The organism is Agrobacterium sp. ICMP 6402, from assembly GCF_009498615.1.
In the GTDB taxonomy this organism is placed as follows: Bacteria; Pseudomonadota; Alphaproteobacteria; order Rhizobiales; family Rhizobiaceae; genus Agrobacterium; species Agrobacterium burrii.
The window spans coordinates 921,759-1,036,675 of sequence record NZ_QSNV01000001.1; the positions used below are offsets into that span (position 1 = coordinate 921,759).

106 protein-coding genes, 1 tRNA gene, 4 pseudogenes and 2 riboswitches (2 of these 113 cut by a window edge) are annotated in these 114,917 nt (G+C 58.0%); of the genes and pseudogenes, 60 read left to right on the top strand and 51 right to left on the bottom strand.

The features are described 5' to 3' along the window. Nucleotides 1-1,045, top strand: the 3' portion of a protein-coding gene (locus DXT96_RS04630; RefSeq protein WP_153514191.1) for a ComEC/Rec2 family competence protein. It extends 1,388 nt beyond the left edge of the window; the window shows 1,045 of its 2,433 coding nt (coding positions 1,389-2,433); its start codon lies beyond the left edge, outside the window; its stop codon occupies nt 1,043-1,045. Nucleotides 1,046-1,064: 19 nt separating this feature from the next. Here DXT96_RS04630 and DXT96_RS04635 read toward each other — a convergent pair whose 3' ends face one another. Both DXT96_RS04635 and lexA read right to left on the bottom strand, forming a co-directional pair. After that, nucleotides 1,065-1,742: a glutathione S-transferase family protein gene (locus DXT96_RS04635; protein ID WP_153513644.1), complete on the bottom strand. Its 678-nt coding sequence runs from the start codon at nt 1,740-1,742 to the stop codon at nt 1,065-1,067. A gap of 413 nt (nt 1,743-2,155) precedes the next feature. Next, the gene (gene lexA, locus DXT96_RS04640) at nt 2,156-2,878 is read right to left on the bottom strand and encodes a transcriptional repressor LexA (protein ID WP_149897667.1); all 723 of its coding nucleotides are present in this window, start codon (nt 2,876-2,878) and stop codon (nt 2,156-2,158) included. Between the two features lie 212 nt (nt 2,879-3,090). Here lexA and DXT96_RS04645 point away from each other — a divergent pair, with 212 nt between their 5' ends. The 12 genes from DXT96_RS04645 (at nt 3,091) to lipA (ending at nt 14,700) form a co-directional block, all read left to right on the top strand. Next, the gene (locus DXT96_RS04645) at nt 3,091-3,972 is read left to right on the top strand and encodes a VOC family protein (RefSeq protein WP_153513645.1); all 882 of its coding nucleotides are present in this window, start codon (nt 3,091-3,093) and stop codon (nt 3,970-3,972) included. After that, nucleotides 3,972-4,817, top strand: coding sequence for a 3-deoxy-8-phosphooctulonate synthase (gene kdsA, locus DXT96_RS04650; RefSeq protein ID WP_153513646.1), 846 nt, complete (start codon nt 3,972-3,974; stop codon nt 4,815-4,817). The genes DXT96_RS04645 and kdsA overlap by 1 nt, the downstream gene beginning before the upstream one ends. A gap of 136 nt (nt 4,818-4,953) precedes the next feature. Then, the gene (eno, locus tag DXT96_RS04655; protein WP_006312487.1) at nt 4,954-6,228 is read left to right on the top strand and encodes a phosphopyruvate hydratase; all 1,275 of its coding nucleotides are present in this window, start codon (nt 4,954-4,956) and stop codon (nt 6,226-6,228) included. Between the two features lie 305 nt (nt 6,229-6,533). Beyond that, nucleotides 6,534-6,851, top strand: coding sequence for a septum formation initiator family protein (locus DXT96_RS04660; protein WP_149897664.1), 318 nt, complete (start codon nt 6,534-6,536; stop codon nt 6,849-6,851). Between the two features lie 153 nt (nt 6,852-7,004). Next, nucleotides 7,005-8,048, top strand: a complete 1,044-nt coding sequence (gene pdhA, locus DXT96_RS04665) for a pyruvate dehydrogenase (acetyl-transferring) E1 component subunit alpha (RefSeq protein ID WP_153513647.1) — start codon at nt 7,005-7,007, stop codon at nt 8,046-8,048. Between the two features lie 17 nt (nt 8,049-8,065). Next, nucleotides 8,066-9,478, top strand: a complete 1,413-nt coding sequence (locus DXT96_RS04670; RefSeq protein ID WP_153513648.1) for a pyruvate dehydrogenase complex E1 component subunit beta — start codon at nt 8,066-8,068, stop codon at nt 9,476-9,478. A gap of 11 nt (nt 9,479-9,489) precedes the next feature. Next, on the top strand, nt 9,490-9,774 hold the full coding sequence (locus DXT96_RS04675; protein ID WP_174372647.1) for a hypothetical protein: 285 nt from the start codon (nt 9,490-9,492) through the stop codon (nt 9,772-9,774). Nucleotides 9,775-9,776: 2 nt separating this feature from the next. Then, a complete protein-coding gene (locus DXT96_RS04680) occupies nt 9,777-11,132 on the top strand; it encodes a pyruvate dehydrogenase complex dihydrolipoamide acetyltransferase (protein ID WP_153513650.1) in 1,356 nt (451 codons plus the stop codon). A gap of 12 nt (nt 11,133-11,144) precedes the next feature. Beyond that, nucleotides 11,145-11,789, top strand: a complete 645-nt coding sequence (locus tag DXT96_RS04685; protein ID WP_153513651.1) for an SGNH/GDSL hydrolase family protein — start codon at nt 11,145-11,147, stop codon at nt 11,787-11,789. 60 nt (nt 11,790-11,849) lie between these two features. After that, a complete protein-coding gene (lpdA, locus tag DXT96_RS04690) occupies nt 11,850-13,295 on the top strand; it encodes a dihydrolipoyl dehydrogenase (protein WP_046800216.1) in 1,446 nt (481 codons plus the stop codon). Between the two features lie 80 nt (nt 13,296-13,375). Continuing rightward, nucleotides 13,376-13,624 (top strand): GlsB/YeaQ/YmgE family stress response membrane protein, encoded by a 249-nt coding sequence (locus DXT96_RS04695; protein ID WP_149897658.1) that lies wholly within the window; start codon nt 13,376-13,378, stop codon nt 13,622-13,624. Nucleotides 13,625-13,728: 104 nt separating this feature from the next. Then, complete coding sequence (lipA, locus tag DXT96_RS04700; RefSeq protein WP_149897657.1) at nt 13,729-14,700, top strand: lipoyl synthase; 972 nt, start codon at nt 13,729-13,731, stop codon at nt 14,698-14,700. A 184-nt stretch (nt 14,701-14,884) separates the two neighbouring features. Here lipA and DXT96_RS04705 read toward each other — a convergent pair whose 3' ends face one another. The 3 genes from DXT96_RS04705 to DXT96_RS04715 form a co-directional block, all read right to left on the bottom strand. After that, on the bottom strand, nt 14,885-15,817 hold the full coding sequence (locus DXT96_RS04705; RefSeq protein ID WP_153513652.1) for a DMT family transporter: 933 nt from the start codon (nt 15,815-15,817) through the stop codon (nt 14,885-14,887). Between the two features lie 355 nt (nt 15,818-16,172). Then, entirely contained in the window at nt 16,173-16,907 is a 735-nt protein-coding gene (locus DXT96_RS04710) for an AraC family transcriptional regulator (protein WP_153513653.1), read from the bottom strand. A 129-nt stretch (nt 16,908-17,036) separates the two neighbouring features. After that, the gene (locus tag DXT96_RS04715; protein ID WP_003496171.1) at nt 17,037-17,213 is read right to left on the bottom strand and encodes a hypothetical protein; all 177 of its coding nucleotides are present in this window, start codon (nt 17,211-17,213) and stop codon (nt 17,037-17,039) included. A gap of 247 nt (nt 17,214-17,460) precedes the next feature. On the opposite strand from DXT96_RS04715, the gene DXT96_RS04720 reads away from it, so the two are divergent. Both DXT96_RS04720 and DXT96_RS04725 read left to right on the top strand, forming a co-directional pair. After that, on the top strand, nt 17,461-18,030 hold the full coding sequence (locus tag DXT96_RS04720; protein ID WP_153513654.1) for an AAA family ATPase: 570 nt from the start codon (nt 17,461-17,463) through the stop codon (nt 18,028-18,030). A 9-nt stretch (nt 18,031-18,039) separates the two neighbouring features. Next, nucleotides 18,040-18,495: a type II toxin-antitoxin system RatA family toxin gene (locus tag DXT96_RS04725; RefSeq protein WP_153513655.1), complete on the top strand. Its 456-nt coding sequence runs from the start codon at nt 18,040-18,042 to the stop codon at nt 18,493-18,495. Here the strand turns inward: DXT96_RS04725 and DXT96_RS04730 are convergent. After that, a complete protein-coding gene (locus tag DXT96_RS04730; protein WP_149897652.1) occupies nt 18,477-18,986 on the bottom strand; it encodes a CinA family protein in 510 nt (169 codons plus the stop codon). The genes DXT96_RS04725 and DXT96_RS04730 overlap by 19 nt on opposite strands. Further along, nucleotides 18,983-20,170, bottom strand: coding sequence for a bifunctional 2-C-methyl-D-erythritol 4-phosphate cytidylyltransferase/2-C-methyl-D-erythritol 2,4-cyclodiphosphate synthase (locus DXT96_RS04735; RefSeq protein WP_153513656.1), 1,188 nt, complete (start codon nt 20,168-20,170; stop codon nt 18,983-18,985). The genes DXT96_RS04730 and DXT96_RS04735 overlap by 4 nt, the downstream gene beginning before the upstream one ends. Nucleotides 20,171-20,445: 275 nt before the next feature. Here DXT96_RS04735 and dusB point away from each other — a divergent pair, with 275 nt between their 5' ends. The 8 genes from dusB (at nt 20,446) to hflX (ending at nt 31,206) form a co-directional block, all read left to right on the top strand. Next, nucleotides 20,446-21,462, top strand: coding sequence for a tRNA dihydrouridine synthase DusB (dusB, locus tag DXT96_RS04740; RefSeq protein ID WP_153513657.1), 1,017 nt, complete (start codon nt 20,446-20,448; stop codon nt 21,460-21,462). Beyond that, nucleotides 21,459-22,607, top strand: a complete 1,149-nt coding sequence (locus DXT96_RS04745) for a nitrogen regulation protein NR(II) (protein WP_149897649.1) — start codon at nt 21,459-21,461, stop codon at nt 22,605-22,607. The genes dusB and DXT96_RS04745 overlap by 4 nt, the downstream gene beginning before the upstream one ends. Further along, nucleotides 22,604-24,055 (top strand): nitrogen regulation protein NR(I), encoded by a 1,452-nt coding sequence (gene ntrC / locus DXT96_RS04750; protein ID WP_153513658.1) that lies wholly within the window; start codon nt 22,604-22,606, stop codon nt 24,053-24,055. Before DXT96_RS04745 ends, ntrC begins: the two co-directional genes overlap by 4 nt. Before the next feature lie 150 nt (nt 24,056-24,205). Then, entirely contained in the window at nt 24,206-26,467 is a 2,262-nt protein-coding gene (locus DXT96_RS04755) for a PAS domain-containing sensor histidine kinase (protein ID WP_149897647.1), read from the top strand. Beyond that, entirely contained in the window at nt 26,457-27,821 is a 1,365-nt protein-coding gene (locus DXT96_RS04760; protein ID WP_153513659.1) for a sigma-54 dependent transcriptional regulator, read from the top strand. Before DXT96_RS04755 ends, DXT96_RS04760 begins: the two co-directional genes overlap by 11 nt. Before the next feature lie 48 nt (nt 27,822-27,869). After that, the gene (gene trkA / locus DXT96_RS04765; protein WP_153513660.1) at nt 27,870-29,246 is read left to right on the top strand and encodes a Trk system potassium transporter TrkA; all 1,377 of its coding nucleotides are present in this window, start codon (nt 27,870-27,872) and stop codon (nt 29,244-29,246) included. A gap of 184 nt (nt 29,247-29,430) precedes the next feature. Further along, entirely contained in the window at nt 29,431-29,673 is a 243-nt protein-coding gene (gene hfq / locus DXT96_RS04770) for an RNA chaperone Hfq (protein WP_003496145.1), read from the top strand. Between the two features lie 108 nt (nt 29,674-29,781). Next, on the top strand, nt 29,782-31,206 hold the full coding sequence (gene hflX / locus DXT96_RS04775; protein ID WP_194287544.1) for a GTPase HflX: 1,425 nt from the start codon (nt 29,782-29,784) through the stop codon (nt 31,204-31,206). Nucleotides 31,207-31,314: 108 nt separating this feature from the next. Here hflX and mazG read toward each other — a convergent pair whose 3' ends face one another. Both mazG and DXT96_RS04785 read right to left on the bottom strand, forming a co-directional pair. Then, nucleotides 31,315-32,160, bottom strand: coding sequence for a nucleoside triphosphate pyrophosphohydrolase (mazG, locus tag DXT96_RS04780; protein ID WP_153514193.1), 846 nt, complete (start codon nt 32,158-32,160; stop codon nt 31,315-31,317). A gap of 69 nt (nt 32,161-32,229) precedes the next feature. Beyond that, entirely contained in the window at nt 32,230-32,817 is a 588-nt protein-coding gene (locus DXT96_RS04785) for a deaminase (RefSeq protein WP_153513661.1), read from the bottom strand. Between the two features lie 262 nt (nt 32,818-33,079). Between DXT96_RS04785 and cysG the strand changes: the two genes are divergently transcribed. The 6 genes from cysG to DXT96_RS04815 all read left to right on the top strand — a co-directional run bounded on the left by cysG (nt 33,080) and on the right by DXT96_RS04815 (nt 38,684). Then, entirely contained in the window at nt 33,080-34,540 is a 1,461-nt protein-coding gene (gene cysG / locus DXT96_RS04790; RefSeq protein ID WP_153513662.1) for a siroheme synthase CysG, read from the top strand. Further along, complete coding sequence (locus DXT96_RS04795; RefSeq protein WP_153513663.1) at nt 34,533-34,847, top strand: DUF2849 domain-containing protein; 315 nt, start codon at nt 34,533-34,535, stop codon at nt 34,845-34,847. The genes cysG and DXT96_RS04795 overlap by 8 nt, the downstream gene beginning before the upstream one ends. Before the next feature lie 8 nt (nt 34,848-34,855). Beyond that, the gene (locus DXT96_RS04800) at nt 34,856-36,526 is read left to right on the top strand and encodes a nitrite/sulfite reductase (protein WP_153513664.1); all 1,671 of its coding nucleotides are present in this window, start codon (nt 34,856-34,858) and stop codon (nt 36,524-36,526) included. A gap of 10 nt (nt 36,527-36,536) precedes the next feature. Then, on the top strand, nt 36,537-37,043 hold the full coding sequence (locus DXT96_RS04805; RefSeq protein WP_149897640.1) for a DUF934 domain-containing protein: 507 nt from the start codon (nt 36,537-36,539) through the stop codon (nt 37,041-37,043). A 148-nt stretch (nt 37,044-37,191) separates the two neighbouring features. Further along, nucleotides 37,192-38,004: a ferredoxin--NADP reductase gene (locus tag DXT96_RS04810; protein WP_035217416.1), complete on the top strand. Its 813-nt coding sequence runs from the start codon at nt 37,192-37,194 to the stop codon at nt 38,002-38,004. A gap of 164 nt (nt 38,005-38,168) precedes the next feature. Beyond that, complete coding sequence (locus tag DXT96_RS04815; protein ID WP_194287545.1) at nt 38,169-38,684, top strand: hypothetical protein; 516 nt, start codon at nt 38,169-38,171, stop codon at nt 38,682-38,684. 44 nt (nt 38,685-38,728) lie between these two features. Here the strand turns inward: DXT96_RS04815 and DXT96_RS04820 are convergent, their stop codons facing one another. The 6 genes from DXT96_RS04820 to DXT96_RS04845 all read right to left on the bottom strand — a co-directional run bounded on the left by DXT96_RS04820 (nt 38,729) and on the right by DXT96_RS04845 (nt 45,436). Then, nucleotides 38,729-39,532: an endonuclease/exonuclease/phosphatase family protein gene (locus tag DXT96_RS04820; RefSeq protein WP_153513665.1), complete on the bottom strand. Its 804-nt coding sequence runs from the start codon at nt 39,530-39,532 to the stop codon at nt 38,729-38,731. A gap of 186 nt (nt 39,533-39,718) precedes the next feature. Next, entirely contained in the window at nt 39,719-40,276 is a 558-nt protein-coding gene (locus tag DXT96_RS04825) for a fasciclin domain-containing protein (protein ID WP_046800194.1), read from the bottom strand. Nucleotides 40,277-40,494: 218 nt separating this feature from the next. Beyond that, nucleotides 40,495-43,359, bottom strand: a complete 2,865-nt coding sequence (gcvP, locus tag DXT96_RS04830; RefSeq protein ID WP_153513666.1) for an aminomethyl-transferring glycine dehydrogenase — start codon at nt 43,357-43,359, stop codon at nt 40,495-40,497. Continuing rightward, the gene (gene gcvH, locus DXT96_RS04835; protein ID WP_006315335.1) at nt 43,359-43,721 is read right to left on the bottom strand and encodes a glycine cleavage system protein GcvH; all 363 of its coding nucleotides are present in this window, start codon (nt 43,719-43,721) and stop codon (nt 43,359-43,361) included. Before gcvH ends, gcvP begins: the two co-directional genes overlap by 1 nt. Before the next feature lie 27 nt (nt 43,722-43,748). Beyond that, entirely contained in the window at nt 43,749-44,888 is a 1,140-nt protein-coding gene (gene gcvT / locus DXT96_RS04840) for a glycine cleavage system aminomethyltransferase GcvT (protein ID WP_153513667.1), read from the bottom strand. A 150-nt stretch (nt 44,889-45,038) separates the two neighbouring features. Then, nucleotides 45,039-45,126, bottom strand: a riboswitch (glycine riboswitch). Nucleotides 45,127-45,250: 124 nt separating this feature from the next. Then, nucleotides 45,251-45,436: a DUF3008 family protein gene (locus DXT96_RS04845; RefSeq protein ID WP_142839725.1), complete on the bottom strand. Its 186-nt coding sequence runs from the start codon at nt 45,434-45,436 to the stop codon at nt 45,251-45,253. 173 nt (nt 45,437-45,609) lie between these two features. On the opposite strand from DXT96_RS04845, the gene DXT96_RS04850 reads away from it, so the two are divergent. Beyond that, on the top strand, nt 45,610-45,990 hold the full coding sequence (locus DXT96_RS04850; RefSeq protein ID WP_153513668.1) for a hypothetical protein: 381 nt from the start codon (nt 45,610-45,612) through the stop codon (nt 45,988-45,990). Nucleotides 45,991-46,079: 89 nt separating this feature from the next. Next, nucleotides 46,080-47,069, top strand: a complete 990-nt coding sequence (locus DXT96_RS04855; protein WP_153513669.1) for a copper chaperone PCu(A)C — start codon at nt 46,080-46,082, stop codon at nt 47,067-47,069. A gap of 213 nt (nt 47,070-47,282) precedes the next feature. Here DXT96_RS04855 and DXT96_RS04860 read toward each other — a convergent pair whose 3' ends face one another. Further along, entirely contained in the window at nt 47,283-47,603 is a 321-nt protein-coding gene (locus tag DXT96_RS04860; RefSeq protein ID WP_153513670.1) for a hypothetical protein, read from the bottom strand. 200 nt (nt 47,604-47,803) lie between these two features. Here DXT96_RS04860 and crcB point away from each other — a divergent pair, with 200 nt between their 5' ends. The 6 genes from crcB to DXT96_RS04890 all read left to right on the top strand — a co-directional run bounded on the left by crcB (nt 47,804) and on the right by DXT96_RS04890 (nt 51,901). Beyond that, nucleotides 47,804-48,181 (top strand): fluoride efflux transporter CrcB, encoded by a 378-nt coding sequence (crcB, locus tag DXT96_RS04865; protein WP_149897633.1) that lies wholly within the window; start codon nt 47,804-47,806, stop codon nt 48,179-48,181. A 66-nt stretch (nt 48,182-48,247) separates the two neighbouring features. Further along, nucleotides 48,248-49,237, top strand: coding sequence for an RluA family pseudouridine synthase (locus tag DXT96_RS04870; RefSeq protein WP_149897632.1), 990 nt, complete (start codon nt 48,248-48,250; stop codon nt 49,235-49,237). 6 nt (nt 49,238-49,243) lie between these two features. Further along, complete coding sequence (locus DXT96_RS04875) at nt 49,244-49,906, top strand: HAD family hydrolase (RefSeq protein WP_153513671.1); 663 nt, start codon at nt 49,244-49,246, stop codon at nt 49,904-49,906. Between the two features lie 33 nt (nt 49,907-49,939). Further along, nucleotides 49,940-50,734 carry an ATP12 family chaperone protein gene (locus DXT96_RS04880; protein WP_153513672.1) on the top strand — a complete coding sequence of 265 codons (795 nt, stop codon included), beginning with the start codon at nt 49,940-49,942 and terminating at the stop codon, nt 50,732-50,734. Between the two features lie 60 nt (nt 50,735-50,794). Further along, the gene (locus DXT96_RS04885) at nt 50,795-51,283 is read left to right on the top strand and encodes a hypothetical protein (RefSeq protein WP_153513673.1); all 489 of its coding nucleotides are present in this window, start codon (nt 50,795-50,797) and stop codon (nt 51,281-51,283) included. Between the two features lie 228 nt (nt 51,284-51,511). Beyond that, nucleotides 51,512-51,901 (top strand): RidA family protein, encoded by a 390-nt coding sequence (locus tag DXT96_RS04890; protein ID WP_149897628.1) that lies wholly within the window; start codon nt 51,512-51,514, stop codon nt 51,899-51,901. 59 nt (nt 51,902-51,960) lie between these two features. On the opposite strand, the gene fghA is transcribed toward DXT96_RS04890, so the two are convergent. The 3 genes from fghA to DXT96_RS04905 are packed head-to-tail and all read right to left on the bottom strand — an operon-like array spanning nt 51,961 to nt 53,984. Next, a complete protein-coding gene (gene fghA, locus DXT96_RS04895) occupies nt 51,961-52,794 on the bottom strand; it encodes an S-formylglutathione hydrolase (RefSeq protein WP_153513674.1) in 834 nt (277 codons plus the stop codon). Between the two features lie 31 nt (nt 52,795-52,825). Continuing rightward, nucleotides 52,826-53,503 (bottom strand): DUF1345 domain-containing protein, encoded by a 678-nt coding sequence (locus tag DXT96_RS04900; protein ID WP_153513675.1) that lies wholly within the window; start codon nt 53,501-53,503, stop codon nt 52,826-52,828. A 25-nt stretch (nt 53,504-53,528) separates the two neighbouring features. Continuing rightward, entirely contained in the window at nt 53,529-53,984 is a 456-nt protein-coding gene (locus DXT96_RS04905; protein WP_149897625.1) for a YaiI/YqxD family protein, read from the bottom strand. Nucleotides 53,985-54,149: 165 nt separating this feature from the next. Here DXT96_RS04905 and DXT96_RS04910 point away from each other — a divergent pair, with 165 nt between their 5' ends. Beyond that, the gene (locus DXT96_RS04910; RefSeq protein ID WP_153513676.1) at nt 54,150-54,602 is read left to right on the top strand and encodes a DUF5680 domain-containing protein; all 453 of its coding nucleotides are present in this window, start codon (nt 54,150-54,152) and stop codon (nt 54,600-54,602) included. Between the two features lie 77 nt (nt 54,603-54,679). Here DXT96_RS04910 and DXT96_RS04915 read toward each other — a convergent pair whose 3' ends face one another. Further along, a complete protein-coding gene (locus DXT96_RS04915; RefSeq protein ID WP_065115576.1) occupies nt 54,680-55,336 on the bottom strand; it encodes a peroxiredoxin in 657 nt (218 codons plus the stop codon). Between the two features lie 501 nt (nt 55,337-55,837). Between DXT96_RS04915 and DXT96_RS04920 the strand changes: the two genes are divergently transcribed. The 3 genes and pseudogenes from DXT96_RS04920 to DXT96_RS04930 all read left to right on the top strand — a co-directional run bounded on the left by DXT96_RS04920 (nt 55,838) and on the right by DXT96_RS04930 (nt 57,689). Continuing rightward, nucleotides 55,838-56,488, top strand: a complete 651-nt coding sequence (locus tag DXT96_RS04920; RefSeq protein WP_153513677.1) for a glutathione S-transferase family protein — start codon at nt 55,838-55,840, stop codon at nt 56,486-56,488. 46 nt (nt 56,489-56,534) lie between these two features. Continuing rightward, nucleotides 56,535-56,606 (top strand): annotated as a pseudogene (locus DXT96_RS04925) (LysE family translocator); the annotation flags it as partial. Between the two features lie 411 nt (nt 56,607-57,017). Further along, entirely contained in the window at nt 57,018-57,689 is a 672-nt protein-coding gene (locus DXT96_RS04930; RefSeq protein WP_153513678.1) for a response regulator transcription factor, read from the top strand. Between the two features lie 8 nt (nt 57,690-57,697). Here the strand turns inward: DXT96_RS04930 and DXT96_RS04935 are convergent, their stop codons facing one another. Continuing rightward, nucleotides 57,698-59,131, bottom strand: coding sequence for a sensor histidine kinase (locus DXT96_RS04935; protein ID WP_246670522.1), 1,434 nt, complete (start codon nt 59,129-59,131; stop codon nt 57,698-57,700). A gap of 307 nt (nt 59,132-59,438) precedes the next feature. Between DXT96_RS04935 and DXT96_RS04940 the strand changes: the two genes are divergently transcribed. The 4 genes from DXT96_RS04940 to DXT96_RS04955 all read left to right on the top strand — a co-directional run bounded on the left by DXT96_RS04940 (nt 59,439) and on the right by DXT96_RS04955 (nt 71,243). Continuing rightward, nucleotides 59,439-66,029 (top strand): peroxidase family protein, encoded by a 6,591-nt coding sequence (locus tag DXT96_RS04940; RefSeq protein ID WP_153513679.1) that lies wholly within the window; start codon nt 59,439-59,441, stop codon nt 66,027-66,029. A 70-nt stretch (nt 66,030-66,099) separates the two neighbouring features. Further along, nucleotides 66,100-67,821, top strand: a complete 1,722-nt coding sequence (locus DXT96_RS04945; RefSeq protein WP_149901374.1) for a type I secretion system permease/ATPase — start codon at nt 66,100-66,102, stop codon at nt 67,819-67,821. Between the two features lie 12 nt (nt 67,822-67,833). Then, complete coding sequence (locus tag DXT96_RS04950) at nt 67,834-69,915, top strand: calcium-binding protein (protein ID WP_153513680.1); 2,082 nt, start codon at nt 67,834-67,836, stop codon at nt 69,913-69,915. Nucleotides 69,916-69,980: 65 nt separating this feature from the next. Continuing rightward, nucleotides 69,981-71,243, top strand: a complete 1,263-nt coding sequence (locus DXT96_RS04955; protein WP_194287547.1) for an HlyD family type I secretion periplasmic adaptor subunit — start codon at nt 69,981-69,983, stop codon at nt 71,241-71,243. Nucleotides 71,244-71,324: 81 nt separating this feature from the next. On the opposite strand, the gene DXT96_RS04960 is transcribed toward DXT96_RS04955, so the two are convergent. Continuing rightward, nucleotides 71,325-72,206, bottom strand: coding sequence for a LysR family transcriptional regulator (locus DXT96_RS04960; RefSeq protein WP_153513682.1), 882 nt, complete (start codon nt 72,204-72,206; stop codon nt 71,325-71,327). A gap of 2 nt (nt 72,207-72,208) precedes the next feature. Then, nucleotides 72,209-73,045, bottom strand: a complete 837-nt coding sequence (locus DXT96_RS04965) for an acyl-CoA thioesterase (protein WP_153513683.1) — start codon at nt 73,043-73,045, stop codon at nt 72,209-72,211. 97 nt (nt 73,046-73,142) lie between these two features. After that, a riboswitch (cobalamin riboswitch) is annotated at nt 73,143-73,350 on the bottom strand. A gap of 354 nt (nt 73,351-73,704) precedes the next feature. Here DXT96_RS04965 and DXT96_RS04970 point away from each other — a divergent pair. The 4 genes from DXT96_RS04970 to DXT96_RS04985 all read left to right on the top strand — a co-directional run bounded on the left by DXT96_RS04970 (nt 73,705) and on the right by DXT96_RS04985 (nt 77,178). Continuing rightward, nucleotides 73,705-74,688 carry a DUF1852 domain-containing protein gene (locus DXT96_RS04970; protein ID WP_153513684.1) on the top strand — a complete coding sequence of 328 codons (984 nt, stop codon included), beginning with the start codon at nt 73,705-73,707 and terminating at the stop codon, nt 74,686-74,688. A 27-nt stretch (nt 74,689-74,715) separates the two neighbouring features. Beyond that, on the top strand, nt 74,716-75,744 hold the full coding sequence (locus DXT96_RS04975) for a methionine synthase (RefSeq protein ID WP_153513685.1): 1,029 nt from the start codon (nt 74,716-74,718) through the stop codon (nt 75,742-75,744). A gap of 26 nt (nt 75,745-75,770) precedes the next feature. After that, nucleotides 75,771-76,271: a flavin reductase gene (locus DXT96_RS04980; protein ID WP_153513686.1), complete on the top strand. Its 501-nt coding sequence runs from the start codon at nt 75,771-75,773 to the stop codon at nt 76,269-76,271. 226 nt (nt 76,272-76,497) lie between these two features. Then, a complete protein-coding gene (locus DXT96_RS04985) occupies nt 76,498-77,178 on the top strand; it encodes a DUF2161 domain-containing phosphodiesterase (protein ID WP_153513687.1) in 681 nt (226 codons plus the stop codon). Nucleotides 77,179-77,204: 26 nt separating this feature from the next. Here DXT96_RS04985 and ggt read toward each other — a convergent pair whose 3' ends face one another. From ggt to DXT96_RS05005, 4 genes are all read right to left on the bottom strand, one after another. Continuing rightward, nucleotides 77,205-78,962, bottom strand: coding sequence for a gamma-glutamyltransferase (gene ggt / locus DXT96_RS04990; RefSeq protein ID WP_153513688.1), 1,758 nt, complete (start codon nt 78,960-78,962; stop codon nt 77,205-77,207). A 254-nt stretch (nt 78,963-79,216) separates the two neighbouring features. Continuing rightward, nucleotides 79,217-79,420 (bottom strand): cold-shock protein, encoded by a 204-nt coding sequence (locus DXT96_RS04995; protein WP_149901364.1) that lies wholly within the window; start codon nt 79,418-79,420, stop codon nt 79,217-79,219. Nucleotides 79,421-79,593: 173 nt separating this feature from the next. Continuing rightward, nucleotides 79,594-80,373, bottom strand: a complete 780-nt coding sequence (locus tag DXT96_RS05000) for an opacity family porin (protein WP_246670538.1) — start codon at nt 80,371-80,373, stop codon at nt 79,594-79,596. An 88-nt stretch (nt 80,374-80,461) separates the two neighbouring features. Further along, nucleotides 80,462-81,910: an amidohydrolase family protein gene (locus tag DXT96_RS05005; RefSeq protein WP_236776534.1), complete on the bottom strand. Its 1,449-nt coding sequence runs from the start codon at nt 81,908-81,910 to the stop codon at nt 80,462-80,464. Between the two features lie 374 nt (nt 81,911-82,284). On the opposite strand from DXT96_RS05005, the pseudogene DXT96_RS05010 reads away from it, so the two are divergent. From DXT96_RS05010 to arsK, 4 genes and pseudogenes are all read left to right on the top strand, one after another. Continuing rightward, a pseudogene (locus DXT96_RS05010) lies at nt 82,285-82,653 on the top strand (ATPase domain-containing protein); the annotation flags it as partial. 330 nt (nt 82,654-82,983) lie between these two features. After that, a pseudogene (locus DXT96_RS27130) lies at nt 82,984-83,538 on the top strand (PAS domain-containing protein); the annotation flags it as partial. A 769-nt stretch (nt 83,539-84,307) separates the two neighbouring features. Continuing rightward, the gene (locus DXT96_RS05020) at nt 84,308-84,679 is read left to right on the top strand and encodes a helix-turn-helix transcriptional regulator (RefSeq protein WP_174372613.1); all 372 of its coding nucleotides are present in this window, start codon (nt 84,308-84,310) and stop codon (nt 84,677-84,679) included. After that, on the top strand, nt 84,672-85,880 hold the full coding sequence (gene arsK / locus DXT96_RS05025; RefSeq protein ID WP_153513690.1) for an arsenite efflux MFS transporter ArsK: 1,209 nt from the start codon (nt 84,672-84,674) through the stop codon (nt 85,878-85,880). Before DXT96_RS05020 ends, arsK begins: the two co-directional genes overlap by 8 nt. Before the next feature lie 4 nt (nt 85,881-85,884). Here the strand turns inward: arsK and arsH are convergent, their stop codons facing one another. The 9 genes from arsH to DXT96_RS05070 form a co-directional block, all read right to left on the bottom strand. Next, entirely contained in the window at nt 85,885-86,661 is a 777-nt protein-coding gene (gene arsH, locus DXT96_RS05030) for an arsenical resistance protein ArsH (RefSeq protein WP_236776533.1), read from the bottom strand. Next, nucleotides 86,588-87,019: an arsenate reductase (glutaredoxin) gene (gene arsC, locus DXT96_RS05035; RefSeq protein ID WP_153514199.1), complete on the bottom strand. Its 432-nt coding sequence runs from the start codon at nt 87,017-87,019 to the stop codon at nt 86,588-86,590. The genes arsH and arsC overlap by 74 nt, the downstream gene beginning before the upstream one ends. Beyond that, nucleotides 87,016-88,074 carry an ACR3 family arsenite efflux transporter gene (gene arsB / locus DXT96_RS05040; protein ID WP_153513692.1) on the bottom strand — a complete coding sequence of 353 codons (1,059 nt, stop codon included), beginning with the start codon at nt 88,072-88,074 and terminating at the stop codon, nt 87,016-87,018. The genes arsC and arsB overlap by 4 nt, the downstream gene beginning before the upstream one ends. Continuing rightward, the gene (locus DXT96_RS05045; RefSeq protein ID WP_153513693.1) at nt 88,074-88,601 is read right to left on the bottom strand and encodes an arsenate reductase ArsC; all 528 of its coding nucleotides are present in this window, start codon (nt 88,599-88,601) and stop codon (nt 88,074-88,076) included. Before DXT96_RS05045 ends, arsB begins: the two co-directional genes overlap by 1 nt. 15 nt (nt 88,602-88,616) lie before the next feature. Then, a complete protein-coding gene (gene arsN2, locus DXT96_RS05050; protein WP_153513694.1) occupies nt 88,617-89,060 on the bottom strand; it encodes an arsenic resistance N-acetyltransferase ArsN2 in 444 nt (147 codons plus the stop codon). After that, on the bottom strand, nt 89,054-89,407 hold the full coding sequence (locus DXT96_RS05055) for a helix-turn-helix transcriptional regulator (RefSeq protein WP_153513695.1): 354 nt from the start codon (nt 89,405-89,407) through the stop codon (nt 89,054-89,056). Before DXT96_RS05055 ends, arsN2 begins: the two co-directional genes overlap by 7 nt. Before the next feature lie 58 nt (nt 89,408-89,465). Further along, nucleotides 89,466-89,648 carry a hypothetical protein gene (locus DXT96_RS05060; RefSeq protein ID WP_153513696.1) on the bottom strand — a complete coding sequence of 61 codons (183 nt, stop codon included), beginning with the start codon at nt 89,646-89,648 and terminating at the stop codon, nt 89,466-89,468. A gap of 707 nt (nt 89,649-90,355) precedes the next feature. Continuing rightward, nucleotides 90,356-90,829 (bottom strand): RNase H family protein, encoded by a 474-nt coding sequence (locus DXT96_RS05065; RefSeq protein WP_153513697.1) that lies wholly within the window; start codon nt 90,827-90,829, stop codon nt 90,356-90,358. 152 nt (nt 90,830-90,981) lie between these two features. After that, entirely contained in the window at nt 90,982-92,475 is a 1,494-nt protein-coding gene (locus DXT96_RS05070; protein ID WP_153513698.1) for an MFS transporter, read from the bottom strand. A gap of 103 nt (nt 92,476-92,578) precedes the next feature. Between DXT96_RS05070 and DXT96_RS05075 the strand changes: the two genes are divergently transcribed. Genes DXT96_RS05075 through DXT96_RS05085 form a run of 3 tightly spaced genes read left to right on the top strand, consistent with a single transcriptional unit; the run spans nt 92,579 to nt 97,536 of the window. Further along, a complete protein-coding gene (locus tag DXT96_RS05075; RefSeq protein WP_371418789.1) occupies nt 92,579-93,133 on the top strand; it encodes a TetR/AcrR family transcriptional regulator in 555 nt (184 codons plus the stop codon). Between the two features lie 43 nt (nt 93,134-93,176). Further along, nucleotides 93,177-94,376 carry an efflux RND transporter periplasmic adaptor subunit gene (locus DXT96_RS05080; protein ID WP_153513699.1) on the top strand — a complete coding sequence of 400 codons (1,200 nt, stop codon included), beginning with the start codon at nt 93,177-93,179 and terminating at the stop codon, nt 94,374-94,376. Between the two features lie 4 nt (nt 94,377-94,380). Continuing rightward, on the top strand, nt 94,381-97,536 hold the full coding sequence (locus tag DXT96_RS05085) for an efflux RND transporter permease subunit (protein WP_153513700.1): 3,156 nt from the start codon (nt 94,381-94,383) through the stop codon (nt 97,534-97,536). A 135-nt stretch (nt 97,537-97,671) separates the two neighbouring features. On the opposite strand, the gene DXT96_RS05090 is transcribed toward DXT96_RS05085, so the two are convergent. The 10 genes from DXT96_RS05090 to DXT96_RS05135 form a co-directional block, all read right to left on the bottom strand. Next, nucleotides 97,672-97,839: a hypothetical protein gene (locus DXT96_RS05090; RefSeq protein WP_153513701.1), complete on the bottom strand. Its 168-nt coding sequence runs from the start codon at nt 97,837-97,839 to the stop codon at nt 97,672-97,674. A gap of 398 nt (nt 97,840-98,237) precedes the next feature. After that, the gene (locus DXT96_RS05095; protein ID WP_153513702.1) at nt 98,238-100,019 is read right to left on the bottom strand and encodes a chloride channel protein; all 1,782 of its coding nucleotides are present in this window, start codon (nt 100,017-100,019) and stop codon (nt 98,238-98,240) included. Between the two features lie 100 nt (nt 100,020-100,119). After that, a complete protein-coding gene (locus DXT96_RS05100; protein WP_371418790.1) occupies nt 100,120-100,944 on the bottom strand; it encodes an MBL fold metallo-hydrolase in 825 nt (274 codons plus the stop codon). A 1-nt stretch (nt 100,945) separates the two neighbouring features. After that, complete coding sequence (locus DXT96_RS05105; protein WP_153513703.1) at nt 100,946-101,728, bottom strand: TatD family hydrolase; 783 nt, start codon at nt 101,726-101,728, stop codon at nt 100,946-100,948. 11 nt (nt 101,729-101,739) lie between these two features. Further along, the gene (metG, locus tag DXT96_RS05110) at nt 101,740-103,290 is read right to left on the bottom strand and encodes a methionine--tRNA ligase (protein ID WP_153513704.1); all 1,551 of its coding nucleotides are present in this window, start codon (nt 103,288-103,290) and stop codon (nt 101,740-101,742) included. Nucleotides 103,291-103,385: 95 nt separating this feature from the next. Then, on the bottom strand, nt 103,386-104,357 hold the full coding sequence (locus tag DXT96_RS27345; RefSeq protein ID WP_153513705.1) for a P63C domain-containing protein: 972 nt from the start codon (nt 104,355-104,357) through the stop codon (nt 103,386-103,388). Between the two features lie 84 nt (nt 104,358-104,441). Next, complete coding sequence (locus DXT96_RS05120) at nt 104,442-105,467, bottom strand: DNA polymerase III subunit delta' (protein WP_153513706.1); 1,026 nt, start codon at nt 105,465-105,467, stop codon at nt 104,442-104,444. Beyond that, nucleotides 105,460-106,134, bottom strand: a complete 675-nt coding sequence (gene tmk / locus DXT96_RS05125; protein ID WP_153513707.1) for a dTMP kinase — start codon at nt 106,132-106,134, stop codon at nt 105,460-105,462. Before tmk ends, DXT96_RS05120 begins: the two co-directional genes overlap by 8 nt. A 137-nt stretch (nt 106,135-106,271) precedes the next feature. Beyond that, entirely contained in the window at nt 106,272-107,438 is a 1,167-nt protein-coding gene (locus tag DXT96_RS05130) for a D-alanyl-D-alanine carboxypeptidase family protein (protein WP_153513708.1), read from the bottom strand. A 67-nt stretch (nt 107,439-107,505) separates the two neighbouring features. Further along, nucleotides 107,506-108,594, bottom strand: coding sequence for a septal ring lytic transglycosylase RlpA family protein (locus tag DXT96_RS05135; protein WP_153513709.1), 1,089 nt, complete (start codon nt 108,592-108,594; stop codon nt 107,506-107,508). Between the two features lie 318 nt (nt 108,595-108,912). On the opposite strand from DXT96_RS05135, the gene DXT96_RS05140 reads away from it, so the two are divergent. Further along, the gene (locus DXT96_RS05140; protein WP_153513710.1) at nt 108,913-109,257 is read left to right on the top strand and encodes a hypothetical protein; all 345 of its coding nucleotides are present in this window, start codon (nt 108,913-108,915) and stop codon (nt 109,255-109,257) included. 145 nt (nt 109,258-109,402) lie between these two features. Here the strand turns inward: DXT96_RS05140 and DXT96_RS05145 are convergent. From DXT96_RS05145 to DXT96_RS05160, 4 genes are all read right to left on the bottom strand, one after another. Then, nucleotides 109,403-109,492 (bottom strand) — tRNA-Ser (locus DXT96_RS05145). Between the two features lie 100 nt (nt 109,493-109,592). Further along, nucleotides 109,593-109,745 carry a hypothetical protein gene (locus DXT96_RS05150; protein WP_174372599.1) on the bottom strand — a complete coding sequence of 51 codons (153 nt, stop codon included), beginning with the start codon at nt 109,743-109,745 and terminating at the stop codon, nt 109,593-109,595. Between the two features lie 355 nt (nt 109,746-110,100). Beyond that, complete coding sequence (locus tag DXT96_RS05155) at nt 110,101-110,328, bottom strand: hypothetical protein (RefSeq protein ID WP_153513711.1); 228 nt, start codon at nt 110,326-110,328, stop codon at nt 110,101-110,103. Between the two features lie 14 nt (nt 110,329-110,342). Beyond that, nucleotides 110,343-110,606, bottom strand: coding sequence for a hypothetical protein (locus DXT96_RS05160; protein ID WP_149897607.1), 264 nt, complete (start codon nt 110,604-110,606; stop codon nt 110,343-110,345). Nucleotides 110,607-110,743: 137 nt separating this feature from the next. On the opposite strand from DXT96_RS05160, the pseudogene DXT96_RS05165 reads away from it, so the two are divergent. From DXT96_RS05165 to DXT96_RS05175, 3 genes and pseudogenes are all read left to right on the top strand, one after another. After that, nucleotides 110,744-111,463 (top strand): annotated as a pseudogene (locus tag DXT96_RS05165) (hypothetical protein). Between the two features lie 139 nt (nt 111,464-111,602). Further along, nucleotides 111,603-113,084, top strand: a complete 1,482-nt coding sequence (locus DXT96_RS05170) for a D-alanyl-D-alanine carboxypeptidase (protein ID WP_153513712.1) — start codon at nt 111,603-111,605, stop codon at nt 113,082-113,084. Between the two features lie 82 nt (nt 113,085-113,166). Beyond that, nucleotides 113,167-113,427 (top strand): hypothetical protein, encoded by a 261-nt coding sequence (locus DXT96_RS05175; RefSeq protein ID WP_153513713.1) that lies wholly within the window; start codon nt 113,167-113,169, stop codon nt 113,425-113,427. A gap of 93 nt (nt 113,428-113,520) precedes the next feature. Here the strand turns inward: DXT96_RS05175 and gyrA are convergent, their stop codons facing one another. Continuing rightward, on the bottom strand, nt 113,521-114,917 hold the 3' portion of the coding sequence (gene gyrA, locus DXT96_RS05180) for a DNA gyrase subunit A (protein WP_153513714.1). 1,396 nt of this gene lie beyond the right edge of the window; 1,397 of the gene's 2,793 nt are visible here — the last part of the coding sequence; its start codon lies off the right edge, out of view; it ends in the stop codon at nt 113,521-113,523.

The window sequence follows — 114,917 nt, forward strand, 5'->3', positions numbered from 1 at the left end:
CACCACATCGCTGATTGGCGGCCTTTCGACGGCGATCTATTCGGCCGAGCATTTCCATCGTGTCACCACCTATGGACTTTTCGCCAATCTCGCCGCCATGCCGCTAATGTCGCTGATCGTCATGCCCTTCGGCCTGCTCGCCATGCTGCTGATGCCGTTCGGGCTCGATGCGCCGTTCCTGAAGGTTATGGGTTATGGCATGGCGCTCGTCATCGAAGTCGCCAATGAAGTGGCGTCCTGGGGCGGCAGCGCTGCAACGGGGCGGCCGCATGAGTGGTTTATCGGTCTCGGCTCGGCCGGCTTCCTGCTGCTGACCTTACTGCGCAGCCGGCTTGCGCTGCTAGGTATTCCGCTTCTTATCTCCGCTTTCGGCCTGTCGGCGGCTGTGGCCTATCGCGATGTCCCGGATCTGCTCATTCACGAGGATGGTGAACTGGTGGCGTTGCTGGAAGACGGCAAGGCCTATACGACAAAAACGCGACCGCAGGGCTTTGTATACGGCCAGTGGCAAAGGGCGCTGCTGCTGCCGGAACAGCCCGCGCCGCCGGTCATTCTTAAAGCGGATGCCGCAGTAACCAGTGTAGGCCTGACCACAAAATCAAAGCTTGCGCCGGAGGAGATGAGGGTGGTGACGCGGCAGATGACGGCAGCGCTGAAAGATGCGGAAGCCGGCGTCTTCACCTGCAGCAAAGGCATATGGTGCGTGGCGCGCGCCGGCAGTGGTGAATGGATTGTCGTTCTGGAAGACGGCCGGTTTGCCGGAAAAGCCTGCGACATCGCCGATATTGTCGTCGTTTCCCGCAGGACTTCGTTTTCACAATGCCGCTCAGGAGCGCTTCTGCTCAACCGCGATATTTTACGTCGCATTGGTTCAGTGGAAATAAACTTTGCCGGAAGCGATCAGTCTGCGGTCGTGGGACGGCTGCGTGCGGCGATTGCCGGGGCGGACAGGCCATGGAGCGAGCACCGCTATTACGACTGGAAAAGCGACCGTTTCGAATACGAGGTGCCGGAACCGGTCAGGCAGTTGCTGGCGTCGCAATAAACGCCGCCAGCATGGATCCTCAGACCTTCACACGCAGATCGGCAGTCAATTCACCAATGCCGCTGATTTCCTGTTCATGCGCCGCGTCGCGCCAGATTTCCTTCAATCCGGCCTCATACCATTCACGCATGGCGGGCAGGGCGAGCAACCGATCGCAATAGGCTTTTGCTGCAGTCGAGAGCTCAGCGCCATAGGTCTGGAAACGGAATGCGACCGGGCAGAAGAATGCATCGACCGCCGTGAATTTCTGACCGGCAAGATATGAGCCGCCGAATTTTGTCAGACCTTCGCTCCAGAGCGCATCGATGCGCTTTATGTCTGCCGCAAGTCCGAGATCGCCATCCTTCGGCTTGACTCGAATACCGACCGACATCGGATAGAGATTGCGCAGCGAGGAAAAGCCGGCATGCATTTCACTCGCAGCCGAACGCGACCATGCACGTGCCTGCTTGTCGCTCGCCCAGACGCCCTGGTGTCGTTCTGCGAGATATTCGGCGATTGACAGCGTTTCCCATATCGTCACACCATCATCGACAAGGCAGGGCACCTTGCCGGTCGGTGAAAAGCTGGAAAAGGCGACACCTTCGCCGAACGGAACAAGTTTCTCATCAAAAGCGATACCGAGCGTGCGCATCAACACCCACGGCCGCAGCGACCATGAGGAGTAGTTCTTGTTGGCGATATAAAGATCGTACATGGCTTATCTCCCGGATATGACGCGCATTTCTATACCTGTCGGGGCATGATGGAATATCGAAAATAATCCATGGCACCCATAAATCACGTTGATGAATGGCAGGGGCTTTGCACCGCGTGTCACCATTTGCCGGCAGCGCCAGGCCAGCCATATCCCTCAAGCGTAAACGACCTCACGCGACCAAAAGTCCACGGCATGTGACGCAGTGGTGACAACACGCCGGGGAGAAGAGCGCGACAAGGATATCCATATGAGACTGGAACTGATCTCTACCAGACAGGTTGTGTCCGTCCGCGGGAAGGATAAGCTTTCCCGACACTCACATAGTCTGCCAAATTAGGGAATTGCCGTCATCTTCGACAGGGTTAGCCTCATGACGATGCCTGTTTCGAGAGGATGACGGCGAATTCAGATCAATGGTAACGGCGTATAAGCCCGACCAGCTTGCCCTGAATTTTTACCCGATCAGGCCCGAAGATGCGGGTTTCATAAGCGGGGTTGGCTGCTTCAAGCGCGATGGAAGCGCCCTTGCGGCGGAAGCGTTTCAACGTCGCTTCCTCATCATCCACCAGCGCTACGACGATATCGCCTGGATTGGCGGTATTGCTGTTGCGGATGATGACGGTATCGCCGTCGAAAATACCGGCCTCGATCATCGAATCGCCCTTAACCTCGAGCGCGTAATGTTCGCCCGAACCCAGCATGTCCACCGGCACGGCAACATCATGGGTGTTGTTCTGGATGGCGGAAATCGGCACGCCGGCGGCGATGCGGCCCATGACCGGCACGGTGACCGCCCCGCCGAGATCGTTGGCCGGAGCCTTTGGCGCTGGTGCGGGTTCCGGCGTCTTCGGTTTGCCAAGACTGCCTTCGATGACGCTTGGCGAAAAGCCGCGTTGCGGCCTCGCACCCGGAGTATAGGCCTCCGGAAGCTTGATGACTTCCAGCGCCCGCGCCCTGTTAGGTAGCCGGCGAATAAAACCACGCTCTTCGAGGGCGGTAATCAGCCGGTGGATACCGGATTTGGAAGCAAGATCGAGTGCGTCCTTCATTTCATCGAAGGAGGGCGGCACGCCGGACTCTTTCATTCGTTCATGAATGAAGAGAAGCAATTCCTGCTGTTTGCGCGTGAGCATGAGGAAAACACCCTTGAGAATCGTCGTGGAGATCGTGAAACAAATACAGAACGAACACTATATGTTCCATATGTGTTCCGCAATCCCCTAAAATTTCGTGAAGCTGCTATCTGTTCTTTTGATGATTTGCCTGAAAGCACGAAATTGTGCTTTTCTGCCTTTCGGACCGTTCCGGCATCGCTATGCCGGATGTGAGAGCAGGAAGCAGGAAAATGACGAAAGCATACCGTGTCGACCATCTCGTTCTGCCTGTGGATGTCCTTGGCATTGCCGTTAATCGCCTTGGAAACCTTGGGTTTACGGTAGCACCAGCGGCTCTCCACCCTTTCGGCACGCAGAATGCCTGCATTTTTTTCGCTGACGGCACCTATCTGGAACCTCTCGCAATTGCTAACCCGGCTAACTATAATGCCTCGATTGACCGGGGAGATGTGTTCACCGGGCGGGATCAGGCTTTCCGGAAACATGTCGCAGGGGAGGGATTTTCCGCTCTAGTTGCTGCAACACAGGACGCTCCTGGCGATCACGACCGATTCGTAGCCTCAGGCATTTCGGCCGGAAATGTCTTTGAATTTTCGCGGCCGGTCAAAATGCCTGATGGTTCGCAGAGCGAAGCGGCCTTCCGGCTGGCTTTTGCAGCCAGTGGTTCCGCTGCGGATTTCTTCCTGTTCAGTTGCCAGCGGTTGCAGGCCCTGCCGGGCGACCGTTCAGTGCTGGAGAGCCATGCCAATGGCGTTTCCGGCCTCAGCGAGATCGTCCTGTTTGCCGGTGGTAATGTGAATGCGGTGCAGCTGATCGAAACTGTTTTTGGCCGTGATGGCAAAGTGTCCCCGGATGGTGATGTGGTTTTCGCAACCGGCAATGCCCGCATAAGATTGACGCAAAATCCGGTCTTTGGCAGACATGCCTTTAATGCTCCCGAAGAGGGCGGCGATGGATTGCGCGGCGCAGGCATCGTCTTTTCCGTTCGCGATCTTGCCGTGACAGAAGCAGCACTTGCTGCTAATGGCGTGTCCTGCGTAGAAACGGGCGGCCGGCTGGTGGTGCCCGCAGCACCCGGTCAGGGCGTTGCCTTCGCCTTCGAGGAAAAATGATGAGCGTTACGAACAATCTCAAAGTCACCGCCGGCGATGGCGCCGGCAAGGTTTCCTTTTCCAATACCGAGCGTTTTTCGCTGATTGCCGGCCCCTGCCAGATGGAAAGCCGCGAACATGCCTTCATGATTGCGGGCGTGCTGAAGGAGCTTTGCGACAAGCTTGGAATAGGCCTCGTTTACAAATCCTCTTTCGACAAGGCGAACCGCACCTCGCTTTCCGGCAAGCGCGGCATAGGCCTTGACAGCGCGATGCAGGTTTTCGCCGATCTCAAGAAGGAATTCGGCTTTCCTGTTCTGACCGACATTCATACCGAGGAACAGTGCGCCATCGTGTCCGAAGTGGTGGATGTGTTGCAGATCCCGGCCTTCCTCAGCCGCCAGACCGATCTTCTCGTCGCCGCCGCCAAAACCGGCCGTGTCATCAACGTCAAGAAGGGCCAGTTCCTGGCACCCTGGGACATGAAGAACGTGCTGGCCAAGTTGAATGAAAGCGGCAACCCGAATGTGCTCTTATGCGAGCGCGGCGCGTCCTTCGGTTACAACACGCTGGTCTCCGACATGCGTTCCCTGCCGATCATGGCGTCGCTCGGCGCGCCTGTCGTCTTCGACGCCACCCATTCGGTGCAGCAGCCGGGCGGGCAGGGCGGTTCGACGGGCGGTCAGCGCGAGTTCGTCGAGACGCTTTCGCGTGCGGCGGTCGCTGTCGGTGTCGCCGGCCTCTTTATCGAGACCCATGAGGACCCGGACAATGCACCATCCGACGGCCCCAACATGGTGCACCTTAAGGACATGCCGAAACTGCTGGAAAAGCTTCTGGCCTTCGACGCGATCACCAAAGCCTAAGGGCCTGGCGCGGTTTGTGCCAATCGATTTTAAATGGCGGGCGCTCCGTTTCTGCCGCCCGCCGTCATTGTAATTTCTTCGTCATCGTCTAAGACAGGCGACGGAAAATATCTGTTCCATTCCCAAGGGAGAGACCATGACTGCCATTACCGATATCATCGCGCGCGAAATCCTCGACAGCCGCGGCAACCCGACTGTTGAAGTCGATGTTTACCTCGAAGACGGCTCCATGGGCCGTGCGGCCGTTCCTTCCGGCGCCTCCACCGGCGCGCATGAAGCGGTTGAGCTGCGCGATGGCGGCAAGCGTTATCTCGGCAAGGGCGTGGAAAAGGCGGTCGAAGCCGTCAACACGGAAATCTTCGACGCCATCGGCGGTTTCGATGCCGAAAATCAGATCCAGATCGACCAGATGATGATCGCGCTTGACGGTACGCCGAACAAGTCGCGCCTCGGCGCCAACGCCATCCTCGGCGTTTCGCTCGCCATCGCCAAGGCTGCGGCCGAAGCTTCCGGCCTGCCGCTTTACCGTTATGTCGGTGGCCCGAACGCGCATCTGCTGCCGGTTCCGATGATGAACATCATCAATGGCGGCGCACATGCCGACAACCCGATCGATTTCCAGGAATTCATGATCCTGCCGGTTGGCGCGGAAAACATCCGCGAAGCCGTGCGCATGGGTTCGGAAGTGTTCCATACGCTGAAAAAAGAACTGTCGGCACAGGGCCACAACACCAATGTCGGCGATGAGGGCGGTTTTGCACCGGGTCTCGAAAGCGCGCCGGCTGCGCTCGATTTCATCATGAAGTCGATTGAAAAGGCCGGCTACCGTCCGGGCGAAGACATGTATGTCGGCCTCGACTGTGCATCGACCGAATTCTTCAAGGACGGCAAATACGTTCTCGAAGGCGAAGGCCGCACGCTGGAGCCGGGCGCAATGGCTGAATATCTGGCCGAGCTTGTCAACAAATACCCGATCATCTCGGTTGAAGACGGCATGGCCGAAGATGACTGGGAAGGCTGGAAGACGCTGACCGATCTCGTCGGCAACAAGTGCCAGCTCGTTGGCGACGATCTCTTCGTCACCAACTCTGCGCGTCTGCGTGACGGCATCAAGATGGGCGTTGCCAACTCCATCCTCGTCAAGGTCAACCAGATCGGTTCGCTCTCCGAGACGCTGGATGCGGTGGAAACCGCACACAAGGCCGGCTACACCGCCGTCATGTCGCACCGCTCTGGCGAAACGGAAGATTCCACCATCGCCGATCTCGCTGTCGCGACGAACTGCGGTCAGATCAAGACCGGCTCGCTTGCCCGTTCCGACCGGCTCGCAAAGTACAACCAGCTGATCCGCATCGAAGAAATGCTCGGTCCGCAGGCTGCTTACGCCGGCCGTTCGATCCTGCGCGGATAATTCGCGTTTGGGTTTGGTGGTGTGGCCCGCCAACTTGGCGGGCTGAGGTTGGTGAACGACGTATCCACACATGAGACGTCATCCTCGAGCTTGACCCGAGGATCCAACTTCAAGACCGCTATGGATCCTCGCCTCAAGGGCGAGGATGACGCAGTGGAGAGGAGAGCTCTCCCGGTAAATCCAGCCCGCCTTCCGGCGGGCTTTTTCATGCCCCTTTGCCGATCGCGATTTAAGGTCAACGGATAGTTAAACAATCCGCTTTAGTCTCGAGACTCACACTGTGCGTTTTAAGGCTTCTCTCCGGCATGTGGACCAGACATCATAAAAAGAGACGATTCGGCCGCTTGATCGTTCCGGCCATCACGATCGCTTTTCTCTCTTATTTCGGCTATCATTCCATCCATGGCGACTTCGGCCTTCAGGCGACGGAGCGGCTGGAGCGGCAGCGTATTGCCAGAACGGCGGAGCTCGCAAAGCTCACACAATCACGTGTGGCGCTGGAGCGGCAGGTGGAATTATTGAGTGACGGCTCGCTGGAGCGAGACATGATCGATGAAATTTCGCGTTATCAGCTGAATATGTCCCGCACGGACGAAATCGTCATCATGAACACATATTTCTAATTAACCGAAATCAGGTTAATTAACGAATTTTGATTTATTCACAGCATCTTAGCGTGAATATGTGCCATGCGTTTATAGCATTGCTGCATGGCATTTTCTTGCATATGGTGCGCGCCAATCTATCCGTTCAAATAGCAACTCAGGGAGGGATGAATGGCGCCGCGAAAACCAGCGACCGTGTCCGGCCGAAAGACAACGGCAAAGGCTGCAACCGAATTCACCGGTAAGAACAGCCCGGACTTCGCAAAGGAAGAAGAGCTTCACGCTTACCGTGAGATGCTGCTCATCCGCCGCTTCGAGGAAAAGGCCGGCCAGCTTTATGGCATGGGCTTCATCGGTGGTTTCTGTCACCTCTACATCGGTCAGGAAGCCGTTGTCGTCGGTATGCAGATGTCGCAGAAGGAAGGTGATCAGGTCATCACCGCTTACCGCGACCACGGCCACATGCTGGCGCTCGGCATGAGTGCGCGTGGCGTCATGGCCGAGTTGACCGGCCGCAGCGGCGGCCTGTCGAAGGGCAAGGGCGGCTCGATGCACATGTTCTCCAAGGAGAAACATTTCTACGGCGGCCACGGCATCGTCGGCGCGCAGGTTTCGCTCGGAACCGGTCTTGCCTTCGCCAACAAATACCGCGGCAACGACAATGTTTCCGTCACCTATTTCGGCGATGGCGCGGCCAACCAGGGCCAGGTCTACGAGAGCTTCAACATGGCGGCTCTGTGGAAACTGCCGATCATCTATATCGTCGAGAACAACCACTACGCCATGGGCACCTCGACCGCCCGCGCCACCGCCCAGTCGAATTATTCGCTGCGCGGCCAGTCCTTCGGCATTCCCGGCGTTCAGGTGGATGGCATGGATGTGCGCGCCGTCAAGGCCGCCGCCGACCAGGCGCTGGAACATTGCCGTTCCGGCAAGGGTCCGATCATTCTCGAAATGCTGACCTACCGTTACCGTGGTCACTCCATGTCCGACCCGGCAAAATACCGTTCCAAGGACGAAGTGCAGAAGATGCGCTCCGAACATGACCCGATCGAGCAGGTCAAGGCACGGCTTCTGGAGCAGGGCTGGGCAAGCGAAGACGAACTCAAGGCCATCGACAAGGATGTCCGTGATATCGTCGCCGACAGCGCCGACTTTGCCCAGAACGACCCAGAGCCGGATGCGTCCGAGCTTTACACCGACATTCTGCTCTGATCGGGAAAGGGAAACCCATGCCAGTAGAAATTCTTATGCCCGCCCTTTCCCCGACCATGGAGGAAGGCACGCTTTCCAAATGGCTTAAAAAAGAAGGCGACAAGGTCACCTCCGGTGACGTGATTGCCGAGATCGAGACCGACAAGGCGACCATGGAAGTGGAAGCCGTCGATGAAGGCGTGATTGGCAAACTCTTGATCGAGGCCGGCACTGAAGGCGTCAAGGTCAATACGGCTATCGCCATTCTTCTTCAGGAAGGCGAAAGCGCCGACGACATTTCGTCCGCTTCCGCGCCGAAGGCGCAGGCTGCAAATTCCGATTCGAATGCCGCAGGCGGCAAGACCCGCGAAGCAACCGAAGAGCCGAGCGCTGCCAAGGAAGCCGCCAAGGTTCCGGCAGCCCCAAGGATCGACGTCGCAGCTGATCCGGATATTCCGGAAGGCACGGAAATGGTGATGACGACGGTGCGTGAAGCGCTGCGTGACGCCATGGCCGAAGAAATGCGCGCCGACGAAAAAGTCTTCGTCATGGGTGAAGAAGTCGCCGAATATCAGGGCGCCTACAAGATCACTCAAGGGCTGCTGCAGGAATTCGGCGAGCGCCGCGTGATCGACACCCCGATCACAGAGCACGGTTTTGCCGGTATCGGCGTCGGTGCGGCGATGACGGGCCTACGACCCATCGTCGAATTCATGACCTTCAACTTCGCCATGCAGGCGATCGACCAGATCGTCAACTCGGCGGCAAAGACGCTTTATATGTCGGGCGGCCAGATGGGCGCACCGATGGTGTTCCGCGGTCCGTCCGGTGCTGCTGCCCGCGTCGGTGCGCAGCATTCGCAATGTTACGCCGCATGGTACAGCCATATTCCGGGCCTCAAGGTCGTCATGCCTTACACGGCAGCCGACGCCAAGGGCCTGCTGAAAGCGGCTATCCGCGATCCGAACCCGGTCATTTTCCTTGAGAATGAAATTCTCTACGGCCAGAGCTTCGAAGTGCCGAAGCTCGATGATTTCGTGCTGCCGATCGGCAAAGCGCGCATTCACCGCAAGGGCACGGATGCGACCATCGTTTCCTTCGGCATCGGCATGACCTATGCGATCAAGGCGGTTGCGGAACTCGAAAAGCTTGGCATCGATGTCGAGCTGATCGACCTGCGCACCATTCGTCCGATGGACCTGCCCACCGTCATCGAATCGGTGAAGAAGACCGGTCGTCTGGTGACCGTCGAGGAAGGCTTCCCGCAGTCATCGGTTGGTGACTTCATCGCCAACCAGGTCATGCGCGCCGCTTTCGACTATCTCGATGCGCCGATCCTGACGATCGCCGGCAAGGACGTTCCGATGCCTTACGCGGCAAACCTCGAAAAGCTGGCTCTGCCAAACGTCGATGAAGTCGTTCAGGCCGTCAAAACCGTCTGCTACAAGTAAAGGGGGAGATTGTGAGCAAAATAAAACAAATCCTCCCGGCAACGGAAAATTGGTATCGTGTTTTAGGTTCCAAAGGGGCTCCTCAGTTCGAGCGCGTCGTCTTTTGGGCGGTTATCAATGACGGTGAAGGCGATGTGATTGCCGGTGTTCCGCGTGAGTATATCGGCGTCATCGGCGCCGTTAGCGAATGGCTGAGTGATGTCGCCGGATATATCGAAGTCTCGCCATCGCAGCTGGATCGGCTGGCGGAACATCCTGAAGAGTTGGATCAATATAATCTCGTTTGGGGGGACTAGTCATGCCTATCAACATCACCATGCCTGCCCTTTCCCCGACGATGGAAGAGGGCAATCTGGCCAAGTGGCTGGTCAAGGAAGGCGACAAGGTCGCCCCCGGTGACGTGATTGCCGAGATCGAGACCGACAAGGCGACCATGGAAGTGGAAGCCGTTGACGAAGGCACAGTTGCCAAGCTCGTCGTTGCCGCTGGCACCGACGGGGTCAAGGTCAACGCCCTGATCGCCATTCTCGCCGCTGAAGGCGAGGACGTGGCCGCTGCGGCAAAGGGCGGCGATGCCGCTCCTGCCAAGGCGGAAGCGCCGAAGCAGGAAGCCGTTAAGGCGGAAGCGCCGAAGGAAGAAGCAGCACCTGCCAAGGCTGAAAAGCCGGCCGCCGATCAGGCACTTGCGTCTTCCACGCCGGCCCCGGTCGCAAAGTCCGGCGAACGCATCTTTGCCTCGCCGCTTGCCCGCCGTCTCGCCAAGGAAGCCGGTCTCGACCTCACGGCCGTCTCCGGTTCCGGCCCGCATGGCCGCATCGTCAAGACAGATGTGGAAAAGGCTGCCGCTTCCGGCGGTGCAAAGGCTGCTCCGGCTGCTGCATCGGCAGGCGCACCGGCCCCGGCGCTGGCCAAGGGCCAGTCCGACGAAGCGGTTCTCAAGCTGTTCGAACAGGGCTCCTACGAGCTTGTGCCGCATGACGGCATGCGCAAGGTCATCGCCAAGCGTCTGGTCGAATCCAAGCAGACGGTTCCGCATTTCTACGTTTCCGTGGATTGCGAACTGGATACGCTTCTGGCGCTGCGCGCCCAGCTCAATGCCGCTGCTCCTGAAAAGGACGGCAAGCCGGCCTACAAGCTGTCGGTCAACGACATGGTCATCAAGGCGCTGGCTCTTTCGCTGCGTGACGTTCCTGACGCCAACGTCTCCTGGACGGAAAGCGCCATGGTCAAGCACAAACACGCGGATGTCGGAGTTGCCGTTTCCATTCCGGGTGGCCTGATCACGCCAATCATCCGCAAGGCGGAAGAGAAGTCGCTCTCCACCATCTCCAACGAGATGAAGGATTACGGCAAGCGCGCGAAAGAGCGCAAGCTGAAGCCCGAGGAGTATCAGGGCGGCACGACGGCCGTGTCCAACATGGGCATGATGGGCGTGAAAAGCTTCTCCGCCGTCATCAACCCGCCGCATGCCACCATTCTGGCGGTCGGCGCGGGCGAACAGCGGGCAGTTGTGAAGAACGGCGAGATCAAGATCGCCAACGTCATGACGGTCACGCTTTCCACCGACCATCGCTGCGTCGATGGTGCGCTCGGAGCCGAACTGATCGGCGCATTCAAGCGCTATATCGAAAACCCGATGGGCATGCTGGTTTGATCGGAGAGTAACATGGTGAAGTCGGTCCTCTGCTTTGGCGATTCCCTCACCTGGGGATCGGATGCGCAAACGGGTGGCCGTCACAGCCATGACGATCTTTGGCCGAGCGTCCTGCAAAAGGCGCTCGGTCCTGACGTCCATGTGATCCACGAAGGACTGGGCGGTCGCACCACCGCTTATGACGACCACACAGGCGATTGCGACCGCAATGGCGCAAGGCTTTTGCCGACGCTGCTGCACAGCCACGCGCCGCTGGATCTGGTCATCATCATGCTCGGCACCAACGACATGAAACCGGCGATCCATGGTTCGGCCATTGTCGCCATGAGGGGTGTCGAGCGGCTGGTGAAACTCACGCGCAACCACGTCTGGCAGGTGTCGGACTGGGAAGCGCCGGACGTTCTGATCGTCGCGCCACCGCAACTATGCGAAACGGCCAATCCATTCATGGGCGCGATCTTTCGTGATGCGATCGATGAATCGGCGATGCTGGCTTCCGTCTACAGGGACCTTGCCGACGACCTCGATTGCGGCTTTTTCGATGCCGGGTCGGTCGCCCGCACGACGCCGGTGGACGGCGTCCATCTCGATGCTGAAAACACGCGGGCCATCGGCCGCGGGCTGGAGCCCGTTGTCCGCATGATGCTCGGACTTTGACAATCATTCTCGTTTCGGAACGGCGTGCCGTCATCCGAATAAGACAAGGCAGGATTTCCAATGGCTCAATCTTATGACGTCATCATCATCGGTTCGGGACCGGGCGGTTATATTGCCGCGATCCGCGCCGCCCAACTCGGCATGAAGGTCGCCGTTGTCGAGCGCGAGCACCTTGCCGGCATCTGCTCCAACTGGGGCTGCATTCCCACCAAGGCCCTGCTGCGCACCGCCGATGTCATGCACACCGCCACCCACGCCAAGGACTATGGCCTGACGCTGGAAGGTTCGATCAAGCCGGACGTCAAGGCAATCGTCGCCCGCTCGCGCGGCATTGCCGCTCGCATGAACAACGGCGTTGGTTTCCTGTTCAAGAAGAACAAGGTCGATATCATCTGGGGTGAAGCAAAAATCACCAAGCCGGGCGAAATCGTCGTCGGCAAGTCCACCAAGCCGGTGGTTCAGCCGCAGGGGCCGGTTCCGAAGAACACGCTGGGTGAGGGCACTTACACTGCCAAGCACATCATCGTCGCGACAGGCGCCCGTCCGCGCGCGCTGCCCGGCATCGAGCCGGATGGCAAGCTGATCTGGACCTATTTCGAGGCGATGAAGCCGGAAGAACTGCCGAAGTCGCTGCTCGTCATGGGTTCGGGCGCCATCGGCATTGAATTCGCCAGCTTCTACCGCACCATGGGCGTCGATGTTACCGTCGTCGAGATCATGAGCCAGGTCATGCCGGTCGAAGATGCGGAAATCTCTGCTTTCGCGAAAAAGCAGCTGGAAAAGCAGGGCATCAAGATTCATCTGGAGACCAAGGTTTCCAAGGTCGAGAAGGCTGCAAATTCCGTCACTGCGACGCTGGAGAAGAAGGACGGTTCTTCCGAGAAGATCACCGCTGACCGGATGATTTCGGCTGTCGGCGTCGTGGCGAATGTCGAAGGCATCGGCCTTGAAGCCGTTGGCGTAAAGACCGATCGCGGCTTCATCGTCATCGACGGTTACGGCAAGACCAATGTGCCTGGCATCTACGCCATCGGCGATGTCGCCGGCCCGCCGCTGCTCGCTCACAAGGCAGAGCATGAGGCTGTCATCTGCGTCGAAAAGATCGCCGGTCTGCCGAATGTTCATCCGATGGACAAGCTGAAGATCCCCGGCTGCACCTATTGCAACCCGCAGGTCGCCTCGGTTGGTTTGACCGAAGCCAAGGCCAAGGAACAGGGCCGCGATATCCGCGTCGGCCGCTTCTCCTTTGCGGCAAACGGCAAGGCGGTCGCTCTGGGTGAAGATCAGGGCATGGTCAAGACCATCTTCGACAAGAAGACGGGTGAGCTGCTTGGCGCACATATGGTTGGCGCGGAAGTCACCGAACTCATTCAGGGCTTCGTCGTCGCCATGAATCTCGAGACAACAGAAGAAGATTTGATGCACACGATCTTCCCGCATCCGACCATTTCGGAATCGATGAAGGAAAGCGTGCTCGACGCCTATGGACGTGTGCTGAACGCATAAGTGCCGCGTGATGCCCGGCATTGTCTAACCTTGCCGGGTGTCCCATATGTCTCGATACTGGTTCTTTCAGGAGCGCGTGAATGGAAAGTGTAGGCTGGATTGCAGCAATCATCATCGGCGGTCTCGCCGGCTGGCTTGCGGGCAAGCTCATGGACATGCGCTTCGGCATTTTCATGAACATCGTGCTCGGCATTGTCGGCTCGGTCGTCGCGGTCGCGGTGCTGAGAGCCCTCGATGTCTTCGTACAGGATAGCAGGCTCGGTTATTTCATCACCTCGTTCCTCGGTGCCAGCCTGTTGCTGTTTCTGGCAAAGCTGGTGCGGCGCTGAAAAGGCTTGGTGCCCGGAAGGGGCTTACGCTTTTTCTGGAATTGTTCTAAAGCATCGGGCCAACAGATGTTTAGGTCGCGAAAAGCGATGGAAGCAGGTTTTTAATGGTCACTATTCTCGACAGGACGTTGTCTGACGACAAGCGCATCCGCCATCCGGAAAAGGCGCATCGGCCCGATACCGAGGTCATGCGCAAGCCGGAATGGATCCGCGTCAAGGCGCCAACGTCCAAGGGTTATCACGAGACGCGCGAACTGGTGCGCAGCCACAAGCTGGTAACGGTGTGTGAGGAAGCCGGCTGTCCGAATATCGGCGAATGCTGGGAAAAGAAACACGCGACCTTCATGATCATGGGTGAGATCTGCACCCGCGCCTGCGCCTTCTGCAACGTCGCGACCGGCAAGCCCAATGCGCTGGATATGGATGAACCGGAAAACGTCGCCAAGGCCGTCAAGCAGATGGGCCTTTCGCACGTCGTCATCACCTCGGTTGACCGCGACGATCTCGCCGATGGCGGTGCGGAACATTTCGAGAAGGTCATCTGGGCGATCCGCGCTGCGTCTCCCAACACGACCATCGAAATCCTCACGCCCGACTTCCTGAAGAAGCCCGGCGCTCTGGAACGGGTCGTTGCCGCCAAGCCTGACGTTTTCAACCATAATATGGAAACGGTTCCGGGCAATTATCTTACCGTTCGTCCTGGCGCGCGTTATTTCCATTCCGTGCGCCTGCTGCAGCGGGTGAAGGAACTGGACCCCACCATGTTCACCAAGTCTGGCATCATGGTCGGCCTCGGCGAGGAACGTAACGAAGTGCTGCAATTGATGGACGATCTGCGCACCGCCGACGTGGATTTCCTGACCATCGGCCAGTACCTGCAGCCGACCCGCAAGCACCACAAGGTTGAGGCCTTCGTGACGCCGGAAGAATTCAAGTCCTACGAGACGGTCGCCTACACCAAGGGCTTTCTGATGGTCTCCTCCAGCCCGCTGACCCGCTCGTCGCACCATGCCGGCGACGATTTCGAGCGCCTGCGTGCGGCCCGCGAGAAGAAGCTGCTGGCGGCTGCGGAATAAGGGACAGAAAGGTTCAGCAACATAGGTTGCTGGATCGGGTGATATACGCTCTCTCCACCGTCATGCTCGGGCTTGTCCCGAGCATCTGCGGCCTATCGATTGTACGATACCTGATTGGATGACGATGAGTGGGAGGCGAGGCTTGTGAAATGGCCCAGCCGCCTGTTGTCGGCCTTCAACCCAATCACACCACAACCTTCTCCGGCCTATGCGCCCGCATGCACAACACGACGCTCAGCACCACCGAGCAGATCGCCACGATCTCAACAGTGGTCGGCCCGCGACCTTCCCAGAGAAAACCATAAAGCAGCGCAAACAGCGTTTCGAACAGGATCATCTGTCCGACCAGGGTGAGCGGCAGCATGCGGCTCATGCGGTTCCAGAAGGCATTGCCGAGAATGGAGGCGGTGAAACCGAGCCCGGCGGCGATGGCGGCGAAATGCAGCCAGTCTCCCGTATTGTGGCTTTCTCCGCCAAAGCCGAAGGCTGGAATGGCGAGCAGAAGCGCAAGCCCGCCGGTCACGACGCCCGTCATCATGTTCCAGTCATCGGCGCTGACATCGTGAAGACGTGACAGCCAGCGGGCATTGCCGACGGCAAAAGCCGTCCAGGAGGCCAGCGCGCCGAGAGCACAGGCAAGACCGATGACACGTGAGACATCCAGCCCGGCGTCGTTTTCCGTCAGCGACTGCCAGGAAATGCCGATAATGCCGATGGCGCCGAAGGCAAGCGACGGCCACAGCCGCTTCAGCGAGACCGCGCCATGATCGCGGCTGCCGATGATGGTGACGGCGACGGGCAGGAAGCCGATGATGATCGAAGTGAAGGCGACGCCGCTCAGCTTCACCGCCGTTGATATGAAGACATAATAGGCAATATTGCCGATCATGCTCAGCCAGCCGAGCGCAAACCATTCCCGCGCGCCGAAATGCGCCGATACCCGCTTCAGGCGCGGCCCGATGATGATGAGGGAAATCAGCCCGTAGGTGAGATAACGCGCCGTCGATAATTGCAGCGCGGAAAAATCCGGCACGAGTTTTGGGGCGAGAAAGATGCCGCCCCAGAGCGCGCCCGCCAGCACGCCGTAAAAAACACCGAGACCCGTTTTGTTGTTCATGTCATGTCACATCCGCATTCACTTTGTCCGCGATGTGCCACAGGCCTTTGCGGTTGTCTTGACGAAAACTCCTGACTTGTCCGCCGCTCTGATTGTTGGTTTTTAGGAGGTTGTTCATTGACAGCGGATCGAGGTGGGTGTGGCTTACCCCCCTCTGCCCTGCCGGGCATCTCCCCCTCAAGGGGGAGATCGATCTGCGGCAAGGTCTCGTTCATCTCGAAGCTTGAGAATGAAGTGGAGGTAGCGCCTCCTGTCGATCTCCCCCCTTGAGGGGGAGATGCCCGGCAGGGTAGAGGGGGGTAAACACACGCGCCTCTCGCCCACTATGAACGGACGACCTCCTGAAAGCTCAAATCTAATGAATGCCGCGGTTCCGGCGATAGGCGGCCGGCGTTTCACCCACCGCATTGCGCATGGCGCGCGTCAGCGCCGTCTGGTCGGAAAAACCGGCCCTGAGCGCGATCTCGGCGATTGGCAGGCTGGATTCGCTGAGGAGCGTGCAGACATTGTCCATGCGCAACCCGGCAAGCCAACGGTGAGGCGGGAGACCGAATTCTGCAAGAAACAGCGCGTGCAGGCGGCTGTCGCTGATCGTCACGCAGGTCGCCAGCATGTCGATCGTCCAGGGAAAGAAAGGCTCTGCTCTGACGACTGCACTGAGTTTGCGCAGGCGCTGGCGGATATCGGCTTTTTCGGTCGCGAGGCTGTCCACCAGCAGCGGCGCCCAAAGACCGGCGATATCGTCGCGCTGGCCGTCGGTTTTGATGAGGCCGCGCATATAGGCGATCAATTGCCGTGTGTCAGGTGCAATATCGAGAAACGGCACGCGGGCGAATCTCTCCAGCGTCTGTTCGGAAACAGCACTTTCATCGATATCGACCACCAGCGAATGGTTGATCGCCGTCGCTTCCTGCGTATGCGGTGCATCACGATGGATGAAGACGCCGCGTCCGGTCGACAATTCGTCCTGTCGTCCGCCCACATCGATCCGCAGGCAGCCGGAGACTGGAAGAACGATCTGCACGAAACCGTGCCGTTCCCTAGGTCTTTCCTGCTGGTAGGTTCTGATATCTGCCGAGGCGACTGTCATGACGCTGTCGTTTCCATTGTGCAAAGAAATGGCCGCCTCGAAAAAAGCGGCCAGTTTCATTGTCTGATTATGACATCGTCTTGAAGATTGGGCCAGCCGGCTTTATCGGTCGGCTATACGAAACGGCAATTAACAGTCTTCCTTGGCGGTCGATTCGCCGCGTTTGCGCTTGCGCAGAACCGGCTTGTTCTCTCTCGCCTCGCATTTTGCAACGTCGATAAGGTAGGCAAGCACGGGCATGCCGTTCATCGATGCGAGTTGCTTGGCGGATTCGAGAAGGTTGATGATGTTGGAAAAATCGTCCATCGGCTCACTCAGTGGCTCAAAGCGGTTATGTATCGGGTCTGAACCCAAAGATGAATACGCGTTGGGAAAACGGGAGCGCCCGGCGCGTTTGCATCCAGTGGGTGTAATATTAGTGGCAAATAAATAGCAATCCCTGTGAGGGGGTTGCAATAGTCAATTTTCCGTAACTGCCATGCGCGACGACAATATTGCTTCATTGCGATGTGCGTGCGGCAGGCAATCGCTGCAATCCTGACGAGGTCGTGTAATGCCGAACTATCTTGAGAAAGTGGAAGACGCGGCTGCAATCATCGCCGGGGCGCAGCGCATCATGGTTGTCGGCTGTTCTGGCGGTGGCAAGTCGACGCTCTCGCAGAAACTCGCACGCCATTTTGGGCTTCGTTATATCTCCATGGACCGCGAGGTTTTCTGGCTGCCCGACTGGCAGGTGCGTCCGCGTGAGGAGCAGCGGGAGATAATTGCCACCATCGTCACCGAGGAGCGCTGGCTGATGGATGGCAGCAACCCGTCGTCTTTCGATATGCGTATCCCGCGGTCCCACATCGTGCTCTGGGTGCGCATGCCGCGCTGGCTCTGCCTGTGGGGCGCCGTCAGCCGGGCGATCAAGGGTTATGGCAAGGCGCGGCCGGAGATGGCGGAGGGATGCCCGGAAAGAATAGACGCCGATTTCCTGCGCTATATCTGGAATTTCGAGCGCCGCCACACCCCGATTTTTGAACAGAATTTCGCCCTTTATGGTCAGGGCGTGCCGGTATTCCAGCTGAAAAGCCGAAAACAGTTTCGCCGCCTTCTTGATCTTCTTGTTATCGACGATTAACTGCCGCTTATGCCCCAGTTCGAAACGCATCGCCACGTCAAACACTCGCCAGACCGCATGTACGACCTTGTCGCCGATGTGGAGAAATATCCGCAGTTTCTGCCTCTTTGCGAAGGGCTTACAATTCGCTCGCGCAAGGAGCGGGATGGCAGGGTACTGCTGGTGGCCGATATGACGGTGGGCTACAAGGCAATACGCGAGACCTTCACCACGCAGGTGCTGCTGAACCTGGCCGAGCGCGCCATCGATGTGAAATATATCGATGGGCCGTTCAAATATCTCGACAATCGCTGGCGTTTCGAAGAATCGGAGGATGGCGGCTCGACCATTCATTTCTTCATCGATTATGAATTCAAGAGCCGTCTGCTCGGTGCGGTCATGGGGTCGATGTTTGATCGGGCCTTCCGTATGTTCGCCGAAGCCTTCGAGACCCGCGCAGACAAGATTTACGCCGACCCGGCCTGATTGAGGGCGACAAGCATCTCAAGCGCCGTCTTGACGGTAGCAAGCCGGATTTCGGCGCGGCCGATCTCGCCGTAACGCTTTTCATGATGCAGAATTTTACCGCCGCGCGATTTGGCGGCCAGATGCACCAGTCCTACTGGTTTATCAGCGGAACCGCCGCCTGGACCGGCAATTCCGGTCACGGCTACGGCAAAATCCGCCCTTGAGCGGAAAAGTGCACCATGCGCCATCTGTAGCGCCGTCTGCCGGGATACCGCGCCGAATGTCGTCAGCGTCTCGGCACCAACGCCCAGCATGTCCATCTTGGCCTGGTTCGTATAAGTGACGAAACCGCGATCAACGACGGCGGAAGAGCCGGCAATTTCGGTCAGCGAACCGGCGATCAGGCCGCCCGTGCAGCTTTCGGCGGTCGAGACCATGAAGCCACGGGCGGTGAAATCGGCAATGATCTGCCGCGCCAGTTCTTCTATGTCAGCGGGGAAGAGGCTCATAGCGGTCTGCCCCTGTAGACGACGGTAGCGGTGGCGATTGCTGCGATGCCTTCCCGGCGGCCGACGAAACCGATGGTTTCATTGGTTGTCGCCTTCACCGAGCAGCGCTCCAGCGCAATGCCGAGCATGTCCGAGAGCGCTTCGCGCATGGCCTGGCGGTGCGGGCCGACGCGCGGCGCTTCGGCGATCAGCGAGACATCGGCATTCATGATCGTGCCGCCATTGTCGCGCACCACCTTGGCCGCATGTTCTAGGAAGATGCGCGAGGCGGCACCCTTCCATTGCGGATCGGACGGCGGGAAGTGATCGCCGATATCGCCCGCACCGCAGGTGGCGAGCAGCGCGTCCGTCAACGCATGCAGCGCCACATCGGCATCCGAATGGCCTTTGAGTTTCTGGTCGTGTTCGATGAACACGCCGCAAAGCGTCACGCCATCCCCGGCCTCCAGCTGGTGTACGTCGTAGCCATTGCCGGTGCGCACGTCGGGCAATGCGTGAGAGAGCTTTTCATCGGCCATGGCGATATCCCGCTTGAGAGTGAGTTTGACATTGTCGACCGAACCTTCGGTCAGCGTCACCGGCAGCCCCGCCCATTCGGCAATCGACGCATCGTCGGTAAAATCGGTCTTTCCGGAAGCCGCAGCGGCGCGGTGTGCGGCGAGAATATCGCCAAAGCCAAAACTTTGTGGCGTCTGCGCCGCATAAAGCCCCTGCCGGGAAACCGTTTCCACGACGCGATCATTTGACCCGCGCTTCAGCGTATCGGTGACGGGCAGGGCAGGCAGAACGCCTACAGCGCCAGCACGGTGCAGCGCCACAATACGCTCCAGCATGTCCACAGTGACGAAAGGCCGCACGGCGTCCTGGATCATTACATGCGTCGGTTCATGCGCGGCCAATGCTTCCAGCCCGGCCAGCACCGATTGCTGGCGTGTCGCGCCGCCGGTCACCGTGATAATCCGTTCGCCGGCATCGAGCCGCTGGAGGATCGGCGACAGGAGTGCTGTATCGTCTGCATGGACGACGACAACGATCGGGCAGGTGCCGTCCCAGCCAAGAAAGGTCGACAATGTATGCTCGATCACGGCCTTGCCGCCGATCGGGCGATATTGTTTCGGCCCTTCCGCGGGGGAGCCAGCCCTTTCACCGCGTCCGGCGGCGACGATGACGATGCCGAGTTTCATAGTACTTTCCTGCATTGGTCTTATGCTTTGCACGCAACCCTTAGCGGTTGACAGTCCTGCTCTAGCGTTTCAAAACCGGGATGGCCAGCCCGATAAGACGCGCATTCATCCTGCACGCCGCAGGATCGCACGTCATTGCACGCTCGGACCTGCACAATTTGCCACCGACCGCAAAACAGGCAGGCAGCCGCCCCGCAAATAAAAGGTGCAACCTTCTAAAAGTGCTTGGCAACTGCGCAAACACTGTCTAAAAATAATGCAAATAACCCTTCTGCATGAAAGATCATCAGTTGTCCCTTCCGGAATTGTCAGAACCGTTCAGCATCGGCTCAGTAACGATCCGTAATCGTGCGGTGCTGGCCCCCATGTCGGGCGTGACGGATCTGCCGTTCCGGCAGCTCGCCTGGCGTTATGGCGCGGGGCTGGTGGTGACGGAAATGGTCGCCAGCCGCGAACTCGTCGCTAACAGGGGCGAATCCTGGGCGCGGCTGAAAAATGCCGGCATGGTGCCGCATATGGTGCAGCTTGCCGGGCGTGAGGCGCATTTCATGGCGGAAGCCGCCAGGATCGCCGCGGATAACGGCGCAGGCATCATCGATATCAATATGGGCTGTCCGGCCAAGAAGGTGACGGGCGGTTATTCCGGCTCGGCGCTGATGCGCGATCCCGATCATGCGCTCTCGCTTATCGAGGCGACTGTCGGTGCGGTCGATGTGCCTGTCACGCTGAAAATGCGGCTTGGCTGGGACGAAAACACCATCAACGCGCCCGAAATTGCCCGCCGCGCCGAAGCGGCAGGGGTCCAGCTCATCACCATTCACGGCCGCACCCGCATGCAGTTTTACGAAGGACGCGCGGACTGGGACGCCATTCGCGCCGTGCGCGAGGTGATTTCCGTGCCGCTGATCGCCAATGGCGATGTCGAGACCGTAGAGGATGCACGGGAAATCCTGCGCCGTTCCGGTGCTGATGCCGTCATGGTCGGTCGCGGCGCGCAGGGTCAGCCCTGGCTGCCGGCGGTGCTGGCCGGACACGCCGCGCCGCAACGTGCCGAAATCGCTGGTGTCGCCGTCGAGCACTACGAGATGATGCTGGAATTCTACGGAAGGGAAGCCGGTCTGCGGCATGCCCGCAAACATCTGGGCTGGTATCTCGAGCGTTTCGCGCCTGAGTTCACCACGCCCGACAAGGCTAAAATCATGACATCGCGTGACACGGGGGAGGTGGCGGATCTGCTGCGCGCCGCCCTTTGCGACAATGCCGGCGAAGACGCCGCAAGGAAGGCCGCATGAGCGCTGACAAACACAGCCCGGCAGATGCAAACCCGCTCGCCATGGCGGTTCTGAACGCGGTGCAGAACCCCGTCATTCTTGTGGATGCCGAAGGTTTCATCGCATTCGCCAATTGGGAAGCCGAAGCCTTTTTCGGGGCGAGCGCCTCCCATCTTGCCCGCTACCGCGTCTCCACCTTTATTCCTTTCGGCAGCCCGCTGCTGGCGCTGATCGATCAGGTGCGGGAACGCCGCGCTCCGGTCAACGAATATCGCGTTGATCTGAGTTCTCCGCGTCTGGGACAGGACAAGCTGGTCGACCTTTATGTCGCGCCTGTTGTCAGCGAGCCGGGATCGGTCGTCGTCGTCTTTCAGGAACGGTCGATGGCCGACAAGATCGACCGGCAATTGACCCATCGTGCAGCTGCCCGTTCCGTCACCGGGCTTGCCTCGATGCTGGCGCATGAGATCAAGAACCCGCTTTCCGGTATTCGAGGTGCTGCCCAGCTTCTGGAAATGTCGGTTCCGGACGAGGACCGCGCCCTGACCAGATTGATCTGCGACGAGACCGACCGCATCGTTTCGCTGGTCGATCGTATGGAGGTGTTTTCCGACGAGCGGCCGGTGGACCGCGTACCGGTCAACATCCATTCGGTGCTGGATCATGTGAAGGCCATTGCCAAGGCCGGCTTTGCCCGCAACATCAAGATTTCGGAAAATTACGATCCCTCGCTGCCGCCGGTCTATGCCAATCGCGACCAGCTGGTGCAGGTTTTTCTCAATCTGGTGAAGAATGCGGCGGAAGCCGTGGGCAACCAGCCGGATGGCGAGATATTGCTGACGACCGCTTACCGCCCCGGCATGCGCCTTTCTGTTGCCGGCAGCCGCGAGCGCATCTCGCTGCCGCTCGAATTCTGCGTGCATGACAACGGACCGGGTGTCCCGGCCGATCTCCTGCCGCATCTCTTCGATCCCTTCATCACCACCAAGACGAATGGTTCGGGCCTCGGCCTGGCGCTTGTCGCCAAGCTGATCGGCGCCCATGGCGGCATTGTCGAATGCGACAGCCAGAACCACCGCACGACTTTCCGCGTATTGTTGCCCGTCTCGCCGGAAATGGCGCTGGACGACAGCAGCTTGCCGAACTCGACAGGAAATGACCCATGACAGCTACTATCCTCGTCGCCGATGATGATGCCGCGATCCGCACGGTGCTGAACCAGGCGCTCAGCCGCGCCGGTTACGATGTGCGCATCACCTCCAATGCCGCAACGCTCTGGCGCTGGGTTTCGGCAGGCGAGGGCGATCTTGTCGTGACCGATGTCGTGATGCCGGATGAAAACGCCTTCGATCTGCTGCCGCGCATCAAGAAGGCCCGTCCGGACCTGCCGGTTCTCGTCATGAGCGCCCAGAACACTTTCATGACCGCCATCAAGGCCTCGGAGAAGGGTGCTTATGATTACCTGCCCAAGCCCTTCGACCTGACGGAACTGATCGCCATCATCGGCCGCGCTTTGTCGGAACCCAAGCGCAAGCCGGCAAAGCTCGACGACGACATGCAGGACGGCATGCCGCTCGTGGGCCGCTCGGCAGCGATGCAGGAAATCTACCGGGTGCTGGCCCGCCTGATGCAGACCGACCTGACGCTGATGATCACTGGCGAATCCGGCACCGGCAAGGAACTGGTGGCGCGCGCGCTGCATGATTACGGCAAGCGCCGCAACGGTCCCTTCGTCGCCATCAACATGGCGGCAATCCCGCGCGATCTGATCGAATCTGAACTGTTCGGCCATGAGAAGGGCGCCTTCACCGGCGCGCAGAACCGCTCGACCGGCCGTTTCGAACAGGCAGAGGGCGGCACGCTGTTCCTCGATGAAATCGGCGACATGCCAATGGATGCCCAGACGCGCCTGCTGCGCGTGTTGCAGCAGGGCGAATATACCACGGTGGGTGGCCGCACGCCGATCCGCACCGATGTCCGCATCGTCGCCGCCACCAACAAGGATTTGAAACAGTCGATCAATCAAGGCCTCTTCCGCGAAGACCTCTATTACCGCCTCAACGTCGTGCCGCTGCGCCTGCCGCCACTGCGCGACCGGGCCGAGGATATTCCCGATCTGGTGCGCCATTTCATCCAGCAGGGTGAAAAAGAGGGTCTGGAGGGCAAGCGTTTCGAGACCGAGGCGCTGGAAGTCATGAAGGCCTACGCCTGGCCGGGCAACGTGCGCGAGCTGGAAAACCTGATCCGCCGCCTGATGGCGCTTTATCCGCAGGAAGTCATCACCCGCGAGATCGTCGAGCAGGAATTGCAGTCGGATGTGCCGGACAGCCCGCTCGACAAGATGGCGGTTCGCACGGGCTCACTGACCATTTCCCAGGCGGTCGAGGAGAACATGCGGGATTATTTCGCCAGCTTCGGTGACGGCCTGCCGCCGCCCGGTCTTTATGACCGCGTGCTGCGTGAACTGGAATTCCCGCTGATTCTCGCCGCGCTGACGGCAACCCGCGGCAACCAGATCAAGGCAGCCGATCTTCTGGGACTGAACCGCAATACGCTGCGCAAGAAAATCCGCGAGCTTGGCGTTTCCGTCTATCGCAGCTCCCGCCCCAGCTGAGAATGTTGACAAGGCTGCCTTTGTCGTTGCATTTTCGCCACATTGTGTTGCTTGGAACACACTAGGACGGAAAGAGATTCGCCGATGTGACGCGAGTCTCGCCTGACTTCAGGAATGTGGCGCTGGCTGGCCAGCGATTGGGAGTAGTGCATGCGGAAACCCGCCGCCGAAAACACTGTTGCCGACGAAGCAGCGGGCATGGTGGTTGCCGATCGCAGGATGTCTTTTGCCCTGCCGGGGTTGGTGCTCGCCGGCGTCGCCCTCGTTTGCGCCATCCTCACCCTCTTCGTGCTTCTGGGTGTCACACCGATTGCGCCGACATCGAATGTCGTCATCGCCTCCGTTGTCATCAATTCGATCTTCGTCATCGGCCTGATCTTTTTGATCGGCCGCGAAATCAACCGTCTGCTGAAAGCGCGCAAAAAGGGCAGGGCGGCGGCCCGTCTGCACGTGCGCATCGTCGTGCTTTTCTCCATCGTGGCGATCACGCCCGCAGTGCTTGTCGCCATCTTCGCCAGCCTGACGCTGAATGTAGGTCTCGACCGCTGGTTTTCGCTCAGAACCCAGTCGATCGTCGATTCCTCCAGCAATATCGCCCAGGCTTATATGATGGAAAATGCCGGCTACCTTCAGGGGCAGACCCTGTCGATGGCCACCGACCTCGATCGCAACCGCGCGCTTTTTTATCTCGACCGTACCGGTTTCGTCGATCTGATGACCCGTCAGGCCAAGGGCCGCGGCCTGCTTGGCGCGTTTCTGGTGCAGGAAGATGGTGACGCCGTTGCGCAGGCCAATATCAAGACGGAAAAACCGCTTCCCGCCATTCCGCATGATGCGCTGGAAAAGGCCGCCGCCGGCCAGCCGACCCTGATCCCGCCCGGCATCACCAACCTTGTCGGCGCCATCATCAAGCTTGAGGGTATCGAGGGAACTTTCCTCTACACCGTTCGCGCCGTCGATCCCAAGGTGATGGGCGCGATGCGGCTGATGGAGGAGAACCGCGCCGAATACAAGGCGATGGAAGCGGGCCGCGCGCCGTTGCAGATTGCCTTTGCCATTCTCTATCTCGGTTTTGCGCTGATCGTGCTTCTGGCAGCCATCTGGACCGCAATTGCAGTGGCCGACCGTATCGTTCGGCCGATCCGCCTTCTCATTAGCGCCGCAGATAGTGTCGCGACCGGCAATATGCATGTGCTGGTTCCCGTTCGCGCCGTCGATGGCGACGTCGGGCGCCTGTCGCGCACCTTCAACAAGATGGTCTCGGAACTGCGCAGCCAGCAGGATCAGATCATCGAGGCGAAGGACGATATCGACGATCGCCGCCGTTTCATCGAGGCTGTGCTGTCTGGCGTTACCGCCGCCGTTATCGGCGTTGACGAAAATCGCAAGATCACCATCGTCAATCCGTCTGGCGAAGAATTCCTGGCGCAGACCTCCGAGCAGCTGATCGGTGCGCAGCTTTCGGAGATCGCGCCTGAGATCGAACAGGTCGTGACCGAGGCCAATACCTGGGCGCGTGGCAATTTCCGCAAGCAGATCAACATCATGCGGCGCGGCAAGGAGCGGACGCTCAATGTGCAGGTAACTCGCGAGGATGCCCGCGACAGCCGCGACAGCTATGTCATCACCCTCGATGACATCACCGATCTCGTTATTGCCCAGCGCTCCACCGCATGGTCGGATGTGGCGCGGCGCATTGCCCATGAAATCAAGAACCCGCTGACGCCGATCCAGCTTTCCGCCGAGCGCATCAAACGCCGTTTCGGCAAGCAGATCGACGAGAGCGACCGCGCCGTCTTTGACCAGTGTACGGACACCATTGTCCGGCAGGTCGGTGATATCGGCCGGATGGTGGACGAATTCTCAGCCTTCGCACGCATGCCGAAGCCGACGAAGGAAAAGTCGGACCTGCGTTCGATCCTGAAGGATGCGGCGTTCCTGCGCGAAATCAGCGCCGCCGACACGAAATTCTCAACGGAGCTGGGCGATATCCCGCTGGAGGGCATGTTTGATGCCCGCATGCTGGGACAGGCGTTCGGCAATCTCATCAAGAATGCGACGGAAGCGATCGAGGCGGTGGAGGGCGAAAAGCGGCCGGGGAAAATCCTGGTGCGCGCCTCTTTCGACGAGGCCAATTCCCGTTTCGTGGCTGACATCATCGACAATGGCCGCGGCCTTCCCGTCGAAAACCGTCACCGCATTCTCGAACCCTATATGACGATGCGGGACAAGGGCACCGGCCTCGGCCTCGCCATCGTGAAGAAGATCATCGAAGAGCATGGCGGATATCTGGAACTCCACGATTCCCCGCCGGAGTTCGACCATGGCCATGGCGCCATGATCAGAGTGCTGCTGCCCTATATCGAGGCGGTCGGCGGCGAAAATAATAAGGAAGCAGCATATGGCGTCTGATATTCTGGTCGTGGATGACGAGGCGGATATTCGCGAAATCGTAGCGGGCATTCTGTCCGACGAGGGCCACGAGACCCGCATGGCGTTTGACAGCGACAGCGCACTGGCCGCCATTTCGGAGCGTGTTCCGCGCCTGATCTTTCTCGACATCTGGATGCAGGGTTCGAAGCTCGACGGTCTGGCGCTGCTGGACGAGATCAAGAGCCGCCATCCCGAAATTCCTGTCGTCATGATTTCCGGTCACGGCAATATCGAAACCGCCGTCAACGCCATCAAGCGCGGCGCTTTCGATTTCATCGAGAAACCGTTCAAGGCCGACCGCTTGATCCTGATCGCCGAACGGGCGCTGGAAAACTCCAAGCTGAAGCGCGAGGTTCAAGAGCTCAAGAAGCGCACGGGTGATGCGGTTGAACTCGTCGGTGCTTCGCTTGCCGTTTCGCAGCTTCGCCAGACCATCGACAGGGTAGCGCCCACCAACAGCCGCATCATGATCCTCGGCCCCTCCGGTTCCGGCAAGGAACTGGTGGCGCGCATGGTGCACAAGAAATCTTCGCGCGCCACCGGACCTTTCGTGGCTCTGAACGCCGCGACGATTACGCCGGACCGCATGGAGATCGCACTCTTCGGCACCGAAGGCTTACCCGGCCAGCCACGCAAGGTCGGTGCACTCGAAGAGGCCCATCGCGGCGTTCTTTATCTCGACGAAGTCGGCGAAATGCCGCGCGAGACCCAGAACAAGATCCTGCGCGTGCTGGTCGACCAGCAATTCGAGCGAGTCGGCGGCGGCAAGCGGGTGAAGGTGGATGTGCGCATCATCTCCTCGACCGCCCATCACCTCGAAAGCCTGATTGCCGAAGGCCAATTCCGTGAAGATCTATACCATCGCCTTGCCGTCGTGCCGGTAAAGGTGCCGGCTTTGTCCGAACGGCGTGAGGATATTCCCTTCCTCGTCGACATGTTCATGCGGCAGATTTCCGAACAGGCCGGCATCCGCCCGCGCAAGATCGGTGATGACGCCATGGCCGTTCTCCAGACGCATGACTGGCCGGGCAATATTCGCCAGCTGCGCAACAATATCGAGCGGCTGATGATCCTCGCCCGCCCCGAAGGCGGCGAAACGCCGATTTCGGCCGACATGCTGCCGGCAGATATTGGCGACATGCTGCCGAAGATTTCGGCGCAGGGCGACCAGCACATCATGACCCTGCCGTTGCGTGAAGCCCGTGAAATGTTCGAACGGGATTATTTGGTGGCCCAGATCAACCGTTTCGGCGGCAATATTTCGCGCACGGCGGAATTTGTTGGCATGGAAAGATCGGCACTACATCGCAAACTGAAATCTCTCGGCGTATAAGGACAGAAGGCGCATCGCCGTAACCAATTATTCCGTCAGAGAGACAGCATGAGAGTCATCATTTGCGGCGCAGGGCAGGTGGGTTACGGCATAGCCGAACAATTGTCGCGCGAGGATAATGAGGTATCGGTGATCGATACCGCCGCGCCGCTCATCTCCGCCATCACCGAGACGCTCGATGTGCGCGGTTATGTCGGCCATGGCGCGCATCCGGATATGCTGGCGAAGGCGGGCGCGGACCAGGCGGACATGATCATCGCCGTCACACTGCATGACGAGATCAACATCGTCGCCTGCGAGGTGGCGCATGCTTTGTTTAGTGTGCCGACCAAGATCGCCCGCATCCGTGACCAGAGTTATCTGAAGCCGGAATATGCCGATCTCTTCAGCCGCGAGAACATGTCCATCGACGTGACGATTTCCCCGGAAGTGGAAGTCGGCAAGATGGTGTTGCGCCGCATTGCCTTTCCGGGCGCCACCGACGTCGTGCGGTTCGCGGATGACACGATATACATGCTGGCGATCGAATGTATGGAGGACTGCCCGGTCATCAATACGCCGCTGCACCAGCTTTCCAACCTCTTTCCGGACCTCATCGCCACGGTTGTCGGCGTTTTCCGTAACGGCATCCTCAAGGTGGCGCATTCCTCCGAACAGTTGCGGGTCGGCGACCTTGCCTATGTCATCTGTCAGCGCCAGCACGCCCGTCGTACCCTGAGCCTGTTTGGCCATGAAGAGCAGGAAGCACAGCGCATCGTGATTGCCGGCGCCGGCAATATCGGCCACTTCGTTGCCCGCAAGATCGAGGAGATGCAGCCGAAAACGCGGGTTAAGATCATCGAGGCGGATCGCGACAGGGCTGTTGCCGCATCGGAGCAGCTCAGCAACACCATCGTCATGCATGGTTCGGCGCTTGATCAGAAAATTCTGATGCAGGCCGATATTCAGGATGCGGACCTGATCGTGACGCTGACCAATAACGACCAGACGAATATTCTGGCCGCCGTGATGGCAAAGCAGCTGGGCTGCAAGTCCAATCTGGCGCTGCTGAACAGCTCGTCCTTTCACGATGTCGCGGGTTCACTCGGTCTTGATGCCTATATCAATCCTCGCGCCGTTACCATCTCCCGCGTTCTCCAGCATGTGCGCAAAGGCCGCATCCGCTCGGTTTATGCCGTGCAGCGCGGTTCGGCGGAGGTGATTGAGGCGGAAGCGCTGGAAACCTCACCGCTGGTGGGCCAGTCCTTCCGTGACATCGACATGCCCGACGGCGTGCGCATCGGCGCGATCTATCGCGACGGCGTGGTCATCCGCCCGGATGGCAGCACGAAGATCAAGGCCAAGGACCGCGTCGTGCTGTTTGCGTCAGCGGACGCAGTGCGCGACGTGGAGCAGCTTTTCCGGGTTTCGATACAATATTTCTGACTGTTTCGAATCGAAAAAGCAGGTCAATACTCGTACCCGTCAGGCCGTTTTCGCCGTTGCGGAACGGGACATGATTTGATACCAGAGTTGCAGGCTGGCCAAGCGGGGGACTAGACTCGGCCGGTTTATTATTGATTGATTATTTTCCGGTGTCCCTGCCGGCAATAAAGAAAGAAGCGGCGCCATGGCGGAACGTTCTCAAAACCTTCAGGATCTTTTCCTCAATACCGTTCGTAAGCAAAAGATTTCGCTCACGATTTTCCTGATCAACGGCGTCAAGCTGACGGGCGTTGTCACCTCCTTCGACAATTTCTGCGTACTTCTGCGCCGTGACGGTCATTCGCAGCTGGTCTACAAGCATGCGATCTCCACCATCATGCCCGGCCAGCCAATGCAGATGTTCGAAAGCGAAGAAGGCGCAGCCTGATCAGGCTCCCTCTGACGGTATCTTCGATATAGACTGACCCGGATCGGAACATTTCCGGTCTGGCAAGGTTAATCTTCATGGCCGTCCGCGCGGATGCTGTCGGCCGCAATGTTCTTTCTGGATAAGGCTGAGCCCATTTCGACGCGCGACACTTCGAACGAATCGATCATTCCGGAGCAGGAGAAGCGCCGCGACGACATGCGCGCCGTGGTCCTCGTGCCGGTCCTCAAGCAACAACGCGAAAATCGCGATGCGGCGGCAGCACCGGCTGCTCCCGGTCGCTCCGTTGAAGCCAAACTTGAGGAAGCAAAGGGTCTGGCGCTCGCCATCGAGCTCGAGGTAACGCAGGGTCTCATCGTTTCCGTCAATCAGCCGCGCCCCGCCACCCTGTTCGGAACCGGCAAGATCGAGGAAATCGGTCATCTTCTGGATGAAACCAATTCCGGCTTGGTGATTGTTGATCATCCGCTGACCCCGGTGCAGCAGCGCAATCTCGAAAAGCAATGGAATGCCAAGGTCATCGACCGCACAGGTCTGATCCTTGAAATCTTCGGCCGTCGCGCTTCCACCAAGGAAGGCACGCTGCAGGTCGATCTTGCGCATCTGAATTACCAGAAGGGCCGCCTCGTCCGAAGCTGGACCCACCTTGAACGCCAGCGCGGTGGTGCAGGCTTCATGGGTGGTCCGGGTGAAACCCAGATTGAGGCCGACAGACGCCTGCTGCAGGATCGCATCGTCAAGCTCGAAAAAGAGCTGGAGCAGGTGGTGCGCACCCGTCAGCTTCACCGTGCCCAGCGCCGCAAGGTGCCGCATCCGATCGTCGCGCTGGTCGGTTACACCAATGCAGGCAAATCCACGCTGTTCAACCGTATCACAGGGGCCGGTGTTCTGGCAGAGGACATGCTGTTCGCCACGCTCGACCCGACATTGCGGCGCATGAAACTGCCGCATGGCCGCACGGTTATCCTGTCCGATACCGTTGGATTCATTTCCGACCTGCCGACCCATCTCGTCGCGGCTTTCCGTGCGACTCTGGAAGAGGTGCTTGAAGCCGATCTCGTTCTGCATGTGCGTGATATGTCCGATCCTGACAATGCCGCCCAGTCTGCGGATGTGCTGCGTATTCTCAGCGATCTCGGTATAGACGAGAAGGAAGCCGAAAAGCGCATCATCGAGGTCTGGAACAAGGTTGACCGTCTGGAGCCGGAAGCGCATGACGCCATCATGCAGCGCGCCGAAGGCCGCTCTGACATCCGCGCCGTTTCGGCAATTACGGGCGAGGGCGTCGATGCCCTGATGGAAGAGATTTCAAAGCGCCTGTCCGGTGTGCTGACGGAAACGACTGTTGTCTTGTCCGTCGAGCAATTGCCGTTGATCTCCTGGGTCTACAGCAACTCCATCGTCGATAACCGTGAAGACCATGAGGACGGATCGGTTGCGCTGGATGTTCGCCTGTCGGAAGCGCAGGCCACTGAGCTTGAACGGAAGCTCGGCAAGTCAACTGTACGCGAGCAGGAAGACTGGGAACGCTAGCGCTTCGCAACGGCGACGAATTTTCTCATGTTAGACTTTGGGCAGGCCCAAGTATGACGACGGGGTTAAGTTAAGTCGTTGATACCGAGCCCTCCAGCAATCCAGTAGCTAGGGGCAAACCACATCAAGCGACCGCTCGATGCGTTTTGCCGCCTGCCAGAGGTCTTCCATTCTCTCAAGGCTCGCGGCTTGAAGCGTCTCGCCATTGTCGCTGAGCGATGTCTCGATGTGATTGAAACGCCTGCGGAATTTCGTGTTGGTGCCGCGCAGCGCATTTTCCGGATCGGCCTTTACGTGGCGGCCGATATTGACCAGCGCAAAGATAAGATCACCGAGTTCGTCCGAAACCTTCTCCGGCCTGCCTTCCGCCAGCGCCTCGCGCAGCTCGGCTATTTCCTCTTCGATCTTGTCGAGAATGGGCGCCGGATCCGACCAGTCGAAACCGACGCGCGCCGCCTGTTCCTGCAGCTTCAAAGCCTCGGTCAGCGCCGGTTGGCTGCGCTGCACGCCGCCCAGAAAGCCGGCTTTGAAATCCTCGGTAATACCCCGGCGCGCACGGCGTTCCGCACGCTCACGTTTCTCCTCGGCCTTGATCTGGTCCCATTGCAGCTTGACCGTTTCCGGTGTGTCGGCACTGGAGACGGCGAAAACATGCGGGTGACGACGGATCATCTTTGAGGTAACGGCGTGCACCACATCACCGAAAGCGAATTCGCCCATTTCCTCCGCGATGCGAGCATGGAAAACCACCTGTAGAAGAAGGTCACCCAGCTCGTCGCACAGATCGTCCGTATCCTTGCGCTCGATGGCATCGGCAACTTCGTAGGCCTCTTCGATGGTGTAAGGCTTGATCGTCTCGAAGGTCTGAACGATATCCCACGGGCAACCGGTTTCCGGCTGGCGGAGCGCCTCCATGATCTCGATCAGGCGGGAAATATCCTTCGAGGCTTCCATATGTCTCAAACCTTTGTTTTTACGCATTTTTCGCGCGGAAATCCGCACTGTACCCTCAACGAAAATGCCCTAGTTCAGCGGAATATCGTTGTCGCTCTTCGATGACTGATAGCTGGTGGAGAGATCATCGTAAGTTGCCTTGATGCGGGCCGTCTGCGCCTTCAGCGTGGTTTTCAACGGATCGTCCTCGCCCTCAACCAGATCGGCGATGAAGAAAGAGTTCCAGAAGGCGTTGTTGCGGCGATAGCCGCCCGGCTCCAGCCCGAATACCTCTTTCAGGATTTTCAGATCATGCGGGATTGCAAAAGCATCGCGTGAATCCTCATGGCTGAAGAAGGAATAGAAATTGTCGAACCCGGCCCAGGTGATGGCGGACATGCACATGGTGCAGGGTTCATGGGTGGAAAGGAAAATCAGGTCCTTGGTATTCGGCTTTTCACCCAGCTCGTAAAACCGCTTCAGCGTATGCACTTCGCCGTGCCAGAGGGGATTTTCGAGTTCGTTGTTCGTCTCGGCAATCACCAGCGACAGGTCGGATTTGCGCAGGATCGCCGCACCAAAAACCTTGTTGCCCAAGCTCACACCGCGGGCCGTCAAGGGCAGGATATCATGCTCGATGACGTCGAGAAGGCGGGAAGCGAGGCTGGGGCTGGTCAAGGGTCTGATCCTTCGTGCCGCATTAAAGAAAGCGGTATTCGCATGGAGAAAACGACAAAAAATGGTCCTCCCTTGTTCGGCGCGAGGATCCGGTTTGTCAAGGGATTCTCATGGGTTTGAGGGCACCGTGACCGGTGCAAAGCAGGGGTGCCGGTTTGTTTTCCTCAAAAACAGGGGTGTTCGAGAAATAAAAATCCAGGTGCTGGAAAGGCTTGAATTTCTGTTTCTTCAATCTTGCGCCGCAATGCGGGATATATGTCCAATGCACAACGAACATGATTTTTCTGCTGCTGGCGACCGCCTTTCAACCTTCCCCGCTTTCTTCCGGGTTGAGGGGCGGCAGGTTACTGTTTTCGGAAATGGTGACGAGGCTTTCGCCAAGGTGAGGCTTCTCGCCAACACCAATGCGCATATCGTCGCTTACGCCGATCAGCCGGAGGCGGATTTTGCTCGCTATATCAGCGAAAATGGTATCGATCATCGGGCTTTGGCTTTCGCCGCTGAGTTGATCGAGGGTGCAACGCTGGTTTTTGCAGCCACCGGAAACGAGGAACTGGACCGCGAAATCGTATCTGCCGCGAGCGCAAAGAAAATCCCCGCCAATGCGGTGGATCAGCCGGAATTTTGTGATTTTTTCACCCCGGCGCTGGTCGCCCGCGCACCCGTCGCCATCGCCATCGGCACAGAAGGGGCAGGGCCGGTTCTTGCCCAGATGATCCGCGCCCGCATTGACCAGATGCTGTCGCCGTCGCTCGGAAAGCTCGCGCGCCTTGCCGTGCAGTATCGCGATGCAGCCGAAGACAATGTGCCGAAGGGCGCGTTGCGGCGCAATTTCTGGCGGCGGTTCTTTTCGGGTGCGGTTGCGGATGCTGTCGCTCTCGGGGACACCTCGTCCGCCCGTCATGCCGCTGATCGCCTATTGCAATCGCCCCAACGCAGCGAAGGCCGCGTCTGGCTTGTGGGCGCCGGTCCCGGTGCGGAAGATTTGCTGACGCTGCGCGCACAGCGCGTGCTGATGGAAGCCGATGTGATTGTCTACGACGCTTTGGTGCCGCAGGCGATTGTGGATATGGGGCGCCGCGATGCCGAGCGCCTGTCCGTCGGCAAGCGCAAGGGCTGCCACAGCAAGTCGCAGGAAGAGATCAACCGTCTGCTGGTGCGCCTCGGCAAAGACGGCAAGCGCGTCGTGCGCCTCAAATCCGGCGATCCGCTGGTCTATGGCCGGGCAGGCGAGGAAATGGCGGCGTTGCGCAATGCCGGTATCGGTTACGAGATCGTGCCGGGCATCACCTCCGCCTTCGCCGCCGCTGCGGATTTCGAATTGCCGCTGACGTTGCGCGGTGTCGCCTCGTCGCTGATTTTCACTACCGGCCACGATCTGACCGGTGATGTGCTGCCCGATTGGGCGCGCCTTGCCGTCTCGGGCGCAACCATCGCCGTCTATATGGGCCGCAGCGTTGCCGCTTCGGTGGCGACCCGATTGATTGAAGCCGGGCTGGGTGTGGAAACCACCGTCGCCGTCATCGAAAACGCCAGCCGTGCGGATCGCCGCCTGCTGCATGGCACATTGAACGATCTGCCCGACCTCGAACATCGCGATGAACTGACCGGCCCGGTCATGGTCATCATCGGTGATGCGGTGGCGGGTGCGAATTTTGACAGGTCCGAGCCGCTTGCCGTGGCAAAGCTGACGGACCGCAAACGGGAGTATGCAAATGGTTGACAAGGTTTTGACCGCCAATCGTCTGGGCGATGGTATCGCCGTCTGGCTCGACGCCAATGGCGAATGGACGGAGAACCTGCAGGGCGCCATCGTTGCCCGCCACGCGGAGGCCGTCGCCTCGTTCGAGGAAATCGGCAAGCGTGATTTTTCCGCCAACAAGGTGGTCGATGTGGCCATCGTCGATGTGGTGGAGGAAAATGGCAAGCTCTGGCCGACCCGGCTTCGCGAACGCATTCGCGCCGCCGGCCCCACCATGCACTATGCCGCTGGTTTCAAGCCGGCCGATGCAGCCTTTATCGCAGTCTGAGGAAGAAGATGTACCGTTACGACGAGTTCGATCACGCATTTGTTGAAGGCCGCGTGGCACAGTTTCGCGATCAGGTTGAGCGCCGGCTATCCGGCGAACTGGCCGAGGACGCATTCAAGCCGCTGCGCCTGATGAACGGTGTCTATCTGCAGCTGCACGCCTATATGCTGCGCGTTGCCATTCCCTACGGCACGCTGAATTCGCAACAGATGCGGATGCTGGCCCATATCGCCCGTAAATATGACCGGGGTTACGGCCACTTCACCACCCGCCAGAACATCCAGTACAACTGGCCGAAGCTTTCCGATACGCCGGATATCCTGTCCGAACTGTCGAGCGTGGAAATGCATGCGCTCCAGACTTCCGGCAACTGCATTCGCAACGTCACCGCCGATCATTTCGCCGGCGCGGCCGCCGATGAGGTCGCCGATCCGCGCCCCTATGCGGAAATCCTGCGTCAGTGGTCCTCAGTGCATCCCGAGTTCTCGTTCCTGCCGCGCAAGTTCAAGATCGCTGTCACGGGTGCCGAGCGCGATCGCGCCGCCATTCAGGTTCATGATATCGGCCTGAATCTGAAAAAGAACGACAAGGGCGAGATCGGTTTTGCCGTCTATGTCGGTGGCGGGCAGGGCCGCACGCCGATGATCGCCAAGAAAATCCGCGATTTCCTGCCGGAAGAGGACCTGCTGTCCTACACCACGGCGATCATGCGCGTTTATAACCTGCACGGCCGCCGCGACAATAAATACAAGGCGCGCATCAAGATCCTCGTGCATGAAACCGGCGCGGAAGAGCTGTCCCGCCAGGTCGAGGTCGAGTTCGCCGAGCTGAAAAACACCGAATTGAAGCTGCCGGATGCCGATATCGCGGCTATTTCCGCTTATTTCGCGCCGCCGGAACTGAAGAACCGCCCCGAAGGCTGGGAAAGCCTGGCGCGCTGGAAGAAGGCGGATGAGGGTTTCGCCCGTTTCGTTGACCAGAATGTCCAACCGCACAAGCACCCCGATTACGGCATGGTGACGATCTCGCTGAAGCCGATTGGCGGTATTCCGGGCGATGCGACCGATGAGCAGATGGACCTCGTCGCTGATATCGCCGAAGAATACGCTTTCGACGAAATCCGCATCAGCCACGAGCAAAACATCATCCTGCCGCATGTCGCGCTGGCCGATCTGGAGCCGATCTATCGCGCGCTGGTGGGGGCTGGCCTTGCGACCGCCAATGCCGGGCTGATCACCGATATCATTGCCTGTCCCGGGCTGGACTATTGCGCGCTTGCCAATGCGCGCTCCATTCCGCTGGCGCAGGAAATTTCCACCCGCTTTGGTTCTCATGAACGCCAGTTGGAAATCGGCGAACTGAAGATCAAGATTTCCGGCTGCATCAACGCCTGCGGCCATCACCATGTCGGCCATATCGGCCTGCTGGGTGTAGAAAAGAAGGGTGCGGAACTCTACCAGATCACGCTTGGCGGATCGGGTGATGAAAACACCTCGATCGGTGAGATCATCGGCCGTGGTTTTGAGCCGGACAGGGTAACTGACGCCATTGAAACCATCGTCGATACCTATCTGCGGCTTCGCCTGTCGAAAGAGGAAATCTTCCTCGATGCCTATCGCCGTGTCGGACCGCAGCCTTTCAAGGATGCGCTCTACGGTTCCGCCGCCGAAGCCGCCTGAGGAGATGGACATGACGAAAATCTGGAACCGCGACGGCTTTGTGGAAAACGACCCCTGGGTCATCGAAACCGAAGAGGTGAAAGCGACCGGCGAGCAAAAGCCGCTCCTGCCGCTTGCCGACTTTCTGGTCCGTGCGGCCGAAAGCAACGATATCGGTCTCGGTGTTCTGATTGCACCGGCTGACGATGTCACGCGACTTGAGCCCTATCTCGATCGCATCGAAATTGTGGCCGTGAGCTTCCCGGCCTTCAACGATGGCCGTGGTTTCAGCCACGCTTCGTTGCTGCGCAACCGGCTCGGTTTTGCGGGCGAGGTGAGGGCAGTCGGCGATGTGCTGATCGACCAGGTGCCGCTGATGCTGCGCACCGGCTTTACCAGCTTTGCGGTGACGAACGGCACGGCGATCCGCCGCCTGTCCGAAAATCGCCTGCCGGAAATCCCGGTTTATTACCAGCCGACGGCCCGGCCGGCAGCGGGCGGCGAGGCCTACAGCTGGCGTCGGCGTGCGTCCGTGTGACACGTTGCGCGGAAATATGATTTTTTGATACATATTTCCTGAGCACATAGCAGTTGTGATATTCTCATGCCTTCAAACCGCGGCAAAAATGGTATAATTGCCCGGTTGGAGAATGCCGCTTATCGAATAAGAATGGACGGAACCTGAAATGAACGCGCCAGCCAAGACGGAAGATTTCGCGATCAAGATACCTGATGGTGTTTACGCCGAGACGGTTTTATCTGTGGAGCACTATACGGATCATCTGTTCCGTTTCCGCATGACACGTCCGGCCGGTTTCCGTTTCCGTTCCGGTGAATTCGCCATGATCGGCCTGATGGTCGGAGAAAAGCCGATCTACCGTGCCTATTCCATCGCCAGCCCGGCCTGGGATGAGGAACTGGAATTCTTCTCGATCAAGGTTCCCGACGGCCCGCTGACCTCGCATCTTCAGGCGATCAAGCCCGGCGATACCGTGCTGATGCGCAAGAAGCCGACAGGCACGCTGGTTCTGGATGCGCTGACGCCCGGCAGACGGCTCTACATGTTCTCGACCGGCACCGGCATTGCGCCTTTCGCAAGCCTGATCCGTGACCCGGAGACCTATGAGAAGTTCGAAGAAGTCATCCTCACCCATACCTGCCGCGATGTGGCCGAGCTGAAATACGGCTTCGATCTGGTCGAGGAAATCAGGAACCATGAATTCCTGAACGAGATCGTTGGCGACAAGCTCAAGCACTATGCAACGGTGACCCGTGAGGATTATCCCTTCAAGGGCCGCATCACCACGCTGATCGAAAACGGCAAGCTGTTTGCCGATCTCGGCGTTCCGGCGCTTGATCCGGAAATTGATCGCGGCATGATCTGCGGTTCCTCGGCCATGCTGAAGGACACCAAGGAATTGCTTGAAAAGGCCGGCCTGAATGAAGGTGCCAACAACAAGCCCGCCGAATTCGTGATCGAGCGCGCTTTCGTCGGCTGACGGCACGGTTCCCATGCGAATACATTGAAACAGGAGGCCCGCAAGGCCTCCTTTTTTTTGTTTTAAGGCGTTGACGAGGTCGGAACGGCAAATCGTCCGACTGGAACATCCGGAGGCGATGGCGCGTTAGCGCTCACAGGAAACCGAACCGGCGAAAACGTCCAATGGAAAAAATAGAAAGAATACGTACCACCATCATTGCTCTTGCGGCGAGCTTATTCACCGCGCTGCCCGCAGCCGCCGATGAAAGCGCCTTTCTGTCATCACTCGAGGGCACATGGACGGGAAAGGGCACGGTGATCACCCGCATCGGCGCGCCGGCCATCAACGTCAATTGTACGCTGAATTCCGACGCGCGGCAGACAGCGTTGCGCATGTCTGGCACCTGCCGCGGGCTTCTGGTGGTAAAGCGGGCGATTGCCGCCGATCTCGCCGCCAGCGGCGCGCGTTACAGCGGCACCTACACAGGCCCTTCCGGCCGTCCTTCGGCACTGGCGGGCAATCGCCGGGGAAATGCGATCAATCTGACCGTTCGCTGGAACCGCGATATCAACGGTGACCGTGTCGCCGCCATGACGATCGAGAAGGTCGGCAATAACGGCCTGCGGCTACGCACCACCGATAAAGACGGCAAGACCGGAAAGACGGTGGTGACGAGCGATATCCAGCTGGTACGCTGATGATCTTCGGCTGATCGAGACAGCGTGGATGAGTGCCCGGCTTCTCAACTGAAGTCGAGCAACAGCGGGCAGTGATCCGAAACCTCCGGCTGCCTCACCACGTCGAAGTGAACGATCTTCACAGCAGGATTGACCAGCATGTAATCCGCATAGCGGTTTTGCTTGGTGTAATGCGAAGTCCGCGTGTCGGTAAAGCCGCGCGTCGTAACCAACTCCGTGAGATCAAGTTCTCTCAGAACGGCAAAAGTCTCGCTGTCAGGCAAAACATTGAAATCGCCGCAGACGATGATCCGGTCACCAGCCTCCGCGATGTTTCTAACGAGCTGGACGAGGCGGTTCGCCTGTGCCAGACGCGCAGGACTATCGTGTTTACCCTCAAGATGCCGCAGCCCATGCATGTGGGCGATGACGGTGGGCTGGCCTGTTGTGAAATCAAAAATACGAACGGCATGGGCAGTCCGCGATCTCGGGTGATCCCCATATCCATCGGCTGAAAAAGCACCGTGCACGAAACCCTGAGCCTGCGCGACAATGGCAAAGGATTTGCGAACGAAGGTGGCGAGCCCAAATTGGGAAGGATAGCGCATTTCTCCGTGCCAGAGATCGCCCTGCGCCGCCGGGCAGAAGACCGCCAGATGATCGGGAAGGGCGTCGGCGACATCCCGCAGGAAATTCGCCCTTTGCGGCAGATCGACGCCGTGATCGCGATAGACCAGCGTGTCCTGCGTGGCACCCGGCGTATGTACCACTTCCTGCAGACACAAGATATCGGGATCAGATGAAGAGAGATAGGGAACAAGCTCGTCATGGAGCTTTCCACCCCAGCCGTTCAGACATATCAGACGCATTCACACTCCATCGCCGCAGGATTGCATGATCCGGTTTAGCATGGAACCACTGGCGATCAATCATATCCTGCCATTTCAGGGTGTAGAGGTGTCGTCGCCCGAATGACAAAGGCCCGGATATTTCCGGGCCTTTGATGCAGGTTCAAGCCGAATGCTTCATTCGGCCATTGTGTCATGCAGCACTAATTACATCTTCGGCAACAACACCTTGTCGATGACATGAATGACGCCATTGGATTGCTTGACGTCGGCGATGGTGACATGAGCAACCGTACCATTCTCATCCGTCAATGTGATTTTGCCCATGCTTTCCTTGGCCTTGAGCACACAGCCGCCGACGGTCTTCACGTCATGCTCACCCTTGTCGTCCTTGATCATCTTTTCGATGGCGGGTGACAATGCATTGGCGGCAACCACGTGGCAGGTCAGCACTTTGACCAGCTTCTCCTTGTTCTCCGGCTTCAGAAGATCGTCAACCGCACCCTTCGGAAGGGCCGCGAAAGCTTCGTTGGTTGGCGCGAACACCGTGAACGGGCCTTTGCCTTGCAGTGTTTCGACAAGCCCGGCGGCCTTCACCGCTGCGACAAGCGTCGTATGGTCTTTCGAGTTCATCGCATTTTCAACGATGTTCTTGTCCTCGAACATTGCGGCGCCGCCAACTTTAGGGTTCGCGGCATAAGCGGAAACCATGCCGATGGAAAGAGCTGCGGCCAGCGTCAGGGCGCGAACAGAAACATTGTACATCGTTATTCCTCCTTGGTGACATCCAAACCCCGAAAGGTGGTCCTTCCAGAGGCCGCTATCGGTCATCCGTAGCGATAAAAGAGACGGAGGCCGGCCTCTCGAAGTTTCGAGATGAGCCGCGAAAAATGATAAATAATTGATTTTAAAAATGATTATCTGTGCGCCGTCATAAAAAAAGCCCGGAGCAATCCGGGCTTTTGTCTTCAGCGAAACGAAATTTACTCCGCCGCTTCGGCATAATCCTCCATCGGCGGGCAGGTGCAGATGAGGTTGCGGTCACCATAGACATTGTCGATGCGGTTGACGGGCGACCAGTATTTGTCGATGCGGAATGCGCCTGGCGGGAAGCAGCCCTTTTCGCGGCTGTAGGGACGATCCCATTCGCCGACGAGGTCTTCCACCGTGTGCGGTGCGTTCTTCAGCGGATTGTTGACCTTGTCCGCACGGCCTTCTTCGATATCGCGGGCTTCCTCGCGGATCGCCAGCATGGCATCGCAGAAACGGTCGATTTCCGCCTTCGTCTCGGATTCCGTCGGCTCGATCATCAGCGTGCCGGCCACCGGCCAGCTCATGGTCGGCGCGTGGAAACCGCAATCGACGAGGCGCTTTGCCACATCGTCCACCGTCACGCCGCAGCTATCCGCCAAGGGTCTGGTGTCGATGATGCACTCATGCGCAACGCGTCCGGTTTCGGACTTGTAGAGCACGTCGTAAGCGCCCTTCAGCCGCTCGGCGATATAGTTGGCGTTGAGGATTGCCACCTTGGTCGCCTGCGTCAGCCCTTCACCGCCCATCATCAGGCAATAGCTCCAGGAGATCGGCAGGATCGACGGCGAGCCGAAAGGAGCAGCCGAAACCGCACCTTCACGACCATCGGTCGTCGGATGGCCGGGGAGGTAGGGAGCCAGATGCGCCTTGACGCCGATCGGTCCCATGCCCGGGCCACCACCGCCATGCGGAATGCAGAAGGTCTTGTGCAGATTGAGATGCGAAACGTCAGAGCCGATATCGCCGGGACGGGCAAGGCCGACCATGGCGTTCATGTTGGCGCCGTCGAGATAGACCTGTCCACCATGCTTGTGGGTGATCTCGCAGATCTCGCGAACCGTCTCCTCGAACACGCCGTGGGTGGACGGATAGGTGATCATGCAGCACGAGAGGTTTTCCGCATACTGCTCTGCTTTTGCACGGAAATCATCGATATCGATGTCCCCGTTGTCCCGCACCTTCACCGGCACCACTTTCATGCCGACCATCTGCGCGGAGGCAGGGTTGGTGCCATGCGCGGAGGTTGGAATGAGGCAGACGTCGCGATGTGTGCCGCCATTGGCGAGGTGATAGTTACGGATGGTGAGAAGCCCGGCATATTCCCCCTGCGCGCCGGAATTCGGCTGCATGGAGAAGGCGTCGTAACCGGTGACCGAGCAAAGCTTTTCGGAGAGATCGTCGATCATCTCCTTGTAACCCAGCGCCTGATTGGCCGGCACGAAGGGATGGATGTCGGAAAATTCCGGCCAGGTGATCGGCAGCATTTCCGCGGTTGCGTTCAGTTTCATGGTGCAGGAACCGAGCGGGATCATCGAGCGGTCGAGCGCCAGATCGCGGTCCGAAAGACGGCGGATGTAACGGGTCATCTCGCTTTCGGCACGGTTCATGTGGAAGATCGGATGCGTCATATACTGGCTGGTGCGCAGCAGCTCCTTCGGCAGACGATAGTCCGGCTCAAAATCCGAGATCGAGAAATTGCCGCCGAAAGCACGCCAGACGGCCTCAAGCGTTGCCGGGCGGGTACGCTCGTCAAGGCTCATGCCGATCCTGGTGGCGCCAACCTTGCGCAGGTTTACACCTTCCGCCACGGCCGAGCGCAGGATGACGCCCTGCATATGGCCGACTTCGACGGTGATCGTGTCGAAGAAGGTTTCCGGTTCGATGGTGTAGCCGAGCTTTTCCAGCCCCTTGGCCATCAGCACGGCCTTCTGGTGGGTCTGCTGGGCAATCGCCTTGATGCCTTGCGGGCCATGGAAGACGCCATACATCGACGCCATGACGGCAAGCAGCACCTGCGCGGTGCAGATGTTCGACGTCGCCTTTTCGCGGCGGATATGCTGCTCGCGGGTCTGCAGCGACAGGCGATAGGCGCGGTTGCCGCGCGCATCGACGGAAACGCCGACCAGGCGGCCGGGCATGGAGCGCTTATGGGCGTCCTTGACGGCCATGTAAGCCGCGTGCGGACCACCATAACCGACCGGAACGCCGAAACGCTGCGATGTGCCGATGGCGATGTCTGCGCCCATTTCGCCGGGAGATTTCAAGAGCGTCAGCGCCAGAAGATCGGCGGCGACGGCGGCAATCGCGCCGGTCTGGTGCAGGCGGGAAATCAGGCCGGAGAAATCGCTGACATGGCCGTGGGTGCCGGGATACTGGAAGATCGCGCCAAACACGTCGACAGGATCGAGATCGGTGAAGGGATTGCCGACGATCACCTTCCAGCCGAGCGGGGCCGCACGGGTTTCGATCAGCGCGATGGTCTGCGGATGGCAATTGGCGTCCACGAAGAAGGCGGTCGCCTTGGACTTGGCGACGCGCTGGCACATGGCCATGGCTTCGGCGGCGGCCGTCGCTTCATCGAGCAGCGATGCGTTGGCGACGTCGAGGCCGGTCAGATCGCACACCATGGTCTGGTAGTTCAGCAGCGCCTCAAGACGGCCCTGGCTGATTTCCGGCTGGTAGGGCGTATAGGCCGTATACCAGGCCGGGTTTTCCAGAATATTGCGCTGGATGACCGGCGGCGTGATGGTGCCGTAGTAGCCCTGGCCGATCAGCGAGGTCAGGACCTGGTTTTTGTTGGCCGTCTCGCGAAGACGATCCAGCGCCTCGCGTTCGGTCAGCGCCGCACCCCAGGTGAGCGGCACCTTCTGGCGGATGGAGGAGGGAACGGTGGCGTCGATGAGGGCGTCAAGGCTCTTATAGCCAACGACCTTCAGCATCTCAGCCATTTCCGACGGCGACGGCCCGATGTGACGCCGGTTGGCGAAATCATAAGGCTGATAGTCGGTGAAATGAAATTCCGTGGGCGTCGTCATTACGCGATCAGCTCCTTGTAGGCTGCTTCATCGAGCAGAGTATCGGCATCCGCCACGTTGGAAAGCTTCAGCTTGAAAAACCAGCCGGCACCCTGCGGGTCCGAATTGACCAGCGAGGGATCGTCAACGATCGCCTGGTTGATTTCGACCACTTCGCCATCCAGCGGACAATAGACGTCGGAGGCAGCCTTGACGGATTCGACGGTCGCTGCATCGCCATCCTTGGCGAAGGTTGCGCCCACTTCCGGCAATTCGACGAAAACGAGATCGCCGAGTTGTTCAGCGGCGTGACTGGTGATGCCAACGGTGGCGATATCGCCTTCGAACTTCAGCCATTCGTGTTCTGCGGTAAATTTCAGCATCGTGTTCTCTCCGGAGATAGGATGAAATTATCGTTTATAGGTGGGCTTGATGAAGGGCAGGGCAGCGACGGTGACGGGCAGGTATTTGCCGCGCACTTCCCCGAAAATCGCCGTGCCGGGTGTCGAGTAGGACACGGGCACATACCCCATAGCGACCGGACCTTCGACAGAAGGGCCGAAACCGCCCGACGTCACTTCTCCGATTTCCGTCTTGCCTTCAGCATCCGCGAAAAGCTTAGAATGGCCGCGCACCGGCGCCTTGCCTTCGGGCTTCAGGCCGACGCGGCGGCGTGAGGTGCCATCCTTGAGTTCGCCCAAAATACGCTCCGCCCCCGGAAAACCGCCTTCGCGATCACCACCGGCGCGGCGAGCCTTCTGGATTGCCCATTCAAGCGAAGCTTCGATGGGGGAGGTCGTGGTGTCGATGTCGTTGCCATAAAGACAAAGGCCGGCTTCGAGCCGCAGGCTGTCGCGCGCGCCAAGCCCGATGGCTTCGCAATCGGGATGTTCGAGCAAGGCCTTGGCGATCTCTTCCGCCTTGTCGGCGGGAACGGAGATTTCAAAACCGTCTTCGCCGGAATAACCGGAACGGGAGACGATGCAGGGCACGTCATGCAGCGGCACTTCCTGCACATCCATGAACTTCATTTCGGACACGCCGGCCCACAGTTCCGCCAGCACCTCTTCGGCGCGTGGTCCCTGCAACGCGATCAGCGCGCGGTCGTCGAGAAGGGTGATCTCGCAGGCGTCGGAAAGATGCGCCTTCATATGGGCGACATCGGCATCCTTGCAGGCAGCGTTGACGACGACGAAAAGATGGTCGCCGCGATTGGTGATCATCAGGTCATCGAGGATGTGGCCGTTGTCGTCGGTGAAGAAGCCATAACGCTGACGGCCTTCCTTGAGGCCTAGAATATCGACCGGCACCAGCGTCTCAAGCGCACGTGCGGCATCGGCATTGTCTCCGGACTTTGCGTTCAGGATCACCTGGCCCATATGGGACACGTCGAACAGACCGGCGGAGGTGCGGGTCTGAAGATGTTCCTTCAGCACACCGGCCGGATATTGCACCGGCATGTCGTAACCGGCAAACGGCACCATGCGGGCGCCAAGCGAAACATGCAGGGAATGAAGCGGCGTGGTTTTAAGCTCGGCGGTATCGTCCAAGGACGCCTCCAGGGTTGCGCGAGATATCGCGCGGGCTCAGGTCATGGCGCAAACACGCCGGTTCAAGAGCCCCCTCTGTCCTTGTCGCCTGAGATTGTTATCCCTTCGGCGAGCCGTCCTTTGAAAAGGTGGCTTCTCTCCAGAGTTCCGTCATCACCGCTGGTCCTTTTGCCTGAGAGTTTCCGGGGCGGTTGCTCCTTCGGCACCGCAGTGAAGCGGCTTCTCCCAACGATGATGCGACGCTCATTATCTTCGAAGCCCCGCTGTTGGCAAGGACCAAATGACGCATCTGAACAGATTCTTGCTCCATCTGCGCCATCGGCAGCGCAGGATGCGGTCAATGGTCGGAGCGTCAGACGATACTAATCGGATTTTTTCTCCGGCAGGCCCTTGCGTTTCGTTGATGCAAAATCCTCAAGTTCCTTTTCTGTCATAGACTTCTCCATGCTTTTTGAAGCACCTTGTAAACTGGATTTCTTGATGTCGCCGCGTTTGGCGGCAAGTGCCGCACCCGCCGCTTTCTGCTGGGCTTTCGATTTGGCTGGCATGTCTGCCTCCCTTGAAACGATGGTTCCAGCAGGGAAATGCCGCCTTGCGACGATTGTTCCCTTGCGAGACGTCAAGCATGCGGCAAAATTCCCCTTTGAAATCGGCAGGAAAGCGGGATATCGCATGAGGCATGGATGCAAATCGAAACCGACGACTGACAGGGATGGAGAGAATGCTTCGCATTTTCTGCGCGGCCTTGATGTTGTCACTCGGTTTTGCCCACAAGCCCGTGCTGGCCGCAGCGCCGACGGTCTCTCTGGACGAGAGCTACCGGCTGCCGGACGGCACCTTTGCTGAAATCTGCCTTGGCCACGGCGACGGCGTCAATGTCTCCCACGGCAAGGACGATCCGGCCCATTCCGGCGATGCCATGCTGTTTTGCGAGGCCTGCCTGCTGGCCTCGTCCATTCTTCTGCCGATACCCGATACGGAGGGCTGGCTGAGGAGCGAATTCTCCTGGCTCGACAATCGCCTGACCGCAAATTGGAGCTTCCGCTCTGTCCTGACGATTCAGAAACCCGCAGCGCGTGGGCCTCCATCCCTGTTCGCCTGATTTTTCGTTTTGCCGGATCATCGCCGCCTGCTGGCGGCACGGAGCGACTGCCAAAGCCCTTAAGGGATGCAGTCGAAGGGACAAGAGACATGAAAACCACCAAAATCATCACCTGCACGTTATTCGTTGCCTCGGTTTCGACCGCGCAGGCTTTCGCCCACGCCACTTTCGTTGACGGCTCGGCCGAACAGGAAAGCACCGTCGTCGCCGCGCTGCAGGTGCCGCACGGCTGCGACGGCGGGCTTGCCACGACAGAAGTGCAGATCAAGCTGCCGGAAGGCTTCATTTCTGCCAAGCCGCAGCCCAAGGCCGGCTGGGAACTGGAAGTGATCAAGGGTGACTACCAGAAGGCCTACAAGAACCACGGCAAGGAAATCAAAAGCGGCCCGGTCGAAATCCGCTGGAAGGGTGGCAATCTGCCGGATGAATTTTACGACACCTTCGCCGTACAGGGCAAAATCTCCGGCATTGAAGCCGGACAGGACCTACCCTTCAAGGTGACGCAGCTTTGTGGCGACAAGGGAAAGGTTTCCTGGGATGAGGTGGCGGCAGCCGGTGTCGATCCGCACTCGCTGAAAAGCCCCGCCCCAACCATTCGCGTTGCCGCAAAGGCGGTCCATGCTGCCGGCGGCCATGATCATGCGGCCATGAATATGGGCATGGACATGGATGTCGTGAAGGCAGGCAGCCTTGAGGTTTCCGGCGGTGCGACCAAGGCCATGCTGCCGGGCCAGCCGGTTGGCGGCGGTTACGTGACGATCAAGAATGCCGGTACCAGCGACGACAAGTTGATCGGCGTCGAATCCTCGGCTTCCGGCCGTGCCGAAATCCACGAGATGGCTATGGTCAACGACGTCATGAAGATGCGCAAGCTGGATGACGGCATTGTCATTCCCGCCGGCCAGACGGTGGAACTGAAGCCCGGCGGCCTGCACATGATGTTCTTCGACGTGAAGAAGCCCTTTGCCGAAGGCGACAAGGTGCCTGTGACGTTGATCTTCGAAAAGGCCGGGAAAGTCGAAATCATGCTTTCCGCCGGCTCGGCCAAAGGCAACGGTGGCGGCCACCAGCATAATTGACCAATAAAGAGCGGCTACCGGAACGCGTGACTGGTCCGGTAGCCGCAAGCTTTTTTATTATTATCTCTTGTTTTCAGCGCCGTGGCGGAAAAGGCGTGATGGCCATCGCCTCCGTGATTTTTCCGGCATTCGGTTGAAAATATTTAGAAAATCAACCTGACACCAGCCTGAACGCCGACGGTGCGCCTATATTCATAGATGAAATTAAAATATTCAGATATCAACCTGATTTAAAATACTATTTTCAGATTGAGTTTTCGCGTTGTTTTCTTCGTAGGCTTCCACAGCCTGTTCGAGCGTCGCCTGCGGTTCGTGACGCTGGCTGGCGGCGGTCAGGAAATAGAGCGTGAGCGCCGGCGGCTTGATGGCCGTCATCAGGGCTCGGAGCTGGAAGTCGTCGCCATGTTCGGCCTTGCGTGCCAAGGCGTGAATCTCTTCTTCGACCTCGGTTCTGCGCGGCACGCGCTGTGGGGGCTTCACTGCCTCCAGCGCGTAGGCTGCCGTATTCGCAGAAACGGAAAGAACCTGTGTCATCCAACCTCCGGCCATCTTCGCGACCCTTGAAAACTGGAGGTTATCACCCGCGCCTTGTTGGAAGGCTAAATCGCGGGGGTGCAATTTAATCGTATTTTAACGGACGAAAGCACTCGGCAATGGGGTTTCGCGCCCTGACGTGATGGTCTAGAAATGCGTCGGACAACCCGGTCCGGTACTTTCCCCGGAGACAATCCCCCATGGTGAATATCGCTCTTGTCGCCGCAGGCGGCGCAATTGGTTCCGTTTTCCGTTATCTGGTCGGCGTCTGGAGCGTGCGGCTGACGGGGTTGAATTTCCCTTGGGGAACGCTGGCGGTCAATGTGGTCGGATCGTTCCTGATTGGTCTTCTGGTCGAGTTGGTGGCAAGGCGGCTGAATGCCTCGATGGAAATGCGCCTGTTTCTCGTCACCGGCGTGCTGGGCGGCTTCACGACATTTTCGTCCTTCTCGCTTGATGCGGTCGCGCTTTTCGAACGCGGCGCGCTTGGTCTCTCGGCCGTATACGTGCTTGCCAGCCTTGTGGTTTCCATCGCTGCGGTTTTTGCCGGGCTGGCCTTGGGCCGCAGTTTGTTCTAAAGGCTTGATCCAAACGGCGCGCCGACGAACAGAGCGCGCGATCAAGACAGAAAGACTGGAAATTTCATGGCAGGTATCGAGCATATCAAGGTGGAGGCCGACGAGGCCGGTATGCGCCTCGATCGCTGGTTCAAGATTCACTATCCGGGCCTTGGTTTCGGCCAATTGCAGAAGCTGCTGCGCTCCGGCCAGGTGCGCGTGGATGGCGGCCGGGTGAAGACGGATGCGCGGGTGCAGCCGGGGCAGATGGTACGTGTGCCGCCGGTTGATTCAGACCTCAAGGTCAAAAGCGGCCCGATCGGATCGAGGGACCTTAAACATTCGGAAGACAGCGAGCTTCTGGCGCGCATGCTCTTGCATGAGGACGACAAGGTTTTCGTGTTCAACAAGCCGGCCGGCATTGCCGTGCAGGGCGGTTCCGGCGTCAACCGTCATATTGACGGGCTTCTGGAGGCTTGGACCAGCCCGAAGGGCGAAAAGCCGCGTCTGGTGCACCGTCTGGACCGCGACACTTCAGGCGTGCTGGTGGTTGCCCGCACAAGGGGCGCGGCGCAGAAGCTGACAGCGGCTTTCAGAGAACGCGACACGAAGAAGACCTATTGGGCGCTGGTGCGCGGCGTTCCGCGCAAACATCAGGACAAGATTTCCACCTGGCTCGTCAAAGAGCAGACCCCAGACGGCGATCGAATGCGCATTGCCAAACATGGCGAGGAGGGGGCCGATCACGCCGTTTCCTATTATCGCGTCATCGATACCGCCGCGCAGAACCTCGCCTGGCTGGAAATGGAGCCCTATACCGGCCGCACCCACCAGCTGCGCGTCCATGCCCTGCATATCGGCCACCCGATCATCGGCGATCCGAAATATTATATAGAAGATCCCAACTGGGATTTCCCCGGCGGCGTCCAGAAGCGTCTGCACCTGCACGCACGCCACATCGACATTCCGCACCCGAATGGCGGCCGGCTTCGGGTGAGCGCGCCTTTGTCGCCGCACATGGTGCAGACCTGGAACCTGCTCGGTCTCGACGTGGCCGATGGCGACAGGGAAGGCTGATATCAAATGAAGCTCGTTCTTTTCGATTGCGACGGCACGCTGGTGGATAGCGCCGGCCTGATCCATGCCGTCATGGCCGATACTTTCGCCGATTTCGGAAAGCCGAGGCCGGATATCTCGCAGACCAAGGCGATCATCGGCCTGACGCTCGATATCGCCATCGCCCGCATGCTCGGCAAGGCGCATGTGGATGACGAGGTAAGCGCGATGACGGCGCGTTATCGCGAAATCTATCATCCGATCCGGGAGCGCCCGGGCATGATCGAACCGCTTTTCGATGGCATCGCGCCGCTGATCGACACGCTTTCGAAGAGGGACGACGTACTGATCGGTGCGGTCACCGGCAAGGGTCGGCGCGGGCTGACCCACATTCTCGAGACCCACGGTTTTGCCGATCACTTCATCGTTTCGCGCACGGCGGATGATTGCCCCTCCAAGCCGCATCCGGCCATGGTGATGGAATGCTGCCATGAAACCGGCATGGTTCCGGCCGACACTGTCGTCGTCGGCGATGCGATTTATGACATGCAGATGGCCAAGGCGGCGGGCGCAAAAGCCATCGGTGTCGCCTGGGGTTACGCCTCGGTCGACGATCTCTGGAAGGCCGGCGCGGATGCCGTCGTCAGCCACCCGCGTGAAATCCCGGCCTATGTTCCGGCCGATATTTGAACAACCCTTCTACCTGACTGATGAGGACGTGCCATGCGTGATCTCCTGAACGACCTTACGGAGGGCCTGAGCCACCCCGACCCGATCCTGCGTGCGCAAATCCAGATGCAGAAGCCTTTGCCGAAGCGGTTCTACAAGGATGTGACCGTCGCTGATCTGGAGGAGGGCGGTTTCACCATTCATCTCGATGGCAAGCCGCTGCGCACGCCCGCCAAGAAACCGCTGATCGTTCCGACGAAGGCGCTCGCAGACCTGCTTCGCGACGAATGGGATGCACAGAAGGAAGTGGTGAACCCGGTAGTCATGCCGGTGTCGCGACATGTGAACACCGCCATTGATGGTATCGCCAACGACACCCAGGCGGTTTTCGAAGACATCCTGCGTTTCTCCTCCTCCGATCTCCTGTGCTACCGCGCCGGTGATCCGGAAGCGCTGGTTGCGCGGCAGACCGACCATTGGGACCCGGTGCTCGACTGGGCGACCAATGTGCTCGGCGCACGCTTCATCCTCGTTGAAGGCGTCATGCATCGCGACCAGCCGCGGGAAGCCATAGCTGCCTTCGCGGTAACGCTCCGGAAATACGATACGCCGATAGCACTTGCCGCTCTTCACACCATGACGTCGCTGACCGGCTCCGCCATTCTGGCGCTTGCACTGGCGGAAGGCGAGTTGACGCTTGAGGAGACCTGGGCGCTCGCCCATCTCGACGAGGACTGGACCGCCGAACAATGGGGTGAAGACGAGGAAGCGCTGGAACGACGCGCCATCAGGCTCATTGACATGCGCGCCGCACTCAATGTTCTGGAATCGCTGAAGAGCGCTTCTTAACGCTTTTCTAACCCTGATGATCGAATATGCGGTTACCTCACGTTAGGGGAGCCGCCGATCATGAACACCACGTTGAAACGCCTTGGCATTATTTTGCTGGCGTGTTTCACACTCATGTCTTTCAGGCTGGAACCGGAAGCGACCAATGCCGACCGGATGCTTTACGATGTGCGCGGCGCATTTGTTGCTGCACGACCGGATGTCGCCCCGGCGCTGATGCAGTCCATCCATGCTCAGGTGCAGAACGCGATCAGAACGACGGCGCGTGGCGAGACCAGACCACGCGTCGTGCTGACCATCCGTCTTGCATCCGTCACGCGCGCGCCGTTCCTGTTTGGAGAGCGGGCCTCAGCCAGGGTGATCGTCCGTGCCGCAGCCGTTGCGACGGGTGAGGTGATCGCCGAGGCCAAATTCACCGCCACCGTCGTCAGCTTCGACAATCAGTCGATTGAGCAGGAACTCGCTTATGGCGTCGCCGAACGGGTAATCCGCGAATTCAGGCTGAGTCGCCCCGGCCCGACGACATTGGCGACAGCTCTGTTTCCATGAACGGACGAAAGGTGAACACACGAGCCGCTCGTCTCTTTTGCTCTGGAAAGCTCTGATCCCACAAAGTGCGTCGCGTCGCCCATAGTTTCACATACGTCATGTATCTTAGTTGAAATGCGCTGCGGAGGTCACTATCTCGCATACGTAACGTATGTGAAAGGGCGTTCGAAGCTTTGAATGCAATGCTTCGCCCGTCCATTGCCACTCAGCCACAAAGAGAGATGCAGGATGACCCAACGCGAAGCGATTTTCCCCGCCAACAGACACGCGCTTTATGAGGAGCATGGCTATTCCGCAGCTATTCGCTCCGGTGACCTTCTGTTCGTTTCCGGCCAGGTTGGCAGTCGTGCTGACGGAACGCCTGAACCGAACTTTGAACAGCAGGTCCGGCTGGCCTTCGAGAACCTGAAAGCCACGCTTGAGGCGGCGGGCTGCACCTTTGACGACATAGTCGACGTGACGACGTTCCACACGGACCCGGAAAACCAGTTCGGAACCATCATGACGGTCAAACAGGAGATTTTCAGCAAATCGCCTTACCCGAACTGGACTGCCGTCGGTGTCAACTGGCTCGCCGGTTTTGATTTCGAGATCAAGGTCATTGCCCGCATCCCATGATGTCAGTCCGGGCCTGAAATGGCGGCGCTCACAGGGCGCCGCCTGCCTCGTCTTCATCCTTATTTCAGCCGCTCGGCGTGCCACTTCAGATGGTCATCCATGAAGGTGGAAATGAAATAATAGGAGTGGTCATAGCGATCGTGCAGGCGCAGTTTCAGGCCGATATCCGTGCCCTTGATCGCCTCTTCGAACAGCCATGGGCGCAGACCTTTTTCAAGGAAACTATCGGCCTTGCCCTGATCGATCAGGAACTCGGGAAACCGCGCGCCATCCTCAACGAGCGAGCAGGCGTCGTATTGACGCCATGCGGCCCGGTCGGCGCCGAGATATTTCTCCAGCGCCGGTTCGGACCAGTCGGCGGAGGAGGGCGCCACGATCGGTGCAAAGGCGGAGCAGCTCTTGAAACGCTCGGGGTTCTTGAGCGCAATGGTGATTGCACCATGGCCGCCCATCGAATGGCCGAAGATGCCCTGACGGCTCATATCCGCGCGGAAATGCTGACCGATGAGGGCCGGCAGCTCTTCCGTTACATAGCTGTACATATGGTAGTGCTCAGACCACGGTGCCTCGGTGGCGTCGAGGTAAAATCCGGCACCCTTGCCCATCTGCCAGTTGGTCAGCTCATCCGGCACATCATTGCCACGCGGGCTGGTGTCCGGGCAGACGATGATCAAGCCCAGTTCGGAAGCCATGCGGCGATATTCGCCCTTTTCCATGACATTGGCATGGGTGCAGGTGAGGCCGGAGAGATACCAGACAACCGGGCAGGGCTCATGGACTGCCTTCGGCGGCACATAGACTGCAAAGGTCATCTCGGATTTCAGGGTGTCGGATGTATGCGAAAATACGCCCTGCATGCCGTCAAAAGCCGTATTTTGCGAAATGATGTTCATGAATCCATTCCTTTGAGAAAAGTTTTCCGGTTCAACTTGCAAGCGCGACTGCGGCATTCACCGCCGCCGCAACCAGAACCGTGTTGAAAAAGAAAGAAACGATGGAGTGCAGCAGCGTGACCTTGCGCATGGCGGTCGTGGTCACCCCCACATCCGATGTCTGCGCCGTCATGCCGATCACCACAGCGAAATAGAGGAAGTCGTAACCGCAGGGTTCCTGCGTCGCTGGAAAATCCATGCCGCCGCGATGCTGGCGCTTGCCATCCACCGTGGCCGGCCGCCAGTATAAATGCGCATAGTGCAGGGCCGTCATGGTGTGGATCGTCAACCAGCCGAAAATCACCGAGGCGAAGGCGATGAGCAGGGTCCAGACCGTCTCGCCCGTATGGTTAAGCGCCTGAAAGAGCGATACAACGGCAACCGCCACCGCAAGCAGCGTGACGGCGATGATGGCGATTGCCGGCAGATCGTCGCTATCGGCATGGGCCTTCAGATGCTGCGCCGTCAGTCCCGGCAGACGAAAGGCAACCAGCGTCAGATAGGTCAGGAAAAACAGAACGGCGGCGATTTCTATGGCAAGCGACGGCGCAATGGCCAATGCCAGACCGAGACCAAGAGCACCGGCGAAAAAAGCGAAGACGAAAGGCTGATGCCGGCGAAAGGCATTGCTTCCGGTCGTCGCGGGGCTTTTCGGTCTGGCCGTGGTCATGGGCGGCACCTCTCTGTTTGCAGCATCATTTTTTGACACGGCGGCAGAAACGGTCAAGCGTCTCCAGAAAGGCGGAGCGGTCGCGCGGTGAAAAAGCAGCATTATATCCCTTGCTCTCACCAGTTTCGCGCAGATGCGCGCCAAGATCACGCATCGCTGTGGCCATGCCGATATTGGCCGGATCAAAAACACGGCCCGTGGGGCCCGTCACCAGCGAGCCCTTGGCGACGCAGCGCCCGGCCAGCGGCACATCGGCGGTGATGACGATATCGTTTTCGCCGGCATGTTCGGCAATCCAGTCATCAGCCGCATCGAAACCGGCCGACACGATGACGTTCTTCACCATCGGATCGCGCGAGGGGCGCAGGCCGGAATTGGCGACGAATGTCACCTCCAACCCATGCCGCTCGGCCACCTTAAGGATTTCCGGTTTCACCGGGCAGGCATCGGCATCGACATAGATTTGCGGATTTTTCGACATGGGCACTCTTCGCAGATAATTCTTGCGACGCTTTTACGGGCAAATGCAGCGATTACCAAGCCCGTCATCGCCGAAATGCCGGTTTGATAAGGGGCGCGAATGCGCTTGCGATCATGGCGAAACATCCATATGTTCCCTTTATGTTCTTTCTTTTGGGAATGTCAGATGCTGGAAAAATTCATCGTTCAGGCCAAGTCTGCCACCTATGTTGGCGGCAGCAATAAATCCGCGATTTCTACCCGAAAAGGATCGCATGATCTCACCTATCAGCAAGGCGACTGGCACTATATCGACAGCTATTTCGGCGGAACCGATTTCATCGGGCAGGAGGTGGTCTGGCATCAGGGCGTCGCGCTCTGGGCGATGAATTATTACGGCCGCATCCTGAGGCCGGATATGATCCACGCCGGGATGGCGGGCAGGGTGATCAAGCACTCCCTCTCAACGCTTTATAAGGAAGGGCGGTTTCTCGGTGGCTTCACCCATCAGCTTGAGGAGCTGATTTATGTGGATACCAATGAAGGAGAATTCCGGTCTTTTACCGGGGTTGAGAGGATTTATCGCGAGGATATCGAGGTTTACCGGCTCGACTATCATGGCGGACTGATAAAGCCCTAGGGTTGACAGAGGTCGCCGCTGCGAGTGGCTAAAAAACAGAGGCGATGAAGGTTCATCGCCCCCATTGTGATTTCAAATCAGCCGGGCTGCTTCGTCTTGCGAAGATAGGGAAGAACCGTGTCGTAGGAGCCGAAACGGGCAATCGCATCTTCGTTGGAAACGGCGGCGGTGATGATGACGTCTTCGCCCTGTTTCCAGTTGGCGGGCGTCGCCACCTGGTGCCTGGACGTCAGCTGAATGGAATCGATGGCGCGAAGAATTTCCTCGAAGTTGCGGCCGGTGGTCATCGGGTAGGTGAGGACCAGCTTGATCTTCTTGTCGGGGCCGATGACGAAGACGGAGCGCACGGTGGCGTTGTCGGCCGGCGTGCGGCCTTCGGAACTGTCGCCAGCTCCGGCCGGCAGCATGTCATAGAGCTTTGCCACCTTCAGGTCCTTGTCGCCGATCAGCGGATAATCGACATTGAAACCTGTCGCGGTGCGGATGTCGTTTTTCCACTTCTCATGGCTTTCGACCGGATCGACAGAAATGCCGATGATCTTGACACCGCGCTTTTCAAATTCCGGCTGCAGGCCGCCCATTGCGCCGAGTTCCGTGGTGCAGACCGGCGTGAAATTCTTCGGATGCGAAAACAGCACCGCCCAGCCGTCGCCGATCCAGTCGTGAAAGCTCACCGGCCCATGGGTGGTCTCGGCGGTGAAATCAGGTGCTATGTCGTTGATACGCAGGCTCATCTGATAGTTTCTCCCTAATGATTTGAACTGAAATCCTGGTTGTTTTCGGCAATCCGTGTCCGGCGCCGGAGCTTAGAGTGTCTGCGCGAAATGGCCAGCCTTTTCATCGCACCACGGTAGCGCGGCCGAGCAGGCGAAGTTTGCGAAATTCCAGCGAAAGCTTGATGACACTCCTTGGCAGATATTCGGTTGTGGCCAGTCCGACAATTTTCGACAAGGATTATACGGACAAGAGAATCTGCTGAATTTGCGGCAGGATCATGCGACCTTTGGCCACGCCGTCAAAAGCGTCAGGCGGGGCGGTGCATGCCAATGACGCCTGCCGGCGGATATCCCGTCGGAGATGGTGCAAACGTTATCGCCCTAAAGGCAGGTGTGTGAGGCAGGATTATTTTTGGTAGTCGATGTACCTGTTCTGGCGTAGCATAACCAGCCGGCTCTGAAACTGACGCGAAAACTGCGCGCACGCCATCTCCAAACCCAATGTTATGGGGAATACCGATGACGATCACGATTACCGCCTTTGAACGTTCACCCGATGGCGGCAAGGGCCTCGCCCGTGACATGCGCGTTCGTTGGGCGTTGGAAGAGGTGGGCCAGCCTTACGATGTTCGCCTTCTCTCCTTCAAGGCGATGAAGGAACCGGAGCATCTAGCGCTTCAGCCATTCGGGCAGATTCCGACCTATGAAGAGGATGATCTTGTCCTGTTCGAATCCGGGGGCATCATCTTCCATATCGCCGAGCGCCATGCCGGCCTGCTGCCGAAGGAGGCGGATGCGCGGGCGAGGGCGATAAGCTGGATGTTTGCCGCGCTCAGCACTATGGAGCCGCCAATCGTCGAGCACTTCGTCACGGGCTTTCTCGAAAGAGACAAAAGCTGGCATCGCGAACGCCTGCAGATCGTCGATGAACGCATTCGCAAACGGCTCGGCGAATTGTCCCGCCGCCTCGGTAATGCCGACTGGCTCGATGGTGCATTCAGCGCCGGCGATCTGTTGATGATCTCGGTCCTGCAAAGAATAACAAGCTCAGGCATTCTCGAGGAATATCCGAACCTTGCAGCCTATGTGGCGCGTGGCGAGGCACGTCCCGCCTATAAGCGCGCTTTCGCCGATCAGTTGGCTGTCTTCAAAGCTGCTCAGAACGGTTGAACGTCTCACTCCGGAGCATTGACGCGATATGCTATTCCAAGCGACCGTGGTGCAGCGATGGCTGATGAGCACGGTTCTCGCCGGGCTCGCCATTCGCATGGCCACGGAGGCGCGTCGTCAGGATCGTCCGGCTTCAGCCCGGCAATCCACAGCCGGTAAGAATATCGTCAACAAGGCCCAGTCGGCCCGAAGTTGAGATTTTGGCCAACTCAAAGAACAGGTAGATAACTCGTGATCACATAGAGTCTGACGGCGAACCTTGGCTTTCCAGGGCGCGGTAGACAGTCATCCTGGGTTAACCGGACAACCTCATCCTCCTCGATCGTGTCGACAAGGATGCCGAAGGTTGGAGAAAACGCGGATGGCCATCTCGCAGACGGTCGTGCGTCCCGGTCCGGACGGCATAGCCTGCGTGACTTCAGTCAAACAACGTGACGTCAGCAAATCCCGTATTAACTAGTTCTAAACCAATTCTTTGCGGATAAAACGATAAATGCTAATGTACCTACCAAAAATGGGGGTCTGTAGCATGTCTGTGCGTATTGCGTTCGTCGATGACCATCCAGTTCTTCTGGAGGGGCTCGTCAGTCTCTATAATGAAAAGACCGATTTTGATGTCGTTGCGATGGGGCATACGGCATTTGATGCGATCAGGATTGTTGAAGAGACGCGACCGGACGCTATCGTGCTCGACCTGAGCATGCCGGGAGATTCTTTCAAGGCGATAGGGCACTTGCTGGCGCAGTTTCCGGAAACAAAAATTGTGGTATTTACGGCCTCCAATGCGATCCAGCCTGCGGTTGAGCTTTTGGAGGCGGGCGTCTCCGGCTACGTCTTGAAGGGCAGTTCTTGCATTGAGCTTCAGGAGGCGATCAAGACTGCCTGTCGCGGTGAGTCCTATGTAACGCCGGGCTTTGCGACGAAGGTCATCATGTCGATAAAAACTGCAGAGCTTGTTCGGAAAAACGGCGTGACGCAGCAGAGACTTCATCACCGGGAAGAGCAAATCGTCGGTGGTCTTCTTAAGGGAATGACGAACCGGGAGATCGGTGAAAATCTCAAGATCAGTGAAAAGACAGTCAAACACTACATGACGTCTATGATGCAGAAACTCAATGTGAGAAACCGCGTTGAGCTGGTGATCGCTGTTAAAAACCGCGCTGTTCCACGCGATCCCATATTGGAAAACACTCTACAATAGATGTGCAGTCAATCGGCATTAATCGGTAAAACGGCAACGGCGATCGAACCGTTTTTACCTGGAAAAAAGCGCATTCGTCCGCCGAAAGAGCGGATGCGGCGTTTTTGGCTGACTTGTCCCAACCTCACCCTTTGAACCTCTTTTTGGGAGGTGATCAACCGGCTTGCGCCAAAATCGGCAACGCTGACATAGAGGCGGCCGTTACGCAGACGATAACGAACGATCTGTCGGTTTCCATGCGCGTGACGATAGCTGTTCATCAGCCCTTCCAGTACAAACCGATACAGGCAGATGGAGAGGTCGTGCAGGCGGATATCGATGCGTTCGCGATCGGCTATCTCCACCTCACACCCGGTGATCTCGTAATAACGTTTCAGGGATAATTCAATCGACTGCTGAAGCGTGATGCCCTCCAGTTCCGGAAGGATAAGTCCGGCGGAAATATTGCGCAGTTCCTCAAGGACGCCGGAGACCAAATCAAGGATCTTTTGAAGTGTGCGTCGCTGACTAGTGTCTTCCGGATCCGTGGCGACCATGTCGCTCATCCGAAGCTTTACAAGTGTCAGCACCTGCACGGAACCGTCATGCAGATCGGCGCCAATTTGATCCAATATGCGTTCATTGAGCTTGCCGGCTTCCGTGCGGGCGCTGTCTGCAATGACCCGCAGGCGGTCGTTTTCTATCGACAGATCAATGGCATTGCGCAGGCTTTGGCGCAGTGTTTTTCGCTGCTCGTCGATGACCCTGCTGGTACGTCGAACGATAAGGTAAAGCAGAGACAACATTGGAACAGAAAGCAGGAAGACCACCGCCATCGTCACTGTGCGCGCATTGGATATCTGTTTTCGTAACTTCACGGACTCCTGGTATATCTCACCGGCAAGCAAGACTTTTCCACTGGTGTCCGTGTAGAGTGGCGCATAAATCTCGAGCAGCAACTCATTTTTCTCGCCCGTGCTGTATTCGTGTTTGTCGCCATCGGTGCGCGAAACCACTATGTCGCCCGCCAATGCGCCGGTGAGTTCGGGAAACATCTCCCGCTGACTGCCAATCTCGCCGCTGGCCGAAAAGGCTGGCGTTCCATCGGAAAGCCAAATCTTCACATTGGTGATACGTTCGTCCTGAGGGCCGTGGCCGATGAGATATTCGATATCGCTTGTGAACTGCTCATCGAAAATGAAGTTGCCCTGGCTGTCCCGTCGCAGGAAGGGTGTAATCGATGTTTGCATACGGGCAGCGCCCGCAACGCCCGCCGCATCCAGCGCTGATCGCTCCACCCGGGATGCGGTAAAAAAGCTCAATGCAGCCATAAGTCCAAAGACGACAATGGAGGCGGTAAGCAAGAACTGATTGGCGATGGAGAGATCGGCAATCGCTCTGAACATCCAGCGTCTTGGCTGCGGCTTTATGTAACCTGCAATGCGGGATGCACTTTTGTTCATTACCAGCCCTCTTCGACAGACTGTAAAAATGATTGTCCTGCATTGCAGACGTTGAACAGTCTATATTCGATCCTTTTCTATAATAAACCGATAAAAACTAATCATTTTGGATTAATTATATCAATAATAATTAAGACGATGGTCGGAAGAAGGATTAGGACCTTGCGACAATACATCGTTAGACCAAGCGCTATTTGAAAAAACTCTGATTATGCCAGTCTCTTAGGCGGGATGTCGTCTTCTGCCTCAATGGGCGAGGCGGCGATTGTTTTCAGTAGCGTTGGAGGCGGGGACACCCGAACGTCAAATGGTCACACTCATCAAACACGATCTCGAATTCATTCTCAAACAGATCGCAATTGCTGAAGCTCATACTGCATTGATCGCAGGCTTGACGCCTGAGGATTTTGCAGAGGGCGACCCGATCGGGGAGGCGCTACGGAGCTTGGTCGATAGCCCGCTGTTACCATCAGGCCTGCGCACCGTGGATGGCAGCTACAATAATCTGGTGCCGGGACGCGAAAAGTGGGGCGCTTCTGGCGAACCTTTCAAGCCGCTCACGCAGCCGAACTGGGTCAATGAAAACGACGATACATTGATGTTTGGAACGCCTGCCAACCCAGTGTGGCTGAACAACGGCAACTACGCTCCGGGCGCACCCGGCACTCCGGGCTTTGCGCCTGGAACGGTTGTGGATGCCGATCCCCGTCTCATCTCAAACCTCATTGTGGATCAAACGCTTGCAAACCCGGCCGCTGTTGCTGCGGCCTTGCGCCTTGCCGGCCACTCCGAAGCGAACATAGCCCAAGGCGTGATTGCTATCCGTCAAGCCTTCGAGGGCGACGCCGCCGCGCAGGCAAATCTCGTTGCGGCCAACCTTGCCGTGACGGGTGCGCAAGCCAATGTGCAGCAGGCATTGGCAGATGTCGTTGCGGTCACAGACCCCGCTGATCTTCCCGCTGCGCTCGACGCTCTTGCCGCTGCGCAGCAAGCGTTGACCGCTGCCCAGGCTCAACAGGTGCAAACCGCCCAGGCGGCGGGTATTCTTGATGGCCTCCTTGAGCAATGGGGCGTGCAGATGGACGGCAACACCGTGCTTTTGCCGAATGTTTCTCCGGATGAAGGGCTTTCGGCACCTTACAACGCCTGGTTCACGCTGTTTGGCCAGTTCTTTGATCATGGCCTCGATCTCGTTGCCAAGGGGGGTAACGGCACCGTCTATATTCCTTTGCAACCGGACGATCCGCTCTATAACCCGGCAACGCCACACACCAATTTCATGGTGCTGACACGCGCCACGGTCGGCGAGGGCGCCGGCAACGTTACCACGCCATGGGTAGACCAGAACCAGACCTATACGTCTCATGCATCACATCAGGTGTTCCTGCGCGAATATGAGACCGTCAACGGCAAGACGGTTGCGACCGGTCTGCTGCTGGAAGGCGAAAATGGCGGCCTTGCGACATGGGGTGAGATCAAGGCGCAAGCGCGCGAAATGCTGGGCATTGAGCTGACAGATGCCGATGTCGGTAAAGTGCCGATGATCCGCACTGATCCCTATGGCCGTTTTATTCCTGACCCCGTGACCGGCTTTGCGCAGTTGATCGTTGGTATCGGCGCCGATGGCGTGCCCAATACGTCTGACGATATCGTGGTGTCCGGCACGCCGGATATGCCAGTCAATCCGACCACTGTACTGGCACTCAGACTTCCAAACGCGTTTCTGGATGACATCGCCCATGCCGCAGCGCCCGTTATCACCAACGGCGTGCTTATGGCCGACAATGACGATGCCGTGGGTTATTCGGGCGGTTTTGGTCCGCGCGGCAACCAGACGCATTATGACGACGAACTGCTCGATGCGCATTACATTACCGGCGACGGTCGCGGAAACGAAAATATCGGACTGACGGCGGTCCATTTCGTTTTCCATGCGGAACATAATCGCCAGATAAATGCGGTCAAACAGACCGCCATCGCAACGACGATTTCGGAAGGCGACTTCACCTTTATCAACCAGTGGCTTGCCGAACCGATCAGCGTCTTGCCTGCCGATCTGAGCACACTTGTCTGGAATGGCGAGCGTCTTTTCCAGGCGGCGCGCTTTGCCACGGAAATGCAGTATCAGCATCTGGTTTTTGAGGAATTCGCCCGCAAAATCCAGCCGGATGTTGATATCTTCCTCGTTCAGCCGGACGTGGAACTTAATCCGGCTATCTTTTCCGAATTTGCCAATGTCGTCTATCGCTTCGGCCATTCGATGCTGAACCAGACTGTCGACCGCATCTATGCGGATGGAACGCGGGACAATGTCGATCTTTTCGATGCTTTTCTGAATCCGCTGGAGTTTGGCGAAACAGGCATTTCCCAGGCGCAGATGGCCGGTGCGATTGCCATGGGCATGTCGTCCCAGCATGCCAATGAGATCGATGAATTCGTCACCGATGTCCTGCGTAATCAGCTTGTCGGCATTCCGCTCGATCTTGCTGCGCTTAACATCGCCCGTGGTCGCGACACTGGCATGCCGACACTCAATCAGGCCCGCGCGCAGTTCATGGAATTTGCCAATGGCGATACCAATCTGCGGCCTTATGTCAGCTGGGCAGATTTCGCCGTCAATATCAGAAACCCGGAATCCATCATCAACTTCATTGCGGCCTACGGCACACATTCAAGCGTGACTGGCGCGATGACGATCGAAGCCAAACGTGATGCCGCTATGGAACTTGTCTTCGGTGTTGACATCAACGGTGATGGCATTGTCCCGAGCGAACAGGACCGGCAGGATTTTCTCAACGCACGCGGCCTCTATGCGGGCGGTAGCCTGGGTGGTCTGAACGATATTGACCTGTGGGTCGGTGGTCTTGCGGAAAAGAAGATGGCGTTTGGCGGTATGCTGGGCTCGACCTTCTCCTTCATTTTCCAGCTTCAGATGGAAAATCTGCAGGATTCGGACCGCTTCTACTATCTGTCGCGCACACAGGGCCTCAACCTGCTGACGGAGCTGGAAAACAACTCCCTCTCCAAGATCGTCGCGCGCAACACCAGTGTCGGGCCTGATGGACTTGCCCTCCCGGCCGACATTTTCTCGACGCCCGACCATATTTTCTATGTCGATGCTGCCAAACAGGCGCAGATGACCGGAATAGCCGACCCGCAGCACGAAAACCCTGTTCTTGAAGCGGTCTCCAAATTGGTCGAACGCGGCCCGAATTTCATCCGCTACAACGGTCTCGACCACATTCTCATTCAAGGAACGGATGACGACGACCACATTATTTCAGGTGGTGGTGACGACAGTGTCTGGGGTGGGATGGGCAACGATCGCATCGAGGCCGGTTATGGCGTGGACGCTATCAATGGCGGCGCAGGTGACGACATCATCACCAGTGCCGGCACGGATATAGGTGCTGTCAGCGTGCTGAAGGGTGAAAGCGGCAATGACGTGATTGTCGATGGCACGGGCATGTCGCTGATTTTCGGCGGTGAGGGCAAGGACTACCTTGTTTCCGGCGCCGATGACGGCGAAATCCGCGGTGGCCAGGGCGACGACTTCATCTCCGGGGGTGACGGTATCAATGCGCTTTTCGGCAACGAGGGCGATGACTGGATCGAAGGCGGCGGCGGTTTCGATTACATCGCTGGCGACAATGGTGAGCTCTTCTTCAACTCGACCGTCATCGGGCACGACGTGCTGAACGGCGGTTCCGGCGATACCGACTACGATGCGGACTCCGGCGATGACATCATGTTTGCCGGAGAGGGCATTCAGAAGAACATCGGCATGTGGGGCCATGACTGGGTTATCCATCAGGGCCAGAAGAACGGTGCCGATGCGGATATGCGTGTCGATATCTTCACAACACTGCCTCTGGAAGTGTTGCGAGACCGCTTCAGCCAGGTAGAAGGCCTTTCAGGCTGGGATCATAATGACGTTTTGCGTGGCGATGATCGCCTCGGAACCGGACCGGAAGGCGGCACGGTCACCGACCCGACGCCCGAAACAGGCTTCCGTTACAACGAGCTTAATCAGGCTGGTATCGACCGTATCGCCGGCCTCAACCAGATCATCACGCAAGACATGATGAGCACGGGCGAATACTGGGCCGACGGATCGTGGGAAAATGGCAGAACCGGTACGACGGAACGGGTTTTTGTTGGTGGAAACATCATCCTTGGAGGTGGCGGTTCCGATATGATCGAGGGTCGCGGCGGCGATGATGTCATCGATGGTGACCGTTATCTGAGCGTGCGTATCATCGGCCAATCGAAGGATGGGATCGCCTTCACGGTCAAGAGCCTTGAAGATACCGTCACCCTGAATGGCGTCACGAAATCGCTGACCTCATGGATGGTCGATGGTCGCATCAATCCCGGTTCGATGCAGATCGTGCGTGAACTTCTCGATGGCGGCGGCGATGGAGATATCGATACCGCTATCTACTGGGATGATTTTGCAAACTACGATATCACCGCCAATCAGGATGGCAGCTTTACCATTTCGCATGTCAATCCAACGGCCGGCGCAATCGATCCGATAACCGGGCGTAATCGTGTGCCTGACGGTACTGATCGGCTATACAATATCGAGCGGCTGCAATTTGCCGACCGGACGGTCGACATCAGCGCCGGACTGCCGCAACCAGCAACCGGCGTGCCTGTCATCATCGACGCAACGCCGACCAATGGTCAGGTTTCTCCGGAAGAAGGCCAGACACTGACGGTCGATGTTTCGCAGATTGCCGACGCTAACGGCATCGAAAGCGCCTTCGCCTACCAGTGGCAATATCTGAACGGAACGACCTGGACCGATATTCCCGGTGCGACCGCTGCGACCTTTGTGCCAACCGAGCCCAATGCGCTGCTGCTTCAGCTTGGCGATATCAATGAAATCGGTCGTCAACTGCGTGTCTCTGTCAGCTTCACCGATGGGCTGGGCGGTACCGAGACGGTCATTTCCGTTCCGACCTTGCCGGTTGTGGCACGCGGCGGCGTTACCCTGAATGGCAATGCTCTCACCAACAACGTCTTGAATGGCGGCAATGGCGACGACACGCTCAATGGTGTCGATCCATTCATCATCCTTGGCGGCAACGATACGCTGAACGGCGGTGCCGGCAACGATATCCTGAACGGTCTTGGCGGCAACGACACCCTCAATGGCGGGACCGGTGACGATACGCTGAACGGCGGGAACGGTAACGACACGCTGAATGGCGGCGCTGGTTTTGACGTGATCAATGCCGGTGCCGGCACCGACACGATCAACCAGACCAGCACCGATGGGCGTGATCTGATCGACGGCGGTACCGGGGTCGACACGTATCGCCTGACAGGTGTCGCAGGTGCCGAACTGTTCCGTATCTATGCGGTTACCAACGGCCAGAACGCCAATCTCGCAACGTCTCTCGGAACGATCTTTGCGACGAATACTGAAATCGTCATTACCAGAACAGTGGGTGGTGTCGAATCTGTCATTGCGGAGCTCGACAATATCGAAGAGATCGTCGTCAACACCCTTAACGTGACAGCCAATGATGGCGGTGGGCTCAACACCGGTGTCAACAATGGCGATACCGTGCAGGTTATCGGCAACTTCACCTCCACGAGCCTGAACTTCAGCACCATCACCATCGATGGCAGTGCGGGCAATGATACTGTGGATATCAGCGCGTTGACTTCGGCACATCGCATTGTCTTCCGCTCCAATGGCGGTAGCGACACGATTGTCGGAACGCTTCGTCCGCAGGACGTTATCGAACTGCCCGCCGGCAGCAGTCCGCAGGACTTCAGTCGCACCTATGATGCTGCAACGGGCCTTTCCACCCTCTCCAACGGCACACATCAGATCGTATTTTTCGGCGATATGACTCCAGGGCTTAAAGAATACGAAAATGAGCACGAGGACGACGACGATGATGATGATCAGGAGGGCGAAGGCAACGGTGGCGAATGCGGAAATACGCCAGATGATGGGGTCCCCAATGGCAATAATGGCGGGGGCAACACGACGCCGCAGCCGATAGCTGCCAAAACACTGATCGGTACGTCCGGCAACGACACCCTCATGGGTGCGGCGGGTCACGACACGCTGATTGGCGGCGATGGCACGGATATTCTCGTCGGTGACGCCGGCAACGACATTCTCCGCGGCGAGGCCGGTGATGATGTCATTCTGGGTGGTGACGGCAAGGATGTCGCAAACGGTGGTGACGGTAACGACGAAATCCACGGTGGTGCCGGCAACGATCTCATCTTCGGCGGCGCAGGTAACGACTTGCTGTTTGGAGACGAGGGCGACGATATCCTTGAAGGCGGTGCCGGCAACGATCGTATCTGGGCTGGTGCAGGCAATGACACGATACTTGCCACGCTGAACGATGGTGACGACGTCTATTACGGGGAAGACGGCACAGATACATTGGACTACTCGGTCAGCACGACCAATCTCACCGTCGATCTCGGCAATGGGCTGATGGGGCGCGGTTCCGTCAGTGGTGCAAGCACCGGCAACGATACGTTCTTCGGCTTCGAAAACTTTATCGGCGGATCCGGTCACGACAAGATTGTCGCCTCCACTGCCGTCAACATCATCGATGGCGGACTTGGGGATGACACCTTCAAGTTCAACTCCGCTGCCGCTGCAAATGGCGACACGATCTATGGCTTCAGCACCGGGGACAAGATTGATTTCTCCGGCATGGGGCAGGGGCTGCGCCTGACGGCTGGCACCACGATGACGGCGCTTGGCGATGTGACGATTGCCCACGAAATACGTGATGGCGAGGAATTCACCGTCATCAGGGGCAATACGCAGGGTGATGACGGGGCAGATTTCGAACTCGCCCTGCATGGCCGCCATAACCTCACTGCCAATGATTTCGTTGGCGTTTCCTGAGCTTTAACCCGAGGCATCGGCCGCGACGGGCGGCCGAACATCGCACAGTGCAGTGATCAGGGGGCGTGTTATGAGTAAGCAATCAAACTACAAGATCAGTGGCATCGGCAGCCTTTTATGGTTTGTCTTCGGACTTTCCGGCGTCATCAACATTCTGGCGCTTACCGGCGCCATATACATGCTGCAGATTTACGACCGTGCACTGACCAGCGGCAGCGTCCCGACGCTCCTGTGGCTGTCCGCTATCGCCATCGGCCTGTATCTGTTTCAAGGTATGTTTGATATTCTGCGCTCGCAAATTCTGGTGCGCTTCTCGGCCAATATTGACCAGAAGATTTCGCCGCTGGTGCATAAGGTCGTCATCGACATGCCGCGCTTCGGTTATTCACCGGCTGAAGCAAACGAGCGCGGCAGGGATGTCGATACCGTGCGCACCTTTCTCTCCGGTGCCGGGCCGGTCGCGCTGTTCGACCTGCCCTGGATACCGATCTACCTCGTTTTCGTCTGGCTGCTTCATCCGGTTCTTGGAATGCTGACGGTTGGCGGCGCGGTCTTCCTCGCCTGCGTGACACTGGCCGCTGAACTGCTTTCCCGTCGCCATGCCAAGGAAATGACCCGCGCTGCGGTCAACCGCAATGTCGTTGCGGATAATCACATTCGCAACGGTGATGTCCTCTACTCCATGGGCATGACGGATCGTGCGCTGAAGCTTTTCGAGCGCGCCAATCGCCGTCATCTCGATACGCAGACCGCGACCTCCGATATATCAGGCACTTTTTCGGGCATTTCCAAGGTGCTTCGCATGATGTTGCAGTCAGCCATTCTCGGCGTCGGCGCCTATCTGACGATCAAGGGAGAAATGTCAGCAGGTTCGATTATTGCTTCATCCATCGTCACGGGCCGCGCACTTGCACCTGTCGATCAGGCAATCGCTCAGTGGAAAGGCGTGGTGGCTGCGCGCAGAAGCTGGGGTCGCATCAAGGATACTTTGGCTGCTCTGGACAACCCGGACACACGTTTCGATCTTCCGGCCCCTTCCCAGGAGCTTTCGCTTGAAAATATTACGACGGTTGCGCCGCTTTCCGGCACGGTGCTCTTGAGTGATATCAGCCTGAACCTCAAGGCCGGGCAGGCGCTTGCTCTGATCGGCCCAAGTGGCGGCGGAAAGACCACGCTGGTTCGCTCCATTCTCGGCATCTGGCCAGTTCTTCGCGGTGCTGTCCGCATTGATGGCGCAGATCTCAAGCAATGGCCCACGGAGTTCTTCACCTCCAATATCGGTTATCTTCCGCAGGAAGTATCGCTGATGGACGGATCGATTGCGGAAAACATTTCCCGCTTCGACCCGGATGCGGATTCCCGCAAGATATTTCACGCCGCCCGGGCTGCCGGCGTCCATGACATGATCGTGCGCATGCCGGGCGGTTATCAGACGCAGATCGGCCCCAGCGGCCAGGCTCTTTCTGCCGGACAACGTCAGCGCATCGCACTGGCGCGCGCGCTTTACGGCGACCCCTTTATCGTCGTTCTGGACGAGCCGAATTCCAATCTTGATGCCGAGGGGGAAGAAGCCCTGGCGCGTGCAATCGTCAAGGTTCGGGAGCGCAGGGGTATCGTCATCATGGTCGCACACCGTCCAAGCGCCTTGCAGCCGGTGGATATGGTTGGCGTCGTGCAGGGTGGCAAGCTGGTTTCTTTTGGTCCGAAGGACGAACTCATCAAGACATCGGCGAACACCCAGATCATTCCGCAGCGGGCTGTTGTTGCCGAACGGCAATACGCGGCCGAGTGAGGGAGGCATATCATGGCGATCGACATCAAGGACAGCCAGGACGAACTTTCCGCTCTGAACCGGGAAGCCGCCCTTGAGCAGCACGCTCCGGGGCGTCGGTTTGAAAGCCCGGACCGTCAGGAACGTACTCTGCGTTCCCACATGTTGATTTCGACGATCGGTATCGGTCTTGCCGCTTATCTCGGCCGTGTTCAAGATGTATATGCGCCATCTCCAAATGATGCGGTGGGGGAGGGTGCTCGGGGGTCGGGGATGTTGGATGCCGGCGCTCCTTCACCCGGCTCGGATCCGGTCGCGCTTGCACAGCAGCTTGCATCTTTCTGGACAGAGTATCTGCAGAGCTATCTGGATGAAACCGACGGTTTGCGGCGATATGTGCGATACAATGGCCTATCTGTAGATTTCGGCAGGATTAGTTACGGGTCTGAGTTTGGTCTTTCACGGGTGGCGGCGCTTGATCTTGATAACAACATGTTCAAGTTTTACCCGGACGCTGGTGCAAATGCTTTCCTGAGCATTCGCTTTGCGTTGCCAGGCAATCATTCGACGCCAACGCCCGTCACTAATCCCGGAAATGCTTCAGCACAGGCAGGAGCGGGGAATAGTGGCTCCGGACAGGGAGGGGCGGGGAATAGTGGCGGTAATGGCTCCGGCAATGGCAATTCCGAAAACCGGGTTCCTGTCGCCACAGGTGTGATTTATCTCGGAAGCGGTTTCGTCAACCTGTCGATGTTGTTGGCCTGGGCAGATCTGGCGCGCGCAGCAATGGACCCGGACGGCGACAGGCTTTCGATCTCCAACATACATTCTTCCTCGGGAACTGTAAGCGCTCATGGCGCAGATGTCTGGCTGTTTACGCCATCCCGCGACATGAACGGTATCGTTTCCTTCACATATACTTTGAGTGATGGGCAAAGCAGTGTGACGGGACGAGCCTGGCTTGATCTGCGGCTCCATCCGCAAAAGGAGATCGTCGGCACGGATGGCGATGACACGCTGCTCGGCACCCCAAAGGACGACATCATCAAGGCGCTGGATGGCGACGATGTAGTCTACGGGCGCGAGGGCCACGACCTCATCGATGGCGGTGCTGGCAATGATATCTTGATTGGTGGTGATGGAAACGATGTCATTTATGGCGGCAAGGGACATGACCGGATATTGGGCGGACGCGGTAATGACGTGCTGTTCGGTGATGAAGGCAACGACTTCATCTACGGCGAAGAAGGCAACGACATTGCCTATGGCGGCACTGGTCATGATGTCATCTCGGGCGGTGCCGGTAATGATCGCCTGTTTGGTGAAGCTGGGAACGATGTAATTTCCGGAGATGCCGGAGATGATATTCTCGACGGAGGGGATGGCAACGATCGGCTGATTGGCGGTGAAGGTAACGATGTCGTTCTCGGTGGTGAGGGCGATGACCTCTTTATCGCCGGTGTGCTTGCCGTGCTGGAGCAGGAACTTGAAAATGACGCTTCCTGTCTGGTGACAGTGCCGTTGCCTGATGGAAACGACGTGTTCGATGGTGGCAGTGGCTGCGATACATACGATGCAAGTGCCACCCAGGCAGGGGTCGATATCGATCTGCAGGCTGGCACAGCCCATGGTGTCGAGATTGGCACCGACCGGCTTATCAGTGTGGAAAACGCGATTGGCGGTTCGGGTAACGACCGCATAACGGCGAGCGATACGGTCAATGTGATGATCGGTGGGCAGGGCAACGATATTTTCGTTTTTGCCACAACCTCCAGCCTTCGCAACGGTGGTAGCGGACGCGATGAAATCCGGGATTTCGAAATCGGTGACAAGATCGATTTTTCAAAGCTGAGTGCGGATCTCGGTGCACTTTATTTCGGATCTGACGATCTTGGCATGGCCGATCCGAACGGCCACGACCATCGCACACTCATCAAGCTCTACAAGGAACTCACCGATGACGGTGAGAACCGTCAGGTGGTGCAGATTTATTCCGATCTGGATGCCGACGACAAATACGAGCTCGTCGTCATAAGCCAGCAAGAATTGAATTCGGGCGACTTCATCCTAACGGTGACGGTTGCCCATGCCGATAATGGCTCAATCACCGTTTAGTAAAGCGTTCGGGTGGAGGAAGTGTCATGACAGGTTCAAATAGGGCGGAGCCAAAAAACATCAACGTGGCAGGAAACGGCATTCGTTTGCGCGTGATCACCACCGCGCTGTTAGCGACCTGCCTTGTGGCAGGTGTCGGCGGTTGGGCGGCACAGGCCAAACTTGCCGGAGCGGTGATCTCACAAGGCGAGGTCGCCATTTCCGGCGAAATCAAACAGGTACAGCATGTCGACGGCGGAACCGTCGTGGAAATTCCGGTGAAATCCGGCGATCTCGTGCGTAAGGGCGATGTGGTCCTGAGGTTGGATGACACGCAGGCCCGTGTGGAGCTCGATATCATACAAAGCCAGATCGGCCAGCTTTCGGCCATGCGGGCGCGGCTTGTTGCCGAAAGGGACAATGCGGCGGAGCTGCTTTTCGACATGCCGGTCATGCCGCAGCTGGAACGGGAAGAGCTAAAACTTTTCCGGGAAAATCAGCACTTGCGTGAAAATCAAAAGCAGCAATTACGGTTGCAGGCCAATCAGCTTCAAAACCAGGTGGATGGTCTGGAGCAACAGCGTAAGGCCAGCATTTCAGAAGAGGATCTGGTTCGAGACGAGGTTTCACTACAACAGCAACTGGTGGAGAAGGGGCTGGTCCGCACAGCCGACCTGCGCGACCTGAAACGGCAAATGGTTCGTCTTCAGGGAACGATAGGCGATGTGACCGCCAAGATCGCAGAAGCCAGAGGTCAGATCAGTGAACTGGATATCAAGTTGACGTCTATAGACCAAAGCAGCCGCTCCGAAGCGCAGAAAGAAATTGTGCGAATTGATACCCAGATTGCTGAACTCAACCAGCGGGCCATCGCGGTGTCCCACCGGCTCGACCGCACCACCGTGCGTGCGCCTGAATCCGGTTATATCTATGATCTTCAGGCCCACACCGTTGGTGGTGTCATCGGCTCCGGCGCAGCCATCATGTCGCTTGTCCCGAAAGCAGGAGATTTGCGCGTCGATGTAAAAATTGCCCCGACCGATATCGACCGTATCAATGTTCACCAGCCTGCGCGTATGCGCTTCATTGCCTTCAACCAGCAGACGACGCCTGAGGTGAAAGGCAAGGTCGATATCGTCTCTGCCGCTACCTCGGTAGACAAGGCGACCGGGTTGCCATTCTATAAAACGACGCTTTCCTTCTCACCCGATGCACTGGGGACATTAGCCGCCAAGCTGCAGCCGGGAATGCCGGTTGAGGTCTATATCGAGACCGACGAGCGAACCGTGATCTCCTACCTCAGCAAGCCGCTGACCGACCAGATCATGAGGGCCTTCCGGGAAGAGTGAAGCGTTAGGGGGCCACATCGAGCCGGAATATCGGCCGAGGGTAAGAGTCATGTAGCGGCAATTACCTCCGGATCCTGACGCTCATCTTTGGTGCGATGTCTCAACAAACCCGGCGATGAAATCCACATCGTCGTCGCCATCTCTTAATCCGAGATGGATGCTTTTCTGTACGCCGTCCGGACCAATGCGGACGGGGCGGACACCGAGCGCTGCCGCTTCCCGACGTACAAGCCAGTCGGGAATGGCGCTGACCCCGCGGCCCGCCGCGACGAGTTGAAGCATCATTTCAGTCGTCTCGACATTCCGGTGATGACGCGGCCGACAGTTGGCGGGCACCAGAAACTGGATAAATATGTCCAGCCGCTCCGGCGGTACCGGATAGGTGAATAGTGTCTCATTCAGTAGGTCCACAGGTTCTGCATGGCGTTTTTGCGCCAGTGGATGATCAGCCGGCACGGCAAGTACCAACTCGTAGTCGAATACCGGCAAATAATGGATGCCAGGCGTCTCGATCGGGTCCGGCGTGATAAGGATGTCGATTTCATATCCTGTGAGGGCCGCCACGCCGCCGAAAGCGAATGATGTCTTCAGTTCCAGGCCCACATCCGGCCATTCCATGAGATATGGCTTTGTGACGCCCATAAGCCACTGATGGCAAGGATGGCATTCCATGCCGATCTTAAGCGAGCCTCGCTGGCCGTGGCGATAATCCGACAGGACATTTTCAGCCCTTTCGATCTGGGGCAGAACGCGCTGCGCCAGCGTTACGATATAGCGACCGGCCTCGGTGAGGCGGAGGTTACGACCGTCTTTCTCCCACATCGCCACGCCATAGCGCTCCTCGAGCTTGCGGATCGTGTGGCTGAGAGCGGACTGGGAGACATTCAGCCGCTCCGCCGCTGCCGTCAGGCTGCCCAGGCGGTCGACTTCCCGCAGGATCGATAGATGTTGCCTGTCCAGCATGGTTATGCCCGCCCATGGTGACGAGGAGTAACGTCTGTAGAGGCGCTATCGCGGGCAGGAACCGGCCGGTGGTCTGTGTCGACTGCGACCATGGCGAAATGTCCGGTGGCCGTAATATGCCTCTCGCCAGTCAGCAGGTTTTCGGACCAGAGTTTCGTCTCGATGGCCATGGAACTGCGGCCAACGCGCTCGACGCGTGCCTCCGCCTCGACGATCTCACCGATCTCGACGGCCCTTGCGAAGTCGATGCGCTCGGATGAGGCCAGCACCACCAGCTTGCCGGAGTAACGCGACGCTGCAACGAATGCGGCTTTGGTCATGTAGGCGATCGCTTCGCCCCCGAACATCCGTCCGACGCTGTTGGCCTGATCCGGAAACACGATCTCGACCATGGCGACGATATCCGTGAGGCCCGGCGCTTCCAAGGGAACGAGTGCGGGCAAAGCATAGCTCGCGGCGTTCTCGCCCTCCAGAATGGCGACCATATGGAAGGTGCCTCGCGTACAGGTGTGCCGCTGACGGCCGACGATGGTCTCCGCCACCATCTCGACGTCGACCGTCAGGGAACGTCGACCGGCTTTGACCGGTCTGGCCGTGAATTCGACGATGTGCCCGATGCGTGCCGGCTGCCTGAAATCGATGCGCTCGCAAGAGGCGGTCACGAACGGCACCCGCCCGAACCGGGTCGCCGCGATGAAGGCAACGCGATCCATCAAAGCAAGTCCGGTTCCCCCAAAGAGGGTGCCGTGATGTTTGGTATCTCCGGGAAAAACGATATCAATGAGACTGGTTATCGAGCCGTGCTGAGCAGGCTTTTCCATCGTCGCGGTTTCTGTCATCGGCCCTGCCATCAGGTTGCGGCAGGGTAGTGGCATGACGCAGAGACGATGGCACGGGAATGCGATCGCGAAAGCGGCACTCCGGGACACCCCGCCCGTGGACGTTATCTATCGCGGCAGGTCTCCTGGCTTACGGGTCGTCGCTCTGGTCCGTCTTCCCGAGGCTTGCCTCAGTGACATGGATGGACTTTCGCTCGCCGCTTACAGTTGCGGGGGCAGCTTCGGCTTTAAGGCAGTAAAGCCCCGACCGAATTCCCTCTTAGCTCCGGACTTTCGCCCGCAGAACCACGATGACGAACCAATGTCGTATGTCGTTGAAGGGGTCAAGGCATTCGTCATCGGTTTTGGGGAGGTGACGGTTATCGCGTCGACCGAGATATGGAACATTCGGCCCATCACCATGAGGTTCGGAGGACAAAGGCCTCCCAAATTCTCTGGCGGATCGCCTCTCATACCCAAATCATGAGCAGGGCTCATACTTCCGTGAGATAATACCATTTTTATTCAATCGGCCTGTCAGGCACAAAACGCGCACCGCTCTCGGGTCGGGACAGTTTAAAAATTGTCCACTGAGACAATGGAAAATAACATCCGGTGCGTCCTGAAATTTACGTCAATAACGTCAGGATGTATCTCGGGATTTTGGGCGTCCTATCGCGATGATTAAGACTTTCGGTTTCAATATAAAGAGTATTTCTTTTGATGAGGATTATCGCCCGTCAGAAAATACGCGTGTCACGACGAATTTTGCCAACTTGGCCAGGGGCGAGAACCGCCAGGAAAACCTCCGCAACGCCCTGAAGATGATTGACAATCGCTTCAACGCGCTGGCGCATTGGGATAATCCGAAAGGCGATCGCTACTGCGTCGAACTTGAGATAATTTCAGTTGAGATGCGAGTTGGTGCTGAAGGCAATGATGATGCCTTTCCCCTGATTGAAATCCTGAAAACGAATATTGTTGATCAAAAGACGGGCAAGCGCATCGAAGGCATCGTTGGAAATAACTTTTCCTCTTACGTCCGGGATTATGACTTCAGCGTCGTGCTGCCGGCTTACAATAAGGATCGCCCGTCATTCGGCATGCCAGAGGATTTTGGCGACCTGCATGGAAACCTGTTCAAATGTTTCCTGAACTCACAGGCTTACAGAGAGCATTTTCAAAAGACGCCAGTCATTTGCCTGAGTGCCTCAAGCAGCAAAACATATCATCGGACGGGAAATCAGCATCCCGTATTGGGTGTCGAATACCAGCAGAACGAATTGTCTTCGACCGACCATTACTTCCAAAAAATGGGTTTGCAGGTGCGCTTTTTCATGCCGCCGAACAGCGTCGCGCCTTTTGCCTTTTATTTTCTCGGCGATTTGCTCGACGATTATACCAATCTGGAGCTCATCAGCACCATCAGCACGATGGAAACTTTTCAGAAGATCTACCGGCCCGAGATTTACAACGCCAATTCCGCAGCAGGGGCCTGTTATCAGCCCAATCTGAAACATCAGGATTATTCGCTTACCCGGATTGTCTATGACCGTGAAGAGCGCAGCCGGCTGGCTGTAGAGCAGGGAAGGTTTGCTGAGGAGCACTTTATCAAACCTTACAGGACCGTTCTCGAGCGGTGGTCTGCCAATCACGCCCTTTGACAACCAAAACACAAAAGGTCGCACATCATGAAAAGACTGTTGCCCACGTCAACCGCCGGCAGCTTGCCGAAACCCTCGTGGCTTGCGCAGCCTGAGAAACTCTGGTCGCCCTGGAAATTGCAGGATGAGGAACTGACCGAGGGCAAGCAGGATGCCCTGCGCTTGTCCCTGGATGATCAGCAACAGGCAGGCATCGATATCGTCAGCGATGGCGAGCAAACACGCCAGCATTTCGTAACGACCTTTATCGAGCACCTTGGCGGCGTTGATTTTGAAAAACGCGAGACCGTCAGAATTCGGGATCGTTATGATGCAAGTGTCCCGACAGTCGTCGGCGCCGTGTCTCGCCAAAAACCTGTTTTTGTGGACGACGCCAAGTTCCTCCGTCAGCAGACCAAACAGCCAATCAAATGGGCTTTGCCTGGTCCTATGACCATGATCGATACGCTCTTTGACGGCCATTATAAGAGCCGTGAGAAACTGGCCTGGGAATTCGCCAAGATCCTCAATGAAGAAGCGAGGGAACTGGAAGCTGCCGGGATCGACATCATCCAGTTCGACGAGCCGGCATTTAATGTCTTCTTTGACGAGGTGAATGACTGGGGCGTCGCTACCTTGGAAAAGGCAATCGAAGGTCTCAAGTGCGAAACTGCCGTCCATATCTGCTACGGCTACGGCATCAAGGCCAATACAGACTGGAAAAAGACCCTGGGGGCGGAGTGGCGGCAATATGAGGAATCTTTCCCCAAACTGCAAAAATCAGGCATCAGTCTGATCTCGCTGGAATGCCACAACTCTCATGTCCCGATCGATCTCATTGAACTCCTTCGAGGCAAAAAGGTTATGGTGGGGGCCATCGACGTGGCGTCCAATACCATCGAGACCCCGGAAGAAGTCGCCAATACGCTGCGAAAAGCCCTTCAGTTTGTCGATGCTGACAAGCTCTATCCCTGCACCAATTGCGGCATGGCGCCCCTGTCTCGCCAAGTGGCGCGCGGCAAGCTGAACGCTTTGGGCGCTGGCGCGGAAATTATCCGAAAAGAACTGTCGGCCTAGCGTTGGCTCAGCAACAGGAGGCCGACATGAACATGGTGAACCACCGCTTCGACATTGTGGATAAACCCACGTTTCGAAATGGCATGTCGCGCCTCGGCTCTGCGGTTAACGTCGTCACCACCATATACGGCGGCAAGCGCTACGGCTTTACCGCCTCGGCGGTTTGCAGTGTGAGTGATACGCCACCAACACTTCTCGTCTGCATCAATCGCGCCAGCTCGTGTTTTCACGCCTTTAAGAACACGCGCCATTTCTGCGTCAACACGTTGATGCCAGGTCAGGAGGACATATCAGACCGCTTAGGTGGAAAGACGCCGACGGAAGATCGATTTGCGCTTGGCGACTGGAGGGAAGGGCTCACCGGTGCACCAATCCTTGCCAACGCGTCGGTTAGCTTCGAATGCGAGCTCACCAATGCCGTTGACGAGGCCACTCATCGTATTCTCTTTGGGCGCGTGATCGACATTCATGAGAATGAAGAACGGGCAACGCTGCTCTATTGCATGCGCCGCTATCTCACCGGCTAGGTAATCAAGGTGGCCTTCCTCCAACGATGGGCAAAGGACAGATCAGGTGACTCTGGGCCGGCATTTTCCCCGAATTTCGATCAAGGAACGGGGAAACAGGGCACCCTTTTCCTCCTCCCTGGATATTCAGCGCCGATAACTTGAACAGCACCGGCGGCAAAATGCTTGTCCGGCGCAGGCGGATCGATGTATTCAGGGCTGGATTTTCACTTGAACCTGCAGGCACATGGAAACTTCGCTTTATCTGCCCGTTAAAGGCTTTCTTGAAACGGCGGGTTACACTGTCAAAGGCGAAGTTGGCGGTTGCGATCTCGTCGGCCTGAGCGACAATGATCCGCCTGTGGTCGTGATCTGCGAGCTAAAACTGAGCTTCAATCTGGAACTTATTTTGCAGGCTGTCGATCGCGCCGCTATCGCAGAAGAAGTCTGGATCGCGGCGCGCATCTCAGCCAAGGGCAAAGGCCGCGAGGCTGACAAACGCTACCGGGATCTCTGTCGCAGGCTCGGGATCGGCATGCTTGGCATTTCCGATGCCGGCGACGTCAGCATTATCGTCAATTCCATATCACCGATGCCGCGAACCAATCCGAAACGGCGCTCTCGGCTCATGCGTGAACACCAGAGGCGACGCGGCGATCCGGCAGTAGGCGGGAGCACGCGCGCGCCGATCATGACCGCATATCGTCAACAGGCGCTCGGCTGCGCATTGGTGCTGGCGTCAGGACCGATGCGCGTGCGCCATATCAAATCCAGCGTACCCGATGCCGGGAAGATTTTGCTTGCGAATGTCTATGGCTGGTTTGAACGTCTCGACAGGGGAGTTTATGGACTGACCCAGACCGGTCACGAAGCACTGCAGCGATGGCCGCAGCAAGATTTGCCAGCAACAATCACCGTGTCAGGCTGATTTTTATTCAATGGTGCGGGAACGTATCAGTCCCCTACAACCACTCCCTCGCGTCGTGGATCGGCGCTGCCGGCCAAACCTTGGGCAGTCATCTCGATGGCATGCAAACCGGAGTTCATCTCACCCGGTTTTACCTCGTAACCCAGTGCCTTGAGCGGCCCGATCAGATCTTCCGCGCTGGTGCCGGCCTCGATGTCGTAGGTGCCGAAGCGGTTAATGAGATGCGGCTGGGCGACGATCGCTTCCACCGGCATGCCCCAGTCGATATAGGCGATCAGCGCCTGGGCCACATAGCCGATGATCTGGCTGCCGCCGGGCGAACCAATGGCAAGCAGCGGCTTGCCATCCTTCATGACAATGGCCGGGGCCATGGAGGAGCGCGGCCGTTTGCCGGGCTCGACGCGGTTGGCGATCGGTAGTCCGCCATCATGGGTCTTGAAGGAAAAGTCCGTCAACTCGTTATTGAGCAGGAAGCCGTTCGTCATCAGACGCGAGCCGAAGCCGTTTTCGATCGTCGTCGTCATCGAGACCACGTTGCCCTCTTTGTCGACAATGACAAAATGGCTTGTGGAGGGCAACTCGAGCGCGGCATCCCGGCCGAAAAGGAGCGCGTGGTCCCATTCCGGATCGCCGGCCTTGACGACATCATTGGTCAACGCCCTGTCACCGTCGAGCAGTTTCGCCCTTTCGCTGAGATAGGTCTTGTCCAACAGGCCCTTGATCGGTAGCGGCATGAAATCGGTGTCGGCAACGTAACGCTCCCGGTCGGCGAAGGCGAGGCGCTGCGCGTCGCCGATGATGCGCCAACTGTCGACATTTTTCGGTCCCAGGGCCTTGAGGTCGAAATTCTCCGCCATGCCGAGCATCTGGCCGATGGCGATGCCGCCCGACGATGGCGGCCCCATGCCGCAAACGTCAAGAGCACGATAGAGGAAGCACACCGGCTCGCGCTCGATGACGCGATAGCTGGAAAGATCGGCCAGCGACAGCACGCCGGGATTGCCGGCCGCCCCGCGCACGGTCTCGACGATCGCCTCGGCGATTATCCCCTTGTAAAAGGCATCGGCGCCGCCTTTGGCGATTGCAGCAAGCGTCTCAGCATAGGCCGGGTTCTTCAACAGGGCACCTGTTTGCAGGGCGGCCCCGGAGGTGTCAAAGAAATAGGACCGGGCCTGCGGATATTTCTTCAGCCGGTCGCCCTCGGACGCGATCAGCGAGGCAAGGCGCGGTGATACCTGAAAGCCTTCGGTCGCCGCCATTTGCGCCGGCTTCAGCAGGCTTGCCCAGTCCGCCTTTCCATAGCGTTTGTGGGCTTCTTCCAGCAGGCGCACCGTTCCCGGTGTGCCCACGGAGCGACCGCCGACTACTGCGTCCATGAATTTTAGCGGCTGCCCGTTACCATCCAGGAAGAGCTTTGGCGTGGCTTCCATCGGTGCCGTCTCACGGCCGTCCAACGTTGTCAGCTTGCCGCTTTTCGCATTGTAGTAGACGAGGAAGGCGCCGCCGCCGAGACCAGAACTCTGCGGTTCAACGAGGCCAAGCGCGGCCTGCACCGCCACCATAGCATCTATGGCGTTGCCGCCCGCTGCGATCACGTCGCGCCCCGTCTCGGCCGCGAGCGGATTGGCCGCCGCCACCATGAAGCTCCGTGACTCGACACGTTTGGCGACCGCAACATCGGTCGCTCTCTCGGGTGCAACCGTGTCAGATGCCTGCTGGGCGGAGGCAATCGCGGTGGAAAGCACTAAGGCGAGAAAAGCCTCACCGAGAAATCTCGTTTTCATTAGCCTGATCCTCCAGAACGACACACCGTTAATCTGAGAAGGGCATCCCACTGAGCCAGCAGGCAGGTCGACCCCCAACCTTTTCAGGGGGAGGGGAAGCGTCACAGTCTCGGGCCATAAACCGTTTGATGTCTTGGGTCTGCCGTGGTGAAAATGGCGGGCCGCTGGTTCACTGCCCCCCAAGACCCACAGGTGCAGGATTTTCAGTCCAGGTCAGTTTTGGCCCCGACAAGTCGCCGGGGCCGTTCGCGCTATCAGAGAACGGTAACATTCTCTGCTTTTGACTTCCCAGTCTTGCGGTCTTGTCCGACATCGTAGCTGACTTTTTGCCCGTCGGTCAGAGCGCCACCGAAGCCTACAGCGGAGATATGAACGAACACGTCCGGCCCGCCGTTGTCCGGAGTGATGAAGCCAAAGCCCTTGTCCTGCGCGAAAAATTTTACTGTACCAGTTGCCATAATGTCCTCGTTTGTTGGATGCGACCGTATCCCATTACCGATCGTTGCAGGGAACTTCAAGGTTGTCCAGACTATGCGATCCTGATCAAGCTCGTCAGGATCGCGGGTTCGAGTCCGCTGAAGGGCGAAACGACGAGGATAGCCGCCTAAGGGTTACTCTCAGTGAAAGCCGATCAGAACCGCCAAGTCATCCCAAGGACAGGCCCACTCAACATCGTGTCGTAGACATGACCATCACGATCATAATCGACTTTCAACGCCTTGTAGCCGGCAGACACCGAGAGGTTATCCGTCACCAGATAGTTGGCCGTTGCAAGTACCGACCAGGTGATGTCAGATCCTGCTCCAAAGCCACCGACATCGGCCTGGGCCTGAACGGACAGTTTCTCAGTTAGTAGAAGGAACGCTCGCAGGCCCACCACCGGGTCGACCCATCCAAACTTCTCATCATGAGCGGCCGTGCGGCTTCCGATGGCGAAATGACTTGCGGTGACCGTGACATCATTCGAAATATGCCAGAAACGTGCTCCAGCAAGAGCGTCCAGCGTAAATTGCGACGTGTCGACAACCCGGTATCCACCCTGCAACGTTGCCATGAACTGTCTTGTGTCAACTTTTCCGTCAATTGTAGCTCTAGGCGGTATCGTGACACCCAGCCCGGGAATCTGAAACGCGGAGAGCGGCCCGGTGGCATGACTATCAGTGGTGTCGACATACATGATGTCGCCTGAGAGGACGAAACGGTCGTAACGCCCCCACAGATTTACAAATCCGCCGAAGTTGAGATCGTCCATCACATCGGAGAAAGATTTGTCCAAATCTATCGTCGGACCGCGCCTAAAAGGCGACAGGCTGCCGTCAAGACCTGCCGCCCAAAGGTAAGGCGTTACCTGAAACGCCCAGCCCGGGTGAGAGGTCGCTTCCGAAACTGGTTCCGATGGTAGGTCGCGCATTGTGTCAGCGGCATGTGCAACGGGCATCCCGCATAGAGACAACGCAATAAAAAGAGAAAATCGTTTCAATTTTTTTCCTTGCTCGGGCTTAGATCGTGTTTTTATGGATCCGACCATCCTTGATGATGAGTTTCATCGTGCGATCGGGATCAGCGATTAACGAGATGTCTTCAAGCGGATTGCCATCGATCAGCAGAAGGTCCGCATAAGCACCGGCTTCAATGCGCCCGAGCTTTGCCGGGTAGGGGTTGCGCGGTCCCGAGAGACCTGCAAGCTCTGCGTTTCCACTTGTCAGCATGCGTAGCACCTCGGCATTGTCATACCAGCGAGCGAATTTGGCGAGTTGCCGACCTTGTGTCGCGGTTCCCTTTGGATTGAACAGGATGTCGGTGCCGAGCGCCATTTTCACCCCGCACTTGCGTCCGAGTTCCACCGCGCGGGCTGTGCCCTCGGCAATACTTTTCTGCTGCGCCCGCTGTTCAGGCAAAGGATAGGTATTCGCGTCTTCATCGGCGAGAAAAGGTTGGATGCTCCACCAGGCGCCAGCGTCAGCCATAAGCCTGACCGTTTTATCGTCGGCGAGCTGGCCATGCTCAATCGATTTGACGCCGCAGGAAATCGCTCTTTGTATCGCTGCCGACGTGTAAGCGTGGATACATACGTATGTTCCCCAATCTGCCGCAGCAGATACCGCAGCTTTCATTTCTGCCTCTGAATATTGGAGAGCATCGACCGGATCGTAACTCGAGGCAACACCACCACCGCCCATGATCTTGATCTGGCTCGCACCAAGCATCAATTGCTCGCGCACGCGGCGAAGAACTTCCGCTTCTCCATCGGCTATTGCCGAGATCCCGGCCTGCTCTGCAACGCTAAGAGTGTTTTGTGATGTACGCGGCAGATCGGTGCGCATACGAAAATCGCCATGCCCTGATGTCTGCGAAATCATCGCGCCGGAAGGGTATATTCTCGGCCCTGCGATGCGCCCCTCATCTATGGCCCGCTTGAGCGCAAAAGAGGGTCCGCCGACATCTCTGACGGTTGTAAAGCCGCGCAATACCGTCCGTTCGGCTTCCTGGGCGGCAACCAGATGGACGTAGGGAATATCAGCAGTCATCGCTGTCATTTGCGAAATGCCTGCAAGGATCGAGTGCCAATGCGCATCTATCATGCCCGGCATCAGGGTCCGCCCACCACACTCAATAACGTCTGCATCGGTAACGTCGTCGGCCGATGCTACAAGGGCTTTAATGAATTTGCCGTCGATGAGAACACTTCGGCCTGTGATCAGCCTGGAGTTTATCCCATCGAAAACACTGACGTTCCGGAGCAAAGTCGGCTTTTCAGCTTTTTGTCCGAATGCGGGGCTCGCTATACCAAGCGCAGGGACGGCGAGCGTTGCCGCGATGCCCTTTAGAACCGAGCGGCGCGACATTTCTTTGCCGATCCTTGAAAAAAGTTGCTGTGCATCGGGACTATGACACGCGCAACCCGCAGCATGATTGAGATGCTGGTATTGACGACCGAGGCTAAACAATCCGCATACTCCTCGTTTCACGCAAGGATTGTACTAGGCGGCAGGCAAAATTCGCGCAACCCCTAATATTGTGTCGATGCAAACATACAATCGGAAGATAAGGCTATCCTTTCCATAATGAACCGCTCCGGCTTCTGAAGGAGAGACCGATCATGAGCGCGACAAAGAACAAGCTTTCACCTGAAGTTAGCGAACGTGTGATCCGTATGGTGCTGGATCACGAGGCGTCATCGCCACCTCGACAACCCAGTCGAGTGATGATTAGAATGAAACCGCTGGGAGGGTTAAGACGTTAAGGGAACTATACGTGTCAAATTGAATTGCGGGCAACTGCTGGATTGGCCTAGTGCCAAATGGAGCAGACGGTCGAAGGGATGGAGATGGTAGGAACTTTAAAGGCAAGAACGGGTGTTTCCGGGTTGGACGATATTCTCGGAGGAGGCCTGTCCAAAGGCCACGTGTTCCTTCTCGAAGGCAACCCTGGAACGGGAAAAACAACGATTGCCCTGCAGTTCCTACGTGATGGCGCAGCGGACGGAGAACGAGGTCTCTACATTACCATGTCCGAAACCGACAAAGAATTGCGAGAAGGGGCAGACTCGCATGGAATGGAAATTCCCGACCTCATCGACGTCTTCGAACTTGTGCCGCCGGAAAGCCTGTTCGACGCTGAACATCAGCAAAGCCTTCTTTATTCGGCAGATCTTGAGCTCGGCGAGACGACGAAGCTGATTTTCGAAGCTCGTCGGCTTCCAGGGCATTCTGCGCGGCATACCCCATTTTGTTGGTGAGCAGAAAACCATGCTCGACATCGGAGGCGATTCCGATTCCTGACCGTGACGGTATCGCCCTCATCTACGCCCCTAACGGTCGTGACAGTATTGTCGCAGCGTCCATGCTGCTTGAGCGGGGGATTGCCTCCCAACCGATGGCAAACCTTGAGGCCTTGGCCGAGCGCCTTGGAGAAAATGTCCTTTTTGTCGTCGTTGTGGAGGAGGTCCTTCGCTTCAGCAATCTCGGTCCTATCAACGCCTGGGTTGACATCCCAGCCGGGCTGGTCGGATCTCCCGTTTATGGTCCTGACACACAAAGGAGCGGGACCGGATAGGAACCCTGCTGCCGCAAGGGTTGCCCAGGCACTTGGAAACGTCTCCTTTCTTGAACGACCGTTCCATCCGACAACCTTCATCAGCGTCGTCGAATCCGCAGGCAAAAACCGTCGGCGGCAACTCGAAGCTCGTAACCGCATTGTCGAGCTACGCGAAAGCGAGCTTAACCTCAAGACTGCGTTGCTCGCCGGAAATCTTGGTACATGGAGCCTCGACCTTTCGAGTTGGGTGCTTGGCTCCTCGCCAGAGTTTCGTCAAATATTCGGCCGTTGCGCAAACAAGGAGCTGACTTACGATGAACTGACGGCATCCGTGCATCCCGATGACAGGCAAGGCCGTGAAGAAGGTCCTCGACGCAGCCTCGATGCAGGCGAAGACTACGTTGCCGAATACCGTGTTATCTGGCCGGATCACAGCATGCATTGGGCGGAAGTTCGCGGCCGTCTTGTCCATGATCAGCGTGGCAAGCCCCAGCGTCTTATCGGTGTCGGTTCGGACATCACATCCCGCAAACATGCCGAGGCGGCGTTACGGTCTATGAACGAAACGCTGGAGCGGCGGGTGGAGGAACGAACCGAGGCGCTGAAGGCGCAGATAGCCCAGCGCCAGGACACCGAGCAGAAGTTGCTTCAATCTCAAAAACTGGAGGCGATTGGCCAGTTGCTAAGGCCGAGCTGTTCGGCAGCTTGGACAACGCTCAGGCGTCCGTCACGGATCTTCTTGATAAGTTCGAGGCGATGCAATTCTTTCTGCGACATGGTGATCATAAAGGACATGACGACTCCGACCGCTCCTGACCGAAGTCAGGCTGAACATCGTCGCATCCTTGCTCCCAACGTTGACATTGACCAGCGACGTCATGCGAGGAGAGTGTCGCATTTCTATCCGGCCCAAGTGTCGCACTACTAAATGGGCGCCACATACAATAATCGCATAAGATAGATTATGGAACGTCAGAGCGGTTTCGTTGCTGTTGCTTTTTGCGCCCAAACCGCATTTTCCACGGCTGTGGAAAACTCGGCACCCTGCGGTTTGAAGTGTTGCTTCGGTGCGAACCGATGGCATGGTTGCGTTCATTGAAGAACGCGAGTCACCATGCCGATCATCAATATAAGAGATGCAACGCTACCGCCATCCGCACTCGGACTTGTCAGTATACCAGCGGCGCATCCAGCGCGACCGCGAGGACATCAAGAAGATGGCCGAGAGTGATGTCGGAAGAATGTGTCTTGTCGATCGCGTTCATGTGGGTTATCCATATATCCAATAGTTCAAGGATTATTGAATAGTGGAAGAACGTCAAGCCCTCTCTTCATTCGCCGCACTCTCGCAGGAAACGCGCCTTGCCATCGTTCGAGCGCTGGTTGTCGCTGGTCCCGAGGGGCTAGCCGCTGGCGTGATCGCCGAACGCATGGGCGTCTCGGCGACGAATGTGTCGTTCCATCTCAAGGAACTGGAGCGATCAGGTCTCATATCTCAGCGGCGGGTATCGCGTTCAATCCTCTACAGCGCCAACTACGAAGCTCTCGCCGATCTTGTGAAATTCCTGATGGAAGACTGCTGTGCCGGACATCCAGTGATCCGGGAAAATGTCGAGCGAAACGATGGATGCTGCAATCTGGCTGAAACCTTGACTGACGGGGATAACGTCATTGCATAATTCGAAAGTACCTGCGGGCATTGTCTCTGCGCTTGGCCTGACGCAGATCATCGGTTACGGCACTCTCTACTACAGCTTCAGTATCCTCGCATCTGGCATGGCGAAGGATCTCGGCCTTACGCTGGCCGAGATATTTGGCATCTTCTCAGCTTCCCTGCTTATCGGCGGCTTATCCGCAATGTATATCGGTAAACAGATGGACCGTATCGGCGCTGCGACGGTCATGACGGTCGGCTCGGCCCTGGCCGCATTTACCCTGGCAATCTGTGCGTGGTCGCCATCCGTTGCTGTCTTTGCGTTCGCCATCATCCTGCTCGAGATATCGTCCGGCATGGTGCAGTATCAAGCCGCATTCGCAACGCTGGTCGAAAGCGAACCCCGATCAGCATCCCGCAGCATCACCTATTTGACCTTGATCGGCGGTTTCGCCTCGACCATCTTCTGGCCGATCTCGGCAGCACTTGCTGCGTATCTGTCGTGGCGCGAGATCTATCTCGTCTTCGCGGGATTGAATCTCTTTCTGTGCATGCCGCTTCATTACTGGATCATGCGCGTCGCGAAAACAGAAGTTAACGCTGATTCCACGATCCGAACGCGTGAGACGGTGATCGGGACGCTTCCTGCCCATGCGCGCCGGCGCAGCATGATGCTCGTTTCGTTTGCCTTTGCCATGCTGGGCTTTACTCTCTCTGCCATGCTCGCGCATATGGTTCCAATGCTCGGGTCGATCGGGCTTGGCGCTGCTGCGGTGGTGATCGGATCGCTCTTCGGCCCAGCCCAGGTGCTGAGCCGACTGATCAACATGGTGTTTGGTAAAAGCCTTTTGCCGCCGGCGCTTGCAGCGCTTTCCGCAATCCTCATCGTCGCCGGGGTGTTCATCTTGATGATGACAGGTGACTGGTTGCCGGGAGCGGTTGCCTTCGCGATCTGCCTTGGTCTCGGTTCCGGCATCAACAGTATCGCGCAGGGAAGCCTGCCGCTCTATCTGTTTGGCTCCGACGGTTATGGAGCGATTACGGGCAAGATGGCCGCCGCGCGATTGGCAGTGAGTGCCGCCGCGCCATTCGTCTTTGCCGCAGCGATGGAGAATGTCGGCATCAGTTTTGCGCTCGCTGCCAACGCCTGTCTCGGGGCGATCAGCATTGCCGCATTCGTTGCTGTGGCGACCTCCTCACGGCAAACCGCCACAGCAATGGCCTGAACCTTCAGATCGACTTCAACGAAACACGCTTCTCGAGTTCGTCCGCCTCTTCCTTGCGTTCGCTATAGCGGTCGGTCAGGTAGCCAGACGCGTTACGGGTAAGCATGGTGAACTTCACCAGTTCCTCGCAGACATCCACCACCCGGTCGTAATAGGATGACGACTTCATCCGGCCATTGGCGTCGAACTCCTGATAGGCTCTGGCGACCGAGGACTGGTTGGGAATGGTGATCATCCGCATCCATCGCCCGAGGATCCGCATCTGGTTCACGGCGTTGAAGGACTGGCTGCCACCGGAAACCTCCATGACGGCGAGCGTCTTGCCCTGTGTCGGGCGGACCGATCCAACCGAAAGAGGAATCCAGTCGATCTGCGACTTCATGATGCCGGTCATCGCGCCGTGGCGCTCCGGGCTGACCCAGACCTGCCCCTCTGACCATTGCGAAAGTTCACGCAATTCATGCACCTTCGGGTGACTGACAGGCGCTTCGTCGGGCAAAGGCAGGCCTTTCGGATCGAATATCCGAACCTCGCATCCAAGCCGTTCCAGCAGCCTTCCCGCTTCGAACGCCAACAAACGGCTGTAGGACACCTCGCGAAGCGAACCGTAGAGGATCAGAATGCGGGGCTTATGTGTCGAGAAGGCCGGGCGGAGATCGTCGAGATCAATCGCGTGCAAGTGCTGGCCCTTGAGGGCGGGGAATGTCTCAGACAATGCGCTTTCCTTCTTCGTCGAGAACCTGTTCGCCGTCCTCCTTGGTGAAAGGCCCTTTGAAGGCATCCGCAGGAAGGATGTCGAGAACGACTTCAGAGGGGCGTGACAGCCGCGTTCCCATTGGAGTGATAACGAACGGCCGGTTGATCAGGATCGGCGTCGCGATCATGGCGTCGAGCAACTGGTCGTCGGTCAGGTCCGGATTGTCGAGACCGAGTTCGGCATAAGGTGTACCCTTCTCGCGGATCGCCTGACGGACGGTCAGTCCGGCGTCGGCGATCATCTGGACGAGTTGCTCGCGGCTCGGTGGGTTCTTCAGATATTCAATGACGGTTGGCTCTATGCCGGCGTGCTGGATGAGCTCGAGCGAATTCCGTGATGTGCCGCAGGCCGGGTTATGATAAATGGTGACGTCCACGTTCAGTTCCTTTCGGTGATGGTGGTTCGGGAAACTGCAGGCGATGCCTCGTACCAATCTTTCGAACGGTTCACGATCCAGACAACCGACAGCATGACCGGAACCTCGATGAGGACGCCGACAACGGTTGCCAGTGCCGCGCCCGACTGAAAGCCGAACAGGCTGATGGCGGCCGCGACCGCAAGTTCGAAGAAGTTGCTGGCACCAATCAGCGCCGAAGGCCCGGCGACGCAGTGGCGTTCACCTGTCATCCGGTTCAGAAGGTAGGCAAGTCCGGAGTTCAGATAGACCTGGATGAGGATCGGAACCGCCAGAAGCGCAATGATGGTCGGTTGTGCAATGATCTGCTCGCCCTGGAAGGCAAAGAGCAGCACAAGGGTTGCAAGCAGAGCCACGAGCGACATCGGCTGAAGTTTGGCAAGCAAGCCGTCGAGCGCACGGGTTGTTCCGTCAGCAGTCAGGCGGCTTCGCACCAATTGCGCGATGATGACTGGCACGACGATATAGAGAGCGACGGACAAGGTGAGTGTCGCCCATGGCACAGTGATCGCCGAAAGACCCAGCAGCAGACCAACGATGGGCGCGAAGGCCAGGATCATGATCGCGTCGTTGAGTGCGACCTGCGAGAGCGTGAACAGCGGTTCGCCGCGTGTCAGGTTGCTCCAAACGAACACCATGGCCGTGCAAGGTGCTGCGGCGAGAATGATCAGCCCGGCGATGTAGGAGTCGATCTGGTCTGCCGGAAGGTATGGCCGAAACAGCCAACCGACAAAGAGCCAGCCCAGCAACGCCATCGAGAACGGCTTCACTGCCCAATTGATGAACAGGGTGACACCGATCCCGCGCCAGTATGACCCAACCTTCGCCAGCGATCGAAAATCGATCTTCAGCAACATTGGAATGATCATCAACCAGATCAGGATCGCGACCGGGATATTCACTTTGGCGATCTCGGCGGCTCCGACTACCTGGAACAGACCTGGCATGACGTGACCCAAGGCCACGCCGACGGCGATGCAGAGGAAGACCCAAACGGTCAGATATCGTTCAAACGTGGACATCAGGCTGTCTTTCCTTCGGGGTTGGTGGTCCCTTCCAGCATACCGATCTGCCGGAGCCTCGTTTGGAGCGCCATGCGATCGATCGATTCCAGGGGAAGACTAAGGAATGCCACGATACGATTCTTCAGGAAGCGTGCCGCTTGAGCAAAGGCACGCTGGATCTCCACTTCGGAGCCAATAACGGCTGCCGGATCTTCAACACCCCAATGGGCAGTCATCGGGTGACCGATCCAGACCGGGCAAGCTTCACCGGCAGCGCTGTCGCAGACGGTGAAGATGAAATCCATCCGCGGTGCGTCCGATTCGGCGAATACATCCCAGCTCTTCGACGAGAAACCTGTCGACGGATAACCAAGCGCACTCAGTTCCTTCAGTGCGTGAGGATTGACCTCACCCTTTGGCTGGCTGCCGGCTGAATAGGCCTTGAACCGTCCAGCACCTTCCTTGTTCAGAATGGATTCGGCGAGGATAGAGCGAGCGGAATTACCCGTGCACAGGAAGAGCACGTTGTAGGTCTTGTCAGTCATGGTCGTGATCCGTAGTTAGGCCGGAGGCCTGTTGAGCTTCATGATGGTCGCCGACGATGGGCAGAGCCCCGATAGCTGTTGGGTCGAAAGGACTGCTTCTGGAATGTTGTCGCGCGCCACTTCAGAGAAACCGAGATTAGAGAAGAACGGCGCCGCGGTCGTGGTCGCAAGATAAACGTCGCCACTGCAATCGAGGCTTTGCAAGGTTGCCTCAACAATCGCTTGGCCGAGGCCATTGCCGCGATGCTCTGGAAGCACCACCACCGACCGCAGCAGCAAATCGTAGGCGCAGAGTTCGATACCGGAATACCCGCCGGTCTGGCCTTCATCCGAAATAGCCTTGAAGAAGGTTCGGCCTTCTTCTTCGATGTCTTCTGCCGGAAGATGCGCAGCAACAAGCGCGCTCCGAAAACCCGGATCGCTGCCTTGCACTTCGGTCAACAGGATCGAATTCAACATGGCTTCGCCTCCGGAGCGCAGCATGGCATGAGTTCTGCGATGAGTGGCGCGCAAAGTTCTGTCGAGCCGCCGCAGCAATCCTTCAGCAGGAAAAGTGTCAGATCGCGCAGACCGTCGAGATCAGCGCGGTAAATGATAGATCGGCTCTGCCGCTCACTCTTGACTAGTCCCGCTCTTGAGAGGGTTGCAAGGTGTGCCGACATGGTGTTCTGAGGGACATCAAGCAGTCGGGCGAGTTCACCCGCCGGAACTCCATCAGGTTCATGCCGCACAAGTAGACGGAACGTCTCGAGTCGAGTGTTCTGGGCCAAGGCCGCGAGGGCCGTTACCGCAATGTTGTTTTCCATGTATCCAGATTAATGGATATAATGATGCTGTCAATAGGGCTGCTACCCCTTAGTCACCCTATATCTCATCGGTGAACATCTTCATGTCGAAGGGTTCCGGGTTCGGTCCCAAAATACCCGCGACTTCATCTTGTAGTTTCCCCACCATGTCCCTTAGTGGTGAAGATTGCTCCGCGCAGACAGGTTCAAGTTTAAAGGCGCTGCAGTCGGCGTCAATTAAGTCCTTAGTAGTTTCACCCATTGTAACAGATCCTTTAGCTCAGCCAACCAGCGTCACCCCCTAAGTATCGCATACATTCGCACCCAAGCACTCGATATGGGATGTCGTATTGAGATCGGCTTGTCCGTCTCTCCCATATTCGCGAACAGGACTGCCGTTGGCAAGGATACTCTCTTTGGCGTGGAGACCGTCGTCATCGTAGGCGATCCGGAAGTTCTGCGGCGCACGATAGAAAAGCCACCACGGGCCCTTGAACGAGACACGGCCAAGGCCCCTCCTCCGAAAGATGCTGGAGCGTTGCGGGACATCATCACTGTGGCAGGTTCGGACATCGAGAATCCTTAGGGCGGCGTTATAGTTCGCGGAACCTATCGGGCAATGCGTCGAGCGTCGAGTGAAGATTCCGTCACTCAAACGTCACGATCAAAAAGCAACAGACCGGTGTTCTTGCGGGCGCAACAGCGTTGCCAAGTGTAGTGAAATCGCGGCTCTTCAAAAGCAACAAAGGGGGCGGAAGCAGCGGTGCAACACCCTTTTGTCGGAAGAAAGCGCTGCTTCCCCTGCCAACAAGGGGGAATACTTCACTCACTCATCCAGCTTCAAAGCCGAAACCGCACTCTTTGGAACTAAATGCCATATCAGAAGTGCTGCGTTTAGCGACATATGACCTCTATCAGGCATAGAGTCGACACATCGTCCGGCTTCGGACGAAAACAAGCGGCGTCAGATTAATTGCGTTCTGCGATCGTTGCGGCGCGGGCCAAAGCATCCGCGAGATCGTTACCTTCTATACCGGAATGTCCCTTGCACCACTCTATGGTCACGTTTGGATTACCAAGGAGCAAACGATCCACATTCCGCCACAGGGCTTCATCCGGCATTTGCCGCTTCCGCGCTCGCGAATTGGGGTTGATGCGTTTCCAGCCGTTGGTTCGCCAAATTTTGCACCAGCGATGGCAACCCTCGACAACATGAGCGGAGTCCGTCCAAAGAATGGCTGTCCGGCCAGAAGCGTGGGCATCCAGCCATAAAAGTGCATTCATGACTGCCATGACTTCAAACGAATTATTTGTAGGCCCGATTTCCATCCCACGCGCAGAATGGAGTTGTTGCCCGGTTTCAAACACGACGAATGCCCAACTCCCCGATATTGCAACGGGGTCGTAGGAACCATCCGCGTAGATTTTGAGTGGAACAGTCATCGGGCTCGTTTCCTCGCGTCAAAGCCGCTTCAAAAAAAGACAGCTTTTAAGTCATTTCTGTAGATGGCGTGTACCACCGTCCTCTCCGAGGTAGAACCACCCGTTCTTTGGATTCGGGCAGAAAGCGCCAGCAGAGCCGGTCGCTCCCGGCCTTAGTGAGAGACATGGCCTCCGCGCTTCATGTCACGAAGCGCGAGGAACACGGCCACTGCCAGTACAGCAATCATCGTGCCCGTGATAATCAGAACCGATCCGTGCGCCTGACTGAAGGCGTTGCGTGCCGCCATCCGTATCGTCTCGCCCTCATCTCCACCCAACCGCGCTGCCGCCGTCATCGCCTCACCGATGGATCCGCCCGCTTCTGCGGCTGGCGAAAACGAGCGCGAAACTGCGGAAAAATAGATCGAGTTCACAAGCACTCCGAAAAAGGTGATCCCGATGCCCCCGCCAAGTTCGTAGCCGGTGCCTTCCAGGGCACCTGCGGCGCCCGCCTTGTCCGCGGGCGCGCTTCCCATGATGGCGATGGACGATGCCAGAAGACCGATGCCGAGGCAAAGGCCAAGCATCGCCAGAAGCCCCGCAGTTATCGGCGGCGAAGCGATCAGATCGATGGATGCGAGACCGAACAGTGCAGCTGCCGCCCCCGCCATCGACAGGGTTGCGATGGGTCGAAGACCGAATCGGTTCGCCAGGTTGCCACCGAGTGGACCACCCACGGCCGCCGCGATGACGAGCGGCAGCATGAACAGACCCGCATCGAGCGGCGACATGCCGAGCACGTATTGGAGTTCCTGCGCAAGCACCAGTTCAAATCCTGCCAATGCGCCGGAGGCGACAAACGCCATCAGCATCCCCGCAGCAATCGCTGGTTTGAGGAAGAGCGACAGGTCAAGCATCGGATTGCGCGACGAGACCTGTAGCCTGCCAAACCAGCCGAGCAGAATTATTCCCGCACTCAGCGATGCAGCGACCATACCGTTGATGCCGCCTTTCATTCCGGTCTTGATGCCATAAACGGTGAGAACCAGGCCTGCGACCAGCAACGCCGCCTGCCCGATGTTCCAGGCTCCGAGACCTGTGCCACCCCTCTTCGGAACAAGGAACCAGACAAGGGTAATGACGACAGCCAACACCGGGAGATTGACGAGGAAGACCGATCCCCACCAGAAGTGCTCAAGCAGGATGCCTCCGACAAGCGGACCGATCGCGGCGCCCGCCATGCCGACCACACTCCACAGACCGAGCGCCCTCGCCCGCTCGCCATCATCCTCGAATGTCGTGCGAATGATGGCAAGGACGCATGGCATGATCATCGAAGCGCCAACGCCAAGCACCGCACGGGAACCGATCAACATCGCCGGCGACGTCGAAAAGGCGGCCGCAGCCGATGCTACGCCAAACACGACAAGTCCGGTCAGAAGCATCCGCCGGTAGCCCATGCGGTCTGCAAGCGTCCCCATCGGCACCAGCAGACCGGCCATGACAAGCGCATAGATGTCGATAATCCAAAGCACTTCGGTGCCGGAAGCACCAAGAGCGATTGTCAGTGAAGGCACTGCGATATGGAGAATGGTGAGGTCGAGCACGACGGGCAGAAAGGCCATCATGACGGCCGAAAGAATAAGCCAGCGATTGGCGGAAGACATGCGATACACCTGCAATACGAATTTTTTATCAGAACGATCGTTTCACTATTGCATTAATACACGATCGTTCGTAAAACAATCAAGTGACAAATTGGAGACTAACGTGGGTCGTATTCGCAGGATTCAGAAAGACGACATCTTGGATGCCGCCGAGCGCGTGGTGTTGAAGCTCGGCGCCGCCGGGCTTTCAATCGATGCCGTCGCCCAGGACGCTGGTGTCAGCAAGTCGACGGTCGTTTACGATCACAAGTCGAAGAGCGCGTTGCTAGAGGCTCTGATCGACCGCCGTCTCTCCCAGGAACTGGAGCGACAGGCAAAATCCGTCGAAGATGCTGCCGATACCCCTCACCCCGAGCTTTTCGGGCGGATCAAGCTTGCCGAACGTGTTGTGGATGATACCGAACGCGCGGTCGCCATGGCGATCAGCGCCTCCGTTTCTTCCGAGGAGAAGCTTCAGCAGCAGATGCGTGACTGGACGCGGGCAGACCTCAAGGCCATGGCCGATGGTGCCCGTCCCGAGGCGGCGCTGATGGCTTACCTCTCCCTGTCGGGCTTCTATTTCACCGAACTCTTCGGCTTCCACCAGTGGAGCCAGGATGATCAAGCCAGAATTCTCGAAGGTGTGCGAACAATCTATACGTCCTTTCCCGAGAAGTAATCGTCGCCCGTAGGGCCAGTAACAGCCGATCCAAGGAAAAAATATGTACCGCTGCAGCCGACTGCCGCGCCTGAAGGCGTGCCTTATTGCAACCTCGCTTTTCGCTCTGACGGCGACGACCGCCTTTGCCCAGGAGGGCGGGGAGATGCCACCCGCCGCCGTTGGCGTCATCGATCTCAAGGCGCATCCGATCCCGGTTATCAGCGAGCTTCCGGGCCGCGTGGCCGCTACCCGCACATCCGAAGTGCGCGCCCGCGTGTCCGGCATCTTGCAGGAGCGCGTTTTCGAACAGGGCGCGCTCGTGAAAGAAGGTGACGTCCTTTATCGGATCGATCCCCGTCTCTTCAAAGTCCGGGTTACCAGCGCCGAGGCAACACTCCGCCGGGCAGAAGCCACGCGCGACAATGCCAGGGTCCAGCTCGAACGCCAGAGGACGCTGCGGGAACGCAACGTTGCCAGCGGGATCGACTATGACACCGCGGCCGTCAACCTTGCTCAGGCAGAGGCCGATGTGGCGCTTCAGCAGGCGGCTGTCGAGGAAGCAAAGATCAATCTCGAATATACCGAGGTTCGTGCTCCGATCACAGGCATCATCGGTGGCGCTCTCGTCACCGAAGGTGCGCTTGTGACCGCGGACGGTACATCGAACCTAGCGCTGATTCAGCAGATCAATCCTGTCTATGCCGACTTCACCCAGTCCGCGCAGGATCTTCTGGCGCTACGTCGCGCCGTTAACGACGGCAAGCTGGTAAGCCCTGCCCCCGGACAGGCAAGCGTAGAGCTTATTTTCGATGGCGGTGATGTCTATGGCGGGAAAGGCAAACTGCTGTTTTCCAGCGCCAACGTCGACTCCACAACCGGTCAGGTGACATTGCGTGCCGAGTTTCCCAACCCCAACGGCGATCTTTTGCCCGGCATGTATGTGCGCGTGCGCATCGAGCAGGCCGTCCGTCAGGGTGCGATCACCATTCCCCAGCGTTCCGTGCTGAGAACCCAGGACGGCAAGGCGCAGGTCTACGTCGTCGAGGCTGACGACACAGCAAAGCTCCGTGATGTCCAGCTTGGACAGGCACTTGGCCAGGAATGGGTGGTCGAGAACGGCCTCAAGGAGGGTGAGAAGGTCGTGGTCGACGGTGTGCAGAAGGTTCAGCCGGACACCAAGGTCGCTCCCGAGGTCTGGTCGGCGGACGAACACAAGCAATCCGGCGGCGCAGTTTCCGCCACCTCGGGAAATTCAAGGTAACATCATGGCACAGTTCTTTATTAGCAGGCCGATCCTTGCCTGGGTCTTCGCCCTGTTCATTTCCATAGCGGGCATCATTGCCCTGCCCTTTCTGCCGATTGCGCAATATCCCAAGGTTGCGCCGCCGCAGCTCACCATTTCCACCTCCTATCCCGGTGCTTCACCGCAGGAAATCTATCAGGGTGTGACGCGCCTGATCGAAGAGGAACTGAACGGCGTCGCCAACATGATGTATTTCGAATCGACGTCGGACACATCAGGCGCCGTCAGCATCAACGCCACCTTCGAGGCCGGCACCAACATCGATCAGGCATCGGTCAATGTACAGAACGCCATCCGGCGCATTGAATCCCGCCTTCCGTCCGCGGTCACCTCGCAGGGCGTCAACGTCGAAGAAGCCGCATCGGGCTTCCTGATGATGATCACGCTGACGTCCACCGACGGTCGCATGGACGAGGTCGCACTTGGTGATTATCTGAACCGAAACGTTCTTGGTGAAATCCGCCGTCTTGATGGCGTCGGTCGCGCCCAGATGTTCGCGGCCCAGCGCGCCATGCGCGTCTGGATAGACCCGGACAAGATGGTCGGCCTCAATCTGACGGCAGCAGACATCAATGCCGCCATAACCGCCCAGAATGCCCAGGTTGCTGCCGGCCAGATTGGCGCCGCCCCAAACCCGGTATCACAGGATCTGACCGCCACGGTTCTCGTGCAGGGCCAGCTTTCCGACCCCAGGGCGTTCGGCGAGATCATCCTGCGCGCAAATCCCGATGGCAGCGCCGTCCTTCTCAAGGATGTCGCCAGGATCGAACTCGGCGCGGAGAACTACAACTTCACCAGCCGCCTGAACGGGCAACCGAGTGCTGCGGTCGGTATCCAGCTTTCCTCGACGGGCAATGCGGTCGCAACTTCGAACGCCGTCAAGGCGAAGATGGACGAGCTGTCGCAGTTTTTCCCCCAAGGGGTTGAATACGCCACGCCATACGACACCAGCCCATTCGTCTCGGCCTCTATCGAGAAGGTGCTGAGCACGCTGATCGAAGCCGTCGTGCTCGTCTTCGTCGTGATGTTCGTGTTCCTGCAGAACTTCCGTTACACCATCATCCCGACCCTGGTCGTTCCCGTTGCGCTGTTAGGCACATGCGCCATCATGTTCGCGACCGGTTTCTCCATCAACGTGCTGACCATGTTCGCCATGGTTCTCGCCATCGGCATTCTCGTCGATGATGCCATCGTCGTGGTGGAGAACGTCGAACGCATCATGGCTGAGGAAGGCCTTTCACCCAAGGCCGCAACCCGCAAGGCGATGGGGCAGATTACCGGCGCGATCCTCGGGATCACCCTTGTCCTCGCATGCGTCTTCATCCCGATGGCTTTCTTCCCGGGTTCGACCGGCATCATCTATCGCCAGTTCTCGCTGACGATGGTCGTCTCGATCGGCTTCTCCGCTTTCCTGGCGCTATCGCTTACCCCGGCGCTCTGCGCCACTTTCCTGAAGCCGATTGCCAAGGGGCATCACGAGAAAAAGGGGCTGGCCGGCTGGTTCAACCGCAATTTTGACGGTCTGACAAACCGCTACGTCAAGGTGACCAACGGCATGGCAAAGCGCGCCGGTCGGATGATGGTGATCTATCTCGCCCTCGTCGTTGGTCTTGGCTATCTCTTCATCAACCTCCCCTCGGCATTCGTGCCTGCGGAAGACCAGGGAACATTGCTGGTCGACATCCAGGGACCGCCGGAAGCCAGCGCCAATCGTACACAGGCGTCGGTCAGGCAGATCGAAGAAATCCTGAAAGCGGAGTCCGGCGTCAAGGATGTCATTGCGATTCAGGGATTCAGTTTTTCGGGTAGCGGCGCCAACGCCGCGCTGATGTTCGTCACTCTCAAGGACTGGAGTGAACGTGATACCTACAACTCGGCGCAAGCCATTGCAGACCGCGTTAACATGTCCCTGTTCGGCCTTAAGGATGCGACCAGTTTTGCCCTTTCTCCCCCGGCTATCGAAGGTTTCGGCGCCACAGGCGGCTTCGCATTCCGCCTTCAGGACCGCAATGGGGTTGGCCAGGCAGCCCTGTCTGCTGCGGGAGCCGAATTGATGCAAAAGGCGGGCCAGAGTCCGGTGCTGACTGGCATGCGTGTGGAAGGCCTTCCGGATGCGGCGCAGGTTCTGCTGGTGATCGACCGCGAAAAGGCGAACACGTTCGGTGTGACCTTCTCCGACATCAACAACACAATCACTGCCAACCTCGGATCGTCCTATATCAACGACTTCCCGAACGCCGGCCGCATGCAGCGCGTCATCGTGCAGGCCAAGGATCAGAGCCGTCTTCAGGTCGAGGATCTGCTCAAGCTGAACGTTCGCAATGCCAGTGGCGGCATGGTTCCACTGTCGTCTTTTGCAATTGCACAGTGGCAGAAAGGTTCGCCGCAGATTGTTGGTTACAACGGCTATCCGACGATACGCATCTCGGGTGAACCTGCTCCCGGCAACTCATCGGGCGCGGCCATCGCGGAGATGGAACGTCTGGCGGGCGAAATGCCTGAGGGCATCGGCTTCGAGTGGACGGGTCAGTCGCTGGAGGAAATCAAGTCCGGTTCACAGGCGCCTTTCCTGTTCGGCATCAGCCTTCTCTTCGTTTTCCTGCTTCTCGCAGGTCTCTACGAAAGCTGGTCGATCCCGTTCTCGGTCATGCTCGTGGTGCCGCTCGGTGTCATCGGTTGCGTGCTTGCGGTCATGCTCGCCGGAATGCCAAACGACATCTATTTCAAGGTGGGCCTGATCGCGATCATCGGCCTGTCGGCAAAGAACGCGATCCTGATCATCGAATTCGCCAAGGATAATTATGCCGAGGGCAAGCCATTGCTGGAATCGGCGATCGAGGCTGCGAAACTTCGCTTCCGCCCGATCATCATGACCTCACTCGCCTTCACGCTCGGCGTCGTACCTCTGGCAATCGCGTCCGGTGCCAGCGCCGCCAGCCAGAACGCCATCGGCACGGCTGTTTTGGGCGGCATGATCGCGGCGACAGTCTTTGGCGTGTTCTTCGTCCCGGCCTTCTTCGTCTTCGTGCTGAAACTGTTCAGAACCAAGCGGCCGGAGACGGACGGTGCCGAAGCGGGATCGCAGGCAACACCAATCGTTCACGGCTCGCACCCGTAACCCCCAAACCGGTTCGGGCTGCGCCTCCCGGACTGCGAAGCTCCACCCTCATTTGTCCCCCGGGGGTGGAGCTGACTGTTCCCACCGAGTGAGGATCCCATCTTGCATCGTCAGTCAGGATACGAGCCTGCCGTGTCACCGCTCGAAGACAATGAAGTTTTCCCATGCGCGGATGCGCAGCAGTATCTTACGGATGAGCGCGAACTCCGGCCAGTGATCCGTGTAGATCGCAACTTCGGCTGTCGCTCCACCCGGAAGCTCGAAAGCCGAGAGGTCATCGATCGGCTCGAGAACAGCGATCACACGACCGGAGCCAAATGGTGCCTTTGGCGTAAGAAGGGTACCTGAGGGGTTCGAGTTAGCCTTCCGCCATGAACTTCAGCACGGTCTGAACTTTCGCCCCGAAGACTCGCCCGGGCACGCCGGCGAACGGCAAAGTGGGATTGAAGGTCACCTGGTAGCCGGCTCACACACGCCAAGTATGTGGCCGTCAAGGCTCTCCATTAATGAATGGGCTCAGAAGCAGGCGGAGGTCGGTCAAGTCGAAGCGCATTCGTTCCCTCCAGTCCGGACCCTTCGGATAATCCGAAGGGTTTCCTTGTATCTTCCGCATTGTGCGAAGTCACGGATAATGATCATTGTCGCCGTAGTTTAAAATTATTATATGTATCAATACATAAAGACATTTTTCCAATCTAATATTACAGCTCTCCAGACGCCTCCCGACGTCTCAATTCCAGCTCTTCGCTATAGCGCCTGAGCGTATGGCTTTCGGTGAGTAGACCAACCGGGCGGTTCTCTATCTTGTCATTAACAACGACCAGCGCTTCGCTTTCCGTGGCATCGAAGGCTGCCGCCGCCTGTCGCGCATTCATTGTCGGCAGCAGCACGTCGTTCTTGTATTGCAAATAGGTCTCAAGGCTGATCTTGCTCGGATCACGATCCATCGGGTCGGCATAAATTTCCGGCACGAGAACGATGCCGGCATAACGCCCGTCATCATGGGTCATGATCACCCGCTGCGTCGAACCGAGCGGGAACTTCTCCTTGAAGGCCGGAAGCCCCATGCTGACATTGGCCTTACGAATATCGGCGCGCATCATCTTGCCGACCGTCAGGTCGCGGATCCAGCCAATATCGTGGGCGCTGCGAATACTCTCTCCGCGCAGGTGAAAACGCCAGGTGGCGAAGGAATAACCGAAGGTCGTGCGCACCACCAGCGAGGTGGTGATGACGGCAGCGAGCACCAGAGCGGTGATCTGGAAGTCACCCGTCAGTTCCAGCGCCAGGAACGTCATCGTCAAAGGGCCACCGATGATGGCGGCGGCAAAGGCGCTCATACCGATCACGGCATAAACGATCGGAGCTGTCGAGCCATACCCGATATAGGGCGCGCAAAGCGCGAAAACTTTACCCAGAAGCGAACCCATGAACAGCGAGGCGAAAAACAGGCCGCCGCGAAAATTGGAACCGATGGAAATGGCGCTGGCCGCCGCTTTCAGCAGGAAGAGCCCGACCAGCCCGTAAATCGTCAGTTCGGCATCAATATTGAGATGCAGCGCGCCATGGCCGCTCGACAGGACCTGCGGTGAAATCAACGCAAGCGCGCCGACCGCCACCCCACCCATGGCCGGACGCAGCCAGCTTGGAATGGCGCTTTTGCGGGCCGTCTCCTCGATGAAGGAAACCGTCTGCATCAGCACGATGCCGATCGCCGCACACACGACACCAAGAAAGATGGCGGGCACATAATCCGCAGGCGTCACACGGCTGGCATCGACAATATCGATCGACAGGCCATGACCGCCGATAATCCCGATGACGGTGGTGGCCACCAATGCGGAGACGATGAGCGGCGCAAGCGTCACGACGGTATAGGTGCCGATGATGAGCTCGATGGCGTAAAACGCCCCGGTCAGAGGCGCATTGAAGGCCGCCGCAATCGCACCCGCAGCACCGCAGCCCACGAGGATGCGCATGTCCCCTCGCCGCAGTTTCAGCTTGATGCCGATCTTCGAGGCCACGCCGCTGGCGATCTGCGTATAACCCGCCTCAAGCCCGACGGACGCGCCGAAACCGTTCGAGACGATGTTCTGCACGCAGACGATGATGCTGTCCGTCAGCGACAGGCGGCCGCCATGCAGGGCATTGGCCTCGATCGGGTCGACCATCGGTTTCTTGCGGGTCTTTGAAAGAATGAAGATGATCAGGCCAAGCAAGATGCCGCCGACGATCGGTCCGGCAAGCACGACAGGGCCTGAGAGGTCGCTGCTGCTCAGCCGCTCGGTACCGAAGACCAACACATGCAGGGCCGTGCTCAACGCGCCGATCAGCGCCACCAGAAGACCCGCTGCAATGCCGATGAGAGCGGCAAGAGCGACCAGCCCCAGTTCGCCGCGCCGGAACATCGCCCGCAACCGGCTGGCGCGCAGATTGTCGAAGAAGCTCGCCATACTGGGTGCACGGAAAGGCCGGGTCGACATGCTGTTCCTTCTCAGGCGACGTCAAAGCGCGACGCGCCTGTACTAGTGTTTCAAAGCACGTCTCTTCCCCAAAACCGGAGACCGATTTTGCGAGACCTGCTCAGGGCGCTTCGAACTCGACTTCGAAACGCATCTGGTCGTAAGCCGGTTCGACATGATCCGGCGTTTCACGCATGACCGTCTCATAATCGAGCGGAATATGCATATGGGTCAAGATCGCCCGTTTGGGTGCAAATCTTTCGATCCAGCCAAGCGCCTGTTCCAGCGAAAGATGGCTGGGGTGGTAACGGTGCTGCAGCGCGTCGATGACGAGAATATCAAGGCCCGCAAGCTTGGGCACGCTTTCGGCCGGAAAATCACTGACGTCGGTGCAATAGGCAACGTCACCGATGCGAAAGCCGAGCGAATGCACGTCGCCATGCTGCTGCATATGCACGTTGAAAGGTATCGGCCCACCTGCCCCGTCGATAATCACCGGCGCGTCGATGTCGGCGATGATCCGTGGCTCTACGATTGGCGGATAACTGCTGCCCGGCGGTGTTTCCAGGCAATAGGCGAAACCGTCCCATATGCGCGCCATGGTGACAGGATCGGCATAGATTGGAATGCAGTTTTGCTGGATGGCGAAATAGATGCGCAGATCGTCGATGCCATGCAGGTGATCGGCATGGGCGTGGGTGTAGAGAACCGCATCGACGGACTCCACCTTGGCGGAAATCATCTGCTCGCGAAAATCCGGACCTGTATCGACAACGACGGTGGTCTTGCCGCCATCCGGTGCGATCTGCTCCACCATGAAGGCCGTGCGCGTGCGCCGGTTCTTCGGGTTTTCGGGGTCGCAGGCACCCCAGTCGCCGTTGATGCGCGGCACACCGGGCGAAGACGCGCATCCGAGAACCGTGAAGCGACGACGGTAGATTGCCACGCTACACCCTTGTCATCTTCGAAAAGCAGCGGAAAGCATTTTCGGTGGTGATTTCGGCCATGCGCTCGAAAGAAACACCATGCGCCTCGGCCAGAACTTCCGCCGTATTGACCACATAGGAAGGTTCGTTGCGTTTTCCCCGCCAGCGCTTCGGGGCAAGATAGGGCGCATCGGTTTCGACAAGCAGCCGGTCAAGCGGCACGGTGGCGGCGATATCGCGAATATCCTGCGATTTCGGGAAGGTGAGAATGCCCGAAAACGAAACATAGCCACCAAGCTCGACACCGGTTGTCGCCAGTTCAGGACCAGCGGAGAAGCAGTGAAGGATGAAGGGAAAGGCGCCCTTGTCGCTTTCCGAACGCAAAATAGCAGCCATGTCGTCGTCAGCGCTGCGGCTGTGGATGACGAGCGGCAGCTTCGTCCGTCTTGCCGCTTCGATATGGCGAATGAAGCCGGTCTTCTGGTCTTCCGGCTTCTGCGTATCGTAGAAATAATCCAGTCCCGCCTCGCCGATCGCCACGATTTTGTCGTGGCTCTCCGCCAGCCGCACCAGATCGTCAGCCGAGATATCCAGTTCCTCGGCTGCGCTGTTGGGATGTGTGCCGACCGAGCAGAAAACCGACGGGTATTTCTCCGTGATCTTCAAAAGCTCGGGCAGACGGCGCACCCGGGTCGAGATCGTCACCATCTGGCTGACACCGGAAGCATGCGCACGGGCGATGATATCGTCGCGCTCCGCCTCGAAATCGGGAAAATCCAGATGGCAATGGGTATCGATCAGCATCGGTCTCGCCTTCACGCTTCCGGTGCGACGTAACGCGGGAAGACCGGCTTCGGTGCTTCAAGCGGCGTGCCCGGAACCAGACGACCGGCCTCGCCAAGGGCCGCAAAATCGCGTTTGTCAGCGGCAGCAGCAACGAGATCGAGCAACTTGTCGCAGGATTCCGGCATGAAAGGCTGAAGGAGAATGCCGATCTGGCGCACCACCTCCGCCGTGACGTAAAGCACGGTGCCCATGCGCTCGGGATCGGTTTTCTTCAGAGCCCATGGCTCCTGCGAGGCGAAATAACGGTCTGTTTCCGAGACGACCGCGATGATGGCCGCGAGCGCACGGTGAATGAGCTGCTTGCCCATTTCCTCGCGGCAGATCGCCAGCAGGCCGTCGGCGGAGGCGAGCATGGCCTTGTCTTCTTCGTTGAACGCGCCGGGCGTCGGGATCTGGCCGTCACAATTCTTGACGATCATCGACAGCGAACGGCTGGCAAGATTGCCGATGCCATTGGCGAGATCGGCATTGATGCGGGTGGCGATGCCCTCTTCGCTGTAGCTGCCATCCTGACCGAAGGAGACTTCGCGCATGAAGAAATAACGGATCGGATCGAGACCGAAGTGAGCAACCAGATTGACGGGGTCGACGACGTTGCCGAGCGACTTCGACATCTTCTCGCCCTTGTTGAGCAGGAAGCCGTGGGCGAAAACGCGCTTGGGCAGTGGCAGCCCGGCGCTCATCAGGAAGGCCGGCCAATAGACCGCGTGGAAGCGGATGATGTCTTTGCCGATGATATGCACGTCGGCCGGCCAATATTTCGCACGCGGACCGTCTTTGTCTTCGATGTAGCCCGTGGCGGTAATGTAGTTGGTCAAGGCATCGACCCAGACATACATGACGTGCTTGGGGTCGTTTGGAACCTTGATGCCCCAGTCAAAGGTGGTGCGGGAAATCGACAGGTCTTTCAGACCGGATTTGACGAAGGAGATGATCTCGTTACGGCGCTCGGCCGGACCGATGAAGTCAGGGTTCTCTTCGTAGAGCTTCAGCAGCTTGTCCTGATATTCGGAGAGCTTGAAGAAGTAGCTTTCCTCCTCCACCCATTCGACCGGTGTGCCCTGCGGACCGTAACGAACGCCATCAGCGCGCACTTCCGTCTCGTCTTCGCCGTAATAGGCCTCATCGCGCACGGAATACCAGCCGGCATAGCTATCCTTGTAGATGTCGCCGCTATCGGCCATCAGGTTCCAGATATTGCGCGAGGTCTCGTGGTGACGCTCTTCCGTTGTGCGGATGAAATCGTCATTCGAGGCGTTGAGCAGCTTGCCCATTGCGCGGAACTGGTCGGAATTGCGCTGCGCCAGCTCTTCCGGCGAAATGCCCTCCGCCCGCGCCGTCTGCTGCATCTTCTGGCCATGTTCGTCGGTGCCGGTCAGGAAGAAAACATCCATCCCATCCAGGCGCTGGAAACGTGCCATGGCGTCCGTCGCAATCAGCTCATAGGCATGGCCAATATGCGGCTTGCCGTTGGGATAGGAGATCGCGGTGGTGATGTAGAATGGTGTCTTGTCTGTCATGACGGTCTATCGACTTTACAGGCTGTTTTTTGGATAGACCGCTCTTAAACCATTGTTCGCAACAGCGAAACACTTACGTTCGCCGAACACCAGATTCACTCCAAGATTTTGTTCATTTCATCGAAAAGATATGGCGCTACAGAGATGTTCTTTTGCTTCTTCGCCGCGTTCTTGAAATAGTCGATATCGTTGCACATTTCCATGAGACCGTGGACACGCCCAATCTGGTGGATAAGCATGCTACGCCCCTCGTCCGCTAACCATTGATGGAATTTTGCCCGTCTTTTCCCTTTTTCATCAATATTAAGTCGATTAAGCTCTGCTTTCACATATCCATTTTCTATCGGATCATAGACGTAACGATTGATAAAATGTCCATAGTATTGCGGTCTGCTATGAGCAGATGTCGGCGCATTGTCATAAAGACGATCGAGTTCAGCAAAGAAACTATCCGGAAATGTTTTTATCCATTTCTGTAGACCTTCTGCAATGTACTTAGATAATAGCAGCCTCAAGGCATCATGACCGCGCTGCTTCTGGTAGCCAGTAGCTTCATCTACAAGCGCAACGATACCAACCTTGGCGAAGGCTTCCATCAAAATTTCGGCTTGCAACGCCATTTGCTCTTGAGATGGGTGAAGTCGTCCTTCTCGTCTCGCGCGTAAATAGACACCGCAAATCTCCGGCAGCATCTCGGCCCTTATTCCGTTCGCAGCCGTACCCCCAGCAGATGCGGTATAAGAAATTGGTGTGGTAAGAGCTTTCTCTAGATCGTCATTTATGAATGGAGATAAATTAGTAGCAGATATAAAAGATGGTAAGCTTACACTATCAGGATTGGCCTTAACTCTCCGCCAATGCGAACCTCCACGCTTACTTCCGAAGGCCCTGTGAACCGCGCGCTCGGATAGGACTCGAGTACCATCCTCAAGAACAGCGCAATCAATTTCAATGTCTCCAATCGGGAGCGATCCACTGTAAATAGCCACTTTTAATTTATCAGATGCATCTACGCTCTTTTCCGATAGCAAACTGTCCATCCTCGTAACAACAGATTTTTCGCTCACTACTTTTCCTTGCTATTTCAGCTGATGGACATTTCTCTAACTGAGTAAAATAGAAAAAGATGTGATTCGCAACTTAAAGTGTATTTAATGCCCGCGAATATCTTCCAGAATGGAAAGCACCATCTGCTTCTTGTCGAGATTATAGGCCTGCGCCACGCTGATCCGTTCCGAAAGCGTCGAAGATAACCGCGCATGTTTTTCCGCCGCCGCGATATCGCCCGCCATGGCCGCCGCCCTGGCCCGCTCCATCAACTCTTCCGTTACATGCTCCATGAAGAAGCCGAAGACGATATCGCCATCCTTCTGCGCCAGAACTTCGGCCAACTTGTGCATCTTCTTGCGTGCGCCCGGCCCTTCCGCAGACATCACCTCGGCAAAGGCCTCGATGATGTCGGAGCCGCCGTAATTCATCAGCTTGAGCGCCTGCGCCACGCTGCCCTTCGAGGCCGCAATCAGGGCGTCGCGCTTTTCGCCGGCGGAGCCGATGCCGAGATGATCGAGAGATTGCACCATAGCCGCATCGGAAAGCGGCAGGAGCCGAAGCGGCATGCAGCGCGAGCGGATGGTCGGCAGCAACTTGCCCGGCGCATGGGAGAGAACAAGGAACATCGCCCGCTTCGGCGGCTCTTCCAGTATCTTCAGAATAGCATTCGCGGCATTGCGGTTAAGATCGTCGGCCGGGTCGATAATGACGATGCGCCAGTTGCCGGTGCCCGATGTCTGGGAAAAGAAGTGTCCTGCCCGTCGCACCTCGTCCACGGTGATGGCGGATTTCACGCGACCAGTCTTTTCATCGACGGGGCGCGTCAAGTGCAGGAGATTATGCGATGCACCAGAGGTGATTTGCCGGCTGACGAGCGATTCTGGATCGGGATCAGCCAGATTTTCAGGCGCCATAGCCGGATCGGGATGGCTGAGCACATGATTGGCGAAACGGAACGCCAGCGTCGCCTTGCCGATCCCCTCCGGCCCTTCGATGAGAATGGCATGATGACCCTTGCCGGAGCGATAGGATTGCGCAAGAAACGCTTCGGCTTCCTCATGCCCGAAAAGCTTCGTGTTCTGCTGCGGCGCAATCGCACCGTCGAGAACGCCCTGAACTTCACTCATGCGCCGTGCCCGCCGCAGTTCCCAGTTGTTCGAGCAAGGGCTCGACAAAGGACATCACGTCCTCCGCCACCTTCTCCTCCGGCTGGTCGGCATTGACGATACGGCAGCGACGCGGCTCGGCAAGCGCTATATCGAGATAGGCTTCCCGCCGCTTCTCGTGGGTTTCGATTTCCTCTTTCTCGAACCGGTCGGGCGCAGCCCCCTCATCCGCCCGTTTTCTGGCGCGGGCCAGCCCCTTTTCGGCGGCGATATCGAAGATCAGCGTCAGTTCCGGCACGACACCATCGATCGCAATGCGTTGCAGCGTCTCGATGAAGTCAGGTTCCAGATTGCCGGTCGTGCCCTGATAGACACGGGACGAGTCAAGAAATCGGTCGCAAAGCACGATCTCGCCGCGCGCGAGCGCCGGGCGAATGACCTCCTCGACATGGTCGTTTCGCGCCGCCGCAAACAGGATTGCTTCCATGCGCACGCCGAAGGATTCCGCCGCACCCGACAAAATCACATGCCGAACGGCCTCCGCCCCCGGCGAACCACCCGGCTCACGCGTCACGACCACCTCGAAGCCGCGGGCACGAAGTGCTTCGGCAAGCGTGCGAATCTGCGTCGACTTGCCGGCACCCTCGCCGCCTTCGAAGCTGATGAACAATCCAGTCTTTTCGGCCAATGTCACGTCCTGCGAGGAATTCCCGGAAATATTGAAATGCCTGTTTACAGCATCGAACCAAAAAGTGTGAAGCGCTTTTCAGAAAATCCGGTGCCTGAACAAAAGCATAGGGGGTAAGTGGCGCAAAGCGCGGATTTTCAGAGCCAGAACAGCAGCAGTTCCTTCAACGCACCCGCCGCATTCTGGGTCAGCGAGCCCTTGCCGACCGAACCCTTGGTATAAAGCGGCACTTCGCGCAGCAGCCGCTCACCCGAAAAGACCTTGAGCGTTCCGACATTCGCGCCACTGTCCAGCGGCGCATTCAGAGGCCAGCGATAGACGATCCGCCCCGAAATACGATCAGGATTGTTGACCGGCACCAGCACGCTGATGTCTTCCTTCGGCGAAAGATCGATATGTGAGACATCACCGCCATAAACACTGACGGAACCGACGGCTTCGTCCTTTCCGAAAAGATGACGTTTTTCGAAAGCCGTCAGCCCCCAGTCCACCACCCGGCGGGCTTCCTCCTGCCGCGTCTTGTCGTCGGTAATGCCGGCAAGCGCCAGATAGACCCGCCGTCCCTCCCGCTCGGCCGAAACGACGGCGGCAAAACCGCTGCCTTCCGCAAAGCCAAGCCCAAGACCATCGATGCCGCTGCCAAGCAGTGTATTCTTGTTCCGCTGGAATATGCGGTTCCACTCAAAATCCGGCTTGGTGAAAAGCCCATATCGATCCGGATAATTGTCATGCAGATGCTGGGCGAGACGCACCATATCCCTGGCGGTCGTCTGGTTGCCCGGATCAGGAAGCCCGGTGGAATTGGTAAAGGTGCTGCGGTTCATGCCAAGTTCGCCTGCCCGCGCCGTCATGCGCTTGGCAAATGCGGAGTCGGATCCCGCCATGCCTTCGGCCACGATGATGCAGCCGTCATTGGCGTTCTGCACAATGATGCCGGTCAGGAGATCGTTGATGCTGACGGAGGATTTCAACGCCGCGAACATGGTCGAGGTCCGCGATGGCGCGCCGCCCGTGCGCCAGGCATATTCCGATACGGGATAAGGTGTCTCCGGCGTCACCTGCCCCTTGGAAAGCGCATCCAGCACCACTTCCACGGTCATCAGCTTGGCAAGCGACGCCGGCGGAAACGACTGATTTTCATTTTGCGAAAGAAGCACCGTGCCGGTCTCGGCATCGATCATATAGGCCTGTTCGGCCTTGGCGATGAAGGGCGCTGTCTGCGATTGCGCCGTGCCTGCACTGAAAAACGCAAGCCCGGCCGCCACGACAACCGAACAACAGGAGCGATAAATGGCTTTGCGCATGAAACCGCCCAGTTCTGCCTGCCGCAACCGGCCGCCCGAAACGGATGCAGCCCTATTCTTCAATCCGTCAGCGCGACTTCGCCTGCTGACGCTTCACATGGGCGAGTATCGATTGCTCGTTGAGCGCGCCACGATCGACCAGCACGCTGTCGAAGGCACGTGCGGTCCGGGAAACCGTAGCAGATTCTTGCGAATAAGCCGCCGCATATTTGGAGGATGGCGTCGGCACGCGCAGATAATTGCCGCCGGGCGCCGCCGGCTCACGCACGAAGTTTCCTTCGGGACGCTCGGCCAGGAACGGACCGATTTCCGGCAGGATCGCAAATTGCTCGAATACCGGTGCCGGACCATTGACCAGCGGCATGGCCTGCAGAGCGGCATTCTTCCTGGAACCGACCAGCGCCGTCTGCGTCGAACCGCTATAATTCGGATTGGAGGAAGGAGCCGGCACGAAATTCGGAGAATTCGAAGCCACCATGACACCCGTTGCGATCTGCCCCTCGGGCGCAACGCCCGGCGAGCGCGAGCCCTTCGGAATATAAGACGCCATCAAATAAGGCATGTCGTGACCGTCAAGCGGAGCGCGGCCGGCATATTGCACCCGCACATTCGCCGTACCTGTCGCCTTCATGTCGAGAAGATCGGCCGTCTTGCTGGAAACGTCGATCAGGCGGCCCTCATGAAAAGGTCCGCGATCGTTGACGCGCACCAGAACCGAGGCGCCATTTTCCGTGTTGGTAATGCGCGCATAGCTCGGCAGGGGAAATGTCGGATGTGCGGCAGAAAGATGTTCTTTATCGTACACTTCGCCATTCGCCGTCAGGCGACCGTGGAAGGCGGAACCGTACCAGGAGGCAAGACCGGTCTTGTTGTAACCCGGCTCTTCTTTCGGAAAATAACGACGGCCTTTTACGGTATAGGCGTTGCCGACGAGCTCTCGCCCGCCGCCTTTTGGAATGCTTTTGCCATCTGCCACGCGCGGACTGGCCTTCACGCCATATTCCGACTCGGAAAAATATTCCTTGCTGCGCTTGGGCTTCGGCTTCGTTTCAGTCGTGGTGGAACACGACGCCGTCGCAGCGCAAAGCACGGAAATTGCAAGCCACTTCGCACCCGATCTGGTGCTGATGCCGAGTTTCTTGACCGTAGAATTCAAATCTTCTGCCCCACGCTGCTATTGGCTCGGAGAACCGCACCCTCACTTGCCTCGATTTGCCCCTGCCATCGAAGCACCTAACAGTCGCTTAATCTTGTGCATAACGTGGCGAAAATGCGAACGACTTCTGCAAATTCGATAAAATTGTAATGAACGTGGTTAATGATTTATCTCTTTTTTTGAGCGCCTGAAATCTACCGTCGACACTCATCCGCACCTTCTCCGGCATCCGACATAAGGGAACAAAGGGAGTGCGGCCGCGTTTCTTCCCCGCAAACAAACAAGCTTCCGCCGGTTTTTCGGCTGAGGGAGGAAACCATGATCAAGTCAATAAAAGCTGCAGGTCTGGCGCTTGGCATCGCCCTGGTATCCATCGCTGCACCCATCCAGGCCGGCGCACAGGATATGGAGTTGAGGATCGGTCCCGATGGCGTTCGCCCGGTCATCCGCGATCGAGATCGGGACAGAGACGTTGACCGCCGTGGCCCGCCCCGCATGCGCGGTTGCAGCGAACGCGAAGCCCGCGCCGCCGCCCGTGAAGCAGGCCTGCGTGATCCCGAAGTCGTGCGTGTCACCCCAGGCCGCGTCGTCGTTCAGGGTTTCACCCGCCGCGGCCCGGATCGTATCACATTTGCCAACGAACGGGGTTGCCCCGAAATCTGATGACGAAATCTGATTAAATGTGAATTTGGAGCCCGCCGAAAGGCGGGTTTCTTCATTGTTGGTCACATCAAAGCAGCTCCGGCCGAACGACGCGACACGGATCGGCAATCGTTCCGCTATTCAAAATGGTCATTTTTGAGCTTAATGGCAGATGGGGTGGGATTCGAACCCACGGTACGCTCTCACGCACGCCGGTTTTCAAGACCGGTTCCTTAAACCACTCGGACACCCATCCTTCGGTGGTGAGGCTTTATAGCGGTTTGAAAAAGGCCGTCAATCCCGCTCAAGGCTTGCCCTGCCAAACGGTCGCCGTCCATCTGCTGTCGCGCCGCAAATCATTGTCCTGGCGTTGTTGCCGGTGGCAATAAAGACCCCTCGCCCGCAGGAACCGCCGGCATTTGCTGGGCCGAATCAAACAGCGTCAGGCTGAGTACGATTGCAACAAGCACCAGCAAAAGCGCCACGAAGAAGATTCCGGATTTATCCATGCGTCTGCTCATGTCTCTTTATGTTAGGAGCAAATATGTGCAATTCGAGGCGAGGCGAAGAATAGGACGGCTTGCTGTCAAGTTGCCTGACAGATTTAGCGAGTTCATCTCCTCAAAATCCTCCTCACCTGAGCAAAATTTATGCGCCGGCGTACTGTTTGGGACGGAAGTGGCCTATCGCGTCAGCAATATTGTCGCTTATATAGTCACATCGCTCCCGGGCATTGCCCAACTTTCCCCGAGCGATCAACCTGCCCCGCCCGTTTGCGGGGCTTTTTTCTTTAATGCGCCTCTAAAAAACGTCTGTATGCGAGAGGCCGGTCTGCGGACTGTACTCTATTGTCGGTTTGACTATTCAGACCCCGATGCTGGGTCCGCCATCACCGTGTCGTCCGCCACCCCGAAAAATATCCTCGAACAGGTTCAGCACCGCTGGCGGCAAGGTGTCGGACAGGTCGGCCAGGATTTCGTTGGCGCGATTATAGGAGTAGATGGCGCAGAGCGTCAGCACCAAAAGCACGATCCACGGCCAGATTGGCTTGCGCCTTGGCGGCGCGCCGTTCGGTTGTTGCGGCATGGTCATCCGGCACCTCCCGTTCAGGCCTTCACGCGCGGCTCGCCTCCGGGCGCATAGGCGGTTTTTTGCAGGAAACGAAATATGTTACCGCACTGGCCGCAGCGGATCATGAAATCGGTCGGATCACCCGAGGCGCGTTCGGTGCGAAACCCCCGCGGCATTTCATCGACGCGAAAATCGACATCTGCGCGACCCTTTTCGTCGGATTCCGACACTTCGGCAAAACCCTGATGGCCACATTTGGAACATTCGAGTTTCCGGGAATATCTGTCGCGCGCTGCCATATACCGTCCTTTGCTTGCGCCCTATCAGGTAGCAGCGGCAAAACAGCATTTCAATGGCGATCGCCGCAGGTTAAAGCTTTGTCAGCCTATTTCCGGCCCGAAATCCGCGCCCGCGACAAGAACGAATCTGGAAGCCCATGCAGAACGGAACACCCCTGCTTTCATCGTCGCTGATGCGCCGCGCCGCCATCATTGCCGGAGTTCTTCTCGTTTTAGTCATCGCACTTAATATCGGCGTCAAATCGTATGGTTAGCGGGTCCTGAAGGCAGGCCATACGACAGCAACCGACGAGGTGCAGATATCAATCGGCAACGACCGGCTGAAGCTCGAGAAAAACACGCTGCGCTTACCCTCGGGTCGTGAGGGCGGTGAGCAGGCGCGGATCGATCTTTACCTGACCTGGCCCGGCCTCAACGGATATGAGGAAGGGAATCGCGCCATATTCGACGATCCCGCCCAGGCGACGGGACTGATTTATATACAGCTGTCGCAAAGCACCATGTCACAGGACATGTCCGGCCGTTTCGGGCCAATTTATGCCCGGCTTACGGAAGGAGACCCCGTGCCGCTGAAACACGGATTGCTGCTGCACCGCCTGCGCGCCGATTCCGGTTACGGCAAGGAAGTCATATTGACCGGAGCGCGCAATGGTGAAAGCGACTATGTCGTTCGCTTCCTGCTGCCGCAGACACAGCAGGAAGCCACAGGCAGCGACTGCCAAAGGGATATCCACGTCGGGCAGGATCTCAGTCTTTTTTACCGTTTCTCCGCCGGCCTTTTGCCGCAATGGCAAAAACTCGACACCGATGTGAAACATTATGTCGAGCAGCGCCTCGCAAAAGACGGAAATCCGTGAAACAGCATGGCACAGATTGCGTGCGAAAAGTCGCATTTTATGGAAGGCAGACACCTTTCATAAACCACTTGGTAACGCCATCCCGATAAAGTTTCTCCCCGGAGCTATCGGGCGGGGCGTGTCCGAGCGGAACAGAAATATGCGATTGAAGAGTTCAGCAGTGTTGAAAAGTGTATCTGGGGTACATTCGCGCAAAGCGGGTGCGGCGTCTTTTGTAAGGTTTGTTGCGTTGACCCTTGCTGCGGCGTTCATAACCGCAGCATCCGTGGGCACCGCACAGGCGGATCCGAAATATGCCGGCATCGTCATCGACGCCAAGACCGGCAAGGTTCTCTACGGCGAGGATCCGGACGGTCTGCGTTATCCTGCCTCTCTGACGAAGATGATGACGCTTTATCTGACGTTCGAGGCGCTTAATTCCGGACGCATCTCGCTTGATTCCAAGGTGCCGGTCTCGGCCAATGCCGCCAAGGAGCCGCCATCCAAGCTTGGTGTGCGCGCCGGCGGCGCCATCACGGTCGAGCAGGCCATTCTGGCTCTCGTCACCCGTTCTGCCAACGACATGGCGACAGCGCTCGGTGAATATCTCGGCGGCTCGGAAGACCGTTTCGCCAGGATGATGACCGCCAAGGCCCGTGCACTCGGCATGACCCGCACGACCTATCGCAACGCCAACGGCCTGCCCAACACGGCGCAGATGACGACGGCGCGCGATCAGGCCCGTCTCGGCATCGCTCTTCGCCAGCATTTTCCGCAATATTACGGTTATTTCTCTACCCGCACCTTCAATTTCGGCAAGCAGGTCATTGGCAACCACAATCGTCTCGTCGGAACCGTGAAGGGCGTCGACGGCATCAAGACCGGTTACACCCGTGCGGCCGGCAGCAATCTTGCGACCTCGGCGCAGAACGATGGCCGCTCCATCGTCGCCGTCGTTCTCGGCGGTCGCTCCAGCGCCGCCCGTGACGCCACCATGCGCAAGCTTGTAGCGACCTATCTGCCGCAGGCATCGCGCGGTGGCAACAGCAACCTGATCGCCCAGACGCGGTCCGCGCCGATTGAAGAACCGGTCGCCGTGGCGGCAACTGTTCCTTCCGTTGCGGTTGCGGCTACCAATGCCGGCCTGCCCAATGCCGGACCGGTACCGCAGGCCCGTTACGAAGAGGCGCCGATTACAGCCTTTGCAGGCTCTTCTTCCAATCCAGCCGTTAAGGCGATGGAAGCAGCAACCTGGCAGAAGGGCAAGGATCCCGTTTCCCAGGCACCCATCCCGCCGGACCGCAAGTTGATCACCAACTCGACCAAGGTGGACAATATCGTTACCGCCTCCGTCGCCCCTGCTCCTTCGGTCGCGGCTAAATCAGAAGCTCCGCAGGGCGGCTGGGTAATCCAGATCGGCGCATCGCCGGATGAAAACTCCGCTCGCGGCCTGCTGCAGAGCGCACAGGAAAAGGGTGGTTCCGCCCTTCGTTCGGCAAAACCCTTCACAGTCGCCTTTAGTCGGGACGGCTCACAGGTCTACCGCGCCCGTTTCGGCGGCTTTGATGGCCAGAACGCCGCGGTGAATGCATGTAATGCATTGAAAAAGAAAGGCGTCAGCTGCTGGGCGTCACTCCAGTAACTGACGTTTCCGCAGGCGGCGTTCATTGTCGGAACATCGCCTGTCTCCTCGAATTGTGTAATGTGTAGCGAGGCTTTCCAAGATGGCAGTTAACGAGAATTATTCGGACATTGCGTCTGGCAACGGGCAAAGCAGTCTGTCGGTTCTGCATCCCATTCATGAGGCGGCGATGCGTATCGCCGATCTCGGTCTCAATCGTTCCAAGGCAAAGACGCGTGATCTCGTCAGCCTGCTTCTGTCGCATGGCGCCCGCGCCTGGCGCGCCAACCAGCCGGAAGCCAGCATCCACCTTCACGTCGCAGGCCGCTCCGGACGGACACCGATTCATATCCGAATTCGGTAAAGAGCCGGACCAGCCAATAGACCCAAAGAAAAACCCCGCGGTGCCTGAGCGCCGCGGGGTTTCTCTTGATTGACGGTAAAGAAACGAGGCGGCTTACGCCTCGCTCTCCGGTGCCTCAGGCATATCCGGCAGATTGTTATCGGCCTCTTCGCCACTGCCGTTTTCGGCTTCATCGTCGCCTTCCGGCTCGTTGATGCGCTCCACGGACACAACCTTCTCATCCTTGGCGGTAGAGAAGATCGTCACACCCTTGGTGGCGCGGCTGGCGATGCGGATGCCGTTGACCGGCACGCGGATGAGCTGGCCGCCATCGGAAACCAGCATGATCTGGTCGCCTTCGTCCACGGGGAAGGCAGCGACGAGTTCGCCGATCTCTGCCGTCTTCGAGGTGTCGGTAGCGCGGATGCCCTTGCCGCCACGGCCTGATGTGCGGAAGTCGTAGGAGGAGGAACGCTTGCCGTAGCCCTTCACGGAAACCGTCAGCACAAATTCCTCGCGTGCCTTCAGTTCCTGATAGCGCTCTTCGCTAAGCTCGCCCTCTTCCGTCACTTCTTCACCGACGAGTGCGATATCGTCTTCATCGACACCTGCCGCACGCCGCTCGGCGGCAGAGCGCTTGAGGTAAGCGGCACGCTCCCACGGTTCGGCTTCCACATGGCCAACGATGGTCATGGAAATGATGCGGTCGCCTTCGGCCATGTTGATGCCGCGCACGCCGACGGAGTTACGGCCGGCAAAGACGCGTACATCCTCCACGGGGAAGCGGATGCACTGGCCAAGCGCCGTCGTCAGCAACACATCATCACGGTCGGTACAGGTTTCGACGGAGAGGATTTCATCACCCTCCTCGTCGAGCTTCATGGCGATCTTGCCGTTGCGGTTGACCTGCACGAAATCGCCGAGCTTGTTACGACGAACCGTGCCGCGCGTCGTCGAGAACATCACGTCAAGCGTTTCCCAGGTGGTTTCATCCTCGGGCAACGGCATGATGGTGGTGATGCGTTCGCCGGGTTCCAGCGGCAGCATGTTGATAAGGGCCTTGCCCTTGGACTGCGGCGTGCCGATAGGCAGGCGCCAGACCTTTTCCTTGTACACGATACCGCGCGAGGAGAAGAACAGCACCGGCGTATGGGTGTTCGCAACAAAGAGACGGTTGACGAAATCCTCGTCGCGCGTCGCCATGCCGGAACGACCCTTGCCGCCGCGACGCTGCGCCCGGTAGGTGGTCAGCGGCACGCGCTTGATATAGCCGAGATGCGAAACGGTAACGACCATGTCTTCGCGGGCGATGAGGTCTTCATCTTCCATGTCAGGACCGCCCTCGACGATCTCCGACCGGCGCGGCGTGCCGAACTCGTCGCGGATGGCGATAAGCTCATCCTTGACGATCTGCTGGATGCGGACGCGCGACGAGAGAATATCGAGATATTCGCTGATTTCCGCGCCGATCTTGTTCAGCTCGTCGCCGATTTCATCGCGGCCGAGCGCTG

Bases quoted from the DNA above. Each gene is read 5' to 3' on its own strand.
- DXT96_RS04725 (WP_153513655.1), top strand. From the start codon at position 18,040: ATGCCCCAGTTCGAAACGCATCGCCACGTCAAACACTCGCCAGACCGC.
- DXT96_RS05070 (WP_153513698.1), bottom strand. From the start codon at position 92,475: ATGTCTTCCGCCAATCGCTGGCTTATTCTTTCGGCCGTCATGATGGCC.
- DXT96_RS04855 (WP_153513669.1), top strand. From the start codon at position 46,080: ATGAAAACCACCAAAATCATCACCTGCACGTTATTCGTTGCCTCGGTT.
- DXT96_RS05150 (WP_174372599.1), bottom strand. From the start codon at position 109,745: ATGGATAAATCCGGAATCTTCTTCGTGGCGCTTTTGCTGGTGCTTGTT.
- DXT96_RS04935 (WP_246670522.1), bottom strand. From the start codon at position 59,131: ATGAACAAAAGTGCATCCCGCATTGCAGGTTACATAAAGCCGCAGCCA.
- DXT96_RS04815 (WP_194287545.1), top strand. From the start codon at position 38,169: ATGGAAAAAATAGAAAGAATACGTACCACCATCATTGCTCTTGCGGCG.
- DXT96_RS05085 (WP_153513700.1), top strand. From the start codon at position 94,381: ATGGCACAGTTCTTTATTAGCAGGCCGATCCTTGCCTGGGTCTTCGCC.
- metG (WP_153513704.1), bottom strand. From the start codon at position 103,290: ATGACAGACAAGACACCATTCTACATCACCACCGCGATCTCCTATCCC.
- fghA (WP_153513674.1), bottom strand. From the start codon at position 52,794: ATGAACATCATTTCGCAAAATACGGCTTTTGACGGCATGCAGGGCGTA.
- DXT96_RS05065 (WP_153513697.1), bottom strand. From the start codon at position 90,829: ATGACTGTTCCACTCAAAATCTACGCGGATGGTTCCTACGACCCCGTT.
- DXT96_RS04705 (WP_153513652.1), bottom strand. From the start codon at position 15,817: ATGAACAACAAAACGGGTCTCGGTGTTTTTTACGGCGTGCTGGCGGGC.
- DXT96_RS04820 (WP_153513665.1), bottom strand. From the start codon at position 39,532: ATGCGTCTGATATGTCTGAACGGCTGGGGTGGAAAGCTCCATGACGAG.
- DXT96_RS05140 (WP_153513710.1), top strand. From the start codon at position 108,913: ATGATCAAGTCAATAAAAGCTGCAGGTCTGGCGCTTGGCATCGCCCTG.
- DXT96_RS04680 (WP_153513650.1), top strand. From the start codon at position 9,777: ATGCCTATCAACATCACCATGCCTGCCCTTTCCCCGACGATGGAAGAG.
- DXT96_RS04795 (WP_153513663.1), top strand. From the start codon at position 34,533: ATGGTTGACAAGGTTTTGACCGCCAATCGTCTGGGCGATGGTATCGCC.
- DXT96_RS04670 (WP_153513648.1), top strand. From the start codon at position 8,066: ATGCCAGTAGAAATTCTTATGCCCGCCCTTTCCCCGACCATGGAGGAA.
- DXT96_RS04735 (WP_153513656.1), bottom strand. From the start codon at position 20,170: ATGAAACTCGGCATCGTCATCGTCGCCGCCGGACGCGGTGAAAGGGCT.
- DXT96_RS05095 (WP_153513702.1), bottom strand. From the start codon at position 100,019: ATGTCGACCCGGCCTTTCCGTGCACCCAGTATGGCGAGCTTCTTCGAC.
- DXT96_RS04965 (WP_153513683.1), bottom strand. From the start codon at position 73,045: ATGACAGAAACCGCGACGATGGAAAAGCCTGCTCAGCACGGCTCGATA.
- hflX (WP_194287544.1), top strand. From the start codon at position 29,782: ATGTTCTTTCTGGATAAGGCTGAGCCCATTTCGACGCGCGACACTTCG.
- DXT96_RS05175 (WP_153513713.1), top strand. From the start codon at position 113,167: ATGGCAGTTAACGAGAATTATTCGGACATTGCGTCTGGCAACGGGCAA.
- DXT96_RS04880 (WP_153513672.1), top strand. From the start codon at position 49,940: ATGCGTGATCTCCTGAACGACCTTACGGAGGGCCTGAGCCACCCCGAC.
- arsN2 (WP_153513694.1), bottom strand. From the start codon at position 89,060: ATGTTGAATTCGATCCTGTTGACCGAAGTGCAAGGCAGCGATCCGGGT.
- DXT96_RS05080 (WP_153513699.1), top strand. From the start codon at position 93,177: ATGTACCGCTGCAGCCGACTGCCGCGCCTGAAGGCGTGCCTTATTGCA.
- dusB (WP_153513657.1), top strand. From the start codon at position 20,446: ATGAAAGATCATCAGTTGTCCCTTCCGGAATTGTCAGAACCGTTCAGC.
- DXT96_RS04645 (WP_153513645.1), top strand. From the start codon at position 3,091: ATGACGAAAGCATACCGTGTCGACCATCTCGTTCTGCCTGTGGATGTC.
- kdsA (WP_153513646.1), top strand. From the start codon at position 3,972: ATGAGCGTTACGAACAATCTCAAAGTCACCGCCGGCGATGGCGCCGGC.
- DXT96_RS04755 (WP_149897647.1), top strand. From the start codon at position 24,206: ATGCGGAAACCCGCCGCCGAAAACACTGTTGCCGACGAAGCAGCGGGC.
- lexA (WP_149897667.1), bottom strand. From the start codon at position 2,878: ATGCTCACGCGCAAACAGCAGGAATTGCTTCTCTTCATTCATGAACGA.
- DXT96_RS04850 (WP_153513668.1), top strand. From the start codon at position 45,610: ATGCTTCGCATTTTCTGCGCGGCCTTGATGTTGTCACTCGGTTTTGCC.
- DXT96_RS04940 (WP_153513679.1), top strand. From the start codon at position 59,439: ATGGTCACACTCATCAAACACGATCTCGAATTCATTCTCAAACAGATC.
- DXT96_RS04800 (WP_153513664.1), top strand. From the start codon at position 34,856: ATGTACCGTTACGACGAGTTCGATCACGCATTTGTTGAAGGCCGCGTG.
- DXT96_RS04660 (WP_149897664.1), top strand. From the start codon at position 6,534: ATGTGGACCAGACATCATAAAAAGAGACGATTCGGCCGCTTGATCGTT.
- gcvH (WP_006315335.1), bottom strand. From the start codon at position 43,721: ATGCTGAAATTTACCGCAGAACACGAATGGCTGAAGTTCGAAGGCGAT.
- DXT96_RS05045 (WP_153513693.1), bottom strand. From the start codon at position 88,601: ATGACTGACAAGACCTACAACGTGCTCTTCCTGTGCACGGGTAATTCC.
- DXT96_RS04905 (WP_149897625.1), bottom strand. From the start codon at position 53,984: ATGTCGAAAAATCCGCAAATCTATGTCGATGCCGATGCCTGCCCGGTG.
- DXT96_RS04810 (WP_035217416.1), top strand. From the start codon at position 37,192: ATGAACGCGCCAGCCAAGACGGAAGATTTCGCGATCAAGATACCTGAT.
- DXT96_RS04760 (WP_153513659.1), top strand. From the start codon at position 26,457: ATGGCGTCTGATATTCTGGTCGTGGATGACGAGGCGGATATTCGCGAA.
- DXT96_RS05060 (WP_153513696.1), bottom strand. From the start codon at position 89,648: ATGGGTGAAACTACTAAGGACTTAATTGACGCCGACTGCAGCGCCTTT.
- DXT96_RS04910 (WP_153513676.1), top strand. From the start codon at position 54,150: ATGCTGGAAAAATTCATCGTTCAGGCCAAGTCTGCCACCTATGTTGGC.
- DXT96_RS04825 (WP_046800194.1), bottom strand. From the start codon at position 40,276: ATGTACAATGTTTCTGTTCGCGCCCTGACGCTGGCCGCAGCTCTTTCC.
- DXT96_RS04900 (WP_153513675.1), bottom strand. From the start codon at position 53,503: ATGACCACGGCCAGACCGAAAAGCCCCGCGACGACCGGAAGCAATGCC.
- DXT96_RS04715 (WP_003496171.1), bottom strand. From the start codon at position 17,213: ATGGACGATTTTTCCAACATCATCAACCTTCTCGAATCCGCCAAGCAA.
- DXT96_RS04885 (WP_153513673.1), top strand. From the start codon at position 50,795: ATGAACACCACGTTGAAACGCCTTGGCATTATTTTGCTGGCGTGTTTC.
- crcB (WP_149897633.1), top strand. From the start codon at position 47,804: ATGGTGAATATCGCTCTTGTCGCCGCAGGCGGCGCAATTGGTTCCGTT.
- DXT96_RS04970 (WP_153513684.1), top strand. From the start codon at position 73,705: ATGATTAAGACTTTCGGTTTCAATATAAAGAGTATTTCTTTTGATGAG.
- arsH (WP_236776533.1), bottom strand. From the start codon at position 86,661: ATGCCTTCAAAGGGCCTTTCACCAAGGAGGACGGCGAACAGGTTCTCG.
- gcvP (WP_153513666.1), bottom strand. From the start codon at position 43,359: ATGACGACGCCCACGGAATTTCATTTCACCGACTATCAGCCTTATGAT.
- trkA (WP_153513660.1), top strand. From the start codon at position 27,870: ATGAGAGTCATCATTTGCGGCGCAGGGCAGGTGGGTTACGGCATAGCC.
- cysG (WP_153513662.1), top strand. From the start codon at position 33,080: ATGCACAACGAACATGATTTTTCTGCTGCTGGCGACCGCCTTTCAACC.
- DXT96_RS04945 (WP_149901374.1), top strand. From the start codon at position 66,100: ATGAGTAAGCAATCAAACTACAAGATCAGTGGCATCGGCAGCCTTTTA.
- DXT96_RS04845 (WP_142839725.1), bottom strand. From the start codon at position 45,436: ATGCCAGCCAAATCGAAAGCCCAGCAGAAAGCGGCGGGTGCGGCACTT.
- lipA (WP_149897657.1), top strand. From the start codon at position 13,729: ATGGTCACTATTCTCGACAGGACGTTGTCTGACGACAAGCGCATCCGC.
- pdhA (WP_153513647.1), top strand. From the start codon at position 7,005: ATGGCGCCGCGAAAACCAGCGACCGTGTCCGGCCGAAAGACAACGGCA.
- DXT96_RS05000 (WP_246670538.1), bottom strand. From the start codon at position 80,373: ATGCGCGACCTACCATCGGAACCAGTTTCGGAAGCGACCTCTCACCCG.
- DXT96_RS05120 (WP_153513706.1), bottom strand. From the start codon at position 105,467: ATGAGTGAAGTTCAGGGCGTTCTCGACGGTGCGATTGCGCCGCAGCAG.
- DXT96_RS04930 (WP_153513678.1), top strand. From the start codon at position 57,018: ATGTCTGTGCGTATTGCGTTCGTCGATGACCATCCAGTTCTTCTGGAG.
- eno (WP_006312487.1), top strand. From the start codon at position 4,954: ATGACTGCCATTACCGATATCATCGCGCGCGAAATCCTCGACAGCCGC.
- DXT96_RS04745 (WP_149897649.1), top strand. From the start codon at position 21,459: ATGAGCGCTGACAAACACAGCCCGGCAGATGCAAACCCGCTCGCCATG.
- DXT96_RS04985 (WP_153513687.1), top strand. From the start codon at position 76,498: ATGGAAACTTCGCTTTATCTGCCCGTTAAAGGCTTTCTTGAAACGGCG.
- hfq (WP_003496145.1), top strand. From the start codon at position 29,431: ATGGCGGAACGTTCTCAAAACCTTCAGGATCTTTTCCTCAATACCGTT.
- DXT96_RS04805 (WP_149897640.1), top strand. From the start codon at position 36,537: ATGACGAAAATCTGGAACCGCGACGGCTTTGTGGAAAACGACCCCTGG.
- lpdA (WP_046800216.1), top strand. From the start codon at position 11,850: ATGGCTCAATCTTATGACGTCATCATCATCGGTTCGGGACCGGGCGGT.
- DXT96_RS04995 (WP_149901364.1), bottom strand. From the start codon at position 79,420: ATGGCAACTGGTACAGTAAAATTTTTCGCGCAGGACAAGGGCTTTGGC.
- ntrC (WP_153513658.1), top strand. From the start codon at position 22,604: ATGACAGCTACTATCCTCGTCGCCGATGATGATGCCGCGATCCGCACG.
- DXT96_RS05130 (WP_153513708.1), bottom strand. From the start codon at position 107,438: ATGCGCAAAGCCATTTATCGCTCCTGTTGTTCGGTTGTCGTGGCGGCC.
- DXT96_RS04860 (WP_153513670.1), bottom strand. From the start codon at position 47,603: ATGACACAGGTTCTTTCCGTTTCTGCGAATACGGCAGCCTACGCGCTG.
- DXT96_RS04950 (WP_153513680.1), top strand. From the start codon at position 67,834: ATGGCGATCGACATCAAGGACAGCCAGGACGAACTTTCCGCTCTGAAC.
- DXT96_RS04635 (WP_153513644.1), bottom strand. From the start codon at position 1,742: ATGTACGATCTTTATATCGCCAACAAGAACTACTCCTCATGGTCGCTG.
- DXT96_RS04875 (WP_153513671.1), top strand. From the start codon at position 49,244: ATGAAGCTCGTTCTTTTCGATTGCGACGGCACGCTGGTGGATAGCGCC.
- DXT96_RS04685 (WP_153513651.1), top strand. From the start codon at position 11,145: ATGGTGAAGTCGGTCCTCTGCTTTGGCGATTCCCTCACCTGGGGATCG.
- DXT96_RS04920 (WP_153513677.1), top strand. From the start codon at position 55,838: ATGACGATCACGATTACCGCCTTTGAACGTTCACCCGATGGCGGCAAG.
- DXT96_RS05155 (WP_153513711.1), bottom strand. From the start codon at position 110,328: ATGACCATGCCGCAACAACCGAACGGCGCGCCGCCAAGGCGCAAGCCA.
- DXT96_RS04720 (WP_153513654.1), top strand. From the start codon at position 17,461: ATGCCGAACTATCTTGAGAAAGTGGAAGACGCGGCTGCAATCATCGCC.
- arsB (WP_153513692.1), bottom strand. From the start codon at position 88,074: ATGTCCACGTTTGAACGATATCTGACCGTTTGGGTCTTCCTCTGCATC.
- mazG (WP_153514193.1), bottom strand. From the start codon at position 32,160: ATGGAAGCCTCGAAGGATATTTCCCGCCTGATCGAGATCATGGAGGCG.
- DXT96_RS04695 (WP_149897658.1), top strand. From the start codon at position 13,376: ATGGAAAGTGTAGGCTGGATTGCAGCAATCATCATCGGCGGTCTCGCC.
- DXT96_RS05105 (WP_153513703.1), bottom strand. From the start codon at position 101,728: ATGCTGATCGATACCCATTGCCATCTGGATTTTCCCGATTTCGAGGCG.
- DXT96_RS04870 (WP_149897632.1), top strand. From the start codon at position 48,248: ATGGCAGGTATCGAGCATATCAAGGTGGAGGCCGACGAGGCCGGTATG.
- DXT96_RS04730 (WP_149897652.1), bottom strand. From the start codon at position 18,986: ATGAGCCTCTTCCCCGCTGACATAGAAGAACTGGCGCGGCAGATCATT.
- DXT96_RS05160 (WP_149897607.1), bottom strand. From the start codon at position 110,606: ATGGCAGCGCGCGACAGATATTCCCGGAAACTCGAATGTTCCAAATGT.
- DXT96_RS05170 (WP_153513712.1), top strand. From the start codon at position 111,603: ATGCGATTGAAGAGTTCAGCAGTGTTGAAAAGTGTATCTGGGGTACAT.
- DXT96_RS04960 (WP_153513682.1), bottom strand. From the start codon at position 72,206: ATGCTGGACAGGCAACATCTATCGATCCTGCGGGAAGTCGACCGCCTG.
- DXT96_RS04890 (WP_149897628.1), top strand. From the start codon at position 51,512: ATGACCCAACGCGAAGCGATTTTCCCCGCCAACAGACACGCGCTTTAT.
- DXT96_RS04975 (WP_153513685.1), top strand. From the start codon at position 74,716: ATGAAAAGACTGTTGCCCACGTCAACCGCCGGCAGCTTGCCGAAACCC.
- DXT96_RS04980 (WP_153513686.1), top strand. From the start codon at position 75,771: ATGAACATGGTGAACCACCGCTTCGACATTGTGGATAAACCCACGTTT.
- DXT96_RS04710 (WP_153513653.1), bottom strand. From the start codon at position 16,907: ATGACAGTCGCCTCGGCAGATATCAGAACCTACCAGCAGGAAAGACCT.
- ggt (WP_153513688.1), bottom strand. From the start codon at position 78,962: ATGAAAACGAGATTTCTCGGTGAGGCTTTTCTCGCCTTAGTGCTTTCC.
- DXT96_RS05055 (WP_153513695.1), bottom strand. From the start codon at position 89,407: ATGGAAAACAACATTGCGGTAACGGCCCTCGCGGCCTTGGCCCAGAAC.
- DXT96_RS04915 (WP_065115576.1), bottom strand. From the start codon at position 55,336: ATGAGCCTGCGTATCAACGACATAGCACCTGATTTCACCGCCGAGACC.